Source organism: Pontixanthobacter luteolus, from assembly GCF_009828095.1.
Classification (GTDB): domain Bacteria; phylum Pseudomonadota; class Alphaproteobacteria; order Sphingomonadales; family Sphingomonadaceae; genus Pontixanthobacter; species Pontixanthobacter luteolus.
Genome location: NZ_WTYP01000001.1, coordinates 965929 through 1079955, shown reverse-complemented (window position 1 = coordinate 1079955; position 114027 = coordinate 965929). Strand labels below are relative to the sequence as shown.

At 58.5% G+C, this 114027-nt stretch carries 109 protein-coding genes and 3 tRNA genes (2 of these 112 cut by a window edge); 48 read left to right on the top strand and 64 right to left on the bottom strand.

Features of this window, described 5'->3' with window-relative positions:
• The 3 genes from GRI43_RS05130 to GRI43_RS05125 all read right to left on the bottom strand — a co-directional run.
• Positions 1-404: the 5' portion of a hypothetical protein gene (locus GRI43_RS05130; protein WP_160729976.1), read on the bottom strand. Its footprint begins 85 nt before the window's first position; the window shows 404 of its 489 coding nt (coding positions 1-404); it begins with the start codon at positions 402-404; its stop codon lies off the left edge, out of view.
• Between the two features lie 208 nt (positions 405-612).
• Complete coding sequence (locus tag GRI43_RS13850; protein ID WP_202391593.1) at positions 613-786, bottom strand: hypothetical protein; 174 nt, start codon at positions 784-786, stop codon at positions 613-615.
• A gap of 28 nt (positions 787-814) precedes the next feature.
• On the bottom strand, positions 815-2413 hold the full coding sequence (locus GRI43_RS05125) for an isocitrate lyase (protein WP_160729975.1): 1599 nt from the start codon (positions 2411-2413) through the stop codon (positions 815-817).
• 141 nt (positions 2414-2554) lie between these two features.
• Between GRI43_RS05125 and GRI43_RS05120 the strand changes: the two genes are divergently transcribed.
• The 7 genes from GRI43_RS05120 to GRI43_RS05090 all read left to right on the top strand — a co-directional run bounded on the left by GRI43_RS05120 (position 2555) and on the right by GRI43_RS05090 (position 12079).
• A complete protein-coding gene (locus GRI43_RS05120) occupies positions 2555-3937 on the top strand; it encodes a helix-turn-helix domain-containing protein (protein WP_160729974.1) in 1383 nt (460 codons plus the stop codon).
• 73 nt (positions 3938-4010) lie between these two features.
• Entirely contained in the window at positions 4011-4301 is a 291-nt protein-coding gene (locus GRI43_RS05115) for a hypothetical protein (protein ID WP_160729973.1), read from the top strand.
• A gap of 123 nt (positions 4302-4424) precedes the next feature.
• Positions 4425-5810 carry a TIGR03013 family XrtA/PEP-CTERM system glycosyltransferase gene (locus GRI43_RS05110; RefSeq protein WP_160729972.1) on the top strand — a complete coding sequence of 462 codons (1386 nt, stop codon included), beginning with the start codon at positions 4425-4427 and terminating at the stop codon, positions 5808-5810.
• 8 nt (positions 5811-5818) lie between these two features.
• Positions 5819-7921 carry an XrtA/PEP-CTERM system histidine kinase PrsK gene (gene prsK, locus GRI43_RS05105; protein WP_160729971.1) on the top strand — a complete coding sequence of 701 codons (2103 nt, stop codon included), beginning with the start codon at positions 5819-5821 and terminating at the stop codon, positions 7919-7921.
• Positions 7921-9297 (top strand): PEP-CTERM-box response regulator transcription factor, encoded by a 1377-nt coding sequence (gene prsR / locus GRI43_RS05100; RefSeq protein WP_160729970.1) that lies wholly within the window; start codon positions 7921-7923, stop codon positions 9295-9297. Before prsK ends, prsR begins: the two co-directional genes overlap by 1 nt.
• Entirely contained in the window at positions 9281-11062 is a 1782-nt protein-coding gene (locus GRI43_RS05095; protein ID WP_160729969.1) for a tetratricopeptide repeat protein, read from the top strand. Before prsR ends, GRI43_RS05095 begins: the two co-directional genes overlap by 17 nt.
• A gap of 48 nt (positions 11063-11110) precedes the next feature.
• Entirely contained in the window at positions 11111-12079 is a 969-nt protein-coding gene (locus GRI43_RS05090) for a bile acid:sodium symporter family protein (RefSeq protein ID WP_160729968.1), read from the top strand.
• On the opposite strand, the gene GRI43_RS05085 is transcribed toward GRI43_RS05090, so the two are convergent.
• Positions 12045-13130, bottom strand: a complete 1086-nt coding sequence (locus tag GRI43_RS05085; protein ID WP_202391592.1) for a DUF475 domain-containing protein — start codon at positions 13128-13130, stop codon at positions 12045-12047. The two genes, GRI43_RS05090 and GRI43_RS05085, sit on opposite strands and share 35 nt — an antisense overlap.
• An 81-nt stretch (positions 13131-13211) precedes the next feature.
• On the bottom strand, positions 13212-14084 hold the full coding sequence (gene panB, locus GRI43_RS05080; RefSeq protein WP_160729967.1) for a 3-methyl-2-oxobutanoate hydroxymethyltransferase: 873 nt from the start codon (positions 14082-14084) through the stop codon (positions 13212-13214).
• Positions 14085-14210: 126 nt separating this feature from the next.
• On the opposite strand from panB, the gene GRI43_RS05075 reads away from it, so the two are divergent.
• Positions 14211-15638 (top strand): sodium-dependent transporter, encoded by a 1428-nt coding sequence (locus GRI43_RS05075; protein ID WP_160729966.1) that lies wholly within the window; start codon positions 14211-14213, stop codon positions 15636-15638.
• A gap of 67 nt (positions 15639-15705) precedes the next feature.
• Here the strand turns inward: GRI43_RS05075 and GRI43_RS05070 are convergent, their stop codons facing one another.
• A complete protein-coding gene (locus GRI43_RS05070) occupies positions 15706-16188 on the bottom strand; it encodes a pyridoxamine 5'-phosphate oxidase family protein (RefSeq protein WP_160729965.1) in 483 nt (160 codons plus the stop codon).
• 131 nt (positions 16189-16319) lie between these two features.
• Here GRI43_RS05070 and GRI43_RS13945 point away from each other — a divergent pair, with 131 nt between their 5' ends.
• Both GRI43_RS13945 and GRI43_RS05060 read left to right on the top strand, forming a co-directional pair.
• Positions 16320-17156 (top strand): hypothetical protein, encoded by an 837-nt coding sequence (locus tag GRI43_RS13945; RefSeq protein ID WP_235903610.1) that lies wholly within the window; start codon positions 16320-16322, stop codon positions 17154-17156.
• Complete coding sequence (locus GRI43_RS05060; protein ID WP_235903678.1) at positions 17107-18684, top strand: DNA polymerase Y family protein; 1578 nt, start codon at positions 17107-17109, stop codon at positions 18682-18684. The genes GRI43_RS13945 and GRI43_RS05060 overlap by 50 nt, the downstream gene beginning before the upstream one ends.
• Positions 18685-18714: 30 nt before the next feature.
• Here GRI43_RS05060 and GRI43_RS05055 read toward each other — a convergent pair whose 3' ends face one another.
• Entirely contained in the window at positions 18715-19434 is a 720-nt protein-coding gene (locus tag GRI43_RS05055; protein WP_160729963.1) for a carbonic anhydrase, read from the bottom strand.
• 266 nt (positions 19435-19700) lie between these two features.
• Here GRI43_RS05055 and GRI43_RS05050 point away from each other — a divergent pair, with 266 nt between their 5' ends.
• From GRI43_RS05050 to GRI43_RS05035, 4 genes are read left to right on the top strand one after another with little or no spacing between them, the layout of a single operon-like run.
• The gene (locus GRI43_RS05050) at positions 19701-20945 is read left to right on the top strand and encodes a putative DNA modification/repair radical SAM protein (protein ID WP_160729962.1); all 1245 of its coding nucleotides are present in this window, start codon (positions 19701-19703) and stop codon (positions 20943-20945) included.
• Entirely contained in the window at positions 20942-22375 is a 1434-nt protein-coding gene (locus GRI43_RS05045) for a UdgX family uracil-DNA binding protein (protein WP_160729961.1), read from the top strand. Before GRI43_RS05050 ends, GRI43_RS05045 begins: the two co-directional genes overlap by 4 nt.
• A gap of 1 nt (position 22376) precedes the next feature.
• Positions 22377-25913, top strand: a complete 3537-nt coding sequence (locus GRI43_RS05040; RefSeq protein ID WP_160729960.1) for an error-prone DNA polymerase — start codon at positions 22377-22379, stop codon at positions 25911-25913.
• A gap of 2 nt (positions 25914-25915) precedes the next feature.
• A complete protein-coding gene (locus GRI43_RS05035; RefSeq protein ID WP_160729959.1) occupies positions 25916-26644 on the top strand; it encodes an extensin-like domain-containing protein in 729 nt (242 codons plus the stop codon).
• 10 nt (positions 26645-26654) lie between these two features.
• On the opposite strand, the gene phoB is transcribed toward GRI43_RS05035, so the two are convergent.
• The 9 genes from phoB to recJ all read right to left on the bottom strand — a co-directional run bounded on the left by phoB (position 26655) and on the right by recJ (position 35003).
• Complete coding sequence (gene phoB / locus GRI43_RS05030) at positions 26655-27344, bottom strand: phosphate regulon transcriptional regulator PhoB (RefSeq protein WP_160729958.1); 690 nt, start codon at positions 27342-27344, stop codon at positions 26655-26657.
• A gap of 82 nt (positions 27345-27426) precedes the next feature.
• The gene (phoU, locus tag GRI43_RS05025) at positions 27427-28095 is read right to left on the bottom strand and encodes a phosphate signaling complex protein PhoU (RefSeq protein WP_160729957.1); all 669 of its coding nucleotides are present in this window, start codon (positions 28093-28095) and stop codon (positions 27427-27429) included.
• Between the two features lies 1 nt (position 28096).
• Positions 28097-28843 carry a phosphate ABC transporter ATP-binding protein PstB gene (gene pstB / locus GRI43_RS05020; RefSeq protein WP_202391657.1) on the bottom strand — a complete coding sequence of 249 codons (747 nt, stop codon included), beginning with the start codon at positions 28841-28843 and terminating at the stop codon, positions 28097-28099.
• A gap of 38 nt (positions 28844-28881) precedes the next feature.
• Positions 28882-30132 (bottom strand): phosphate ABC transporter permease PstA, encoded by a 1251-nt coding sequence (gene pstA / locus GRI43_RS05015; RefSeq protein WP_160729955.1) that lies wholly within the window; start codon positions 30130-30132, stop codon positions 28882-28884.
• Positions 30125-31510 (bottom strand): phosphate ABC transporter permease subunit PstC, encoded by a 1386-nt coding sequence (gene pstC / locus GRI43_RS05010; protein WP_160729954.1) that lies wholly within the window; start codon positions 31508-31510, stop codon positions 30125-30127. The genes pstA and pstC overlap by 8 nt, the downstream gene beginning before the upstream one ends.
• A 133-nt stretch (positions 31511-31643) precedes the next feature.
• On the bottom strand, positions 31644-32768 hold the full coding sequence (locus tag GRI43_RS05005) for an ATP-binding protein (RefSeq protein WP_235903609.1): 1125 nt from the start codon (positions 32766-32768) through the stop codon (positions 31644-31646).
• A gap of 159 nt (positions 32769-32927) precedes the next feature.
• Positions 32928-33002, bottom strand: a tRNA-Glu gene (locus tag GRI43_RS05000).
• Positions 33003-33055: 53 nt separating this feature from the next.
• Positions 33056-33130, bottom strand: a tRNA-Glu gene (locus GRI43_RS04995).
• A 91-nt stretch (positions 33131-33221) separates the two neighbouring features.
• A complete protein-coding gene (gene recJ / locus GRI43_RS04990; RefSeq protein WP_160729952.1) occupies positions 33222-35003 on the bottom strand; it encodes a single-stranded-DNA-specific exonuclease RecJ in 1782 nt (593 codons plus the stop codon).
• Positions 35004-35082: 79 nt separating this feature from the next.
• On the opposite strand from recJ, the gene GRI43_RS04985 reads away from it, so the two are divergent.
• Complete coding sequence (locus tag GRI43_RS04985; RefSeq protein ID WP_160729951.1) at positions 35083-35574, top strand: flavodoxin family protein; 492 nt, start codon at positions 35083-35085, stop codon at positions 35572-35574.
• 137 nt (positions 35575-35711) lie between these two features.
• On the top strand, positions 35712-36443 hold the full coding sequence (locus GRI43_RS04980) for a hypothetical protein (protein ID WP_160729950.1): 732 nt from the start codon (positions 35712-35714) through the stop codon (positions 36441-36443).
• Between the two features lie 47 nt (positions 36444-36490).
• Here GRI43_RS04980 and GRI43_RS04975 read toward each other — a convergent pair whose 3' ends face one another.
• Together GRI43_RS04975 and GRI43_RS04970 are read right to left on the bottom strand one after the other, a co-directional pair.
• Positions 36491-37462 (bottom strand): NAD(P)H-dependent flavin oxidoreductase, encoded by a 972-nt coding sequence (locus tag GRI43_RS04975; RefSeq protein WP_160729949.1) that lies wholly within the window; start codon positions 37460-37462, stop codon positions 36491-36493.
• A gap of 101 nt (positions 37463-37563) precedes the next feature.
• Positions 37564-38607 (bottom strand): amidohydrolase family protein, encoded by a 1044-nt coding sequence (locus tag GRI43_RS04970; RefSeq protein ID WP_160729948.1) that lies wholly within the window; start codon positions 38605-38607, stop codon positions 37564-37566.
• Between the two features lie 147 nt (positions 38608-38754).
• On the opposite strand from GRI43_RS04970, the gene GRI43_RS04965 reads away from it, so the two are divergent.
• Positions 38755-40536 (top strand): vWA domain-containing protein, encoded by a 1782-nt coding sequence (locus GRI43_RS04965; protein ID WP_160729947.1) that lies wholly within the window; start codon positions 38755-38757, stop codon positions 40534-40536.
• A 6-nt stretch (positions 40537-40542) separates the two neighbouring features.
• On the opposite strand, the gene leuA is transcribed toward GRI43_RS04965, so the two are convergent.
• On the bottom strand, positions 40543-42222 hold the full coding sequence (leuA, locus tag GRI43_RS04960) for a 2-isopropylmalate synthase (protein ID WP_160729946.1): 1680 nt from the start codon (positions 42220-42222) through the stop codon (positions 40543-40545).
• Positions 42223-42452: 230 nt separating this feature from the next.
• On the opposite strand from leuA, the gene GRI43_RS04955 reads away from it, so the two are divergent.
• Entirely contained in the window at positions 42453-42875 is a 423-nt protein-coding gene (locus tag GRI43_RS04955; protein WP_235903608.1) for a PaaI family thioesterase, read from the top strand.
• A gap of 51 nt (positions 42876-42926) precedes the next feature.
• Here the strand turns inward: GRI43_RS04955 and ilvC are convergent, their stop codons facing one another.
• The 4 genes from ilvC to miaA all read right to left on the bottom strand — a co-directional run bounded on the left by ilvC (position 42927) and on the right by miaA (position 47327).
• A complete protein-coding gene (ilvC, locus tag GRI43_RS04950) occupies positions 42927-43946 on the bottom strand; it encodes a ketol-acid reductoisomerase (protein ID WP_160730645.1) in 1020 nt (339 codons plus the stop codon).
• Between the two features lie 13 nt (positions 43947-43959).
• Positions 43960-44475 (bottom strand): acetolactate synthase small subunit, encoded by a 516-nt coding sequence (gene ilvN / locus GRI43_RS04945; protein ID WP_160729944.1) that lies wholly within the window; start codon positions 44473-44475, stop codon positions 43960-43962.
• Between the two features lie 10 nt (positions 44476-44485).
• Positions 44486-46255 (bottom strand): biosynthetic-type acetolactate synthase large subunit, encoded by a 1770-nt coding sequence (ilvB, locus tag GRI43_RS04940; protein ID WP_160729943.1) that lies wholly within the window; start codon positions 46253-46255, stop codon positions 44486-44488.
• 103 nt (positions 46256-46358) lie between these two features.
• Positions 46359-47327, bottom strand: a complete 969-nt coding sequence (gene miaA / locus GRI43_RS04935; protein WP_160729942.1) for a tRNA (adenosine(37)-N6)-dimethylallyltransferase MiaA — start codon at positions 47325-47327, stop codon at positions 46359-46361.
• Between miaA and serB the strand changes: the two genes are divergently transcribed.
• Positions 47320-48198 (top strand): phosphoserine phosphatase SerB, encoded by an 879-nt coding sequence (serB, locus tag GRI43_RS04930; RefSeq protein ID WP_160729941.1) that lies wholly within the window; start codon positions 47320-47322, stop codon positions 48196-48198. The genes miaA and serB overlap by 8 nt on opposite strands.
• A gap of 15 nt (positions 48199-48213) precedes the next feature.
• Here serB and GRI43_RS04925 read toward each other — a convergent pair whose 3' ends face one another.
• Positions 48214-48900: a nitroreductase family protein gene (locus GRI43_RS04925; protein ID WP_160729940.1), complete on the bottom strand. Its 687-nt coding sequence runs from the start codon at positions 48898-48900 to the stop codon at positions 48214-48216.
• A 103-nt stretch (positions 48901-49003) separates the two neighbouring features.
• On the opposite strand from GRI43_RS04925, the gene GRI43_RS04920 reads away from it, so the two are divergent.
• Positions 49004-49795 carry a Coq4 family protein gene (locus tag GRI43_RS04920; RefSeq protein ID WP_160729939.1) on the top strand — a complete coding sequence of 264 codons (792 nt, stop codon included), beginning with the start codon at positions 49004-49006 and terminating at the stop codon, positions 49793-49795.
• Positions 49796-49797: 2 nt separating this feature from the next.
• On the opposite strand, the gene purL is transcribed toward GRI43_RS04920, so the two are convergent.
• From purL to GRI43_RS04905, 3 genes are read right to left on the bottom strand one after another with little or no spacing between them, the layout of a single operon-like run.
• Positions 49798-52116 carry a phosphoribosylformylglycinamidine synthase subunit PurL gene (purL, locus tag GRI43_RS04915; protein WP_160729938.1) on the bottom strand — a complete coding sequence of 773 codons (2319 nt, stop codon included), beginning with the start codon at positions 52114-52116 and terminating at the stop codon, positions 49798-49800.
• 9 nt (positions 52117-52125) lie between these two features.
• Positions 52126-52806 (bottom strand): hypothetical protein, encoded by a 681-nt coding sequence (locus GRI43_RS04910; RefSeq protein ID WP_160729937.1) that lies wholly within the window; start codon positions 52804-52806, stop codon positions 52126-52128.
• A 28-nt stretch (positions 52807-52834) separates the two neighbouring features.
• Complete coding sequence (locus GRI43_RS04905; protein ID WP_160729936.1) at positions 52835-53236, bottom strand: DUF2177 family protein; 402 nt, start codon at positions 53234-53236, stop codon at positions 52835-52837.
• A gap of 61 nt (positions 53237-53297) precedes the next feature.
• On the opposite strand from GRI43_RS04905, the gene GRI43_RS04900 reads away from it, so the two are divergent.
• The 8 genes from GRI43_RS04900 (at position 53298) to GRI43_RS04865 (ending at position 59359) form a co-directional block, all read left to right on the top strand.
• A complete protein-coding gene (locus tag GRI43_RS04900; RefSeq protein ID WP_160729935.1) occupies positions 53298-53549 on the top strand; it encodes an exodeoxyribonuclease VII small subunit in 252 nt (83 codons plus the stop codon).
• Position 53550: 1 nt separating this feature from the next.
• Complete coding sequence (locus tag GRI43_RS04895; RefSeq protein ID WP_271438803.1) at positions 53551-54459, top strand: polyprenyl synthetase family protein; 909 nt, start codon at positions 53551-53553, stop codon at positions 54457-54459.
• Positions 54456-54968, top strand: coding sequence for a pantetheine-phosphate adenylyltransferase (gene coaD, locus GRI43_RS04890; protein WP_160729934.1), 513 nt, complete (start codon positions 54456-54458; stop codon positions 54966-54968). The genes GRI43_RS04895 and coaD overlap by 4 nt, the downstream gene beginning before the upstream one ends.
• A 72-nt stretch (positions 54969-55040) precedes the next feature.
• Positions 55041-55739, top strand: a complete 699-nt coding sequence (locus GRI43_RS04885; protein ID WP_160730643.1) for a peptidylprolyl isomerase — start codon at positions 55041-55043, stop codon at positions 55737-55739.
• A gap of 37 nt (positions 55740-55776) precedes the next feature.
• A complete protein-coding gene (gene queA / locus GRI43_RS04880; RefSeq protein WP_160729933.1) occupies positions 55777-56805 on the top strand; it encodes a tRNA preQ1(34) S-adenosylmethionine ribosyltransferase-isomerase QueA in 1029 nt (342 codons plus the stop codon).
• A 39-nt stretch (positions 56806-56844) separates the two neighbouring features.
• Positions 56845-57633 carry a hypothetical protein gene (locus tag GRI43_RS04875; protein ID WP_160729932.1) on the top strand — a complete coding sequence of 263 codons (789 nt, stop codon included), beginning with the start codon at positions 56845-56847 and terminating at the stop codon, positions 57631-57633.
• A 23-nt stretch (positions 57634-57656) separates the two neighbouring features.
• On the top strand, positions 57657-58592 hold the full coding sequence (locus GRI43_RS04870; RefSeq protein ID WP_160730642.1) for an ABC transporter ATP-binding protein: 936 nt from the start codon (positions 57657-57659) through the stop codon (positions 58590-58592).
• Positions 58592-59359: an ABC transporter permease gene (locus GRI43_RS04865; RefSeq protein WP_202391591.1), complete on the top strand. Its 768-nt coding sequence runs from the start codon at positions 58592-58594 to the stop codon at positions 59357-59359. The genes GRI43_RS04870 and GRI43_RS04865 overlap by 1 nt, the downstream gene beginning before the upstream one ends.
• A 2-nt stretch (positions 59360-59361) precedes the next feature.
• On the opposite strand, the gene GRI43_RS04860 is transcribed toward GRI43_RS04865, so the two are convergent.
• Positions 59362-60189 (bottom strand): TSUP family transporter, encoded by an 828-nt coding sequence (locus tag GRI43_RS04860; protein WP_235903606.1) that lies wholly within the window; start codon positions 60187-60189, stop codon positions 59362-59364.
• Between GRI43_RS04860 and tgt the strand changes: the two genes are divergently transcribed.
• Together tgt and GRI43_RS04850 are read left to right on the top strand one after the other, a co-directional pair.
• Positions 60188-61327: a tRNA guanosine(34) transglycosylase Tgt gene (gene tgt, locus GRI43_RS04855; protein WP_160729930.1), complete on the top strand. Its 1140-nt coding sequence runs from the start codon at positions 60188-60190 to the stop codon at positions 61325-61327. The genes GRI43_RS04860 and tgt overlap by 2 nt on opposite strands.
• Before the next feature lie 60 nt (positions 61328-61387).
• The gene (locus GRI43_RS04850) at positions 61388-63394 is read left to right on the top strand and encodes an alpha/beta hydrolase family protein (RefSeq protein WP_235903605.1); all 2007 of its coding nucleotides are present in this window, start codon (positions 61388-61390) and stop codon (positions 63392-63394) included.
• Positions 63395-63449: 55 nt separating this feature from the next.
• On the opposite strand, the gene rpsD is transcribed toward GRI43_RS04850, so the two are convergent.
• On the bottom strand, positions 63450-64064 hold the full coding sequence (gene rpsD / locus GRI43_RS04845) for a 30S ribosomal protein S4 (RefSeq protein WP_160729929.1): 615 nt from the start codon (positions 64062-64064) through the stop codon (positions 63450-63452).
• Between the two features lie 216 nt (positions 64065-64280).
• Between rpsD and GRI43_RS04840 the strand changes: the two genes are divergently transcribed.
• Positions 64281-64592, top strand: a complete 312-nt coding sequence (locus tag GRI43_RS04840) for a chorismate mutase (RefSeq protein WP_160729928.1) — start codon at positions 64281-64283, stop codon at positions 64590-64592.
• Positions 64593-64714: 122 nt separating this feature from the next.
• Here the strand turns inward: GRI43_RS04840 and GRI43_RS04835 are convergent, their stop codons facing one another.
• From GRI43_RS04835 to GRI43_RS04785, 11 genes are all read right to left on the bottom strand, one after another.
• Entirely contained in the window at positions 64715-64987 is a 273-nt protein-coding gene (locus tag GRI43_RS04835) for a hypothetical protein (protein WP_160729927.1), read from the bottom strand.
• Positions 64988-65022: 35 nt separating this feature from the next.
• Entirely contained in the window at positions 65023-65304 is a 282-nt protein-coding gene (locus tag GRI43_RS04830; protein WP_160729926.1) for a hypothetical protein, read from the bottom strand.
• Positions 65305-65398: 94 nt separating this feature from the next.
• Entirely contained in the window at positions 65399-66124 is a 726-nt protein-coding gene (locus GRI43_RS04825) for an RNA methyltransferase (RefSeq protein ID WP_160729925.1), read from the bottom strand.
• Complete coding sequence (gene nrdR, locus GRI43_RS04820; protein WP_160729924.1) at positions 66108-66599, bottom strand: transcriptional regulator NrdR; 492 nt, start codon at positions 66597-66599, stop codon at positions 66108-66110. Before nrdR ends, GRI43_RS04825 begins: the two co-directional genes overlap by 17 nt.
• Positions 66600-66809, bottom strand: a complete 210-nt coding sequence (locus GRI43_RS04815) for a hypothetical protein (RefSeq protein WP_160729923.1) — start codon at positions 66807-66809, stop codon at positions 66600-66602. It lies immediately after the preceding gene.
• A gap of 1 nt (position 66810) precedes the next feature.
• Positions 66811-68121 carry a serine hydroxymethyltransferase gene (glyA, locus tag GRI43_RS04810; protein WP_160729922.1) on the bottom strand — a complete coding sequence of 437 codons (1311 nt, stop codon included), beginning with the start codon at positions 68119-68121 and terminating at the stop codon, positions 66811-66813.
• A gap of 3 nt (positions 68122-68124) precedes the next feature.
• Positions 68125-68562 carry a ribose 5-phosphate isomerase B gene (rpiB, locus tag GRI43_RS04805; protein ID WP_160729921.1) on the bottom strand — a complete coding sequence of 146 codons (438 nt, stop codon included), beginning with the start codon at positions 68560-68562 and terminating at the stop codon, positions 68125-68127.
• Between the two features lie 73 nt (positions 68563-68635).
• Positions 68636-70651 carry an RNA polymerase sigma factor RpoD gene (gene rpoD / locus GRI43_RS04800; protein ID WP_160729920.1) on the bottom strand — a complete coding sequence of 672 codons (2016 nt, stop codon included), beginning with the start codon at positions 70649-70651 and terminating at the stop codon, positions 68636-68638.
• Between the two features lie 8 nt (positions 70652-70659).
• Entirely contained in the window at positions 70660-72552 is a 1893-nt protein-coding gene (dnaG, locus tag GRI43_RS04795) for a DNA primase (RefSeq protein ID WP_160729919.1), read from the bottom strand.
• 44 nt (positions 72553-72596) lie between these two features.
• On the bottom strand, positions 72597-73343 hold the full coding sequence (locus GRI43_RS04790) for a hypothetical protein (protein WP_160729918.1): 747 nt from the start codon (positions 73341-73343) through the stop codon (positions 72597-72599).
• Positions 73340-73792 carry a GatB/YqeY domain-containing protein gene (locus GRI43_RS04785; protein ID WP_160729917.1) on the bottom strand — a complete coding sequence of 151 codons (453 nt, stop codon included), beginning with the start codon at positions 73790-73792 and terminating at the stop codon, positions 73340-73342. Before GRI43_RS04785 ends, GRI43_RS04790 begins: the two co-directional genes overlap by 4 nt.
• Positions 73793-73958: 166 nt before the next feature.
• Between GRI43_RS04785 and carA the strand changes: the two genes are divergently transcribed.
• The 4 genes from carA to greA all read left to right on the top strand — a co-directional run bounded on the left by carA (position 73959) and on the right by greA (position 79555).
• Entirely contained in the window at positions 73959-75140 is a 1182-nt protein-coding gene (gene carA / locus GRI43_RS04780; RefSeq protein WP_160729916.1) for a glutamine-hydrolyzing carbamoyl-phosphate synthase small subunit, read from the top strand.
• Entirely contained in the window at positions 75137-75652 is a 516-nt protein-coding gene (locus GRI43_RS04775) for a hypothetical protein (RefSeq protein ID WP_160729915.1), read from the top strand. The genes carA and GRI43_RS04775 overlap by 4 nt, the downstream gene beginning before the upstream one ends.
• Positions 75652-78975, top strand: coding sequence for a carbamoyl-phosphate synthase large subunit (gene carB, locus GRI43_RS04770; RefSeq protein ID WP_160729914.1), 3324 nt, complete (start codon positions 75652-75654; stop codon positions 78973-78975). The genes GRI43_RS04775 and carB overlap by 1 nt, the downstream gene beginning before the upstream one ends.
• A 112-nt stretch (positions 78976-79087) precedes the next feature.
• A complete protein-coding gene (gene greA, locus GRI43_RS04765) occupies positions 79088-79555 on the top strand; it encodes a transcription elongation factor GreA (protein ID WP_160729913.1) in 468 nt (155 codons plus the stop codon).
• Between the two features lie 21 nt (positions 79556-79576).
• Here the strand turns inward: greA and GRI43_RS04760 are convergent, their stop codons facing one another.
• The 6 genes from GRI43_RS04760 to GRI43_RS04735 form a co-directional block, all read right to left on the bottom strand.
• Positions 79577-80053, bottom strand: a complete 477-nt coding sequence (locus GRI43_RS04760) for a GNAT family N-acetyltransferase (protein WP_160729912.1) — start codon at positions 80051-80053, stop codon at positions 79577-79579.
• A 22-nt stretch (positions 80054-80075) separates the two neighbouring features.
• Positions 80076-80306 (bottom strand): DUF4170 domain-containing protein, encoded by a 231-nt coding sequence (locus tag GRI43_RS04755; protein ID WP_160729911.1) that lies wholly within the window; start codon positions 80304-80306, stop codon positions 80076-80078.
• A 110-nt stretch (positions 80307-80416) separates the two neighbouring features.
• A complete protein-coding gene (locus tag GRI43_RS04750) occupies positions 80417-80908 on the bottom strand; it encodes a hypothetical protein (protein ID WP_160729910.1) in 492 nt (163 codons plus the stop codon).
• A 41-nt stretch (positions 80909-80949) separates the two neighbouring features.
• Positions 80950-81300 (bottom strand): hypothetical protein, encoded by a 351-nt coding sequence (locus GRI43_RS04745; RefSeq protein WP_160729909.1) that lies wholly within the window; start codon positions 81298-81300, stop codon positions 80950-80952.
• Positions 81297-81698, bottom strand: a complete 402-nt coding sequence (locus tag GRI43_RS04740; protein ID WP_160729908.1) for a phage holin family protein — start codon at positions 81696-81698, stop codon at positions 81297-81299. The genes GRI43_RS04745 and GRI43_RS04740 overlap by 4 nt, the downstream gene beginning before the upstream one ends.
• A 26-nt stretch (positions 81699-81724) precedes the next feature.
• On the bottom strand, positions 81725-82264 hold the full coding sequence (locus GRI43_RS04735; protein ID WP_202391590.1) for a hypothetical protein: 540 nt from the start codon (positions 82262-82264) through the stop codon (positions 81725-81727).
• Positions 82265-82449: 185 nt separating this feature from the next.
• On the opposite strand from GRI43_RS04735, the gene eno reads away from it, so the two are divergent.
• From eno to GRI43_RS04720, 3 genes are all read left to right on the top strand, one after another.
• Positions 82450-83724, top strand: a complete 1275-nt coding sequence (eno, locus tag GRI43_RS04730) for a phosphopyruvate hydratase (RefSeq protein WP_160729907.1) — start codon at positions 82450-82452, stop codon at positions 83722-83724.
• 63 nt (positions 83725-83787) lie between these two features.
• Positions 83788-84843 carry a phosphotransferase gene (locus GRI43_RS04725; protein WP_160729906.1) on the top strand — a complete coding sequence of 352 codons (1056 nt, stop codon included), beginning with the start codon at positions 83788-83790 and terminating at the stop codon, positions 84841-84843.
• On the top strand, positions 84844-85935 hold the full coding sequence (locus GRI43_RS04720) for an Rv3169 family protein (RefSeq protein ID WP_160729905.1): 1092 nt from the start codon (positions 84844-84846) through the stop codon (positions 85933-85935). It abuts the gene before it with no gap.
• Here GRI43_RS04720 and ribH read toward each other — a convergent pair.
• From ribH to GRI43_RS04680, 8 genes are all read right to left on the bottom strand, one after another.
• The gene (gene ribH, locus GRI43_RS04715) at positions 85932-86354 is read right to left on the bottom strand and encodes a 6,7-dimethyl-8-ribityllumazine synthase (RefSeq protein ID WP_160729904.1); all 423 of its coding nucleotides are present in this window, start codon (positions 86352-86354) and stop codon (positions 85932-85934) included. The genes GRI43_RS04720 and ribH overlap by 4 nt on opposite strands.
• Positions 86355-86424: 70 nt before the next feature.
• Positions 86425-86859 carry a protein-tyrosine phosphatase family protein gene (locus GRI43_RS04710; RefSeq protein ID WP_235903604.1) on the bottom strand — a complete coding sequence of 145 codons (435 nt, stop codon included), beginning with the start codon at positions 86857-86859 and terminating at the stop codon, positions 86425-86427.
• Between the two features lie 245 nt (positions 86860-87104).
• Positions 87105-87180: transfer RNA gene (locus GRI43_RS04705), tRNA-Lys, on the bottom strand.
• 112 nt (positions 87181-87292) lie between these two features.
• Positions 87293-88411, bottom strand: coding sequence for a rod shape-determining protein RodA (rodA, locus tag GRI43_RS04700; protein WP_160729902.1), 1119 nt, complete (start codon positions 88409-88411; stop codon positions 87293-87295).
• Complete coding sequence (gene mrdA / locus GRI43_RS04695; RefSeq protein ID WP_160729901.1) at positions 88408-90459, bottom strand: penicillin-binding protein 2; 2052 nt, start codon at positions 90457-90459, stop codon at positions 88408-88410. The genes rodA and mrdA overlap by 4 nt, the downstream gene beginning before the upstream one ends.
• Positions 90459-91013, bottom strand: a complete 555-nt coding sequence (gene mreD / locus GRI43_RS04690) for a rod shape-determining protein MreD (protein ID WP_160729900.1) — start codon at positions 91011-91013, stop codon at positions 90459-90461. Before mreD ends, mrdA begins: the two co-directional genes overlap by 1 nt.
• Positions 91013-91903 (bottom strand): rod shape-determining protein MreC, encoded by an 891-nt coding sequence (locus GRI43_RS04685; RefSeq protein ID WP_160729899.1) that lies wholly within the window; start codon positions 91901-91903, stop codon positions 91013-91015. The genes mreD and GRI43_RS04685 overlap by 1 nt, the downstream gene beginning before the upstream one ends.
• Positions 91904-91915: 12 nt before the next feature.
• Positions 91916-92959 carry a rod shape-determining protein gene (locus GRI43_RS04680; protein ID WP_160729898.1) on the bottom strand — a complete coding sequence of 348 codons (1044 nt, stop codon included), beginning with the start codon at positions 92957-92959 and terminating at the stop codon, positions 91916-91918.
• Positions 92960-93148: 189 nt separating this feature from the next.
• On the opposite strand from GRI43_RS04680, the gene mutL reads away from it, so the two are divergent.
• From mutL to yaaA, 3 genes are all read left to right on the top strand, one after another.
• Positions 93149-94963: a DNA mismatch repair endonuclease MutL gene (gene mutL / locus GRI43_RS04675; RefSeq protein WP_160729897.1), complete on the top strand. Its 1815-nt coding sequence runs from the start codon at positions 93149-93151 to the stop codon at positions 94961-94963.
• 177 nt (positions 94964-95140) lie between these two features.
• Complete coding sequence (locus GRI43_RS04670; RefSeq protein ID WP_160729896.1) at positions 95141-95539, top strand: VOC family protein; 399 nt, start codon at positions 95141-95143, stop codon at positions 95537-95539.
• Positions 95540-95970: 431 nt separating this feature from the next.
• On the top strand, positions 95971-96756 hold the full coding sequence (yaaA, locus tag GRI43_RS04665) for a peroxide stress protein YaaA (protein ID WP_160729895.1): 786 nt from the start codon (positions 95971-95973) through the stop codon (positions 96754-96756).
• Positions 96757-96791: 35 nt separating this feature from the next.
• Here yaaA and GRI43_RS04660 read toward each other — a convergent pair whose 3' ends face one another.
• The 9 genes from GRI43_RS04660 to GRI43_RS04620 all read right to left on the bottom strand — a co-directional run bounded on the left by GRI43_RS04660 (position 96792) and on the right by GRI43_RS04620 (position 104408).
• A complete protein-coding gene (locus GRI43_RS04660) occupies positions 96792-97256 on the bottom strand; it encodes a MaoC family dehydratase (RefSeq protein WP_160729894.1) in 465 nt (154 codons plus the stop codon).
• Between the two features lie 18 nt (positions 97257-97274).
• Complete coding sequence (locus GRI43_RS04655; RefSeq protein WP_160729893.1) at positions 97275-98024, bottom strand: MauE/DoxX family redox-associated membrane protein; 750 nt, start codon at positions 98022-98024, stop codon at positions 97275-97277.
• Positions 98021-98818, bottom strand: coding sequence for a DUF1206 domain-containing protein (locus GRI43_RS04650; RefSeq protein ID WP_160729892.1), 798 nt, complete (start codon positions 98816-98818; stop codon positions 98021-98023). Before GRI43_RS04650 ends, GRI43_RS04655 begins: the two co-directional genes overlap by 4 nt.
• 66 nt (positions 98819-98884) lie before the next feature.
• Positions 98885-99985, bottom strand: coding sequence for a redox-regulated ATPase YchF (ychF, locus tag GRI43_RS04645; RefSeq protein WP_160729891.1), 1101 nt, complete (start codon positions 99983-99985; stop codon positions 98885-98887).
• Between the two features lie 60 nt (positions 99986-100045).
• A complete protein-coding gene (locus tag GRI43_RS04640) occupies positions 100046-101041 on the bottom strand; it encodes an SDR family oxidoreductase (protein ID WP_160729890.1) in 996 nt (331 codons plus the stop codon).
• Between the two features lie 38 nt (positions 101042-101079).
• The gene (gene pth / locus GRI43_RS04635) at positions 101080-101649 is read right to left on the bottom strand and encodes an aminoacyl-tRNA hydrolase (protein WP_160729889.1); all 570 of its coding nucleotides are present in this window, start codon (positions 101647-101649) and stop codon (positions 101080-101082) included.
• Between the two features lie 107 nt (positions 101650-101756).
• Positions 101757-102443, bottom strand: a complete 687-nt coding sequence (locus tag GRI43_RS04630; protein ID WP_160729888.1) for a 50S ribosomal protein L25/general stress protein Ctc — start codon at positions 102441-102443, stop codon at positions 101757-101759.
• Between the two features lie 115 nt (positions 102444-102558).
• Positions 102559-103479 (bottom strand): TraB/GumN family protein, encoded by a 921-nt coding sequence (locus tag GRI43_RS04625; protein ID WP_160729887.1) that lies wholly within the window; start codon positions 103477-103479, stop codon positions 102559-102561.
• The gene (locus GRI43_RS04620) at positions 103476-104408 is read right to left on the bottom strand and encodes a TraB/GumN family protein (RefSeq protein WP_160729886.1); all 933 of its coding nucleotides are present in this window, start codon (positions 104406-104408) and stop codon (positions 103476-103478) included. The genes GRI43_RS04625 and GRI43_RS04620 overlap by 4 nt, the downstream gene beginning before the upstream one ends.
• Positions 104409-104568: 160 nt before the next feature.
• Between GRI43_RS04620 and GRI43_RS04615 the strand changes: the two genes are divergently transcribed.
• The 3 genes from GRI43_RS04615 to ppdK all read left to right on the top strand — a co-directional run bounded on the left by GRI43_RS04615 (position 104569) and on the right by ppdK (position 110528).
• Positions 104569-105492, top strand: a complete 924-nt coding sequence (locus GRI43_RS04615) for a glycine--tRNA ligase subunit alpha (RefSeq protein ID WP_160729885.1) — start codon at positions 104569-104571, stop codon at positions 105490-105492.
• Positions 105489-107780: a glycine--tRNA ligase subunit beta gene (gene glyS, locus GRI43_RS04610; protein WP_160729884.1), complete on the top strand. Its 2292-nt coding sequence runs from the start codon at positions 105489-105491 to the stop codon at positions 107778-107780. Before GRI43_RS04615 ends, glyS begins: the two co-directional genes overlap by 4 nt.
• Before the next feature lie 87 nt (positions 107781-107867).
• Positions 107868-110528, top strand: a complete 2661-nt coding sequence (gene ppdK, locus GRI43_RS04605; RefSeq protein WP_160729883.1) for a pyruvate, phosphate dikinase — start codon at positions 107868-107870, stop codon at positions 110526-110528.
• On the opposite strand, the gene GRI43_RS04600 is transcribed toward ppdK, so the two are convergent.
• Complete coding sequence (locus GRI43_RS04600; protein ID WP_160729882.1) at positions 110525-111283, bottom strand: class I SAM-dependent methyltransferase; 759 nt, start codon at positions 111281-111283, stop codon at positions 110525-110527. The two genes, ppdK and GRI43_RS04600, sit on opposite strands and share 4 nt — an antisense overlap.
• Before the next feature lie 53 nt (positions 111284-111336).
• Here GRI43_RS04600 and GRI43_RS04595 point away from each other — a divergent pair, with 53 nt between their 5' ends.
• The 4 genes from GRI43_RS04595 to GRI43_RS04580 form a co-directional block, all read left to right on the top strand.
• Positions 111337-112125: a ComF family protein gene (locus GRI43_RS04595; protein WP_160729881.1), complete on the top strand. Its 789-nt coding sequence runs from the start codon at positions 111337-111339 to the stop codon at positions 112123-112125.
• 321 nt (positions 112126-112446) lie between these two features.
• On the top strand, positions 112447-112830 hold the full coding sequence (hisI, locus tag GRI43_RS04590) for a phosphoribosyl-AMP cyclohydrolase (RefSeq protein ID WP_160729880.1): 384 nt from the start codon (positions 112447-112449) through the stop codon (positions 112828-112830).
• Between the two features lie 32 nt (positions 112831-112862).
• Positions 112863-113330: a MerR family transcriptional regulator gene (locus tag GRI43_RS04585; protein ID WP_160729879.1), complete on the top strand. Its 468-nt coding sequence runs from the start codon at positions 112863-112865 to the stop codon at positions 113328-113330.
• Positions 113331-113377: 47 nt separating this feature from the next.
• On the top strand, positions 113378-114027 hold the start of the coding sequence (locus GRI43_RS04580; RefSeq protein ID WP_160729878.1) for an acyl-CoA dehydrogenase C-terminal domain-containing protein. It continues 1156 nt past the right edge of the window; the window shows 650 of its 1806 coding nt (coding positions 1-650); its start codon is at positions 113378-113380; the stop codon falls past the right edge of the window.

Below are 114027 nucleotides of genomic sequence, written 5' to 3'. Positions count from 1 at the left end.
GGGTCGGTTTCGCCATTAAGCATGGCGAGCAGCACACGTTTCTGTTCGGGTGACAGGGCGTTGAACTGTGCCAGGGTCAAACCGGTCCGCGACAACTGCATCCTGCCGTTCTGGCTGTCGATATTGTCGGCAGTGAGTACGCCGCTGCCGCCGATGTAGCTTGAATCCATCCCGGCTGTGCTCGCGGTGTCGCTACTGGTGTCGGAATAGAAGCCCGACATATCCCCGCCGCCGCCTTCGCTTACCCGATCATTCCGGATGATCAGCGCCGGAGCCGATTTCTTCACATCGGGAACCTCGATCTCGGCGACTTCCCGGGCGATGGCTTCGCGTTTTTCGCCGTCCGCCAGCAATGCAATCGCGCCGGTGATCACCACCGTTGCGACGGCAAAGTGCCGGTACATTTTGGCATTCAATGTCGGTTGCTTTCTGCGCGCCATGGTGCCCGTTTACCATGCAGGCGTTAACCACTGCATCGCTATTATGGTTACGCAAAGCTTACCGAACCAGCAGAGTGGCTCAAAAATTTGTGGTCGCCGGCCACAAATTTACGGCCGCCGGAGCGTAAACTCCGACGGCCGTTTCTCCTCCCCAGGAGACTGTTTGTACCGGTTAGCTGTAAGTGCCGAGCCGGTGGTGCAGCGCGTTGATCTTGGCCAGTTCTTCACGGTCGTCCGTGGTCTTTGCATGGCTGGCAAGCGCGGTGCGCAGAAGTTTGAAATCTGCAGTCGAGAGCAGGGCGCGAGCGCGGCCTGGCTCTTTCGGTTTTGTGTCAGGATCTGTCATTGGATTTCTCCTTCGATTTGTTTCGACGTCAGGCAGCGGCGAACTGGTTCATGGTGTTGTCCTTGCCGCCGGCTTTCAGAGCCGCTTCACCCGCAAAGCTTTCCTTGTGGTCGTCTCCGATGTCGGAGCCAGCCATGTTTTGGTGCTTAACGCAAGCGATACCCTGACGGATTTCTTCGCGTTGAACGTTCTTGACGTAGCCGAGCATGCCTTCTTCGCCGAAGTAACGCTTGGCGAGGTTGTCGGTGCTCAGTGCAGCCGTGTGGTAGGTTGGCAGAGTGATCAGGTGGTGGAAGATGCCTGCCTGTGCTGCCGCGTCTTTCTGGAAGGTGCGGATGCGCTCGTCTGCTTCTACGGCCAGCTCGCTGCTGTCGTAGTCTACGCTCATCAGCCTGTCGCGGTCGTACGCTGACACGTCCTTGCCGGCTTCTGCCCATGCATCGAACACTTGCTGGCGGAAGTTGAGCGTCCAGTTGAAGCTTGGCGAATTATTATAAACCAGCTTTGCATTCGGGATCACTTCGCGGATTCGGTTCACCATTCCGCCGATCTGGCCGATATGCGGCTTCTCGGTTTCGATCCACAGAAGGTCTGCACCTGCCTGGAGGCTGGTGATGCCGTCGAGGACGCAGCGATCTTCGCCGGTGCCAGCGCGGAACTGGAACAGGTTCGATGGCAGGCGCTTGGGGCGCAGCAGCTTGCCTTCACGGCTCAGGAATACGTCGCCGTTCTTGATGTTGGACGGATCGACTTCTTCGCAATCGAGGTAGCTGTTGTACTGGTCGCCCAGATCGCCTTCTTCTTTGGTCACGGCGATCTGTTTTGTCAGGCCGGCGCCAAGCGAGTCGGTGCGTGCGACGATGATGCCGTCTTCGACACCCAGTTCGAGGAACGCGTAGCGGATCGCCCGGATCTTCTGGTGGAAGTCTTCGTGCGGGACGGTGACTTTGCCGTCCTGGTGGCCGCACTGCTTTTCATCGGAAACCTGGTTTTCTATCTGCAGGGCGCATGCACCGGCTTCGATCATCTTCTTGGCGAGAAGATAGGTCGCTTCAGCGTTACCAAACCCGGCATCGATGTCGGCGATGATCGGCACGACATGCGTTTCATAATTGTCGATCGCGCTTTCGATCCGCTTTGCTTCGACTTCGTCGCCGCCTTCGCGGGCAGCATCCAGATCGCGGAACATGATGCCCAGTTCGCGGGCATCAGCTTGCTTCAGGAACGTGTAGAGTTCTTCGATCAGTGCCGGAACACTGGTTTTCTCGTGCATCGACTGGTCGGGAAGGGGGCCGAATTCGCTACGGAGCGCAGCAACCATCCAGCCCGAAAGGTAGAGGTAGCGCTGTTTCGTTGTGCCGAAGTGCTTCTTGATCGAAATCATCTTCTGCTGCCCGATAAACCCGTGCCAGCAGCCGAGCGACTGCGTGTAATTCGCAGGATCAGCGTCATAAGCTTCCATATCGCGGCGCATGATTTTCGCAGTGTACTTCGCGATGTCGAGACCGGTGTTGAACCGGTTCTGGATCTGCATACGAGCGGCTGCTTCCGCGTCGATCGCGTTCCACGGTGCGCCCTGCTGGGCGATGGTGGATTGAAGCTCGTTGATCTTGGCCTGATATGTCATGGCGATTCTCCGTAGGGGATTTGATTACCTGTCTGGTATCGCCATTCCTTGCCTCGATTTACAGGAAAACTTACAAACTATCTTGTCTTCCGGCAGTGATTTTGGCATCAAACTCTGTAACGTTGTAAAGAAAGTTACAATATGTCTGAAGGTGCGCTGTTTGCGGGGCCGGCCATGCGGCGGCTGCGGAAGAAGGAAGGTCTGACGCAGGCGGCGATGGCGGCCCGCCTGTCTATCTCCGCTAGCTATCTGAATCTGATCGAACGCAACCAGCGGCCGCTTTCGGCACGAGTAATCGTGCAGGTCGTGGATCAGTTCGACTTCGATCCGCGCAGCCTGCGCGAAGACGAAGCGATCGGCGGCGTCGACGGTCTTTCCCGCCGCTTTGCCGATGAACGGTTTTCCGAATTTGGCATCGACCGCGACGAAATTGCAGAATTCCTAGCGGCAGCACCGCATGCGGCAGCGGCCTTTGCACGTCTGTATGACACGGCAGGATCCGGAGCGCGGGAAGCTGACGATCCGCTGATCCAGTCGCGGCTAGAGATAGAGCGTTGGCGCAATCACTTTGCCGATCTGGATACCATGGCAGAGGAATTGTCGGATGAGCTCCGCCTCTCACGAAGCGATATCGGGGTCGCACTTGGCGAACGCTTGCGGGAGAAGCACCAGTTGGCAGTCCGAATTTTGCCAAGGGAGGTTTTGCCAGACGCGCTGCGCAGGCTCGATCTGCATGCGCGTCAGTTGCAGCTATCCGAGATGCTGTCTCAAGCCTCCCGGAATTTTCAGGTCGCCATGCAAATTGCCCAATTGGAACGCTCTGCGGAGATAACCAGCATCGCGGCCGGGTCCAAATTTGCTGATGAGGCGGCGCGCAGACTTTTTGAACGTCATCTGGTCGGATATTTCGCGGCCGCGTTGCTGATGCCATATTCCCGTTTTCTGCGCGCCTGCGATGCAACGAATTATGACCTGCCGGTCCTGCAGCGGCGATTTGGGGTCAGCTTCGAACAATTGGCGCATCGTTTGACTACGCTACAACGCGTCGGCCAGCGCGGTCTGCCATTCTTCATGGCGCGCATCGACCGAGCAGGGCAGTTTTCCAAGCGGTTTTCCGGCGCCAGCGCGACCACCATCCTTGAAAGCGAAAGCAGCTGCCCGCTGTGGATCGCCAACAAGGCATTCGAACGCGCCGGCGAATTGTGCCGTCAATCGGTCACGGTCGAAGGTTCGGATGCAGCGCCAGCGAACTGGTTCACCGTTGCCCGTACGGTCGAGGGTAGCGGAGCGAGCGAAGAGGCGCGTTTTGTCGTGGTACTTGGTATCGAAGCACGGCTTGCCGCCAATCTCGCGCAGGCCCGAGGCATCGATCTTGAGCAGAATGCGGCGCAGGAAATCGGCCCGGGATGCGCGCGCTGTCACCGCCCCGCGTGCCGCCAGCGTTCACTTCCCCCGCGGGGAGCATTGCTACAATTCGACCCGATATCGCGCGGCGTTACCCCGTTTCAGTTCGGCCCGAATTAACCATCGGATTTCGCAGGGTGGGAAACTTTCACGCAGCCCCAGTGTTGTTCGGTCATAATTACGGAGACAAAACATGTCCGAAGAACGAATTACGCGAACAGAGACAATTGACGGCAACACGCACACGGAAACCACGATTGTCCGCGATAGAGAGCCGTCAGGCGGCGGATCCAAGACCTGGGTTCTTCTCGCAATCCTGGCAATTGTGGCCGTTATCGCATTTGTCGTGTTCGCACAGGTAAGTGATGCCGAAATCGCGCGAGACAATGCCATCGCGGGCGCAGCCAATGACGTTGGTGAAGCAGCGCAGAAAGCTGGCGACGCTGCGGAGGATGTGGCCAGGGACCTTACCGGCAACGATTAAGACTGAGTTAACCTTTCAAGTCCGCTGCGGTCCGGGGAAAATTTGCCCAGTGTAAAGTTTACCGACATTTCACAACTTCCGGTTATCCGGGTGATCCATTGAAGGATGACCGGACCGGGGCAAATGATCCGCCTGTTTAAACATTACATTCCCAACGCAGTTATGCTGCTGGCGCTGTTCGACATCGCCTTGCTTCTCGCAAGTGCTGAGATCGCGTGGCTTGTCCGTGCCTCGCAAATCGGCAGTCTGGTGGGGCCGATGTCCGACCGGTGGTTTACGCTGGCTGGCTTCGTTGTGACCGTTTGGGTCGCGATGATTTCTGTCGGTGTGTACGGAAGCGACGCGCTTCGCTCCATGCGGTTTGCCAGCGCACGCCTGCTGGTTGCAGTCAGCCTGAGCGTGATCGCGCTCTCTTTCATCGATTTCGTGTTGCCTGGATCAACATTCTGGCGGTCCACTTTGCTGTATGCGATGGTCATTTCTGTCGGACTGCTGATCGCCAATCGTCTTCTGATTGGTGGATTTCTCGGCAATTCTGCATTCCGTCGCCGCGTCATGGTGCTGGGCGCAGGTGACCGTGCGATGCGGCTCAAGAAGCTGGGAGAAGATCCAGGCTGCGGGTTCGCGATAGTATCATTTATCGGGATGAACGAGGGCGCTCAGGTTATCGAAGAGGCGATCCCGCGCGCTGCTGTTCATGATCTGGGTCGATTTGTCGAAAATCTGGGCGCTAGCGAGGTTGTTCTGGCGCTGGAGGAACGGCGCAATGCACTCCCGCTCAAAGATCTTCTCCGGATGAAGACAATGGGCGTCCATATCAATGATTTCAGCAGTTTCGTGGAACGCGAGACTGGCCGTGTTGACCTGGATTCAGTCAACCCGAGCTGGCTGATTTTCTCCGATGGTTTCTCGTCCGGGCGCGCGATTTCGAGCGCGGCGAAACGCATTTTCGATATCACCGCAAGCTCACTCCTGCTGCTCATCACCTTTCCGATCATCGCTTTGTTCGCGCTGCTGGTGAAACTCGACAGCAAAGGGCCGGCGTTTTTCCGTCAGCCCCGCGTCGGGCTGTACGGACAGCATTTCGACGTCATCAAGTTGCGCTCGATGCGGACCGATGCGGAGAAGGACGGTGTGAAATGGGCGGAGAAGGACGACCCCCGGGTCACGAGACTGGGCCGCTTCATTCGTAAAGTTCGGATCGATGAATTGCCCCAGACCTGGAGCGTCTTGAAAGGCGAAATGAGCTTTGTAGGTCCGCGTCCAGAAGTGCCCAAATTCGTCGGCGATCTGGAACAGAAACTGCCATATTATGCGGAACGCCATATGGTTAAACCTGGGATCACCGGATGGGCCCAGATCAATTATCCATATGGCGCATCGATAGAGGATGCCCGGCACAAGCTGGAATATGATCTCTATTACGCGAAGAACTATACGCCGTTTCTGGATCTGCTGATCATGCTTCAGACATTGCGTGTCGTGCTGTGGCCGGAGGGTGCACGTTGATGCCGGCCATGTGGTCCCTTGCAAGCTTCCTTTTCGGGCTGATCGGCGCGGGTACCTGTGTCGTAGCAGCTGTGTGGATACTGACACGCGGTGACCGGGACCGGTCGGACCGTATGGCGGTGATCGGCGCTCTTGGTCTCTCGACGCTCTGGTGCGTAATCATCGCCTCAATCGGGGCGGACAGTCTGCCAGCGAACATCGCCGAGGTTGTAAGGAATCTGGGATGGCTGTTTGTCGTCTACCGCCTGTTCGCGAATGACGGGCGCCACGAATCGCTTCGCCCGATCCGTCCTGTCGTCGCGGTGCTTGCGTTCGTAGAACTGCTCCAGCTGGCGTTGCTGGTGGTCGCAATCCGTTTTGCCATCACCGACCAGCTTGCCGCGCTGACGTTCCAGCTCATGAGTATGTTCCGGATCATGGCGGCGGTGGGCGCACTGGTATTGCTGCACAATTTGTATGTCGGCGCGGTGAAAGGCGTCAGGCCGGTATTGCGGTGGAGCGCAGCCGCGCTCGCGGTTTTCTGGGGGTTTGAACTCAATTTCTATACTGTCGCCTATCTCAGCAGGGACTATCCTGCGGAACTGGACGCCGTTCGCGGATTGTTGATTGCCTGTATTGCGATCCCGCTTGCAATTGGCTCGAAACGCAGCGCTGCTGATATCCGCATCCGTCCTTCGCGCAGCGTCACCTTCCAATCTCTCTCGCTGCTGATCATCGCAAGTTACCTCTTGCTGATGGTGGTGATTGCCCAGTCGCTGGCGATGCTGGATGGCGGCATCGGTCGGCTGACGCAGGTCGGTTTCACCTTCGCGGCGTCCATCGTTGCCTTGCTCTGGTTGCCCTCGCAGCGGCTGCGCGGATGGGTAAAGGTGACCGCAGTCAAACATCTGTTCCAGCACCGCTATGATTACCGTGCTGAATGGCTTCGTTTCACCCGCACCGTTAGCCAGGGTGACGATGCATCGCGTCCGCTGCAGGAGCGCGTGATACAGGCCATGGCGGACATCACGGACAGCCCGTCTGGTCTGTTGCTGATGCCGGGGGAGACTGCCGCGCTCGAACTGGCTGCTGCCTGGAACTGGAACGACATCGAAGTCCCTGCCGGACCGATCCCGCAGGTATTGGTCGACCTGTTCGAATCGAACGGTTTCATTCTCGACGTAGATGATGTGAGGGCCGGGCGAGATCAGCATGGCGAAAGTGCGATGATACCCCAGTGGATTCGCGAGGAAGAGAACGTGTGGGCGATTGTCCCGTTGCTCCATTTCGACCGCTTGACCGGGGTCATCGTCTTGGCGCGCCCTGCCGCTCCGAGACGGCTCGATTGGGAAGATTTCGATCTGCTGGGCGTGGTCGGTCAGCAGCTGGCAAGTTATCTGGCCGAACAATCCGGTCAGCAGGCCTTGATGGAATCCGCCCGCTTCGACGAGTTCAACCGGCGGATTGCCTTCGTGATGCATGACATCAAGAATCTCGCCAGTCAGCTCTCGCTGCTTGCGCGCAATGCCGAGAAACACGCAGAGAACCCGGAATTTCGCGCCGATATGCTCGTCACGCTGCGTAACAGCGCGGACAAGCTCAACACGCTACTGGCCCGCCTGAACCGTTACGGTGCCGGCGGTGACAAGAAGCGGGAACCAACCAGTCTTCTCGACATCGCGCAAAGGATCATCGCCCAATATGAAGGGCAGCACCCAGTATCCATGATCCGCAATGACGACAGCCAGGTGCTGGCGGATGCGGAAGGGGTCGAACAGGCGCTGGTTCATATCGTGCACAATGCGATTGAGGCGAGCGACACCGACACTCCGGTCTATCTCGATCTGTACTGCGACGGTGTTCGCGGGTGCATTGAAGTTGTCGACAGCGGCAGCGGCATGAGCCCGGATTTCATCCGAAACGGTTTGTTCAAGCCGTTTGTATCATCGAAGAACGGAGGTTTCGGTATCGGTGCCTTCGAGGCGCGCGAAATCATTCGTGCGATGGGCGGCCGGCTCGACGTGGAATCGCGGGAAGGGCTTGGAACCCGTTTCACGGCCTCATTCCCGCTATCCGCAGTCGCAGGTTATCTATCTGAAACTCATTCACTCAAAAACGCCGAGGTCGCATAATGGCGCAAGAAAAATCACCCCCGCTTCCAAAGCTGCTGATTGTCGAAGACGACGAGGGGCTGCAGGCCCAGTTGAAATGGGCTTACGAAGATTTCGACGTAACGATCGTGGGCGACCGTGAAAGCGCCATCGCTGCTTTGAGGGCAGAGGAACCAGGCGTTGTCACTCTTGATCTCGGATTGCCGCCGGACCCCGACGGTACGACGGAAGGGTTTGCAGTGCTTGACGCGATCATGGCGCTTAAACCGGAGACCAAGGTCATTGTTGCATCCGGCCACGGGGCGAGGGAAAGCGCGCTGAAAGCGATCGAGCACGGTGCGTACGATTTCTATCAGAAGCCGGTCGATATCGAAGCGCTGGGATTGATCGTTCGCCGCGCATTGAACTTGCACAAGATCGAGAATGAAAATCGCCGCCTGGCGGATAAGGTGGGTGAGGACAAGACCGTCCTGGGGGCGATGATTACGTCAGCACCCGAAATGGTGAAGGTCGCACGGACAATCGAACGTGTCGCCAAAACCAATGTCTCGGTCATGCTGCTGGGCGCGAGCGGAACAGGCAAGGAATTGCTGGCGAAGGGTCTCCATGAGGCAAGCGACCGGAGCGGGGGATCGTTTGTTGCGATCAATTGTGCGGCGATCCCGGAAAACTTGCTTGAAAGCGAATTGTTCGGCCATGAAAAAGGCGCCTTCACCGGGGCGGTCAAAACGACCGAGGGCAAGATCGAACAGGCCCATGGCGGCACGCTGTTTCTGGACGAGGTTGGCGACATTCCATTGCCGTTGCAGGTGAAATTGCTTCGGTTTTTGCAGGAACGCACAATCGAACGGATCGGCGGACGCAAGCCGATCGAGGTTGATACGCGGATCGTGTGCGCGACGCACCAGAACCTGGAGGCAATGATTGGTGAAGGGCGCTTTCGTGAGGATCTGTTCTATCGCCTCGCAGAGATCGTCATCAAGATACCGGCTCTGTCTGAAAGACCCGGTGATGCCATATTGCTCGCCAAGGCATTTCTGAACAGATTCTCTGCGGAGATGAACCCGCAGGTGAAAGGCTTTGCGCCCGACGCGCTGGCAGCGATCGACAGCTGGAATTGGCCAGGGAACGTCAGAGAACTGGAGAACCGGGTCAAGCGTGCGGTTATCATGGCTGATGAAAAGCTGGTCTCAGCAATCGATCTGGATCTTGAGGCAGACGCCGACGAGGCTGCTGAGGTTCTCAACCTGAAGAGCGCGCGGGAACAGGCTGATCGCAAGGTTATTCGGCATGCCTTGGCGCGAACCGAAGGCAATATTTCCAGCACGGCAAAGATACTCGGCATCAGCCGGCCCACGCTTTATGATCTGCTGAAACAGTATGATCTTCAGGGGTGAAAACTTACCATCTCTGGTTTTTGCTGCCGCGCTGATTTTTACGGCGGCAGGCTGCTCCGCGCCCGAAGCAGATGACCCGCCAATCCAGCAAGCCAAACAGGCCCTGGCCGATGGCGACGGACTGGGTGCTGAACTGATACTGCGCGACCTGCTTGCTTCGGGAGCGCCGCGTCCTGAGGTCGCCGCTTATCTGGGCGAGGCTGAATTGCAGCAGGGAGAGCTGGCCGAGGCACGCAAATGGCTGGAGCCGGGCGACTTCACCGATGAAAGCGTGGGCCACGGGTTCCACATGCTCGCCAAACTGGAAATGGCGGCGGGTAACCTGCCGGCCGCAGGTCAGGCTTTCGACAAAGCCCTGGCAGTCAAACGGGAAAATCCTGAACTGTGGGTCGATATCGGGCGTTTGCGTTACCGTGGGGGAGAGCAGGCGGAGGCGGTCGAGGCCAGCATCTACGCGGTGGAAATCGATCCGGCCAATCCCGCAGCGCTACGGTTTCGTGCGCAGTTGCTCCGTGATGCAGAGGGGCTGGCAGCAGCTGTTCCGTGGTTTGAGAGAGCTCTGGAGCGCAACCCGGATGATGTCGGCTTGTTGTATGACTATGCAGCCACTCTGGGCGAACTGGGCCGCGCGAGCGAGATGCTCTCCGTCGTTCGTAAAATTGCCAAAATCGATCCAGCCTACCGCAAGATATACTATCTGCAGGCTGTTCTTGCTGCCCGGGCAGGGAAGTTCGAGCTCGCACAGTCGATGCTTTTGCGCAGCAGCCGTGAAGACCGGGACACACCTGCGGGACAATTGCTTGCAGGCATCATAGATCTTGAGAACGGTAATTTCGCCAGCGCAGCGCAAACGCTTGAGCGGTTGTCCGCCGCGCAGCCTGACAATCGGCGTGTATCCAGCCTGTTTGCCAGAGCGCTTGCGATGGGCGGCAATGACAAGGAGCTTGTCTATCGCTTCGAAAATGTAGCCGCTCTGCCTAGCGCATCCCCATACCTGACCACCTTGGTAGGCCGATCGCTCGAGGTGCTCGACCGCCGCGACGATGCCGCCCGCTATCTCGATAAGGCGGCAAGACCGCGCTCGGGCAATCTCGTGGCTGTGAGCAGCGCCACACCGCTGGGCGTGGCCGAGGCGCGCGGTCCGGCAAGCGGCATGGATGCGCTTGCGCTTGTCAGGGCGCGAATAACTGCCGGAAATGGGCGCGGTGCCGTAGCCGCCGCCGATGATTTTCTTAACCGGTTTCCCGGTTCGTCCGACGCCATCACGATGGCTGCCGATGCCAGCCTGGTGGCTCACGATTACCCTAAGGCGATAGAGCGCTATGAGCGGGCTGCACGAATTCGCGGGCCGTGGACTGCGACCCGCAAGCACATAAAAGCGCTGGAGGCCGCGGGGCAAACGCAGGACTCTGCCAGAGTGCTGACAGATTATCTGAGGGGCGACCCCTCTAATCTGGAAGCAGCCGTTTTGCTGAGCATGCACGCCGGTGGCGAAGGCAGATGGGGCGCGGCAGCGGCATTGGCCGACCACGCGATCCGCAATGGCGGGCACCGTGATCCCAGCTTGCTCGCCCTGCGTGCCGAGATTGCGCTCCGCCGGAATGAAGATATCGCGCTCGCTTTGGAATACGCAGAAATCGCCTATGCGCTTCAGCCGATGAGCGCAGATACCACGCGGACGCTGGCACTTGTTTACCGCAAAGCGGAAGGGTTTGATGATCTGGCCGGCGTGCTTGAGGCGAAGCTCGAGGCGATGCCGCGCTAACAACCCATATTTCTAGACAAGCAGCGGGGCTGGCGGCAGGGGGCATGCATGTTCGCAGTGCTATCCCGTGTCGACCTCATGGTCAGGTTGCTGATCGTAGCAATAGTGCTTGCCACGTTCCTGCCCGTCACCGGTGCCCAGCGCGAAGCGGCGCAGATGGTTTCGAGCATTGCGATTTTTCTACTGTTTTTCCTCAACGGGGTCCGCCTGTCGCGCAAACAGGTCATCGCGGGCCTTGCAAATTGGCAGATGCTGCTGCCGCTTACGCTGTGGTGCTTTGCCGCTATGGCATTGGCAGGATGGGGTCTGTTCGCGATTGGCGACGGCTATCTGCCGCCGCTCGTTGCGCTTGGGCTGCTGTATTTGGGGGCGCTGCCTTCGACGGTTCAGTCTGCCACTGCATACACATCAATGGCCGAGGGGAACGTGGCCAGTTCGGTTATTGCAGCCGCGCTGCTGAATATCCTGGGCATTTTCATCACTGCGCCGATCTTTGCTTGGTTAAGCGGTGGAGACAGCGTTCAGCTGGGGCTGGGCGGCCTGACCAAGATCTTCATGATCCTGCTGCTGCCGTTCGCCTTGGGGCAGATTTTCCAGACCCGTCTGGCTCCCTTGCTGATGCAGAGGCCAACGATCATCTCGTGGCTGGATAAACTTGCAATCGCGATTGCAGTCTATGTCGCCTTCTCCGGCGCTGTCGAACAAGGTATCTGGCACCAGTTGGACCCGCTTGCGTGGATGGTACTGATCGTTCTTCTGAGTGTTATGCTGGGGTTCGCGTTTGCCGGAAGCTGGCTGGCTTCACGAGCGGTCGGGTTGACGCGAGGCGACCGGATTTCATTCATGTTCGCTGGTGCGCACAAGAGCGTGGCCATGGGCGCACCGCTTGCGTTGGTCCTGTTTCCGGCGGCAGAAGCAGGACTGATCCTCGTCCCGCTCCTGCTTTATCACTTGTTCCAGCTGATCTTGTCCGCTCCGCTGGCTACGCGTCTGGCTGCTCCGCGCCGTCAGTGTTAAGGCCAGCATTAGCACCGTTCCGGTTGTGGCGTATCGACCACCACAGCGACAAACCGATCAGCGCGGCCCCGATCAAGCCCGTGATGGTTTCCGGAATATGGAATTTCGCAGAGGCTAGCATGATGCCGCCCAAAACGATGATCGCCCAGAAAGCGCCATGTTCAAGGAAGCGGTATTGAGCGAGCGTGCCTTGCTTCACCAGGTGGATGGTCATCGAACGCACGAACATCGCACCGATTGAAAGACCGAGCGCGATCACGACCATGTTGTTCGACAAAGCGAACGCGCCGATAACACCGTCAAAGCTGAACGATGCGTCGAGTACGTTGAGGTAGAGAAAACCACCTAGGCCGCTACGCACAACCGCGCCTTGCAGCCGCGCTGCTTCCTCGCGCAATTCCAGGATCGCGTTGATCCCCTCGACCGCGATGAATGTCACCAGGCCAAGGATGCCGGCAATAAGGAATGTCAGCGCCTCGTCCGGTTCGAGCAATCCTGAAATGCCCCAGAGGACCAGAAGCAGAATAGCGATCTCTGCCGCTGGCAGGGCAGCAAACCTGGAGAGTTTTTCCTCGACAACGCCGATCCAGTGAATGTCCTTGTCCAGATCGAAGAAGAATTTCAAACCGACCATCGCGAGAAACGCGCCGCCAAATCCGGCGATGCCCACATGTGCTGAGCTGACAATCCGTTCGTACTCCGCAGGCTGATTGAGAGAGAGGTTGATCGTCTCAATCGGTCCGATACCAGCGGCGATTGCCACAATCGCGAGCGGGAAGACGACGCGCATTCCGAACACCGCGAATGCGATCCCCCATGTCAGGAACCGTTTCTGCCAGACATCACTCATTTCCTTCAGCACCGACGCGTTGACCACCGCATTGTCAAAGCTGAGCGAAATCTCGAGTATCGACAGTACGAAGACGATCCACAGCAAAGACGCGGTGCCCGACAGCGTGCCCGTGCTCGACCAGCCATACCAGCCAGCAAGGCCGAGACAGATCAGTGTAAAGATGAGCGCGAAGGAATAATAACGCTTGATAGTGGCCATTGTGGAACCCTGTTTTAATTTCGTGCGCAGCTAGCCCGCGTCAGCTGCGGGGGCAATCCATCAAATTCCGCTTTGAGCGGGCTATTTCTTCGGTTGGTAGGTCTGGTCCGGGCCGGGGAAGCTGCGTTCCCTGACTTCGTCTGCATATGTCTTGACCGTGTTCTCGATCATCCCGGCAATGTCTTCGTATTTCTTCACGAAGCGGGGGACCCGATCAAACATTCCCAGCATATCCTCTGTGACCAACACCTGTCCGTCACATCGTGCGGAGGCACCTATTCCGATGGTCGGGCAGGAAATCGCCTTGGTGACTTCGATTGCGATGGGTTCGACGACCCCTTCGACGACAACTGCAAAAGCGCCCGCATCATCCAGCGCCTTCGCATCGGCAACGATCTTGTCCGCTTCGTTGTCGCTGCGGCCCCGCGCCATATATCCGCCGAGGACATTCACCGCTTGGGGAGTCAGGCCGACATGGCCCATGACCGGAATACCCCGTTTGTTCAGGAACTCTACGGTTTCTGCCATTGCTTCGCCGCCTTCCAGCTTGACCGCGGCTGCACCTGTTTGTTTGAGCAGGTAGGAAGCGCTTTCGAACGCTTGCTCTTTCGATGCCTCGTACGAACCGAACGGCATGTCGATAATTACGACGGAATGGTAGCTGCCCCGGACAACCGCAGCGCCGTGGTTCGCCATCATCTCGAGCGTGACGGGAATGGTCGACGGCAAGCCGTAAATGACCTGCGCCAGCGAATCGCCGACGAGCAACATATCGCAATGCGCATCCAGCAACTGCGCCTGTCTCGCGGTGTAGGCCGTGAGCATGACAAGCGGTTCTGCGGTGACGCCGTCTTGCTTGCGCAGGCGGATTTTGGGCACCGTCAGGCGCTTCATGGGGGCCGGCGTTGGGTTGGCGCGGCTGGTCGAAGTGTCGAGCTGAAAGGTAGTAGACATGGGGCGCACTTCTAGCCGAGTGGGGGATTTGCGCAATTCCTGCCTCGACTAGAGGCCTGATTCATTGCAGAAGCCCCCGGACGAAGCGGCGCTGAGGGGTGCCGCCGAGAGAGGAAATTTAAGCTTATGGTCGCAACTGCCGCTTCACCGCGCGAAGGCTGGTCTTCCCGCTCAGCATTCATTCTCGCCGCTATCGGGGCAGCCGTCGGGCTTGGTAACCTGTGGCGATTCCCGACCCTGGCGGGAGAAAACGGGGGCGGCGCCTTTGTTTTGTTCTATATCGGATGCGTGTTCCTGCTCGGCTTACCGCTTTTGCTGGCCGAAATTTTCATTGGCCGTGCTGGGCAATCGGACGCAGTTGGATCGATCCGCAACGTAGCCGCTCAGTCAGGCGTATCCACCAGATGGTCGTTGTTCGGCGGCCTGGGCGCGCTTGCCGCCTTCCTGATCGTTTCCTTCTATTCCGTGGTTGCGGGCTGGGTGCTTTACTATGTTGGTGTCTTCGGCATGGACTTGCTGCAGGCTCTGCTTGCGGGCGATCCCTTCCGGGGTGCGCTGCAAGGCCAATCGCAAGAAGTCATCGCCGGACGTATGGGCAACCTGTTTGCGAGCCCCGGGCTTTTGCTGACGATGCACCTGCTATTCATGGGTGCGACCCTCTTTACTGTTGCGCGCGGCGTCAGCGGCGGGATCGAAAAGGCAGCTACATGGCTCATGCCGGCATTTTTCGTGCTTCTTGTCGGCATCACCATTTACGGTGCGGTTGTCGGTGATGTGGGAGAGGCGGTTGCGTTTCTTTTCACACCCGATTGGTCGAAACTGACCCCCGAAGTGATGAACGCGGCGCTTGGGCAGGCATTGTTCTCGCTATCGCTGGGTGTAGCCGGGATCATCACCTACGGTTCGTACATTCAGGAAGGGACCAAGCTTGGCTCGACCGCTGCTGCGATTGCGATTGCGGACACCGGCGTCGCTTTGCTCGCAGGCCTTATGATCTTCCCGATCGTATTTGCTGTTGGTCTTGATCCGGCAGCAGGTCCGACACTTGTGTTCCAGACGCTACCTTTCGCGTTTGAAGCGATGCCCGCCGGGTCTTTGATCGGTTTCCTGTTCTTCATCCTTATCCTGGTGGCTGCGATTACAAGCTCGATCTCGCTGCTCGAAGTTCCGACAGCTTGGGGTGTGGGTGAAATGGGTTGGTCGCGGCACAAATCCGCGCTGATATTCGGTGCCGGTGCTTTCGCGATCGGTGTCTTCTGTCTGCTGGGTTACAATGTGCTGGCAGATGTCAGGCCGCTGGGCTTCTGGTCCATTTTTGCCGAAACGGACATTCTCGATACGGTGGATGGATTTACCGGCAAGATCATGCTGCCGCTGGGCGCTTTGCTGGCGTCGCTGTTTATCGGTTGGCGGGCGGATCGGCGTTTGCTGGAAACGACAACCGGCCTTTCAAACGGCATGTTCATGGTTTGGCGGTTCCTGCTGGCCTGGGTTTGCCCGCTAGCGGTCACGATCATTCTTGTAACGGGCCTGTTCCCAAGCCTGCTGGGCTGATCCGAACGGACAACACAAAAAGGGCCGCTCGATTGAGCGGCCCTTTTATTTTGGCTTGTGCTGAATTTTAGAGTGCAGCTTCAGCGTGCTGTTTTTCGGCCTCGTCGTGGACGTTCATGCCGAGCGCCATCTTCGCCACGTTAAGGATGCTCATGTCGCCGTTCCAGATCTCCGCATTGCCGAGGTCCATACGCAGGAACAGGATGTCGGGATCATCCTTGCCGCCGTCGTACCATGCTTCGACAAAGTTGTTCCAGAACTGGTCGAAACGTTCTTTCGACGTTTCGACTGCGAGGTTGCCGTGGAAGCGGGCGAACATCTTGTGATCATCGCCGGTGAAGGTTGCGGTGGCTGCGCCCAGCTTGGCGAAATCGCTGTTCTTCTGAGTGAAGAACCAGATCGCGCTGTCGGCGTCTTTGTCCAGCTGTGCGGTCATCGGAACTGCGGTGCTGGGATCGCCGTCTAGCTGGAGGAAGAGAAACGACGAATCGTCCATCGCCTTCCAGAATTTGGTCTTCAGTTCATCGGCTTTGCCATCTTGATATCGCATTGGGGGCTCCTTGTTTCGTTTGGTAGTTCAACGGGAAAGGCGCGTGTTTTGTTCCTAGGGAAAAGATTCAGCGGGGATATTGCGCGTCTTTGCGGATTGGAACATAATAAGAACATATGAGTCGTTCCAGCATGCCACACGATACCTCCCCTTCGATTCCGCAGCCTTTGCTGAAGGATGCCGCTGCGCTTGCCGTGCAGCGTTCCGCTCGCTGGAAACCGGGCTTGTCAGGCGTGCATCACAGCGAAGTTTTCGCTTCGGGGCGTGAGGGGAGCGGCGCGGCTGCGGCGCTGTCGCTTGCACTCGATCAATGGCGCGGCGAACACATCAAACGGCAGGCAGATCCGCTGGCTGCCGGGGATGACCAGCGCTCGATATTATGGGTTCAGGACCGTGCGGCGGTGAAGGCCAATGGTCGGCCTTATCGCCCTGGTCTGCCAGCGGAACTGCGCCACCGGATCATCCACGTTCTGGCGGAAAAGGCAGAAGATGCACTGTTCGCACTGGAGGAGGGGGTGCGCTGCCGCGACCTTGCCTTCGTGATCGGGGAACTGGCGGGAAATCCGCGTGCACTCGATTTCACTGCCTCACGCCGTCTCAGCCTGGCTGCGGAAAGACACGGTGTTCCGTTATGGCTGGTGCGGTTCGATGCCGGGCATGACCTTTCCTCTGCCCGGATGCGATGGGAAGTGCGTTCCGCCCAATCGCCCTGGCCCCGATGGAACGCCGCCGCCCCGGGCGCACCCAGCTGGCATGCCGAGCTGTTTCGTGCCCGGTCCCACCCACCCGGAGAATGGATTTTGCACGATGACGGACAGTCTCTCAAAGCCGCCCGGCCTGGGACCCGGCCCGGCAGCGCCGCAATCATCGCCGACAACGATACAGAGAGAGGAGCAGGCGCGCCCGCCGCGGCGTATCCTGTCGGTCTGGCTCGCCCGACTGTCGGTCGATCGCTGGCGGCTCTCTAACGGCCTCAAACGGGGCGAGGGCGGCGATGCCCTGCCAACCGCATTGATCACTGAAACCGCGCATGGACCGCGCATCAATGCAGTTAACGAAGCGGCCATTGCCGCCGGTGCGCGCAAGGGCATGATGCTGGCTGACGCGCGTACGCTGTGCCCGTCGATACAGGTCGCCCCCAGCGATCCTGCGGGCGATATCGATGCGCTGGAAAAACTTGCCATATGGGCACAGCGATGGGGCCCGTGGAGCGCGATGGACCCGCCTGACGGATTGCTGATCGATATCACCGCTGCGGCGCATCTTTTTGGCGGGGAACGGCGACTGCTGGAAGATGCCCAGGCATTGTTCCGCAAGCGCGAGCTGGCTGCACGGCTTGCCATCGCGCCGACTGCCGGTGCGGCTTGGGCATTGGCACATTACGGCCCCGAACTGACAATTCTGGATCCTGATGACGACATCGCGCAGCGCCTGTCGCAGCTGCCGGTTGCCGCGCTCCGCCTTGATGATGACGTCATGACGGTTCTGAGGCGCCTTGGTTTGAAACGGTTATCCGACCTTTCGGGCATCACTACGGCCGGCGGGACAGGTGGCACAGGCCGCGATGCAATCATGCGCCGGTTCCGCAATCGCCGCTCCCCCGCAGCCAATCCGCTGGTGCGGATGGACCAGTTGCTGGGCAAGGTTCCGGAACCGCTGCTGCCTGTAATTCCGCAACATATGCCGCTGGTCCAGCGGCGTCTTGCAGAGCCGATCCGGCACCGCGAACTGCTTGACCAAGTATTGGCCGATCTGGCGCAGGACATGTCACGCGAACTGGAGGGGAAGGCCAAAGGCGCACGCCGTCTGGAACTTGGGCTATGGCGCGTCGATGGAGAAGTGGTTGTCCGTGCGCTGGAAATGGCCGCTGCAACCCGCGATGCCGCGCATATCTGCCGCCTGCTCGCGGCCAAGCTGGATGATGTAGATGCCGGTTTCGGGATTGAAACCGTGCGTTTGCGGGCGAGCTGGGCGGAACCGCTGGCCCTATCACAAGGTGACATAGAGACATCGGCTGAAAACCAGGGCACTTCGCTTGCCGCCTGCGTGGACCGGCTGACAGTCCGGCTTGGCTCCCGGGCAGTGACCAGACCGGTGCCGTTTGCCAGCCATATTCCTGAACGCGCGCAGCGTTGGCAGCCCCCGCTGGAGCCGGAACCTGCATCACAAGGTGAACTAGCTTTTCATCACAGGCCGCTGAAAATGCTGGATAAGGCAGAACGTATCACGGTTCTGTACGCCACCCCCGATGGTTATCCGCGCCGTTTCCGCTGGCGCGGCCAGGTGCACGAAGTCGCCCGCGTCGAAGGGCCTGAACGCATTGCCCCCGAATGGTGGCGTGAAAGGTCCAGCGTTCGCCTGCGGGATTACTACCGGATCGAGGACGGCGAGGGCCGCCGTTACTGGATTTACCGCCACGGCCTGATCGGTGACGGACGCGGCAATGACAAACAGGGCGGATTGCCCGACTGGTACCTGCAAGGACTGTGCGCCTGAGGCCCCAGTCGGGCTTGTGATTATCCGGGGTTATTCAGCCGGCGCAACCAACAGACGATTGCCGAGGGGCTGGATCGACCGTGCGCTACTGCCAAGAATCTTGCTCAGAGCGGCGATCTGGTCCGCGCTTGCGGTCACGATGTCTTTGGAAACGTGCCAGTTTACACCTTCGCTGCAAGGGGGCGTGGTAAGCGAACCCATGTAGCGGTAAACAGAGAGGTTATCGGGAATCATCGTTTCGATATCCAGATTGACCTCTGCACCGCTCCCGCTGTCCAGCGCATCTATGATGGTGGCAAGCCCGGTGTTCGCTTCGCCTTCTTTGAACATGATGCCCAGAACGCCCAGCTTTCCGTCTTCGGTGGCGTGTACGAAATGGCCGACCAGCGGGAAGCGTTCACCGTTTATGGCGTGTTCCGATGGCGTATGGAAATGAACCTGCAGAAGGGAGAAATCCAGTCCGCCGGACACCATTCCCATACCAGCGGGGAAATCGAGTTGGATCTTCTGATTGCCAAGGCTCAGCTTTGCTTCTGTCTCGCCATAGCTCGTTTCCAATTCAATATCGGCCACGGCATTGGGGGCACCAAGATCAATGGGGGACTGGTTGAGCCCGGCATCGCACAAGGCATAATTGCTGTTCTGGAGTGACCAGCGTTCGGGCGCTGCGCCGTCGCCGAATTTCCAGTCTTGCGCGGATGCAGTGGTCGCAAGACAGGCAGCGACAGCGAAAGATGCGATATATTTCATTGTATTTTCCCACTTTTACAGCGGGGCAATGCTCTCACACGGACCCGCTGTTGCCGGTCATAGCCGGCGCAATCTAACCTGACAGTGAGTGAAAATCGGTTCGGCCCACTGTCGTTCGATACGTCCGACATCACGAGCATTTGCTCGCCAGAGGGGCCCGGTCCGTGGCTCCATTACGCATGACTGTAAAAGTGGTTCCCGCGGAAACGCAAAAAAATCTCGATTTCCTGCTTCCCTCACGAGGCACAAGAACATATATAGAACAAATGGGCCAGTTAAGCACGATAGAGAAGCTCGGCATTCTCGCCGATGCGGCGAAGTATGATGCATCCTGCGCGTCTTCGGGCACGGCGAAGAAGAATTCGCTCGGCGGGAAAGGCATCGGTTCGACGGAGGGGATGGGAATCTGCCATGCTTATGCGCCGGACGGGCGCTGTATCTCGCTGCTCAAGATATTGCTGACCAACCACTGCATCTTCGATTGTCACTATTGCATCAACCGCAAGAGCAGCAATGTCCGCCGTGCGCGATTCACGCCGCAGGAGGTCGCGGACCTGACGATCAGTTTCTACCGGCGCAATTATATCGAGGGGCTGTTTCTCTCATCCGGCATCATAAAAAGCTCCAATTTCACTATGGAGCAGATGGTAGAATGCGCGCGTATCCTGCGGGAAGAACACGATTTTCGCGGTTACATCCACCTGAAAACCATTCCCGAAGCGGATCCTGAACTGGTGCATCAGGCGGGGCTTTATGCAGACCGCGTCTCGATCAATGTTGAACTGCCCACCGACAGCGGGCTCACCCGCCTCGCGCCTGACAAGAACGCGCAGCAGATCGAGGGCGCGATGGGCAAGGTGAAATCCGACATCGCCGAGATGAAAGACGCCAGGAAGCGGTTCAAACACGCCCCCCGCTTCGCGCCTGCCGGCCAGTCCACGCAAATGATTGTCGGCGCAGATGCCGCCAGCGATGCGGACATCATGGGCAAGGCAAGCCGGCTGTATGACGGGTTCAAACTGCGCCGCGTGTATTATTCCGCTTTCAGCCCGATCCCGGATGCCAGCGCCGTATTGCCGCTCAAACGTCCGCCGCTGATCCGCGAACACCGCCTGTACCAATCCGACTGGCTAATGCGGTTTTACGGTTATCAGGCGCGCGAAGTAATGCAGGCGACCGATCATGACGGCAATCTGCCGCTGGATATCGATCCCAAGCTTGCATGGGCGCTCAAGTTTCGTGAGAGTTTCCCGCTCGACGTCAACCGCGCGCCCCGGGAAATGCTGCTCCGTGTACCGGGCCTTGGCGTCACGGCGGTAAACCGGGTTCTGGCTGCGCGACGTCACAAGACGCTCCGGCTCGAAGATGTCGGGCGTGTGACGGTTTCTATTGCCAAGGTGCGCCCGTTCATCATCGCGGCCGATTGGCGGCCGACTACGCTGACCGATCGCGCGGATTTACGCACGTTGCTTGCGCCGAAACAGGAACAGCTGGAACTGTTTGCCGCATGACCGCGCTCCGTCAGCCCACCGATACTGCCTATTACACCGTTTCCATGCTGGAGCCGGACGATTTCGCTTTCTGGCGGGACAAGGCGCGCCAGCTGGTCCAGTGCGGTATTCCGCCCGGACAGGTCAGCTGGACAGAGCCGGGCAGCTCGGGTGATCTGTTTGCAGGGGAAGGCACTCAATTGCCGGTCCCGCCAGCTGATGTGCCGCAAATTCGCGCCAGCAAGCGATTTCTGGCGCTGGCGAAGAATGTCGTGCTCCATTCCGACCCGGAACGCTTTGCCTTGCTCTATGCGCTTCTGTGGCGATTGCAGGCCAATCCCCGGATCATGGAGGACAAGACCGATTTGCAGGTCCGCCGGGTGGAGGAACTGGACAAGAATGTCCGGCGCGACAGCCACAAGATGCACGCCTTTGTCCGTTTCCGCCGATTGGAGCGCGACGATGGCGAAGATCACTATGTCGCCTGGTTCGAACCTGATCATCACATCGTGCGCGCCAATGCAGGGTTCTTCAAACGCCGCTTTGCCAATATGCACTGGTCCATCCTGACGCCGAAAGGCTGCATCCACTGGGATGGAGACACCATGCGGGAAAGCCCGCCGGCAGAGCGGGGCGATGCGCCGAGCAGTGATCCGGCCGAGGAGCTTTGGCTCAAATATTACGCGTCGATTTTCAATCCAGCGCGCTTGAAAGTCAGCGCGATGATGAGCGAAATGCCCAAGAAATACTGGAAAAACATGCCCGAGGCAGCGCTTATTCCGGAATTGGTGGCTGGCGCGCAAAAGCGGGAATCGCAAATGGTTGCCGCGGGCGAACTGACCTTTGACGAGCGCCCGGAAACACTTGGCGCTATCGAAAAAGCGATCGATCGGTGCCGGAAATGTCCAATCGGTGAACTCGCCAACCATTCGGTGATGGGTGAGGGGCCGCAGGATGCGGCGCTGATGATTGTCGGCGAGCAGCCGGGCGATCAGGAGGATCAGGCTCGCCGCCCCTTTGTCGGTCCGGCGGGCCAATTGCTTGATGTTCACCTGCAGAAGGCGGGTATCGAGCGCAGCAAGGCATACGTCACCAATGCCGTGAAGCATTTCAAATATGTCCAGCGGGGCAAGCGGCGCATCCATCAGTCCCCGGCGGCGAAGGAAATCGACACCTGCCGCTGGTGGATCGAGGCCGAACGCGAAATCGTAAAGCCCAAGGTGGTTCTGGCGATGGGGGCCAGCGCTGCGCGCGGGATACTCGGCCGGACAGTCAGCATTTCGAAGGTTCGCGGGCAGCCGGTCCCGCTCGAGGACGGCAGCGAACTGTGGATCACGGCGCATCCTTCCTACCTGCTGCGGCTTGAAGGCGAAGCGCAGGAGAAACAGGTGAAACTGTTCGATGCCGATCTCGCCGCAGTGAGGGAGCGCCTGGCGGAGCTGGCAGTGTGATATGCCGGAGGCTCCGCTTACCCCTGACAAGCGCACGCTGGAGATTGATCCGGCAATGCTCGATGCGCCCGCGCGTGCGCCTTTCGTGGAGCTGGGATTGGTCAGCTGCTTCAGTTTCCTGCGCGGTGCGTCTGATGCGGTAGATCTGGTGCTGGCCGCAAGGCAGCTGGGCTATGATGCAATCGCGATTGCCGATGCCAATACGCTGGCCGGGGTTGTGCGTGTTCATGCAGAAGCAAAAACGCTTAAATTGCAGCCTGTTATTGGCTGCAGGATCGAGACGGTCGAGGGGCTTTGCTTTCTTGCCTATCCGCGGGACCGGGCAGCTTACGGGCGTCTCTGCCGCCTGATTTCTGCCGCGCGAATGCAGACGCTGGACGGTGAGTGGCAGGAAAAGGGTGCATGCGATATCTCGTTGGCCCTGCTTTCGCAGCATAGCGAAGATGTGCAGCTGATCCTGATGCCTCCGTCCGATCTGCGAGCCCATTTCACGATACCAGCCTGGGGCAGCAACGTCGTAGATCTGGATGGATCTGCGCTTGCGGCGTCAATTGATTGTAATTTCGAGGAAAGCCTGCCCCATCTGGCGGCCGGCCTGCCATCGCTGCGGCACCTTGCCGCAAGTTACCTCTACACCGGCAATGATATCGCCCGGATCGACCGCCTCAATATGCTCGCGCGGCAGAACGGGCTTTGTCTGCTAGCGACCAACGATGTCCATTATCACACGCCCCAGCGCAGGCCGCTGCAGGATGTCATGACCGCGATCCGCCATAAGACCACGGTGGCAAAGGCAGGGCATCTTCTGCACGGCAATGGGGAGCGTTACCTCAAATCGCCCGAAATGATGGTAAAGTTGTTCGAACGGTGGCCGCACGCGATCAGCGCCGCCCGCGAGGTGGCCGATGCGTGCCGTTTCAGCCTGGACGAATTGCAGTATGAGTATCCGGAGGAAAGCTATCCCGGCGGCATGACGCCGCAGCAAATGCTTGAAAAGTCTAGCTGGGAAGGGGCCGCGTGGCGGTATCCAGATGGTGTGCTCGATAGCGTCCGGCTGACGATCAAGAAAGAACTGGCGCTGATCGAGAAGCTCGATCTCGCGCGCTATTTCCTCACCATCAAGGAGATCGTCGACTTCGCGCGCGGCGTCGATCCGCCGATCCTGTGCCAGGGGCGGGGCAGCGCGGCCAATTCGGCGGTGTGTTATTGCCTGGGCATCACCAGCGTCGATCCTGCAAAACATGCTTTGCTGTTCGACCGCTTCATTTCCGAGGAGCGGAAGGAACCGCCCGATATCGATGTCGATTTCGAGCATGAGCGGCGCGAGGAGGTGATCCAGCATATTTACCAGAAATACGGGCGCCACCGAGCCGGCCTGTGCGCCACGGTGATCCATTACCGGCCGCGCATGGCGATCCGCGAAGTGGGCAAGGCGATGGGGCTGAGCGAGGACATAACCAGTGCACTCGCCAAGACCGTCTGGGGCGGGCATGGCCGTGAGATCGGCGAGGCACATGTGGCTGAGACGGGAATGGACATCACCGAACCACACCTTCGCCGGGTTCTGAATCTGACCGAGCAAATGATTGGAATGCCTCGGCATTTGTCGCAGCATGTCGGCGGCTTCATCCTTACCGAAGGGGCGCTGACTGAAACCGTTCCGATCGGCAATGGCGCGATGCCCGACCGCAGTTTCATTGAATGGGACAAGGATGACATCGAAACGCTGGGCATTCTGAAGGTCGATGTGCTGGCGCTGGGGATGCTGACCTGCATCAGGAAATGCCTCGATCTTCTTGAAAACCATCATGAAAGGCGGCTCGATCTGGCGACTGTCCCGCGCGAAGATCCGGAGACCTATGCGATGCTGCGCAAGGGGGACTCGCTGGGTGTGTTCCAGGTGGAAAGCCGCGCACAGATGAACATGCTGCCGCGGCTGCGCCCGCGCGAATTCTATGATCTGGTGATCCAGGTGGCGATCGTGCGCCCCGGACCCATCCAGGGGGATATGGTTCACCCCTATCTCAAGCGGCGGCGCGGCGAGGAGAAGGTGATCATCCCGGCCCCCGGGCCTGAGCACGGGCCGCCGGACGAATTGTCGAGCATTCTGGAGCGGACTCTGGGCGTTCCGATCTTCCAGGAACAGGCGATGAAGATCGCGCTCGATGCGGCAAAGTTCAGCAGTCTGGAGGCCAACCGCCTGCGCAAGGCGATGGCGACATTCCGCAGCCGCGGCATGGTGGACGAGTTGCAGGACATGATGGTCGAGCGGATGGTTCATCGCGGCTACGACCGCGAGTTTGCCCAGCGCTGTTTCAACCAGATACGCGGCTTCGGCGAATACGGCTTTCCCGAGAGCCACGCCGCCAGCTTTGCGCATCTTGTTTACGTGTCGAGCTGGCTCAAATGCCATTTTCCCGCGGCCTTCGCCTGCGCCTTGCTCAACTCTCAGCCAATGGGCTTCTATGCCCCGGCACAGATCGTGCGAGACGCGGCAGAGCATGGCGTCACGGTGTTACCGGCCGACGTCAATCATTCGCAGTGGGACTGCACACTGGAGGAATTGCGCCGGCCAGCAGGGCAGGCAGGGGAAAAAGGGCGCATGGACAGCCATATCGCACTGCGCCTCGGTCTGAGGCAGGTCGATGGTCTGCCTGAACATGTTGCGGCGCAATTGCTGTCGGAACGTGATAATTCAGGAGGTTATGCTGACGTCATGGCGCTGCGCGACCGTGCCCGCATCTCCCCGGCGCATATCGAAAGGCTGGCATCGGCCGATTGTTTCTCCTCCCTGCGGCTTTCACGGCGGCAAGCCTTGTGGGATGCGCGCAGCCTGATCGGTGGGCCGGACTTGCCGCTGTTCAGCTATGCAGAGGAACGCGATGAAGGGGCCGAGCGGCACAAAGCGGCTTTGCCCGCCATGCCTCTGTCCGAAGAAGTAGTGAATGATTACCAGACCACGCGTCTCAGCCTGAAGGCACATCCCATGGCTTTCTTGCGCGCTGGGCTGGGTGAGCGCGGCTTCGTGCGGGCGTGCGACCTCAGGAAGCGTAAATTCCGCTCCATGGTCAATGTCGCAGGCGTCGTGCTGATCCGTCAGCGGCCCGGCAGCGCCAAGGGCGTTTGCTTCATCACGCTTGAGGATGAGACCGGCGTGATCAACCTGGTCGTGTGGCCCGATCTGAAGGAGAAGCAGCGGCGGGTTGTGATGGGTGCCCGCCTGATGGAGGTTCGCGGGCGTGTGGAGTATGATGACGAAGTGATTCATGTCATTGCTCACCACATGACCGATGCCTCGAACGAGCTCTACAAACTGTCGGATGAAATGCTCAATGCCCCGGTTGCGCGCGCTGACCATGTGAATAGCCCGTTGCCGGCCAAGCTGAACCCCAGAGATGACTTGAGAGAAGGTGCAGAGGACCCATATCGGCCGGTGGAGCCATGGGAGGAGCCGCCGCCGGGCAATCGTGAATGCGGATGGCATGGCGGCCACCCGCGCGACGTCCGCGTAATCCCCAAATCGAGGGATTTTCATTGAATATGGGCAAGTCGCGAATTTCCCGCAAAATTGGTGTGTTCAAGGCAGACAGGAGGGCCGCGCTTGCAATCGCGATCCTGGCGCTCGCGCTCGCTGCCTGGCGGTTCATGGCCGAGAACCCGCAACACAATCCATGGGCACCGCTTGATCTACGCGATCCGGTGGGCTGGACCACAGCCAGCAAACTTTCTTCGCTGAGGGATGATACGGCGCTTTGCCGCGCAGTCCTTACGCGAAGCGAGATCGAATTCGAGGCCCTGCCGCCATCAGGCGAAGGCGCATGCGCCCGCCGCGACCGGACCTTGCTGACCACATACCCGTTTGCCGGAAGGCCGCCGGCGACAACCTGCGCGGTAGGTGCCGGACTGGAACTGTGGTTGGAAAGAAGCGTTCGCCCCGCCGCACAGGAAATGCTGGGCAGCAAAATCGTTTCTGTTCAGCACTATGGCGCATATAGCTGCCGCCGCCTCTATGGCCGCGACGATGGACCATGGAGCGAACATGCAACCGGCAATGCCATCGATATATCGGGGTTTGTGCTGGCAGATGGCCAGCAAGTCAGCCTGGTCAATAATTGGGAGGGTGATGCAGATAAGTCAGCGTTCCTGAAACGCATCAGGGACGAGGCGTGCGATATATTCGGGACTGTCCTTTCGCCCGCCTACAATGAACAGCACCGGGATCACTTCCATCTGGATCAGGCAGCGCGCTCATGGAGCACCTGCCGGTGATCGGCAGAAATCAGACCCCTTCCATCGCGTAGCCGGCTGAACGGACGGTCCGGATCGGATCCTTCGTCCCGTCCATCTGGATCGCTTTGCGCAGGCGGCGAATGTGCACATCGACCGTCCGCAATTCGATGTCGCTGCCCGTTCCCCAGACACCGTCGAGCAGCTGGTTGCGGGAAAATACCCGGCCCGGACTTTCCATGAAGAATTTCAGCAGCCGGTATTCGGTTGGGCCAAGCTGCAAATTCTTGCCGCAGCGTTCGACCTTGTGAGCGACCGGATCGAGACGGATATCGCCGACCTCGATCGACTCGCCTGCAAGTGCAGGGCGGATGCGGCGCATCACCGCAGCAACGCGTGCCAGCAATTCGCGCGGCGAAAATGGTTTCGTAAGATAGTCATCAGCGCCAGTTTCCAGGCCGCGGATCCGGTCATCCTCGGCCTCGCGCGCGGTCAGCATGATGATCGGGACGTGTGCCGTGGCCTTGGCCCTGCGCAAGCGCCGGCACACCTCGATGCCGCTCGTCCCTTCGATCATCCAGTCGAGAATGATCAGATCGGGTACATCCTCTTCAGCAAGGATCAGCGCCTCATCGCCATCAGGCGTGGTGCGGACATCATAGCCTTCGTTCTCGAAACGAAACTCCAGCAGTTCGGAAAGTGCCGGATCATCTTCGACAAGTAGCAATTTGGCGTTTGGCATTTTGGATTCGCCCCTGTGATTTTCATCCTTCTGGCGCGAAAATTGTTACAGCATCACGACAGCAATATGTCAGGCGCGCGGATCAACTATCCTCGTCTGGCGGATAAAACCCGGTTGCCGCGAAATGCACCATCTCGGCAACATTGGTTGCGTGGTCCCCGATGCGTTCGATATTACGGGCAATGAACAGCAACTGTGCAGCGCTTGAAATGGTTGCAGGATTTTCAACCATATAGCTGACAACATTGCGGAAAATACTGTTGTAGAAAGCGTCGACTTTCTCGTCCGTGGCGATCACTTCCTTTGCCAGGACAGGATCGCGTGCGGCATATGCAGTCAGCACATCATGCACCATTTCACTGGCAACTTCGCCCATCGCGGCAAGCAATGTGAGCGGTTCGAATTTCTTGCGATCTTCAATATCGCTAACGCGCTTGGCGATGTTCTTCGAATAATCGCCGATGCGTTCAACCACGCCGGCAATTTTCAGCGCTGCGATCACTTCGCGCAGATCGTCGGCCATGGGCGCACGCAGAGCAATGATGCGGATAGCCAGCTTGTCGACTTCGGCTTCCAGCGCGTCGATTTTCTTGTCGCGCTTGATCACCCCGGCGGCGAGCTCTTCATCTCCGCGGATCAGAGCGTCCAGCGCCTCGTGGATCGACAGTTCAGACAGGCCGCCCATCTCCGCGATCAGGCCGCGAAGACGAGTGATGTCCTCGTCGAAGGCTTTGACTGTATGCTCGTTCATTTTAGCCGTACCGTCCTGTGATGTAATCTTGCGTCCGTTGCTCCAGCGGATTGGTGAAAATATCCGTGGTCCGCCCATACTCTACCATTGAGCCAAGGTGGAAGAAAGCGGTCCGCTGGGAAACGCGTGCGGCCTGCTGCATGCTGTGCGTGACGATCACGATTGCATAGCGTCCGTTCAATTCGTCGATAAGCTCTTCGATCTTGGCCGTCGCAATCGGATCGAGCGCAGAACACGGCTCGTCCATAAGGATAACTTCAGGATCAACTGCAATTGCGCGCGCAATGCACAGACGCTGCTGCTGGCCGCCGGAAAGCGCGGTGCCGCTGTCGGTCAGCCGGTCTTTGACTTCGTTCCAGAGGCCAGCACGCTGAAGCGAACGCTCGACAATCGCATCCAGTTCGTCTTTCCCCTCGGCGATGCCGTGAATTTTCGGACCATATGCGATGTTGTCGTAAATCGACTTCGGAAACGGATTTGGCTTCTGGAAAACCATGCCCACGCGGGCGCGGAGCTGGACCACGTCCATCTTCGAACGATAAATGTCCTCACCGTCCAGGGTGATTTCACCATCGACACGCGCCGAAGGGATCGTGTCATTCATCCGGTTGAGCGTACGAAGGAACGTGGATTTACCGCAGCCTGAAGGGCCGATGAAAGCGGTCACGTACTCGGTCGGAATGTCGATCGAAACCTTATCGATCGCCATTTTGTCACCATAGTAAACGGACACGTCCTTCGCCTTCATCTTGGCGTCGGTAGTTTCCAGATTGGGATGGATTACTGTCACCACTTTTTCTCGAATTTGTTGCGAAGGTAGATTGCGAGGCCGTTCATCAGCAGGAGGAACAGCAATAGCACGATAATTGCGGCCGATGTACGTTCGACGAAGCCGCGGTCGATTTCATCCGACCACAGGAAGATCTGCATCGGCAGGACCGTAGCCGGGGAGGTAAACCCGTCTGGCGGCGTCGAGACGAACAGGCGCATACCGATCATCAGCAGCGGCGCCGTTTCACCCAGTGCGCGAGCCATTCCGATGATTGTACCGGTCAGGATGCCGGGGAGGGCAAGCGGCAGAACATGATGGAACACCACCTGCACCGGTGATGCGCCAATCGCCAATGCGCCATCGCGGATCGACGGCGGAACGGCCTTGATCGCATTGCGTCCCGAGATGACAATCACCGGCAGCGTCATCAATGCCAGCGTCATCCCGCCGATAACCGGAGTGGAGCGCAGATTGGGGAACAGGAAGAGGAACACGGCAAGGCCAAGCAGGCCGAAAATGATCGAAGGAACGGCTGCCAGATTGTTGATCGACAGTTCGATAAAGTCGGTCCAGCGGTTTTTCGGGGCGAATTCTTCCAGATAGAGCGCAGCCAGCACACCGATCGGGAATGCAAGTAGCAGCGTCACGAGCATGGTGAGCGCGGAGCCTTTCAGCGCGCCCCAGATGCCGGCGGCTTGCGGGTCAGTTGCATCAGACCGGCTGAGGAAACCCGCGTCGAAATTCTTTTCCAGCTTTCCTTCAGCGGCAAGCTGGCTGGCCAGCGCCTTCATTTCGGGCTGGCCCTCACCGTCGAAACCGGATGCCAGCGACGGCGCTGCGGGGAGCCAGAAGATTTTCTTCTCCCGCAGAATGTCCGGGTCGGCAATGATCTGATCGGCGACTTCGCGCCAGGCAGTGTCACTGATCTGCGCGGCCCCTTCCACCCCGAGAGACTGCTCGGCATAGAATTCAACCACCGCAGGCAATCCCTGCATTTCAAGGCTCTGGACCGCGTTATCCTGCGCCAGTGTGCTTGCATTGCCCGACAGACCAGCTTCGGTCATATCGATGGGCACAGCGAGTTCTGCACGCTGGAAGCCGCCAATGCCGTTGATAGTCATGGTGACGAGCAGGAACGCCAGAATGACAACGGAAAATAGCACAGCCCCAAAGCCGATGGCCTTGAACCGTTTTTCCGCAGCGTAACGCTTCTTCAGGCGCGCCTCGAAGGCAGCCGAGCGGGTTGGGAGTTCGATATCACTCATAAGCTTCGCGGAACCTTTTCACGACGCGCAGGGCGATAAAATTGAGACCAAGGGTGACGATGAACAGCACGAATCCCAATGCGAAGGCGCTGAGCGTGGCCGGGTGGTCGAAACTGCCTTCACCGGTGAGCATCTGAACGATCTGGAATGTTACTGTCGTCATCGCTTCCAGCGGATTGGCCGTCAGATTGGCCGCTGCACCGGCGGCCATCACCACGATCATGGTTTCACCAATCGCGCGGCTGATCGCAAGCATGATACCGGCGACAATGCCGGGCAGGGCGGCGGGGACGAGGACCCGTTTGATTGTTTCGGATGTGGTTGCGCCCATTGCCAGGCTGCCATCGCGCATGGCCTGCGGGACAGCGGCGATAGAATCGTCGGCCATGGACGATACAAACGGAATGATCATCACGCCCATCACAAGGCCGGCAGCCAGCGCGCTTTCGCTGGAAGCACCGCTTATCCCAATCGATACGGCCAGATCACGGATGAATGGCGCCACGGTCAATGCAGCGAAATATCCGTAGACCACGGTCGGCACACCGGCGAGGATTTCCAGCGCGGGCTTCAACCAGCTGCGGGTACGCGGGGCGGCATATTGAGTAAGGTAGATCGCGCTCATCAAGCCAAGCGGTATCGCGACAATCATGGCGATGATTGCGCCGATATAAATGGTACCCCAGAACAGAGGGATCGCACCGAACCGATCGGGATCCGGATTATCCGGATTACTCATTGGATCGGGGCCCCATTCGGTACCGAAGAGGAAATCGATCGGGTTCACCATGCCGAAGAAACGGACCGTCTCGAACACGAGGCTCACGATGATGCCCAGAGTGGTCAGAATCGCAACCAGCGAGGCCACAAGCAGGGTGCCCATGACGATCCGCTCTACACGTGTCCGGGCGCGGAAATCGGGTTTGACCTTCAAGAAAGACCATGCCCCGCCCAAGAAAGCGATCACAAGCGTGGCCAAGCCGCCTAGAAGACCATATCGGGAAATCGCGTCACGGTATGGATCAACCAGAGCGGCAGCCTGTTCGTTGAACACAGCGGGCGAACTTCCTGTCGCGACCGACTTGGCTTCTCGCAACAGTGCATCGCGCTGGAAGCCAAATTCCGGCAGTTCGGATGCCGCCGGCGATGCAATGACGGCCTGATCGATCAATTGCGGCGAAACGAATGACCAGATTGCGATAAACAGGACCGCGGGAATGGCGATCCAAAGGGCAACATACCAACCGTGATAGCTTGGCAGGGCGGCCAATCGGCCGGATTCGGCTTTGCTGCGAAACGCCCATGCACGCGCACGAGCGGCCAGCCAGCCAGCAAGGCCGAGACCGATCACGAGTAGCAGAAGTATCGCTGGTGACATTGCTAAGGCGTGTCCTGAGTCATTCGCAGATTATCGGCGTTGCTGGGGAAGCAGCGGGAAGTCAGAGAATCGGACGAGTGCCGCATGCTGTTCGCAGCACCGTTGTTTGAGAAACATGACAATTCCATGACAATCACGATGCCTTACCATCAACCAGCGGGATTCGGGCCGAAACAACCGTTCCCTGACCTTGTTGGCTGGCGATGTCGAGCCGTCCGCGATGACGTTCAACAATATGTTTCACAATCGCCAGCCCCAGTCCGGTACCGCCCGATGCACGGCTGCGGCCCGGATCGGTTCGGTAAAAGCGGCGCGTCAGATGCGGGATATGCTCGGCCGGTATGCCTTCACCTTGGTCCGCCACAGAAATCAGGGCTTCATCATTGTCCGTCCGGGACAGGCTGACGTTTACAGCACCGTCAGGGCCGCCGTACTTCAGCGCATTATCGACCAGGTTTCGTACCAATTGTTCCAATTGGCGCTGGTCCCCGAGAACGGTCAGGCCAGCAGCAAGATTGAATGTTAGGCGAGGGACTCTCTCGAGGCCGGCCGCGTCACGCGATGCGGTTTCGATCAATGGTTTTAGGTCGACCCTCTCGCGCGGCTGTTCATGCTTTTCCGCTTCGATCCGGGACAACGACATCAGATCGCTGACCAGGCTCTGAAGCCGGTTCGCCTCTGCGAGAATGGTGGAAAGAAATTTGTGCTTGGTGGCTTCTGCTACCTTGGTGTCACTTTCCTGCAGCGTCTCGACATAGCCAATGATCGAAGCAAGCGGCGTGCGGAGTTCATGACTGGCATTGGCAACGAAATCCGTGTGGGCCCGCGCAATGTCCACCTCTGCAGTCTGGTTGAGAAGTTCCACCACTGACAGATTGTCGGACAAAACCTTGCGGTTCATCCGCCACACATCGCGCCGCCTGACCAAACCCACAATCTGCGTGAATCCACCATTTTGCTTGTCTAGAAGGCGTATCGCCTCTGGATGGCGAAACGCGACGCGCATGTCCTGGCCGACGATATGCTTGCCCAACAGCTTGCGCGCGGCCCGATTGGCAACGCTGATCCGGCCATGATCGACCAGCAGTATTGGCGTTCCTGAAAATTCTATCAGTTCGCTCATCTTGTCGGTGCGGAAGGGATCCTGCTGCGGGGCGACTTGGGGTGGGGGCGGCCGCAGCGTAAGTATCCAGATCGAGCCGATCCAGACCAGTCCGGAGGCAGCGATCACCCAAGCATCGACTCCGGCGATTCCCATGACAATCAATGTCGCGGCGCAGAGTAGATAACTCGGCCAGGTATGGGGTCCGGTCTGGTCCATCTTGCCCGCGGCCTTAGCGTTAGAATGCGGCACACACCAGACGCGAAATTGCAATTCCGCAAGCGAATCTGAGGGTAACCGATGCTGTGGGAGGATTGGTGACCCCTACGGGAATCGAACCCGTGTTTCAGCCGTGAAAGGGCCGCGTCCTAACCGCTAGACGAAGGGGCCATCCTGTTGGCCAGCGCACAATGCCGCTCACCTGGAATGAAAAACGCCATCGATGGTGACCCCTACGGGAATCGAACCCGTGTTTCAGCCGTGAAAGGGCCGCGTCCTAACCGCTAGACGAAGGGGCCATACCGATGGCGTGGCGGCGCAATTAGGGGCGTGGAACGGCCGCGTCAAGCCTCGGCAAGTGATTGTTGGCGCTTTGATGCAATTTTCTGATCAATCTGCCCAGGCTGCGTCTTCCAAATGCAGCTCTGCAGCGGGCCTGCTGCCCCAGTCATCGATCTTTGCCCGGCCAGCGAGCCACAATTTGCGCCCCTTCGCCGCATGCAGCAGCGCTTGGCCCATATCGGTCTCTACTGCTCGGAATGCGATCGCCTTGATCGAGCCGCCATCATTGCCGCCGACAATCAACCTCAGATGATCAGTGCCGACAACATCGGCCTTGATCAGATGAACTGGGCCCACGGCAACTCTCGGTCCGGGCCAGCCTACGCCATAAGGGCCGGCTTCCTCGAGGCTTTCAACCAGCGAGGGTACAAGCCCCCGCGGCGCGACCGCCAGATCGAGCAGCACCGATTGCGATGCCTGTGCCTTCGCTACGGTATTGCCCAGCCGGGCATCTAGATAATCCGCAAATTCTTCCAGCTTGCCAGCCTCGATTGTGAGGCCAGCCGCCATCGCGTGGCCGCCGCCGGCCACCAGGATTCCCTCTGCACGGGCAGCGATGATCGCCGCCCCAAGATCCACGCCGGAAATCGATCGGCCCGATCCTTTGCCGGTGTCACCATCCATCGCGATCACGATTGATGGTTTGCCGGTCTTTTCCTTGATCCGCCCGGCGACGATTCCGATCACGCCTGGATGCCACCCTTCGCCTGACAGAACGATGACAGCGCGATTGTGCTGTTGCGCAATCTGTTCTTCTGCCGCTTCCTGAACGGCAGCCTCAATCGCGCGGCGTTCCTCATTCAGGCTCGAAAGCTGAGCGGAAATGTCGCGTGCTTCCTCAGCGTCCTCTGTGGTCAGCAGGCGAACGCCAAGTGTGGATTCGCCAACCCTGCCGCCAGCATTGATGCGCGGACCCAGAGCAAAGCCGAGATCGCTGCAAATCGGCGCGCGTTTGAGCCTGCTGGCATCGATCAGCGCCGCCATCCCGGTGTTGTTACGGCGAGACATCACTTTCAGCCCTTGCGCCACGAAAGCGCGGTTGAGCCCGTGCAATGCGGCAACGTCGGCAACGGTACCGAGCGCGACCAGATCGAGCAGCGACATCAGGTCCGGCTCCGCGCGCCCGTCGAAGAAACCTTGCTTGCGCAGCGTTCGCACAAGCGCGATGCCGAGCAGAAACGCTACGCCCACGGCAGCCAGGTGGCCGAACGAAGCCGCGAAGTCCGATTCGTCGAGCCGGTTCGGGTTTACAAGGGCCGCGGCCTTGGGCAGCTCGGCGGCGCATTTGTGATGATCGACGACTATGACATCGACGCCCGCATCTCTGGCCATTTCCAGCGCCTCGTAAGCCATCGCGCCGCAATCGACCGTGATGATCAGGCTTGATCCCTGTTCTGCCAGTTTGACCAATGCTTCGCCGCTTGGCCCATATCCTTCGAGCAGGCGATCAGGGATGTAATAATGCGCATCACAGCCCAGCATACGCAGGAGCCGCACCATGAGTGCCGCACTAGTTGCGCCGTCCACGTCATAATCGCCGTAGATCGTGATTTTTTCCTGGCTCAGTATCGCTTGCGCAATTCGCTCAGCTGCAACATCCATGTCCTGAAATTCTGACGGATCGGGCAAAAAAGTGCGCAGAGTAGGCGACCGGTGCCGTTCAAGATCATCCTGCCCCACGCCGCGCGACAGAAGAAGCTGGGTCACAATGTCGTTTTCAAGGCTCGCGGACTTATCGGCAATATCCATATTGCCGCCGCGCCAATGCCACGCCTTTCCGGAAAGGGAATTTGTGACCCCGAAAACGGGTGTGAGTGTTCGTGAAGGCATCCGGATCCATTACGTGATCCCGGCCAAGCTGACAAAGGGTAGATGTTGACAATCGACAGCCGGACGCGATGGTCCGGCCATGGCTGATCCACATGAAAAGCTTTTGATAATCTGGCATAGCCGCACCGGAGCGAGCGAGGCGATGGCCAAAGCGGTTCTCGAAGGCGCGGGTGAGGTTGGCCGGATCTTGGCCGCAGATGCCGTGGAGCCTCGCGACATAGTGAACGCCGGTGCGTACCTATTCGTGTGTCCTGAAAACCTCGCCTCCATGTCCGGTCTGATGAAAGAAATGTTCGACCGGTGTTACTATCCAGTACTCGGCCAAATCGAGGGCAGGGCATACGCCACCGCAATCGCCGCCGGGTCTGATGGTGAGGGGGCGCAGCGGCAGATCGACCGAATTGCTAAGGGTTGGCGTCTCAAACGAGTGGCTGAGCCGCTGATAATCAATTGCGATGCGCAAACACCGGAGCAAATCCTCACGCCCAAAATCATTGCAAGTAACGACGAAGAAACGTGCCGTGAATTGGGCGCGGCGCTGGCTGAAGGTCTGACGATCGGAATGTTTTGATTTGTTGCATCCAATTCGGATTATTCATCTTTTGAGGGACTCGACTGCGCAGAAAAACCTAGTCAATAGGCTCCCAGAGGACGAGTAGGGAGCGCAAAGCGATAAAACGGAAACAACCCCAGAATGAAGCGAGGCCAGTGGGGTTGTTGTTGCTGGCGTTTGCTGAAGGGGCGAAAGCCGATGCGGCGACTGTTCTGACGGCTCTCGAAGCCAGCGAACGGATCTTCGTTAGCCACGTGCCCGATGCGATTGAGCATGCAGGATGGGCGGAACTCCTCGTCGATGGTCTGACCTACGATATCTCTGGCTTTGGCGTAAATGCAGAGACCCGGATTGCACGGCCTCGCCACCATTTCGGATATAGCGATACTGACTATTGGCCGGACTCGCTCCCCGACACATTGGCGATTTCCCTCGGCCCGCACCTGCGAAATGCGAGCTCGCACCTTCCGATTCTGCGTGGAATCATGGAAATCGGCGTTGCCCTGAGCGCCGCTTTGCCTGATGTTATTGCGGTCATCTGGAGACCTGCAGAACTTGCGATTGAGCCCGGGCATTTCCAGTCTGACATGGCCCGATGGCTGGATGGCGGTACATTGCCCGCGCAATTACTCGCACCGGTCAACAGTTCGCTGGATGGCGGACTGCAAAGCACTGGACTGGCTCACTTCACCGGGCAAGAACTCAGGATTGAACCTGAACTCACCGAAGATCGCGACTATGCGATGCGACTGGCATCACGCCTGCTTGGCCAATTGCTGCTTTCGCCGCCTGTCAGCAGCGTCGAACAGGTGATCGGGCCCGACGGCAATGCTCTGCGCCTTGAACCGTCGCGCAACGGAAAATTCGTGCGTGTCTGGAGGGGGTAGTCATCAGTCGGCGGCCAGAAGTATCTGGCCGCTAACCTTGCACTCAATCAATCAACCAGCTTCGCCAGCAGGTCACGTTTCGCTTCGTGATATTCGCGCTCAAGCCGGTCCACACGGTCTGCAACGCTGTCGACCGCATCGACTACTCCAACGCCCTGGCCGGAACCCCAAATATCCTTCCAGGCTTTCGCCTTGCTGTTTCCGCCGGACCCGAAATTCATCTTGCTCGGGTCGCTTTGCGGCAGATCGTCAGGATTGAGGCCAGCTTTCTCAATCGATCCGCGCAGGTAATTGCCGTGAACGCCGGTGAAGAGGTTTGTGTAGACGATATCGGCCGCACGGCTGTCGACGATTTCCTGCTTGTAGGCTTCGTCGGCATTGGCCTCCTTGGTCGCAATCCATGCCGATCCGATATAACCGAAGTCCGCGCCCATTGCCTGCGCCGCAAGCACCGAACGCCCGTGCGCGATAGATCCCGACAGCGCGACCAGACCATCGAACCAGCTGCGAATTTCCTGCATCAGCGCGAACGGGGATTGCGTGCCTGCATGTCCGCCGGCACCAGCCGCGACCGGGATCAATCCGTCGGCGCCCTTTTCAATAGCTTTGCGCGCGAAACGGTCATTGATGACATCATGCATCGAGATACCGCCCCATGCCTTGACCGCAGCAAACACTTCTTCGCGCGCGCCGAGTGAAGTGATGACCATTGGCACCTGCCACTTCGCGCAAACTTCCATATCTTCATCGAGACGATCGTTACTACGATGCACGATCTGGTTGACGGCAAAAGGCGCTGCCGGGCGGTCCGGATTGTCACGATTGTGCGCGGCCAGTTCTTCAGTGATCCGGTGCAGCCATTCATCCAGCACGCCGGAAGGGCGGGCATTGAGAGCAGGGAAGGAACCGATGATCCCGGCCTTGCACTGCGCGATGACCAGTTCCGGGCCAGATACGATAAACAGCGGTGAACCGATTATGGGAAGGCGCAGGCGGTCAAAGGGTGCGGGCAGGGTCATCGGGTGCTCCGTTGCGAATTGAAATTGAATTTGCGGTTTATGGGTTCACAATGGTCTTGTCGAGTTTCCGCACTTGCCACCGATGTTGGGGCCCGCCGACCCTACGTCAACAGTTCTTCAATGCCGTAGAACCGGGCGGCATTTCCGGCATAGAGCGCGGCCTTTTCGTCGGCTGAATGACCGGATGTGATTCGCTTGAAAGCGTTCCACAATACCGGGTAGCTGGCGCCCCACCTGTCGACGGGATAATTGCTTTCGAACATCGCGCGATCTGTGCCGAACGCTTCGATGCAGGTCTCGATATACGGGCGCCACATCGCTGCGAGAGTCTCCGAACCGACGCCTTTTGCAGGTCCGTGTTCCGGCATGCCGCAGAACGCCATCGCCAACCCGCCAAGTTTGACCGACACGTTGGGGCATTCTGCAAGTGCGTGGATCGACGAACGCCACCGGTCGAAGTTTTCGTGCAATTTGCCGTGGTATGATGCGATGTTCAGAGGCGTGCCGCAGTGATCGATAACGATCTTCTGATCGGGGAATGCCTTTGCCAGATCGGTCACATCGCCGATCTGAGGTTCGAGTACCCACGCGTCGAACGTCAGCCCGCGGCTTGCGAACTCGCCAAATCCAGACCGGAACGCGTCGGAGCCATACAACCCTTCCGGGGCATGAAATGGCGCGCCCAGCACGTCTGGATCGGCATCCCATGCGCCCTGATGCCGAATGCCGCAGAACCGGCCATTCCCCGCCGCTTCCAAGGCATCGAGAACCGGGCCGACCTTCGAGCCTAGCGTCAGATCGGCGTGGCCCACGATGGATGCGCACGCACGAAGAGGGCCGTAGAGGCCGCTGGCAGACTGCGCGGCGACACCGTTTACAAACTCGACCTCGCCGAGGACCTTCATCTCGTCACTGGCGTTGGCACGGTAGAATGCACCGCATTCCATGAAGACCGTGCCGACCACATTATGCCCGCTGGAAACATCGGCATGCAATTGGTCGAACGTGTAATAAGCAGCGCCCACGATTGCATCCAGAAACGGGTGCCTCGGCTCGGGAAAAGCGGGGAGCATCGGGCGCAGGTCCCACAGATGATGATGCGGGTCGATGATCGGCAGATCGGGTTCGAGTATTGCTTCGGTCATAAAGTTTCTCCCTTGATGCACTGTAAGGTGGAAATTTGACCTGTCGAGAGCTGAGGGAAGGCGTAGATTTGTCGGAAATTTTACTCTGCACTATCACTTTCCGGAAATGGAATGAAAGTGTTAGAGTGATGTCAGGAGGTCGCGAACATGAAGCTTTTGGATCCGAAAATTGCCTTTGCCGGTTTGGCAGCGGGGGTTCTCTTAACCGCTGATGCGGGCCTGTTGGCTCAGAACCAGATGCCTGAAGACGAAGAGGCGCGGGAGCAAACCATCATCGTCACGGCGACTCGGCTCAGGCAAAGCGGATCACAGGATATCAAGCAGTTCCGGTCCCTTTCGCTGGACGGCGAATTTCTGCCCAGACCAGAAAGCCTGACGATCGAAGGACTGCTGGGCGAATATGATCTGGCCCTGCCGAGCAAGTCGGAATGCGATCAGCTGTTCTGCATTGCGGGATACGCGGCGGAGGCCAATCTGCCCACGCGCCCGCAAGACGAGTATTTTGTCGGGCTGGGCTTTGAAAGCAACGCGGATGCGGATGCCCTCCAGAAAGAACCGCTAAGCCTGATTGCGGTAATCGATCGGTCGGGTTCCATGTCCGGTGAGAAAATCGCCCGCGCGAAAGAAGGCTTGCTGCAGGCAATCTCGATGATGCGCGACGGGGACCGCCTTGGCATCGTCGAATTCGGGACTGAGACGAACCTGTTGCTGCCGGTGACCGATATCGGCGGCAATCGCGAGATGATTGCGGAAACGATTTCGGCAATCGAGGCTGAGGGATCAACCTTCATGGAGGCGGGCCTTCGTCTGGGATTCGAGACCGCTTTCGCAGAGCTGGAACAGTCCGGCCGCAAGACCCGCATGATGCTGCTGACGGATGAGAAGCCTAATGTCGGCAACACCGATCCAGACGGGTTTATGGGTCAGGCTGTGTCCGGTTCGCGGCGCGGTGTCGGGATGACCACGATCGGTGTCGGGCGGGATTTCGACAACGCACTGGCCATGCAGCTATCGAGTGTGCGCGGCGGGAACCTGTTTTATCTGGCCACGGATGCCGATGCACCGGCGCTTTTCCAGAGCGAATTCTTTAACATGGTCACGGAAGTAGCCCATGATGTGACGATCACCATGACCCCGTCTGCCGGTTATAAGCTGAACGCGGTTTACGGTGTGCCCAATGAAGTGCTGACCCAGGCCCCTGCGGGCGCGATCACAGTCACCATCGGGTCCGCTTTCCTTTCCAGTAACGGCGGCGGGATTTTTACTAGTCTTGAAACCACGGATGGGGCCAGTGCGCCGCCCAATGAACAGCCGCTGATGTCGGTTGCAGTCAGCTATACCGACGCGCGCAGCGGCGCTGCCGGGTCGAATTCAGACACGGTTATGCTGCCCGGCGGTGAAGTTCCGCAGAACCTGAAACTGGCGCAGGCGCTGGTCGACGAATACCTTTCGCTTTCCGGTGCGCTGGAACTGTATCATGCGAAAGGCGATGCACCGGGCGCATACCGGATGATTTCCGGATTGTCGGAGCGGCTCGGTGGTGCAGAATTTGCTGGCATCGGCAAGGAACGCGAAATGGTTGCGGGACTGCTCGGCAGAGCGGGTGCATTGGCAGGGCAGGGTGATGTGCCCGCTGAAATGCGCCACCTTGGCGTTATTGGCCGATGGGAAGTGACCCGCCAGCGCGGCCTCAATGATGTCTTGCGCGGCGACACGGTTGAACTGACCGGCGACGGCGAGCTCATCACTGAGCGCAAGTCAGGTCCCGAAGCTGGCCGCGAAGTGTACCAGACGTTTCAGATCAACGAGGACCAGATGCACATCAATTACACCGATCTGGTCTTCTATTACCGGCTCAAAGGCGAAAAACTGCAATTGCGGGGCAAGAACGGCAAAACGAAGCTGTTCCTGAAACGCATCGGCAGCTGATCGAGGTCACTTCGCAATTGCAGAGTTTGCCGCGCTCAACACCGCGCGCACGCTGGCTGTCGCGACGTCTTCATCAATCCCTACGCCCCACAATGTTCGTCCGCTGGCGTCACGGCACTGGAGGTAGGCGGCAGCATTGGCATGGGTGCCGGCACCAAGCGCATGCTCGCTATAATCGCTGACTTCCAGTTCTACGCCGAAGCTTTCACGGATGGTGTCGATCACCGAAGAAATCAGGCCGTTGCCTCTGCCGCTGACGCTCTGTTCCTTGCCCTGAACCGAGATAGTACCGGCGAATACGCGGGTTCCGTCTGTGGCCCGGCTTTCTTCGTAAGAGACGAGCTGGAAATGCTTGTCCGGGGTTTTGACATGATAAGCAGTCTGGAACGCATCCCAGATGTCCGCAGCGTTGAGTTCGCGGCCCAGTTCATCGGCCAGATGCTGAACGTGGCGCGAGAAATCGGCCTGCATTGCCTTGGGAAGCTTCAAGCCCTGATCCTGCTCGAGAACCCAGGCAAACCCGCCTTTGCCGCTTTGTGAATTCACCCGGATCACGGCCTCGTAACTACGGCCAAGGTCAGCCGGATCGATCGGCAGGTAAGGTATCCTCCACCGTTCGTCATTCTGAGCTTCGTGAGCGGAAAACCCTTTCTTGATCGCGTCCTGATGGCTGCCGGAAAACGCGGTAAACACCAGTTCGCCGCCATAGGGATGGCGTTGGTGAACCGGGATCTGGTTGCAATATTCGACAGTTTCGATGACGCGGTCGATATCCGAGAAATCGAGCCCTGGATCGATACCTTGCGTGTACATATTGAGCGCGACAGTCACGAGGCAGCAATTACCGGTACGTTCGCCATTGCCGAACAGGCATCCTTCTACGCGGTCTGCCCCGGCCATCAGGCCCAGTTCCGCGGCAGCGACACCTGTTCCGCGATCATTATGCGTATGCAGGCTGATGACCGCCGCCTCGCGGTTTGGCAGGTTACGGCAGAAATATTCGATCTGGTCGGCATAAATGTTTGGGGTTGCCGCCTCCACCGTGGCCGGGAGATTGAGAATGATCGGCTTTTCAGCAGTGGGTTGCAGCACGTCCATCACCGCCTCGCAAACCTCGATGCTGAAATCGAGTTCGGCGGTGGAGAAGGTTTCAGGGCTATATTGAAAATTCCAGTCGGTATCGGGCCGTTTGGCGGCCTCGTCACGCATCACTTTCGCGCCGTGAATAGCGATCTCCCGGACTTCGTCCTTGCTCATACGGAACACGATATCGCGCCATGCCGGGCTGACCGCGTTGTAGAGATGTACGATGGCCGTGCCGGCGCCTTCCAGGCTTTCGAAAGATGTCCGGATCAGGTCTTCGCGAGACTGGGTCAGGACCTGAAGCATTACGTCACCGGGTACCCTGCCGGATCGCACCAGCCCCTGAATGAAGTCGAATTCGGTCGCGCCGGCACTCGGAAAACCGACCTCGATTTCCTTGACCCCGATTTCAACCAGCAGGTCGAAAAACCGGTTTTTCTTCACCGCGTCCATGGGATCGATAATCGACTGGTTGCCGTCCCTGAGGTCAGTCGAAAGCCAGCGGGGCGGGGCGGATATGACATTGCCCGGCCACTGCCGGTTGGGCAGGTCGATCTGCGGAAATGCCTGATATTTGCGAGAAGGGTTGCTGAGCATGGTCATTGATGAAACTCGAAACTGCGATTTTGTGGAATTTTGGCGTTTTCCCTTGGGCGATCAGCGCACCCGATTAAGCACGCCGGTCTTCACGCCCAAGGGCGGGTAAGTCGCAGGAGTAGTTCGATGGCCTTTGGCATGTCTCATTCTATGAGGGTTGCCGTTTGGCTTGTAAAGGCAAAGTAGGTTAGCCAGGCTGAGAAACAATCTTACATCACGCAAGGGAATGAATGTTCATGGAAAGCAACCCGGCAGAGCCGCTATACAAGACGATGGGACTGGTTCGGATCGTCGAACTGGACAAAGCCGGGCGCGCCGTTCTGGAATATGAAGCAACTGCCGCTCAGTGTCATTCGGGCGGCGTGGTGCAGGGCGGTTTCGTCACGGGCTGGATCGATGCAGCAATGGCCCATGCCGCGATTGCCCTGAAAGGAAAGGACATCGTGCCGATGTCGCTGGAGCTCAAAGTGAGCTTCTTCGCGCCAGCACGGCCTGGATTGGTCATAGCCGAGGGGTGGGTGGAGCGAGACGGCCGCCGGACAGGTTTCTTCGAAGGTGTGCTGAAAGACAGCAAAGGCAACGTGCTGGCCAAGGGTACAAGTACCGTTCTGCTCGCTGACCGAAGCAAGGTCGAGGCAGCGGCAAAGTCTGCCAGCTGATTTTTGCTGTGCCGGCCGCCCATAGCGGGCGGGCCGGCGCAGCAATTGGTTTTAGTTCTTGTCCTTGTCGACCAGCTTGTTGGCTGAAATCCATGGCATCATCGCGCGCAGTTCCGACCCGGTCTTTTCGATCGGATGGGCTTCTGCGGCTTTCCTCGATGCTTTGAGTTCCGGCTGACCGGCGCGGTTGTCGAGAACAAAGTTCTTCACGAAACGGCCCGACTGGATATCGGCCAGAACACGCTTCATTTCTGCCTTGGTTTCATCCGTGATGATCCGCGGGCCTGTGGTGATGTCACCATATTCCGCAGTGTTGCTGATGGAATACCGCATATTGGCAATGCCGCCTTCATACAGCAGATCGACGATCAGCTTGGTTTCGTGGAGGCATTCGAAATAGGCCATTTCTGGCGCATATCCGGCTTCAACCAGCGTTTCGAAACCTGCCTGGATCAGGTGGGTTATCCCGCCGCAAAGGACAGCCTGCTCGCCGAACAGGTCAGTTTCGCATTCTTCGCGGAAATTGGTCTGGATGATGCCCGAACGGCCGCCACCGACCGCGCTGGCATAGGCGAGCGCAACATCGTGCGCGTTTCCGGTTGCATCCTGATCGACTGCGATCAGGCAAGGCACACCGCCGCCGCGCTGGTATTCACTGCGCACCGTGTGGCCGGGACCCTTGGGCGCGATCATGATTACGTCGATATCTGATGGTGCCTCGATCAGGCCGAAATGGATATTCAGGCCGTGGGCAAATGCCAGCGCGCTGCCGGCTTTCATGTTACCCTTGAGATCATTTTCCCAGATCGCTGCCTGATGTTCATCAGGTGCCAGGATCATGACGATGTCGGCCCATTCAGCGGCCTGTTTGTTCGTCAGAACCTTGAATCCGGCATCTTCAGCCTTCTTGGCGGTCGCGGAACCTTCGCGAAGGGCGATAGCCACGTCATTCACGCCGCTGTCACGCAGGTTTTGAGCGTGGGCGTGACCCTGGCTGCCGTAACCGACGATTGCGATCTTCTTTCCGGTGACGAGGTTCAGATCGGCATCGGCATCATAATAGACTTTCATCATTTCCCTTTCGTCAGGTGCTTTTTGCACCGCGCATCATTCCAACGATCCCCGTCCGTCCGACTTCCACCAACCCAAGCTCGCGCATGAGGATGATGAAATTGTCGATCTTTTCTGGGGATCCTGTGAGTTCGAAAACAAAGCTCGAAGTGGTCGAATCGACGACTTGAGCGCGAAAAATTTCAGCTGTGCGGAGGGCCTCGACCCGCGCATCGCCCTTGCCGGTAACCTTGATCAGCGCCAGCTCGCGTTCGACGTGCGCACCGGCGGTTGTCAGGTCAACAACCTTGTGCACCGGCACCAACCGTTCCAGCTGGGCCTCGATCTGGTCGATAACCGCTGGCGGGCCGTTGGTGACGATGGTGATCCGGCTGATTGCGTGGTCTTCAGCAATATCGGCCACGGTCAAGCTGTCGATATTGTAACCGCGCGCGGTGAAAAGGCCTGCGATCTTCGCGAGAATACCGGCTTCGTTATCAACCGTGATGGCGAGCACGTGCCGCTCTGCCGTTGTTTCCTTGATATGCATTATCGTGCCCTTACACCAAAGCCTTCGCTTCGTCGTCCATGGTCCCTTCGACCTGATCGCCATACAGCAGCATATCGGTGTGTGCCGCGCCGCTGGGGATCATCGGGTAACAATTGGCGTCCTTGGAAACCTGGCAATCCACGATGACAGGCCCGTCATGCTCCAGCATGGCCACGATTCCCGCATCGAGTTCGCTTTCGTCATGGATGCGGATACCTTTCCATCCATAGGCCTCGGCCAGGCGAACGAAGTCGGGCAGGCTGTCCGAATAGGAATTGGAATAGCGGCTTTCATAGGTCAGTTCCTGCCACTGGCGGACCATTCCCATATATTCATTGTTCAGGATGAATACCTTGACCGGCAGGCGGTATTGGCTGGCGGTCCCGAGTTCCTGAATGTTCATCTGGATGGACGCCTCACCTGCAATATCGATGACGAGGTCGTCCGGATTGCCCAGCTGCGCCCCGATCGCGGCGGGCAGACCATAGCCCATTGTGCCGAGGCCGCCGCTGGTGAGCCATTTATTAGGGTCGAAAAAGCCGAAATATTGCGCGGCCCACATCTGGTGCTGGCCGACTTCGGTCGTGATGATTGGCTTTCGGTCACGGGTGAGAGCGAACAACCGCTCAACTGCCTTTTGCGGCATCAGGGAATCGCTGCGTTCGGGGTAGGCGAGGCTTTCACGGGCGCGCCATCCGGCGATCCGGGCCTTCCATTCACCCAGATCCATTGGATTTACGGAGGCGAGACCATCGATCAATTGTTGTAGAACGGTGCCGCAGTCCCCGACAATTCCCAGATCGACCGGTACAACCTTGTTGATCGACGCACGGTCGATATCGATATGTATTTTCTTTGAATCGGGCGAAAATGCGTCGAGCCGACCTGTCACGCGGTCATCGAAGCGTGCGCCGATGCAGACCATCAGGTCGCATTTGTTCATCGCCATGTTGGCTTCGTATGTGCCGTGCATACCCAGCATACCGAGCCAGTCGGGATGCTCGGCCGGGAATGCTCCCAATCCCATCAGGGTTGATGTGACAGGCGCTCCGGTAATGTCCTGCAACTGGCGCAGAAGCGTGCTTGCCTCCGGGCCCGAATTGATGATTCCGCCGCCCGTGTAGAGAACGGGGCATTCTGCCTGAGCGATCATCTCGACCGCCTGGCTGATCTTGTCTTTCTTGCCGACAGTCCGCGGCTGATAACGGGCAGAGGCGGGCGGTGCTTCCGAAACGGCGTCCCAGTCGGCCAATGCGATCTGCACGTCCTTGGGGATGTCGATCAGCACCGGGCCGGGGCGTCCGCTCGTGGCAATGCGAAAGGCTTCCTCGATCGTGACGCGCAAATCCTTGGGGTCTTTGACGAGGTAATTGTGTTTCGTGCAATGCCGGGTAATCCCGATCGTATCGGCTTCCTGAAACGCGTCTGTCCCGATGAGCGCGGTCGGAACCTGTCCAGTGATTACGACCAACGGGATCGAGTCAAGATAGGCATCGGCGATGCCGGTGACTGCATTGGTTGCACCGGGGCCGGAGGTAACGAGTACGACGCCCGGCTTGCCGGTTGAACGGGCGTAGCCTTCGGCGGCGTGGGCTGCGCCGGCTTCGTGACGGACAAGGATATGGCGAATGCGCTGGTCTTCGAACAATTCGTCATAGATCGGCAGCACGGCGCCGCCCGGATAGCCGAAGATGAATTCGACACCCTGACCAACCAGGCTCTCGATCAAGATCGATGCGCCGCTGCGCTCCTGTTCAGACACTGTTTCCTCCAATTCCATAGTCGCGAATGTTCGCTGGTCAAAAATTTAGCCCGGCGCAAGGGACGATGCACCGGGCTATGACCGACGCCTGCACTAAAGATATAAAATGATTCGTCAAGGCCTAATTGCGCAATAATAATTCAAATATACTGCCAATATCGGTATTTTCCGGCGCAGACCTTGGCCAATCTTTCGGTGGCTGGTTCCGGAACCAGGTAAACTGGCGCTTTGCATACTGGCGCGTGCTGAGCTGACCCGCCTCGATCATCTCCTCTTTGGAAAGATCCCCGGATAGCCAGCCCATAATCTCCCTTACGCCGATCGCACGCATCACCGGCAATTCCGGATTAAGGCCGCGCGCCGCGAGCTGCTGCACTTCCTGGACGGCGCCCTGATCAAGCATAAGCGTGAAGCGCCGATCGCACCGTTCATACAGCCATTCGCGATCGGGTTGCAGGACGAGTGGGTGCAGCATTACATCGCCGCCGATCCCGCCCACCAGCTTGCCGTGCCAGTGATACATCGGAGATCCCGTCGAGCGGATCACTTCCAGAGCCCTTGCGGTTCTGGTGGTGTCCGCCGGAGCCAGCCGGCTTGCCGCCTCGGGATCTTCGATTTCCAGTGCGGCCCGTGCCTCCACCTGCGGCATGGCGCGGACGGCTTCTCTTATTGCCGGTTCGATCGGAGGGATGGGCGAAATCCCGTCGAGCAGTGTGCGCATATAGAGGCCCGTTCCCCCTACCAGAATCGGAACGCAGCCGGCATCATGCAATTGGGCGATCACTTTTTTCGCGGCCCCCGCCCATTCCGCAGTCGAACATGCTAACGCGCCGTCCCAGTCACCGAACAGGAAATGCGGGATGCCTTGCATTTCCTGTTCGTTTGGCCGGGCGCTCAGCACCTGCAAATCGCGGTAAACCTGTGCGCTGTCGGTATTGATGATCGCTGCTGGCCGCCCCTGTGCTTCCAGCTTTTTGGCCAGCTTTACTGCCAGATCGCTCTTGCCGCTGGCCGTCGGCCCTGCAATGAGCGCGAGGGGCGGCAGCCGCGCTGGCTGTTCGCCCAATTCAGGAGACTTTGCATTGCTCATCGCCCGGTTGATAGCAGACCCGGAAGGACTTGAAACTCGCCTTGATCGTGTTGTGAACGCGCTCAGCGAAAAAGGCATGTCGGTGGCAATGGTCCGGATGCTCGAACACGCAGGCAAGGTTTTGCATCTGTCACTGCCAGAGGGCGATATGCGCACCCTGCGCGCAGTTGTCGAAGATATCATGCAGCCGCAAGCCGCGCTGTTTTCAACCAACGATATAGAAATACCGAAACTGTTCGTATCGGACATGGATTCGACGATCATCGGGCAAGAATGCATCGACGAGCTGGCCGACTTCGCCGGAATGAAAGATCAGGTTTCCGAGATTACCGAACGGGCGATGCTGGGGGAATTAGATTTCGAAGCGGCGCTGCGCGAGCGCGTTGCGCTGCTGAGCGGTCTTGAAGAGAGCGCGATAGATCGCTGCCTGGCCGAACGGATCAGGCCGATGGCCGGCGCGAGAACGTTGCTCAATACCCTCAAGGCCCATGGCTGCCGAACTGTGCTGGTCACTGGCGGGTTCCATCATTTTGCCGATGCCGTGGCCGAGGATCTCGGCTTTGACCGTGTTGTCGGGAACCGTCTGGAGGTTGCATCCGGCGCGCTTACCGGCGGGCTTGTTGGGCCGATTGCGGACAGCTCGACCAAGCTGAACGTATTGCTGGAAGAACGTGCGAAGATATCCTCACCGCATGTCATGGCCGCGGGTGACGGCGCGAATGACATTCCGATGCTGGGCGAAGCCGATTACGGGATCGCCTATATGGCAAAGCCGAAAGCGCGCGATGCGGCGTCAGGCTGGGTCGACACGGGTAATCTGTCTGACATTCTCGATCTGTTGGACATCCCGATCGGGGACCGGGCCGGCTGATTCAGGCAGCTGGCGTCACAACCAGCTGCTGATCATATCGAGCGGCTTTTTTCTCAACGCGTGTGTCGGAACGGTGGCGCCGGGTGCAGGCTTGCCCGCGACGATGATCATCAAAGGCTTTTCTTCTGCAGGCCGGCCGCACAGATCGCGCAGGAAACCCATAGGCGAGGGGGTATGGGTCAGGGTGGCGACCCCTGCCGCATGAAGGGTGGAGAGTAGCATCCCGCAAGCAATTCCCACGCTTTCATTGACGTAGTAATTCTGCGTCTTTCCGTCTTCTTCGATGCCGCCCTTGCGCTGAGCGAACACCACGATCAGCCAAGGGGCTGTTTCCAGAAAGGGCTTGTCTTCGTCAGTGCCAAGCGGAGACAGGGCATCCAGCCATTGATCGCTGGCGCGCGCGTTTTCCCCGTCGGCGCCGTAGAACTCACGCTCCTCTGCCTCTGCCGCCTCGCGGATTGCCTTCTTCTTGTCTGGCGAAGATATCACGCTGAAATGCCACGGTTGGTGATTTGCGCCGTTGGGCGCGTTTCCCGCCGCCTGAACCGCGTATTCGACGACTTCACGCGGAACTGGCTCGTCAGAGAAATAGCGGCAGGTTCGGCGTTTTGCGTGCAATTCCTGATATTCGCGCGCCCGTACGATGCGTTCCTGATCGCTGATGTCGGGCAGGCAATACGGAACGGAATCATGATTTTTCATGTCGTAGATATCGTACGGTGCAGTCCGAATGGGAAGGGCTTTTACGTCTCCCTAATTGACACCGTTGTAAGTAATGATCAGATTGACCCGCAGGAGATTTGATATGGCAGCGATCGACAGGCCTTTGAAACATCCGGCACGCAAGCTTGCAGGGTTCCAGCCCTTCAAGGCGATGCGTCATTTTCGCAATCTGATCGCGGACAAGGAAGATACCGAACAGGTCTTTCACATTATTGAGGCGCTGAAAGGCAGGAAGAGCGCACGCCAGGCCGCAGACTTTGTCCAGTCAGAACCGGGCCGCGAATTGCTGCGCAAGGATTTCGATATACCTGCAATGCTCGACGATCATGATCGCTGGGCAGACTGCGGACCGGAAACGGTTGCCCAGCATTATATGCGGTTCATGAAGAGCGAAGGCCTGACCGCTGCTGGCCTGGTCGCCGAATCGTATAAATGGCTACCGCAGGATCAACGCCCGCAGGACCTGTACGAATGGTATTTCGAGCGGCTTCGCGACACGCACGATCTGTTTCACGTATTGACCGGCTATGGCCGCGATCCGCTGGGTGAAATCTGCCTGCTGGGCTTCAGCTATGCGCAGAACCACAATCGCGGCGTGCTGTTCATTGCCTATGCCGGGGCACGCCAGATGAAGAAGGAATCGGGCACTGCTGCGCCGATTTTCGAAGCCGTCAAAGAAGGCCGCAGGCTGGGTAAAGCAGCGGCCAAGCTGGCTCACCAGGACATCGAGTCCCTCATGCGTGAACCGATTGATGCCGCCCGCGCGCGGTTAGGTCTCGGCAAGCCGGTCGTTTACCGCGAATGCCTGCGGATCCTCGAAGACGAAGGGCATACGGCAGAAGAAGCGTTTGAAGGTGCCCAGCAGGCAGCCTGACCTCAGTCTTCCATCCAGTCCTTGAAGAAGCTTTCATTGGCTGCACGCAAATCGTTCACCGGAATGTCGAACAGGATTCTGTCCTCGTCATCCTTCCAGGAAAATGACTTTCCGCCGGTGAAGCCGATCCAGTCGGCGCTCACGCCAGCCTGTTCGCATTCTTCCTTGAACGCTTCCCATTCCTCACGTTCCGTGAAGGTGAAGGTGGCGATGTAACGCGACTGATCTTCACCGAACATGTCGAGAAGCGAGTCGCCCAATGTATGGACGGTTGCGCCAATACCGCTGGACATCGCCATTTCGGCCAGCGCGACCGCAGCGCCGCCATCCGAGATATCATGGACAGCGGTGCATCGCGCCTGTTCGATCAGACCGCGAACGAATTCGCCAATTTTACGCTCAAGCGCAAGATCAACAGGCGGCGGTGAGCCATCCTCCAGTCCGCGGACCTCGCGCAGCCATGTCGACTGGCCCAGGTGCGAACCGATCGTACCAATTGCGCCATCGGCACGCATGGCCGGCAGGTCCGGTGTTTCGGACTTGGCGTTCCACAAAACGTCGCCATTGTCGGTAAAGCCGCCGAGCACGACGATAGCATGGCCTTCATCCTTGAACGGGATGGTAGCCATATCGCCAAGATCTTCGAGCACGCCGACGCCGCCGATTGCGGGGGTGGGCAGGATTGCACTACCGCCGCCGGTGGCCTTGCTTTCGTTGTAGAGCGAAACATTGCCGCTAACGATCGGGAAATCGAGCGCGCGGCAGGCTTCGCCCATGCCTTCCAGACAGCCAACGAACTGAGCCATGATTTCGGGCCGCTGCGGATTGGCGAAGTTCAGGCAGTTGGTCACTGCAAGCGGCCTCGCACCAACGGAATTCAAGTTGCGATATGCCTCTGCAATCGCCTGTTTTCCGCCTTCATATGGATCGGCATAGCAATAGCGCGGATTGCAATCGGTCGAGATGGCGAGCGCCTTGTTCGTACCGTGAACGCGCACAACGGCTGCATCACCGCCCGATTTCTGCAGTGTGTCTGCGCCGACCTGACTGTCATACTGTTCCCAGATCCAGCGGCGCGATGCGAGCGCGGGGCTGGCAAGCATATGCAGCAGTTCCGCACCATGGTCCTCGCTATCCTCGATCCGGGAGAGCGACGGGATGCCTGCCCAGGCCTTGTATTCTTCCTTGGACGCATATGGCCGCTCATATTCAGGAGCGTCAGAGGCGAGCGGACCAAGCGGAATATCGCAGACCACTTCCCCGCCGAATTCCAGAACCATGTGCTGGGTGTCGGTGACTTCACCAATGACCGCGAAGTCGAGCTCCCACTTCTTGAAGATCGCCTCTGCCATGGGTTCTTTGCCCGGCTTGAGAACCATGAGCATCCGCTCCTGGCTTTCACTCAGCATCATTTCGTAAGGCGTCATGCCTTCCTCGCGGCACGGAACCTTGTCCATGTCGAGGCGTATGCCGGTTTTGCCGTTCGTCGCCATTTCGACGCTGGATGATGTCAGACCCGCAGCGCCCATATCTTGGATCGCGACGATGGCATCGGTTGCCATGAGTTCGAGGCAGGCTTCGATCAGCAGTTTTTCGGTGAACGGATCGCCAACCTGCACGGTCGGGCGCTTTTCCTCGGTGTCTTCGCTGAAGTCGGCGCTGGCCATGGTTGCGCCGTGGATACCGTCACGTCCGGTCTTCGATCCGACATAGACGATCGGATTGCCGATGCCGGTGGCAGCGCTGTAAAAAATCTTGTCCGCGTCGGCGACACCGACGGTCATCGCGTTGACCAGAATGTTCCCGTCATAGGCCGGGTGGAAATTGGTTTCGCCGCCGACAGTCGGAACGCCCACGCAATTGCCGTAGCCGCCGATTCCGGCAACCACGCCTTTCACCAGATGTTTCATCTTTGGGTGATCAGGCGAGCCGAAACGCAAGGCATTCATGTTCGCTACGGGACGGGCGCCCATGGTGAACACGTCCCGCAAGATACCGCCTACGCCAGTGGCTGCACCCTGATAGGGTTCGATATAGCTGGGATGATTGTGGCTCTCCATCTTGAAGATGGCAGCCTGACCATCGCCGATGTCGATCACGCCGGCGTTCTCGCCCGGTCCACAAATCACCCACGGTGCTTCCGTTGGCAGCTTCTTCAAATGGAAGCGGGACGATTTGTAGGAGCAATGCTCAGACCACATCACGGAAAAGATGCCCAGCTCAACCAGATTGGGTTCGCGGCCAAGACCGGCCAGAACGCGATCATATTCCTCTGGGCTGAGGCCGTGGGCTTCGACGACTTCGGGAGTAATTTCGGACATGCTGCGCCCTTAGCGGGGTGGGCTTGCTCCCGCTAGCCCCCGATCACTTATATGGCGGCGAGTTGTCCCCACCCAAGATGCAACCCATGCCGCAATCCCGAAGCTGGCAAGCGCAGTCAGGTACAGCCCGATGCCGGCAGATTGTGGTTCGGGCCCGAACCAGTTGATCGATTGCATGGCGAGCAACAAGGCAAGGAGTATCCACGGCGGCATCACAGGCCCCTTGGTCTTGCGGACGTACCAGAGGAATGCGGCCAAGGTGATGCCGAGCTCCAGCGCAATAGCGATTGCCGGGTAATTCCAGATGCCGAAACCGATTTTCGAATCACCGCCGGCAAACGTCAGGTCGGGCCGGTGGACCAACAGATCAACGAACCAGTGGGAAAGCACAACCAGCCCGCCGATCAGCGCCGTGGTCAATTCGCGCCGTGCGAGCAGCAGAACGACAACGAAGGCTATCGCCCAGATCGCAGAGCCGAGCAGGCTATGGGTATAGGGCATGTGATACAGGTCGAGCGGGTTCATGGCCGTCGCCCCCGGTTCGATCCGCATATGCTCCACGCCCACCGTTGCCAGTGCGAAGAAACCCCAATCGACCAATTGGCCGGCGATGAAGAGAGTGCCAAGCTTTGGCGCTCTCTTGCTATAGGCTGCCGCCGCAAAGGCCGGCGCCCAATGACCGATAAACATTTCCCCAGTGCCCCCGGATGAAATCCGATTAATGTGTGAAGCGCAGTGTTACCCATGTGGCAATGCCGCTGGCAACCGCTGTTGCGAATGCTCCCCAAAGAATGTCCATCACGCTTATCTGGGTGGACCAGACTTTCAGCACAGCTTGGCTAGTCAGGTCATAGGTCGCATAGCAAAGCCCGCCCAACAGCGCGCCGTTCAGCATTGCCGTCGGAACATTTCCCGATGCCAGCCCGGGCTTCACCGCAAACCAGATCATTCCGGCGATGTAGAGGAGGTAGAAAACGCCTGCTGCGCCGACCCGGATGTTGTCGGTCATAATCTCACCGATTACCGGGCGGTAGAGGTTCGGTGCCGCCCAGCGCAGCCAAAGCGCGTCGAGTATGCCGAAGCTTATTGCCGCGGCGACGTAGGCTATGATCCATTTCATTGTGATTTCCCCTGTTTGCACAGCTTGACCAAGCAAGCCGTGACCGTCAATGCTCCCTGCCATGAACGAGGCAGCACCCGACATTGACAAGATGACTTTCGAAGACGCTTTGCGGGCTTTGGAAGATGTAGTGAAACGGCTTGAGAGTGGGGAGGTTCCACTGGACGAGTCGATCAGCCTTTATGAACAAGGCGAGAAACTGCGCCTGCATTGCCAGGCCCGGCTCGATTCGGCGCAAGCGAGGATTGAGAAGATCGTGACCGGCGCTGACGGCAAGGCATCGGGCACTGCGCCGTTCGACGCGGACAGTTGATGTGAGCGATACCGGGTCTCCCGAAGCCATCCTGTCGTCCGGACTGGCCGATATCCAGCAGGATGTAGACAAGGCATTCGACGCAATGATGCCGGTGCCGGATGACACCAGGGCGCGGCTCGTCGAAGCGATGCGCTATGCCGCGATTGGCGGCGGCAAACGGGTCCGCCCGTTACTGGTGGCAGCAACCGCCGCGATGTTCGGGGTGGACCGCGACGCTGCGGTGCGCACCGGCTGCGCGGTTGAGGCCATCCACGTCTATTCGCTTATCCACGACGATCTGCCATGCATGGACGATGATAATCTGCGCCATGGGAAGCCAACGGTTCACAAGGCCTTCGACGAAGCAACTGCAGTACTTGCCGGCGATTCGCTCCATGCGCTCGCGTTTGAGATCCTTTCGGATACAGCGACCAGCGGCGATCCGTTCACCAGAGCTGAGCTGATAGCGACCCTTTCCACCGCCAGCGGAATGGGCGGTATGGCCGGCGGTCAGATGATGGATATGGTCGCGGAAGAAACCGATTACGACCTGCACGCCATCACTCGTCTACAACAACTGAAGACCGGTGCGCTCTTGGCAGCTTCGGTCGAAATGGGCGCAATTCTGGGCAAGGTCGCGCCAGAGGGGCGGGCGCATTTGAGAGCCTACGCCCGTGATATCGGGCTGGCATTCCAGATCGCCGACGATCTTCTGGATCACGAAGGCGACGAAGATTTGGCCGGTAAGGCCCTGCGCAAGGATGACGAGCAGGGTAAGCAAACCTTTGTGACCCTGATGGGCCCGGATGGGGCAAGGCAGCAGGCGAAAGCGCTTGTTGAACAGGCAGTTGGCCATCTGGTCAGTTACGGCGATGACGCCGCGCTGCTGGGCGCGCTGGCACGGTATATTGTGGAGAGGGATCGATGAGTGAACGGATAGGCATTTACCCGGGCACTTTCGACCCGATCACGCTGGGCCATGCCGACATTATCCGGCGCGGTTCGAAACTGGTCGACCGGTTGATCATCGGCGTGACCACCAACCCTTCGAAAAACCCCATGTTCAGCACGGACGAGCGGATGGAAATGGTTCGCCGCGAGGTGACGAACCTCGGTCTCGGCAATGTCGAGATTGTCGGTTTCAATGCTCTGCTGATGAAATTCGCACGGGCGCAAGGCGCGAGCGTTATTGTCAGAGGTCTGCGCGCAGTCGCCGATTTTGAATACGAATATCAGATGGCTGGCATGAACCAGCAGCTGGATGCCGAGATCGAAACCATTTTTCTCATGGCAGACGTCTCGCTACAACCTATTGCATCCAAGCTGGTGAAAGAAATCGCCCTGTTTGGCGGTGACATCACACCATTTGTCAGCAAGGAAGTCTGCGAAGACGTCGTTGCGCGGGTGGAAAAAATCGGCCGCTTGGGCGATTATTGATCATTCATTGAAGTGACAGGCCCCGGACGCTAGATGGTCGGCCATAGAAATTACCAGATTGACGGGATATTGATGTTTAAACACCTGATCGCCACCAGCGCATTCGCTGCGCTTGCTTTCACTTCCGGCCAGGCTTTTGCCCAAGACGAGGCCCCGGTAGTCGATGAAAGCGTGGAAACGGCGAACCTTCCCAAGCAATATGCGCCGATCAATTACAATGTGAACGAGGATCGCGAGAATATCCTCGTTCTCGATCTTTCCAATGGTCGCCGCGTGCAGGTCCGGTTGATGGAACAATGGGCGCCCAAGCATGTTCAGCGGATTAAGACGCTTGCTCGCCAGGGTTTCTACGACGGGATCATTTTTCACCGCGTGATCGAAGGGTTCATGGCCCAGACCGGTGACCCGACCGGCACGGGCCAAGGCGGTTCCGAACTTCCCGATCTGGAGGCGGAATTCAATCCGATGCCGCATGTTCGCGGAACGCTCTCCATGGCACGTGCACAGTCGGAAGACAGCGCCAACAGCCAGTTCTTCATCAATTTCTACCCGCGTTTCTCGCTGGATAAGCGCTACACCAATTTCGGCCGGGTCATTTCCGGTATGGACGCAGTGGATGCGATCAACCGCGGCGAACCGCCGGCGAACCCGACCCGTATTTTACAGGCATCGATCGGCTCGGATAACAAGCCCGTGCCTGCGCCAGAGCCGGTCGCTCAGCCCGAGCAGGAAATAACTTCCGACATGCTCAGCGCCCCGATCGAGGGTTAGGCTTCACATACCATCGCAGTGCAGATAGGGCCGCGCCATGCGTGTCGACCTGTTTGATTTCGAGCTTCCCCAGGAACGGATAGCCTTGCGCCCGGTATCGCCTCGCGATGCTGCCAAGATGCTTGTGGCCGACAAGGATTCAGACCTTCTCGACGTTCATGTGCGCGATTTGCCGTCATTCCTGAACCGCGGCGATGTGCTGGTGTTCAACGATACCAGGGTCATTCCTGCTCAGCTGGAGGGCGTTCGCGGAGAGGCAAAGATCGGTGCGACGCTGCACAAGCGGATCGATCTGCGCCGGTGGCAGGCATTCATTCGCAACGCCAAACGGCTGAAGGAAGGTGACCGGATTGCATTTCCCAGCGAGGTGTTTGCGATGGCGGAGCGCCGCCACAATGACGGCAGTTTCACTCTCGCCTTCGAAGGGGACGAACCGGTCGAGACGCTGCTCGAGCGCGCTGGCCGGATGCCGCTCCCCCCGTACATCGCAGGAAAACGGCCGACCGACGAACGGGACAAATCGGACTACCAGACTATTTTTGCGAAAGAGGATGGCGCTGTCGCAGCCCCAACCGCAGCGCTTCACTTCACCGATGCCTTGCTACGGGCGCTCGATGATCGGGGAGTGGTACGCGAGACGCTGACGTTGCATGTTGGTGCCGGGACCTTTTTGCCGGTCAAGGCTGACGATACGGACGATCACGCCATGCATGCGGAATGGGGCCGCATCGACGCAGATACCGCGGCCCGGCTCAATGCGGCCAGGGTGGCGGGTAACCGGGTTATCGCTGTCGGTACGACCAGCCTCAGATTGCTTGAAAGCGCGGCTGACGAGCACGACGTCATTCAGCCGTTTGCAGGCGACACATCGATTTTCATCACTCCCGGCTACCGGTTCAAGGCAATCGACGGTCTGATGACCAATTTCCATCTGCCTAAATCGACGCTTTTCATGCTTGTCAGCGCACTTATGGGTCGGGACCGTATGCAGGCAGTCTACGCCCAGGCGATTGAGAGTAATTATCGCTTTTATAGCTACGGGGATTCGTCTTTATTGTTGCCTTGAACTTGCAAAGAATGGAAATTGGCAAGGGGGGAAGAATAGATGCTGTCTTCGATCTCGGTTCCGCTGTCCGCTGAAGGGAACAGCTTTCCCAGCGACGATGACATTCGCGCCGCGATGCAGGCAATTGGACTGGTGACGCGTTACGATCCTGCGAAGGAGAGCAGGGACGGCAAGAAAACACGCATAAGTGATGATGGTAAAGACAAACTGGTGCTGGTCGGATCGGGCGAACACCACAAGGATTTGGCCAAGCGAAATCTAGATGCAGGTGAGCATGCCGTTTTCTCCAAGGAGATTGAAAAGTATTCTGTCTTCTGCGGAGCGCATGTCCCGACCAAGTCGAATGTCTTTGTAACCCGAGTTACGGAAGGCGCGATCACCGTCTGGTGCCAGCAATCCAGCCTTCGTGGGATTGTAGATGTCACCGGAGTACTGGTTGCGAAGCTTCGTGATCGCGGAAAATTCCCATTCATCGACCTTACCGAGTGGGAGAAAATTTCAGCTCCGGTCTCGGCTTACAGCGGCGGCGAGGCCAAACGTCTCGCGACGGGAACAATCGAGCGGGGCAAATTCGAAACGTTCTTCGAGACGCGCAAATGGGATATTCTCCTGCTGTTGGTGCTCGGTATCCTGTTTGCGGCAACACTTATCAGCGCAAGTGGATCAACGACGGTTGAAGGCGCTGACAATTGGTGGACCGTGTTCTCCAAGGCGACCTGGCCATCCTTTGGGATTGCGGTCTTGACGCTGTCGGCAACACTTTGTTTCTCATTTTTGTCGACAATCGTGAAGAAGGTTGCTTGGACTTGGGAAGAGGGCAATTCCTGAAACAAGAGCAATGGTCGGGTGATGTGACGCAGCCAATTCTAGAAATCGCGAATCTGACCAAAAAATACCCTGGCGGGCTGACCGCTTTGGACGATGTCGATCTGACCGTTCACAAGGGCGAGATTTTTGCGCTGCTCGGACCGAATGGAGCGGGCAAGACCACGCTGATCGGTGCGGTTTGCGGGCTTGTCCGGCCAAGTGGCGGGACGATCCGTGCGTTCGGGCATGATCTTGCAACAAACTGGCGCTCGGCCCGTGCCCGGATCGGGTTGGTGCCACAGGAACTGTCGACCGACATGTTCGAGCAGGTTCAGCGTGCGGTGGCGTATTCGCGCGGTTTGTTCGGCCTCCCGGCGGACCCCGCGCGGATCGAGGAAATACTGCGCTCGCTCAGCCTGTGGGACAAGCGCAAGGAACAAATTCGTGCATTGTCAGGCGGGATGAAACGCCGGGTCCTGATCGCCAAGGCGCTGGCGCATGAGCCAGACCTGCTTTTCCTCGACGAACCAACCGCAGGGGTCGATGTCGAATTGCGGCGCGACATGTGGAAACTGATCGGTGAAATGCGTGAACGCGGGGTCACCATCATTCTGACCACCCACTACATCGAAGAGGCCGAGGAAATGGCCGACAGGGTCGGTATCATTCGCAATGGCAAGATCCTGATGGTGGATGACAAGGCATCAATGATGCGCCGTCTGGGAAGCACAGAGGCGGTCATCGAAATGAAGCAACCTCTGACTGATATCCCCGATGCATTGTCGAAATATCCGCTAACTTTGACGGCGGGCGGCATCCACCTGCGCTACCGCGGCGGGGACGGTAGCGGTCTTGGCCGGGCAGAGGTCGCACAGGTTACAAGGCATCTTGCGATTTCCGGGATTGAATATGTCGGCATCGATATCCGCGATTCCAGCCTGGAAGATATTTTCGTCGGACTGGTGGAGGAAAGCGCGTGATGGGTTTCAACCTCCGCAGCACATGGGCGATTTACACCCGTGAACTGATGCGCGCGCTGCGCACCGCGTTCCAGTCCATCCTTGCGCCGGTGCTGACGACTTCGCTGTATTTCATCGTGTTTGGCGCGGCGATCGGCGGGCGGATGCCAGACCTCGGCGGTGTTAGTTACGGCGCGTTCATTGTTCCTGGCCTGCTGCTGCTCACGCTTCTGAGTGAGAGCACTTCGAACGCCAGCTTCGGGATTTACATGCCCCGGTTCACCGGCACGATTTACGAGCTGCTGTCCGCGCCTGTCGGGGTTGCGGAGACGCTGGTCGGGTTCGTCGGTGCCGCTGCGACCAAATCACTTATTCTGGCGGCGATAATCCTTACGACTGCCTTGTTGTTCGTGGATTACACCATCGCCCATCCAATCCTGGCGATCGGCTACATAATGCTCGTCGCGGCGAGTTTTTCGCTGTTTGGTTTCATTCTGGGAATCTGGGCGGACAGTTTCGAGAAGCTCGGGATTATTCCGCAGCTGATCCTCTTGCCGCTGACATTTCTTGGCGGCACATTCTATTCAATCGACATGCTGCCGGAGCCGTGGCGCACAGCCGCGCTGTTCAATCCCATTGTGTATCTGGTGAACGGGCTTCGGTGGACGTTCTATGGCGCCTCCGACGTCAATATCTGGGTGTCCTTCGGCCTGACGCTGGGTTTCCTCGCGATCTGCGTCACGATCATCACCATCATTTTCAAGACGGGATGGCGCCTTCGCGCCTGATGTCACGCGGCGAGCAAGTCCCACAGGATCTTGCCGGTCAGGCCAAGAGACGCGACGATCATCAGCGGACGGATCAATTTTGCCCCGTGCCGCATGGCGAAACGTGAACCGATGAAACCGCCGATCATGGCCCCTGCTGCCATCGCCAGGCCAAGCAGCCAGACCATTTTTCCGCCCAGTGTGAACACAATCACCGCTGCCCAATTGGTCGTTGCGTTGAACAGCTTGGCATTGGCAGTTGCCCGCGTCAGGCCCTGTCCGCGCAAACCGACGAGGCTCGCGGTGAAGAACTGGCCAGTACCGGGTCCGAAGAATCCGTCATACAGTGATATAGTTCCTGCGACCGGGGCGTAGCTTTTGCGGCTCAACCGCTCATGCGCGTCGTTATCGGTCATTCTGGGCGAGAAAATAACATAGCCAGCCAAGGCGATGAGAAAGACCGGCACGATATACGCCAGCACGCCGGCGGATATCTGCTGGATCAGAATGGCACCGATGGCCGACCCGAAAAACACCAGGCCGACGAGCGGGAGATTCCGCCGGATCTCCACCAGACCGCCCCGCCAGTAAGACCAGCAGGCGGTGCTCGTCCCGAAGACCGATTGCAGCTTGTTCGTTCCGATAGCGAGGTGCGGGGGCAGGCCTGCCGCGAGCAATGCGGGCATCATCACCAGCCCGCCGCCCCCGGCGATAGAGTCGATGAATCCGGTCAGAATAGCGACACCGAACATCGTCACGATCAACCAGGTTTCGGGTGTGAAGCTCTCGATCATTTGCCCGCTGTGGCCGCTGGCGCTAAGGGCCGCAAGCCCCATCAAAGACAGGCCCATGACAGACCAGACCCCAGACAGATTCTCGTTCTCAATATCAGCGACAGATGGAAAGGCCCGCACCGGCCTGATTCAGATGAAACGCGGCGACATTCGAACGCCTGCCTTTATGCCGGTGGGAACCGCGGCGACTGTCAAGGCGCTGAAGCCGGAAACGGTGCGCAAGACCGGCGCGGACATCATTCTGGGCAACACATACCATCTGATGCTGCGTCCGGGTGCCGAACGCGTAGCCCGCTTGGGCGGCTTGCATAAATTCATGAACTGGCACCGGCCCATTTTGACTGATAGCGGCGGCTATCAGGTGATGAGCCTTTCGGACCTGCGCAAATTGACCGAAGAAGGGGTCGAGTTCCGCAGTCACCTCGACGGATCGAAGCATATGCTGACCCCGGAACGATCGATGGAAATCCAGCGCCTGCTGGGCTCGGACATTGTCATGGCATTCGATGAATGTCCCCGGGCGGACCAACCGCGCGATGTTATCGCGAGTTCCATGGAAATGAGCATGCGGTGGGCGAAACGCAGCCGCGACGGGTTCGATTCCGGCGAAGAACACGCCTCACGTTCAGCCCTGTTCGGTATCCAGCAGGGCGCTCTGGATCAGGAACTGCGCAAACGAAGCGCCGATGCGCTCACCGATATCGGCTTCGATGGCTATGCGATTGGCGGACTTGCGGTGGGGGAAGGGCAGGAAGCCATGTTCGCCACGCTTGAATTCGCGCCTGATCAATTGCCCCACGACCGTCCGCGCTACCTCATGGGCGTGGGCAAGCCGGATGATCTGGTCGGCGCGGTGGAGCGCGGCGTGGATATGTTCGATTGCGTGCTGCCCAGCCGGTCAGGCCGCAATGGTCAGGCATTCACCTGGAACGGTCCGATCAATCTACGCAACGCCCGCTTTGCAGAGGATCAGCAACCGCTCGACAGCCGCTGTTCGTGCGATACCTGCGCAACCTATAGCAGGGCGTATCTGCATCATCTGGTGAAATCGCAGGAAATTCTCGGCGCGATGCTGATGACCGAGCATAATATAGCGTTTTATCAGCAACTGATGCAGGCAATGCGCGATGCAATCCAGATCGGGAAGTTCAAGGAATTTGCCGCGAAATTCCGAAGCGATTATTTTTCCAAATAGGCTCTTGTCTCAAAGATTTACCTTCTTATGATCCCGCAATCACAGATTTGGGGGTCCTAATTGCATAAGTTTGAAAAAGTTTCACGGGCAGCAGTGGCAGCGGGCCTGGCCCTGATCAGTCTTTCACCTCTGGCCGCTCAAACGCTGGAAGATGATGCGGCGCGGTTCGGGGCTCGGCAGTCGATCCTGAGTATAAGCCTGTCTCCCTCTGGTGACAAAATTGTCTATATTTCACCGAATGGCACCAGCGGTGAGAAGGTCATGCTGGTGGATCTGGATGCACAGGGCCCCATCACACCGAAAACCCTGCTGGCGGACAATACACCCAACGTGGATATCGATTCGTGTATGTGGGCCACTGATCAGAATCTGGTTTGTTACCTGTATTCTATTGTGGAGGATTCATCGGGCCGGCTGCTCGGGTTCGAGCGTGCCATCGGCGTTAACATTGAGAGCGGTGAGGCGACAAAGCTGACGGCAGAAACGTCTTCGAGGGCGCTGTATACCTCACAACGCGGCGGATCGATTGTTGCCTTCGATGTTGAAACTGAACCAGATAAAATCGCAATGACCCGCGCCTGGGTTGAGGAATGGACGAATAACACAAGGCTTGCGAACACGAAAAGCGGTCTAGGTGTCGATCTTGTAGATGTGAATACCGGCAAACGGGACACCATCGAGCAGCCCGACGAGAGCGCCGTGGCCTATATCGCTGATGACAAGGGAAGAATCAGGTTGAAGGTCTTGGTCGCTACCGACAATCGTGGGCGCTCGCTCGGCAGACGGGTTTATCTATATCGCCCCGCCGATAGTGATGACTGGGAGCGTTTGTCGACAGCGGTGTTCGATGGCGTTGGATCACAAGGATTTCGTCCGGTTGCTATCGATTCGGGCAAAGATGTCGCCTATGGCTTCATGGATCAGGATGGATTTACTGGCGTATATTCGCTTGGCTTGAGCGCAGATAGCAGCCCGAAACCGGTGAAGGTGCGTGACGACGTCGATGTGGATTCTCTTGTCAGGATCGGGCGCCAGCGCCGCGTCGTCGGGGTCAGCTACGCAACCGAAAAACGGAGAGTCGAATTTTTCGACGATAATCTGGCCAACTTAACCGGGCAGTTGCAAAATGCGTTGCCCGGAAACCCCGCGGTAGGTGTGGCCGGTGCAAGCGCCGATGAACAGAAGTTGCTGATTATTGCTTCCAGTGATGTTGATCCCGGCATGGTTTATCTCTTCGACAAGAACGGCTCGAAACTTCAGGAATTGCTTCCGTTGAGGAATGCCCTTTCAGGCCAGGATATGGCTGAAATGAAGCCAGTGACTTTTCCTGCACGGGACGGAACCGAGATACCCGGCTACCTGACCTTACCAAACGGTCCGGCCAAATCGAATCTACCTGCAATCGTCTTGCCTCATGGCGGGCCAAGTTCCCGCGATGAATGGGGATTTGACTGGCTGGTGCAGTTCTTTGCAGCTCGGGGTTACGCCGTCCTTCAGCCAAATTATCGCGGTTCATCGGGGTATGGCCGCGCATGGTTTGGCAGAAATGGATTCAAGAGCTGGAACACAGCGGTCAATGATATCAACGATGCCGGAAACTGGCTCGTCAGCGAAGGCATCGCAGACGGCAGCAAAATGGCAATTGTTGGCTGGTCATACGGTGGATACGCAGCGCTTCAATCGCAGGTTGTTTCAGGCAATCCGTATGGTGCGGTTGTGGCAATTGCTCCGGTAACAGATCTCGAGAAACTGAAGAATGATAGCCTGGGTTTCACGAACGAAAGGATCATGCGTGAATTCATTGGGGCGGGCCCGCACATCAAGGAAGGTAGCCCTGCACAGAACGTCGATCGTTTCACCAGCCCGGTACTGATGTTCCACGGTACATCTGACCAGAATGTAGAGGTCAGGCAGTCACGCCATATGGCTGACAGACTGAAAGATGCAGGCAAGCCTGTCGATTATGTCGAATATGAAGATTTGGCACACAACCTCTCGGACAGTGCTGCACGCGCCGACATGCTGCAACGCATCGGCGTATTCTTGGATCAAAACCTGGGCGACTGAAAAAGAAAGGGCGGCCCCGAGAGGCCGCCCTTCCTGAATTCGAGATTGGTACCGATCAGCGCGAATAGAATTCGACGACCAGGTTCGGTTCCATTGTGACCGGGTAAGGTACTTCGTCCAGCTTGGGCACGCGGGTGAAGGTGACCTTGTCGTTGCCATCCGTAGCAACGTAGTCGGGAACATCACGCTCAGGCAGGCTCTGGGCTTCGATAACCAGCGCCATTTCCTTGGCCTTGTCGCCCAGGCTGATCACGTCACCGACGTCGCAGCGGCGGCTTGCGATGTTGCACTTAACACCGTTCACGCGAATATGGCCGTGCGACACGATCTGACGTGCAGCAAAGATCGTCGGAGCGAACTTCGCGCGGTATACGATCATGTCGAGGCGGCGCTCGAGAAGGCCGATGAGATTCTGGCCGGTATCGCCCTTGATCGCAGTCGCTTCCTTGTAGGTGCGGCGGAACTGCTTCTCGGTTACGTCACCGTAATAACCTTTGAGCTTCTGCTTGGCGCGCAGTTGCAGGCCGAAGTCGCTCATCTTGCTCTTGCGGCGCTGACCGTGCTGGCCGGGGCCGTAGGAACGCTTGTTTACCGGGCTGTTTGGACGACCCCAGATGTTTTCACCCATCCGGCGGTCGAGTTTGTACTTGGCGCTTTTGCGCTTCGACATAAGTCTTTCCTTCAATCTGCAATCGCTGCCCCAGCGGCAGCGCTTTAACCCGGTATCGCTCCGTCAGATCGACCAAATAGATGATGGTATCTAACGCGGCTGCCGCTTCACCGGGATACGGAGCCAATTGCGAAGCGCGCGAATAGCAGGATCAGTCATCAGGTCAAGCGATAACACACTCGACAAACTAGCCGCAAAAGGGCAGGGCGCGCGTCGATGAATGACCAAGCTAAAGCCCCCTCAGACTGTCAGACAATGATCGATGTGCGCGCCGGGGTCGATGCGACCGATCGCGCATTGGTGGATCTGCTCGAAACCCGTTTCGGATATATGCGTGCAGCGGCACGCATTAAGACGGAGCAAAGCGCGGTAAGAGACGAAGACCGCAAGGCGGCCGTGATTGACGCTGTGCGTCAAAGGGCGGCAAAGGCGGGCATTCCGGCTGACGCATTGGCAGAGATATGGGACAGCCTGGTCGAAACCTCCATCGCCTACGAAATGACCGAGTGGAAACGCTTGCGTCGATAGGATTCCGCTGATTTTTGCCTCAGCTGTGCCTGAATTCACCTCACGAAAACAGAAACAGCCCCGGGGCATGCCGGGGCTGCTGTATCTTTTCCGCCATCAATGTGACTTGTCAGCAAGTGATGTTACTGGTTGCCCGCAGCATCATTCACACGGCGACGAGCCTGTTCAAAGTTGTCAGAAGTGTCCTGCTCGTATTTCCGCCATTCCTCGGCTGTACGGCACACTTTGCGCTTTGCCAGACGCGAACCTGTAATCGTTTCGATCCGGCAGACTTTTGCTTCTTTAGCTTCTTCGTCTTTTGCCTCGGCGCTGGCCGCTGCGTTCGAATCCAGTGCCAGAGCTGGGGCTGCGATACTGAATGCCGCAAGGGCGGCAAGGGGGAGTGCTATTTTCATCGTGTTTTCCTATAAATGAATTGAGTGCGGGAGGCCTATTTGGCTGTATCTGCAACTCTTGACCTCGCACGCTTAAATTCCATGCGTGTTTCTCTTTTATGACGCCGCCAACCTTCTGCGGTTTTGCAGTCTTCCCGAGTTCTCAAGCGGGAACCAGCGATTGTCTGCCGTTTGCAAATCAGTGTCTTATCATCTGCAGGAGTGAGATCATCCTGCGGATCAACACTTTCGGACGTTGCCTCGACTACCCCCATATCAGCAGTCGAAATGGCTGCCTGCACAGATGCAATTGCAACAAAGATTGCGAGCGTGCTCATAGAAACATGGTAACCCCGCAGCCTGTTCCAAGTCAAGTTGAGCGCTTACAGCACCTTAGCTCCGAAGCGAAACCTCGAGGTTGGGGACCTCTCGTCAGGTTCTGTCGCGCCGCGAAAGCGAGGAGAGCACGCCTCGTAGGGTACGCACTTCCAAATGATTCCAGCCTGGACGGGTCAGCACATTTCGTAAGGTTCTGCGGGTGGCATCGGACCGTGACGGCGGCAGGAAATATCCCTTCGGCTCCAGCATGGCTTCCAGGTGTCCGATCAATCCATCCAGTTCCGCTTGTTCGGCGGCGGGCAGCACTTCTTCAAGCGTCGGCTGTTTCAGCGACTGGGTCTTGGACCATTCATAAGCGCACAGAATTACCGCCTGTGCGAGATTGAGAGAGCCAAACTCCGGGTTGATCGGTACTGTCAGAATTGCGCGCGCCATCGCTACGTCTTGTGTATCCAAACCTGACGCTTCCCGACCGAACAAGATCGCGGATCGCCCGGATTCCGCGATGATCTGACCCGCCGCCTGTTCGGGCGTCACCACCGGTTTGGAATCGCCGCGTTTGCGCACAGTTGTCGCAAAGATAGTGGTGCAGTCGGCGACCGCTTCGGCAGTCGAGCCGAAAATTTGCGCCTGATCGAGCACGATATCCGCTCCGGCGGCAGCCGGGCCAGCGCTCGGGTTAGGCCAGCCATCCCGCGGCTCAACCATTCTCAGTTCAGTCAGCCCGAAATTGAGCATCGCTCTGGCGACCTTGCCGATGTTTTCGCCCAATTGAGGGCGCACCAGAACAATGACGGGTGATTTAGCCTGCTGCGGCATCGGATTCTTCAGCGCCGGCTCCGGCGACTTCCTGAACGGTGCTGGCGAACTCCTCGAAATCTCTAGCTTCGCTGAAATCGCGGTAGACGCTCGCAAACCTGATATAGGCGACGCTGTCGAGTTGGCGCAGCCCGTCCATTACCATTTCACCCAGGCGGGAGGACGGGATTTCGCTCTCACCGGCGGTTTCCACCTGGCGCTGGATACCCGAGATCAATTGATCGATCCGCTCTTGCGACACATCGCGTTTGCGGCATGCCAGAGCCACGGATTGCTCAAGCTTCGACCGGTCGAAAGCCTGCCTGCGATCGCCGCTTTTCACGATCGTCACTTCACGCAATTGCACGCGTTCAAAAGTTGTAAAGCGTGCGCCGCAGCTGGTGCATTGACGGCGCCGACGGATCGAGGCGTTATCCTCTGTCGGTCTGCTGTCTTTTACCTGGCTGTCTTCATGCGCGCAGAACGGGCATCGCATCTATTTCTTGATCCTGTTCCACAACGCATAGCCTGCACCGGCGGCAAGGCCGATCGGCCATGTCACGACCGGCAGCAATGCGCCGCCAAGCGCACCGATTGCCGCGCCTGCGAGCACAGGCTTGGTCGATGGATGAGCCATGCCCTGTTTCGCCATTCCGGCAATTTCAGTTCGGGCATCGTCGACCAGATCTGGTTCTTTGTCTTTCATCTTACATTCCCGGGTAAACTGGGAAGGCTGCGCACAGTTCAGAAACGCGGTTGCGAACCGATTCCTCTATCTGGGCGTCACCTTCGGGGCCGTTTTTAGAAAGCCCTTCTACCACTTCAGCGATCAGCGCGCCAATCTTACGGAACTCAGCCGGGCCAAAACCACGGGTTGTTCCTGCCGGGGTACCGAGACGAATGCCACTGGTCACGAACGGGCTCCGGGTGTCGTACGGGATGCCGTTCTTGTTGCAAGTCAACCATGCCCGGTCGAGGCCCTTTTCAGCTGCCTTGCCAGTAACGTCCTTGGACGTAAGGTCGACCAGCATGGAATGGTTGTCCGTGCCGCCCGAGACAATCCGCAGGCCGTTTTCTTCAATGCTTGCCGCCAGCGCCCGGGCATTCTCAACCACGCTTGCGGCGTAGGTCTTGAATTCGGGCCGCAATGCCTCGCGAAATGCGACTGCCTTCGCAGCAACGATATGCATCAGGGGGCCGCCCTGCATGCCGGGGAAGACAGCCATGTTGATCGGCTTTGTCAGGTCTTCATCGTTCCACAAGATAATGCCCGAACGCGGCCCGCGAAGGCTTTTGTGCGTGGTGCTGGTAACGACGTGTGCATGCGGGAAGGGCGAAGGGTGCGCGCCACCGGCAACCAAGCCGGAGATATGGCTCATATCAACCATCAGATAGGCGCCAACCTCGTCAGCGACCTTGCGGAATGCGGCCCAGTCCCACTCGCGCGAGTAGGCGGTGCCGCCCGCGATTATGAGTTTCGGTTTGTGCTCTTTTGCAATCGCCATGACCTGATCCATGTCGATGCGCTCGTCTTCCTTGCGCACACCGTATGCGACGGGATTGAACCACTTGCCGCTCATATTGACGGGGGAACCATGGGTCAGGTGCCCGCCCGAATTCAGGTCGAGGCCCATGAAAGTGTCGCCGGGCTCAAGCAGCGCGAGAAATACCGCCTGGTTCATTTGAGAACCGCTGTTGGGCTGGACGTTTGCAAATTCGCAGCCAAACAATTCCTTCGCCCGGTCAATTGCCAGTGTCTCCACGACATCAGCATAGTCGCAGCCGCCGTAATACCGTTTGCCGGGATAACCCTCGGCATATTTGTTGGTGAATACGCTCCCTGCAGCTTCCAGCACCGCCTTGCTGGCAATGTTCTCACTCGCGATGAGTTCAATCTTGTCTTGCTGGCGCTTCAATTCGTTGGCGACGGCGCCCGCGATCTCCGGATCGGCGGTGGCAAGGTCGTCATGCCAGAAACGATGCATAATGTCGGTGCTGGTGGCTTCGGCAGTGCTCATGGATCAGACCTTTGGGTTGGAAAGCTTGTCTACGCGGCGTTGGTGACGGCCGCCGGCAAATTCTGTTTCAAGGAAGGCGCTGACACAGGCCTTGGCCATGTCGCTGCCTGTCAGACGGGCGCCGATCGCGATGCAGTTCGCGTCGTTATGTTCGCGGGCGAGGGCTGCACTCAGCGGTTCGGAGACCAGAGCGCAGCGAACAGCAGGGTTGCGATTGACCGACATCGAAATGCCAATTCCGCTGCCGCATAGTGCGATACCGCGTTCGGCAGTCCCGTCAGCCACCACCCCGGCAAGGCTGTATCCAAAGTCGGGATAATCGACGCTGTCATTGGTGTCCGGCCCGAGGTCCGCAACCTCGTGGCCCTGTTCGATCAGCCACTCGCGCAGCTCGGCTTTCAGGTCGAGCGCGGCGTGGTCGGAGGCGATGGCGATTTTCATGCGCTGCACATAGAGAAATGGCCCGCTGATTGCCAGCGGGCCATGTTCGAAATCACCAACAGGTTTGAAAGAATTACTGGTCGAGGAACGACCGCATCTTTCTGCTGCGGCTAGGGTGCTTCAGCTTCCTGAGCGCCTTCGCCTCGATCTGACGGATGCGTTCCCGGGTGACCGAGAATTGCTGGCCGACTTCTTCAAGCGTGTGGTCAGTGTTCATACCGATACCGAAGCGCATCCGCAGCACGCGCTCTTCACGCGGGGTGAGGGATGCCAGAACGCGGGTAACGGTTTCTTTCAGGTTGGCCTGAATTGCCGCATCCACCGGGATAATGGCGTTCTTGTCTTCGATGAAATCGCCGAGATGCGAATCTTCTTCGTCACCGATCGGCGTTTCCAGGCTGATGGGTTCCTTGGCGATCTTCATCACCTTGCGAACCTTCTCAAGCGGCATCGAGAGACGCTCGGCCATTTCTTCCGGTGTCGGCTCACGGCCCTGCTCGTGCAGGAACTGGCGGCTCGTGCGGACCAGCTTGTTGATCGTCTCGATCATGTGGACCGGAATACGGATTGTTCGTGCCTGATCGGCAATCGAGCGGGTGATCGCCTGACGGATCCACCACGTTGCATAGGTGCTGAACTTGTAACCGCGGCGGTATTCGAACTTGTCGACCGCCTTCATCAGGCCGATGTTGCCTTCCTGAATAAGATCAAGGAATTGCAGGCCGCGATTGGTGTATTTCTTGGCGATGGAAATAACCAGGCGCAGGTTTGCCTCAACCATTTCCTTCTTCGCGATACGTGCTTCGCGCTCGCCCTTCTGCACCATATTCACGATGCGGCGGAATTCGGGCAGTGACATACCGGTCTGGCTGGCAATGTCCGCAATCTCTGCGCGGATACGCTCGACTGCATCGGCTTCCTTCTCTGCGAAGGCCGCCCATTTCTTGTCTTTCTTGACCCGGTCTTTCAGCCAATTGTCGTCCATCTCGTTGCCGATATAGGCGTCGAGGAAGTCGATCCGCTTGACCTTGTGGCGTTCGGCAAGGCGCAGCATCTGGCCGCCAAGCGCAGTCAGGCGGCGATTGAACGCGTACAGATTGTCGACCAGGAATTCGATCTTGGTCGCGTGGAATTGGACGCTTTCGACCTCGGCAGTGAGGTCTTCGCGCATCTTCTCGTATTTCTTTTCCTTAGCGGCAGGAAATTCGAGACCAGCGCCGAGCGTTTCGACGCGTTCGGCCTGCAGTTTTTCGAACTTCTTGAACATGCTCGTGATGCGGGCAAAGGTTTCGAGTGCTTCCGGTTTGAGAGCGGCTTCCATCTGCGCGAGGGAAAGGGTGTTGTCCTCTTCCTCCTCATCGTCGCGTTTCTTGGATGAACCTTCTTCGCCGTCTTCGTCATCGTCCGAATCTTCATCGGAATCGTCGTCATCGTCGCGGATGTCGACGCCAGCGGTTTCCTCGGAAATCTCGCCGTCATCATCCTCGTTTTCCTCTTCCATCTTGTCGACGGGAGGTTCCTTGGAAAGCATGGCATCGAGATCGAGGATCTCGCGCAGCTGCATTTCCTCGTTATTGAGGGCTTCGGACCAATGGATGATTGCGTGGAACGTGATCGGGCTTTCACAAAGGCCGATGATCATCGTGTCGCGACCGGCCTCGATGCGCTTGGCAATCGCGATTTCACCTTCGCGGCTGAGCAGCTCGACAGCGCCCATTTCGCGCAGATACATGCGGACTGGGTCGTCGGTGCGTTCGCCAGCGGCGAGTTTCTTTGGTCCGGCAGGAGCTTTCTTCGCTTCCTTGCCATCCTTGCCGACGCTGATTTCCTCAACTTCGGATTCCTGTTCCTTCTCGGCCTCGGCCTCTTCATCGTTCTCGACGATGTTGACACCCATTTCGCTGATCGCAGACATCACGTCTTCAATCTGATCGGTGGTCATCTGGTCCTGAGGAAGCGCTTCGTTGAGTTCATCAACCGTGATGTAACCCTTGCGTTTCGCTTTGGTGAGAAGCTTCTTCACCGACGCCTCGTTGAGGTCGATCAGGGGAGCGTCTTCTTTATCCTTGGTCTTCGCTTTGGAGGCCATAAACTTGATCAGTCCGTTTCTTGGTCGCCTTCGCCTGCCTCTGCAGGTTGGCGATCTGAATTTTCCTGAGCTGCGCGGGCAGCCCGTAAACTTACCATTTGCCCGAGTCGCCGCTCAAATTCCAGCTTTCGTTTGAGCAAGCGCTGTTGCTCGGCAAAAGCTCCTTCAGGATCGGTCTCGAAACGTGCGGTGGCCGCCGCAAGCGCAGCTTCCAACGCAGGTCTTTCGACCAGCAGTGACACAGCTTCGGCCAAATCGTCGCAGGCAGCTTTCGGATCGATACCTTCACGCAGGAAGGAGAAACGGGTTTCATCCGGCGGCGCAACGAGGCCGTCAGGCACCAATATGGGAGATGTGTCGCCGGGTTCAAGCATTTCAGCAGCTTCTATCAACGAATCAATTGCCGGCCCGATTCGAGCGTCCTGTCCTGCAAAGTGTGTGAGGCTTTCCGAATGCCGCAAGATTTCCTGCGGAAACCGCGCCAGCCCAGCGACTACTGCAGTCGCCAGATTACCTCTGCTGCCGCCCCCGCTGGCCCGCTTGAGGCGCGCTGCCGCGTCTGCCGATAGCGTTGGTGCCGCCTGCTTGAACCCGCCCGGCTTCCATTCGCGCTTGACCCACGGCTTCTGCTCGCGCGGGGGAAAAGCAAAGGCAGAAAACCGTTCCAGCAATTCGCGCTTGTACAGAGCGCGGATATCCGGGTCCTGTATGGTTTCGACATGTTCGAGGAGGCGCGCTTTCAGTCCCGCCTTGTCCTCTGGCGAACTGAGCGGCTGAACATCGCGTTCATAGGTCCAGATCGTGTCCAGCAAGCTTGCTGCATTATCCAGCAATTCGTCGAGCGCCGCCTTGCCCTTCTGCTTCAGCAGATCATCAGGGTCGAGGCCGCTCGGCAGGCGAACGATACGCAGGGAATGGGCCGGGCGCAGCATCGGCAGTGCACGCGAGATGGCCCGCATCGCCGCGCGCTGGCCCGCCGCATCGCCATCGAAACACAGCACCGGAACCTCCACCATGCGCCACAGCAGTTCCAGCTGGCGTTCCGTGAGCGCGGTGCCCAGCGGCGCAACGGCGTCTTCAATTCCGGCATCGGCGAGGGCGATGACGTCCATATACCCTTCGACCACGATCATGCGGTTGGTCTGGCGCGATGCCGGGCCGGCGCGGTGCAAATTGTAGAGGGTGCGCCCCTTGTCGAACAAAGGTGTGTCCGGCGAATTGAGGTATTTGGGTGCTTTTGTATCGGTTTCCAGAATGCGGCCGCCGAACGCGATCACACGTCCGCGCGCATCATGGATTGGCAGCATCAGGCGCGATCGGAAACGGTCATACGGTTCCTTGTCGTCGACCGCGATACGCAGACCGCCCTCGATCAGCAGCGGCTCTTCATATTCGGACAAGGCGGCTTTCATCGCCTGGCGATCGGGCGGGGCATAGCCGAAACCGAACCGGCCGACCGTATGCGCGCTGAAACCGCGAGACGTCAGATAATCGCGTGCGCCTGCCCCGTCATTGCCTTGCAGATTGGCTGCGAACCAATCCTGCGCGGATTGCATCACGTCATGCAGTCCCGCCCGCTGCTGGGCCATTTGCGCCGCACGCGGATCTGGCGCGGGCATTTCCAGCCCGGCTTCTGCGGCCAGTTCCTTCACCGCGTCCATGAACTGCATACCGCGCTGGTCGGTCATCCAGCGAATTACATCGCCGTGCGCCCCGCAGCCGAAACAGTGGTAGAATCCCTTTTGGTCGCTGACTGTGAAGCTTGGCGATTTTTCGTCATGGAAGGGGCAACAGGCCTTCCATTCATGCCCCGCCTTCTGCAGCTTGGTCGTGCGCATGATGACGCTGGAGAGCGTCACGCGAGCACGCAGCTCGTCAAGCCATTGCGGGGAAAGCGCCATCACCCCTCAATGCGAGGTGATGGCGCCTGATTCAAGGGCTGAGATCAGCGGGCTGTGGAGGGGGCGTTGCAGCCCGCTTCGTATCCTGCGGTTGCTTCGGGATAGGGACCCGGTCCCTTCGCCTCGGTATAGTTGGCGTCGATCGCATACACTGGCGCCGGGCCGGCAGGCGGCAAGGTGGACTGCCAGTAGAATGTCAGCGGTTCCGCCTGTTCCCACTGGTCGCCGGCCGTGCCGGGATTGACCGACCAGATCAGCGCACCGTCGAGGCAGCTGATCACGACGTCCGCCTTGGGACCGATGGCAGCCATTGCCTCAGCCTTGGAATAGCCGACAGCGCCGGTGAAGCCGTGGGCAGGGCGAAGCATCTTAAAGGCAGTCGCCTGTTCGATATCGGACGAATCGTTTCCGTCGCCGCTGCCGGTGTCCTCCTTGTTGTCTTCACCGGGATAAACGACGTGCACATAGGTGTAGACGGTGCCCTTGGGCGCGGTTTTCGGATCGCAAACGTCCATTCCGGCGGGGCACGCCACGAACGATCGGATATCGGCAAAGTTGCCTTCCGCGTTGGCGAGCGTTCCGGTGACCTCGTCACCCTGTGGGCCGACGATTTTCGCGCCCAGTTGAAGATCCATGAAATCGCCAGGTTCCAAAGCCCCGGCAAGCGCAGCGGCTTCACCGTCGGTTGTCGCGGTTTCCAGATCGGTCCGGTCGGTATCGGGTTCCGCCGAACAGGCAGATAATACGGCCGCGGCGGCGGCTGCAGTCAGAAAATGGACGGTCTTGGTCATGTAAGGCTCTCTTTCACCATTGCGCTGGCTTTTGTCATATCCAGTTCAGCGCCGTGGCGGGCCTTTAGTTCCCCCATGACTTTGCCCATATCCTTAATGGAATCAGCAGCTAAGTCCGATTTGATCGCCTCGATTGCAGCGCGGGTTTCTTCCTCGCTCATCTGTTGGGGAAGAAATTCCTCGATTACAGCCAGTTCCGCCTCTTCCTTGGCGGCCAGTTCGTCGCGGCCACCGTCAACATACATGGTTATCGATTCTTTGCGCTGCTTGGCCATTTTCTGCAAAACTTCGGTCACCAGCACATCATCATCAATTTCCTTGGACGAAGTGCGCAGTTCGATGTCGCGGTCCTTGATCTTTGCGCCGATCAGGCGGAGCGTGGCGGTGCGTTCCTTGTTACCTGCCTTCATGGCGGTGATGGTTTCGGCTTTGATGGTGTCACGCAGCATTTTTGAGTTCCTGTGGATGAAATTTGCCGATGGTCGGCGCAAATAGGTTGATAGCGGCCCAATAACGCAAGTTTCCGCATCGGGACAGCTTGACGAGGGGGCAGGCAGCCTCTAGCCGCTGGGTCTTAGCAACATTGCCGGAAAACCCTGACTCGGAGCGTCACTTATGGCCCACGCCGCCACAACTCCTGCGCAACCCAAAGGTGCGACGGGAGTCCTCGTTTTGGCGGATGGCACCGTGATCTGGGGCAAGGGCTTCGGCGCCACCGGATATGCGGTTGGCGAGGTTTGCTTCAACACATCGATGACCGGTTATCAGGAAGTGATGACGGACCCGTCCTACGCGGCGCAGATCGTCACCTTCACATTCCCCCATATCGGCAATGTCGGGGCCAATTTCGAAGACGTCGAATCCAGGGTCGAAGGTGCGGTCGGCTGCATCGTGCGCGAAGAAATCACTCCGTCGAGCAACTTCCGCAGCACGCAGGAATTTTCCGACTGGATGGCAGCACAAGGCAAGATCGGCCTGTCGGGCGTTGATACACGCGCCCTGACGCGCCTGATCCGCAAGAGCGGCGCGCCCAACGCGATGATCATGCATGAGCCCAATGGCGGGTTCGACATTCCCGAATTGCTCAAGCGGGCGCAGGAATGGGCCGGGCTTGAGGGGATGGACCTCGCCCAGCGCGTCAGCCGCGAGGCTCAGGAAGACTGGGGCGGCGGTTACTGGCGGCTTGGCCACGGCTATGGCCGCGCCGACTGGAACGGCAAGCCGCACGTGGTCGCGATAGATTACGGCGCGAAAGACAACATCTTCCGCAATCTGGTGAAAGCGGGCGCGAAAGTGACCGTGGTGCCGGCCAAGACATCGCTTGAAGCTATCCTCGCGCTGAAGCCTGATGGTGTGTTCCTCTCGAACGGCCCGGGCGATCCGGCGGCGACGGGCAAATATGCAGTGCCGGTAATCAAGGCGCTGCTCGATATGGATATGCCGCTGTTCGGTATTTGCCTTGGCCACCAGATGCTGGCGATCGCCGCCGGGGCGAAGACGGCTAAGATGCACCAGGGCCACCGCGGCGCAAACCATCCGGTTCAGCGGGTCGGCGAAAGCTGGGGCGAAACCCGCGATCTGGTGGAGATTACCAGCATGAACCACGGCTTCGCGGTCGATGCGGATACGCTGCCCGAGGGTGTGGAACAGACCCACGTGTCGCTGTTCGACGGTTCGAATTGCGGGATTAGCATCACCGGCAAGAAGGCATTCGGGGTGCAGTATCATCCCGAGGCCAGCCCGGGGCCGCAGGACAGCTTCTACCTGTTCGAGAAGTTTGTGGGGATGTTGGGGTGATGGTGATGAAGCGACTAAGCATATTCGTTTCACTTTTTGCGTTTCTCGTCACTCCGTCAGCTGTTTCCGCACAGGAAGACAAGTGGTTCGTTGGCTCGCACCCTGAGGTACATGCCGCGATGGTGCGTGACATAGATGGGATTTTTGTCGCAATTTTTGTTGCAAAAGAACCGTCTATCTATGCCTCACCTTTGTTGATGGAGACGGTTGTTCCGTCCTGCGATACGTCACGGTCGATCGAAATGCATAGCACACGGGCAATAATGGCTGATGGCGAAACCGCTTCAGAGCGATTGATTGAAGTCCGGCGAGCCGTTGAGGACTTTTTTGAGCGAAGCACGGAAGGGTGCGAGATCGCAGAAAATCTGGAGGCCCGCTTCTTCTACCGCTTTGACGATGCTTATCTCGCCACGGACGGACTTCTCGTTGAAGCGGGCATTTTCCCGCTCAGCAATTACGAAGCTGAATCTAGCGAAGAGACAGATACCCAGACCATGGATGCCCCTGAATAATGCCCAAACGCACTGACATCTCCTCCATCCTCGTCATTGGCGCTGGTCCGATTATCATCGGCCAAGCGTGCGAGTTCGATTATTCCGGCACTCAGGCGATCAAGGCGCTGAAGGAGGAGGGCTACCGCGTCATCCTCGTCAACTCCAATCCGGCCACCATCATGACCGATCCGGAGTTTGCCGACGCGACCTATATCGAGCCGATCACGCCCGAAATCGTTGCGAAGATTATCGAGAAAGAACGCCCCGATGCGGTGCTGCCGACGATGGGCGGGCAGACCGCGCTTAATTGCGCGCTGAGCCTTGAAAAGATGGGCGTGCTGGAGAAATTCGGCGTTCAGATGATCGGCGCCGATGCAGAGGCGATCGACAAGGCGGAAGACCGCCAGAAATTCCGCGACGCGATGGACAAGATCGGCCTCGAAAGCGCGCGCAGCGGCGTGGCGCACAATGTCGATGAGGCGTTTGAAATCCTCGAGCGCACCGGCCTGCCCAGCATCATCCGCCCCAGCTTTACGCTTGGCGGCACCGGCGGCGGCATTGCCTATAACAAGGCAGAGTTCGAGCGCATCGTTCGCGAAGGCCTCGACGCCAGCCCCACGACAGAGGTTCTGATCGAGGAATCGCTGCTTGGCTGGAAAGAATACGAGATGGAGGTTGTCCGCGACCACAAGGACAATTGCATCATCATCTGTTCGATCGAGAACGTCGATCCGATGGGCGTGCACACCGGCGACAGCATCACCGTGGCCCCCGCGCTGACCCTGACGGACAAGGAATACCAGATCATGCGCACCGCCAGCATCGCTGTGCTGCGCGAAATCGGGGTCGAAACCGGCGGGTCGAACGTCCAGTTCGCGGTAAACCCGGAAGATGGCCGCCTGATCGTGATCGAGATGAACCCGCGCGTTTCGCGTTCATCCGCGCTGGCATCGAAGGCCACCGGTTTCCCCATCGCACGCGTCGCGGCGAAACTGGCGGTCGGTTATACCTTGGATGAAATCACCAACGAAATTACCGGCGCAACCCCGGCCAGTTTCGAGCCGACGATCGATTACGTCGTCACCAAGATTCCGCGTTTCGCGTTCGAGAAATTCAAGGGCGCGAATGTCGAACTGGCCACCGCGATGAAGTCGGTTGGCGAAGTCATGGCGATTGGCCGGAACTTCCAGGAATCAATGCAGAAGGCGCTTCGCGGGCTGGAAACCGATCTCGACGGGTTCAACCGCGTGGTCGAACTGGAAGGCGTGCACCGCGATGTGCTGACAGGCTCGCTCGCCAAGCGGACCCCCGACCGGATTTTGAAAGTCGGACAGGCTTTCCGTGAGGGAATGGAGGTCGACGAGATCAACCGCATCACCGGCTATGACAAGTGGTTCCTGCGCCAGATCGAAGCGATCATTGCGGCAGAAACCGATGTCGCAACCAACGGACTGCCGGGCGATGCCGCTGGCCTGCGCAAGCTGAAGAGCATGGGCTTTTCCGACAAACGCCTCGCGACTCTAGCGGTGCGATCGGTCGGCGTGGCTGGCGGAATGGGCGAAACGCAGGCGCGCCGTAGCGGTCTGCTCCATGATGCATTGCAGGCCATGGCCGGTGCAACTTCGGAAGAAGAAGTTCGTTCGCTGCGCCGCAAGCTGGGCGTGCTGCCAGTGTTCAAACGGATCGACAGCTGCGCTGCCGAATTCGAGGCAATTACGCCGTATATGTATTCGACTTACGAGGCGCCAACCTTTGGCGAGCCTGAGGACGAAGCGCAGCCGAGCGACCGCCGCAAAATCGTGATCCTGGGCGGCGGACCGAATCGGATCGGGCAGGGGATCGAATTCGATTATTGCTGCGTCCATGCCTGTTTCGCGCTGGAAGAAGCCGGCTTCGAAACGATCATGATCAACTGCAACCCGGAAACGGTTTCGACCGATTACGACACCTCCGACCGCCTGTATTTCGAACCGCTGACAGCAGAGGACGTGCTCGAAATCCTGCGCGTGGAGCAGCAGGCGGGCGAATTGGTTGGTGTGATCGTGCAGTTCGGCGGCATGACCCCGCTCAAACTGGCGCAGGCGCTTGAGGATGAAGGTATTCCTATCCTCGGCACCAGTCCCGACGCAATTGACCTTGCCGAGGACCGCGAACGCTTCGCAAAACTGGTCAACAAGCTGAAGCTGAAGCAGCCTGAAAACGGCATTGCCTACAGCCGCGACGAGGCGGCATCTGTCGCTGCGCGGATCGGCTATCCCGTTCTGCTGCGCCCGTCATACGTTCTGGGCGGCCGGGCGATGGAAATCGTCGACAGCGAGGCCCAGCTTGATGACTACATCAAAACGGCAGTGAATGTGTCGGGCGAAAGTCCGGTCCTCGTCGACCAGTATCTGCGCGATGCGATCGAATGCGATGTCGATGCCCTGTCAGATGGCGAAGAGGTCGTGATCGCCGGCGTCATGCAGCATATTGAAGAGGCCGGCGTGCATTCGGGCGACAGTGCTTGCACCATCCCGCCATATTCGCTGCCGACTGACATCGTCGACGAAATGGAACGTCAGGCAAAGGCGCTGGCTCTTGCGCTGGGCGTGCGCGGGCTGATGAACGTGCAGTTCGCTGTGAAGGACGGCGAAGTTTACCTGATCGAGGTGAACCCACGCGCAAGCCGTACCGTTCCGTTCGTGGCCAAGGCAATCGGGCAACCGGTCGCCAAGATTGCCGCCCGCGTTATGGCCGGGGAGACGCTGGACAAGTTCCCGCCATTCAAGCGCGATCTCGACTACATGGCCGTGAAAGAGGCGGTCTTCCCGTGGGGCCGTTTCCCCGGGGCTGACCCGGTCCTGACGCCGGAAATGAAATCGACCGGCGAAGTCATGGGGATCGATCGCGATTTCCCGACCGCGTTCATGAAGTCGCAGCTCGGCGCAGGGGTCAAATTGCCGGAAGGCGGCCTGGTCTTCGTTTCGGTCAAGGAAGGCGACAAGCCGATCATCGTGCCTGCGGTGAGAACACTGGTCGAATGCGGGTTCCGGATTGTCGCCACTGGCGGCACGCAGGCTTACCTGACGGAACAGGGGATCGAGGTCGAACGGGTCAACAAGGTGGCGGAAGGCCAACCGCATATTGTCGACCGCATGATCGACGGCGAAATTGCGCTGGTGTTCAACACGACCGAGGGTTGGCAGAGCCTGATCGACAGCAAATCGATCCGTGCGACCGCCCTGGAAATGAAGATTCCGTACTACACCACGGCGGCGGCATCGCTCGCCACGGCGGAGGCAATCAGGGCCGTCAAGCCGAGCGCGCTTGAAGTCCGGTCCCTCCAAGACTATTATAGCTGAGAAATAGACGACCTCTCCCGACATCGCTTCCGGAAATGAGTCGCTCCGAATTGGGGCGGCCCGGTCTCGAATTGTCTTTCGGTAGAGGCGCTTAGAATAGATTGGGGTTACGATGGAAAAAGTGCCGATGCTCGCCGAGGGCTACGAAAAGCTCACGGCTGATTTGAAGGCTTTGCGTGAAGAGCGGCCCAAGATCGTCGACGCGATCGAGGAAGCCCGTGCCCACGGCGACCTCTCCGAAAACGCAGAATATCATGCTGCGAAAGAACGTCAGGGCCAGGTCGAGGCGCAGATTGCCGATATCGAAAGCAAGGTCACCCGCGCTCAGATCATCGATCCGACGACGCTCTCGGGAGACCGCATTGTTTTCGGTGCAACCGTCACCCTGCTCGACGACGATGACAGGCCGGTCAGGTACCAGATCGTCGGCCAGACAGAGGCGGATGCAACTGGCGGGCGGATTTCGTACAATTCGCCGCTTGGCAAGGCGCTGATCGGCAAGAGCCTGGGCGATGAGATCGAAGTGACTGTGCCATCGGGCGACAAGTTTTACCTCGTCGAAAAGATCGAATATATTTGATCCTGGACGCGGCTTGGCAAGCTAGCCGAGCCGCTTTTCCATCGCATAATTGTGAATCGCAACGCCGTCGATTTCGAAATCGCGGCGATGCGTAATGCTGTATCCGCAGCGCTCGAAAGCGGGCCGGGCAAGTTCGCTTGCTTCGGTATAAAGGCGCGCAATCCCGCGCGTGCCAGCTTCCGTTTCAGCCAAAGCCAGCAACTGGTCGGCCAATTCGCGGCGCGAATGGTCAGGGTGGCAATATAGCTGGTCGAGATGGCCGTCTTGCTCAAGTAAGGCAAAGGCGACCGGCAGGCCCCGCTCATCAGCGGCGACGTATATTGAATGGCCGTTCGCAACACGTTCACGGATCCGTCCGGGCGAACCATGGCGGCTCGCCCATACCGCAACCTGTTCGCGCGAGTATGCCGCCGGTCCGATCTGGGCTATCGCAGCCAGGGTCAGTGCGTGGAGTGGTTCCGCGTCACCTTCGCGATACCGGCGCAGAGAGTAAGCCATCGCAAGCCGCGATACTTCAGGATCAGGCGCCCGGGGTCAGCAATTTGTGCAGGGGAACGATGACGTACTTCATTTCGGCATCGTCAACCGTGCGCTGCGCATTGCCGCGCCATGCTTCTACCGCGTTGTCGTAATCGCTGAATACGCCGACAACATGGATGCTTTCCGGATCCTGGAATTCCATGGTGCGCGGGTCTTTGACACGACCGCCCATAACCAAGTGGAGCGTCTGGTTGAGATCTGTTTCTTTCATGTCGGTGCTTTCTGGGACCTGGGGAGGGTGGAAGTACTATCGCGCGGCACATAAAGAAAAAGGCGCGCCAGACAAGTCCGGCGCGCCTTTTCGCAGATCGTATCTCGATATTATTTGCCTGCGCGGTTCCGCAGATCGCGGATGGACCGTCCGGCCTTCTTGCCGGCCTCACGGGTAAAACCGCGTGCTGCAGCGGCTGCATTGCCGCTCTTGTACGCAGCCTGCCTTCGCAGGGCACCTGCATTATCGTTCAGCGCATCGCCGAAATCTTCAAGTTTGTCCTTGCCTGCTTCGGCAACATTGCCCGCCGTTGCCATCATGCCGCTGGCATATGCCAGACCGAGTTCGGTGGCATAGCTTGCGAGTGAGCTGGCTTTGCGGCCGACCTGTTGACCGGCGCGGCGGCCCGGGCGTGTCATGGCGCCAATTGCCAAACCTACAACTGCGACACCGGCGAGGGTGGCAAACGGGTGTTCTTTCACGAAATCGGTTGCCTTGTCGGTTGCCTCTTTCGCCATGTCACCAAGGCTGCGCTCTTCGTTGCGCTTCTCAGCGGCTTCGATTTTGGCTTTTAGCGCCTGGCGCTTCTCTTCACTCGACATTCTGCATCTCCTGAAACTTGTAATCTGTAAAACCAACGGAGTTAGATCGCGTCGGGTTCCTCATAATCGCCGAATAGGTCGGGATCGTCGTCGGGCCGATCGTCCGGTGCGTTATCATCATCGAACAGCGACATAATCGGGTTGCGCGCGAACCACAGTATGACAGCTGCAATCAACGTTGCGAGCACGCCCTTGTTGTCGTCAGCGACATCCACAGCTTCCTCGAAAACATCGGTCGCACCTTCCGCCATTCTGCTGGCGAAACGGGTGCCGATGCCCTGAGCGCTGTAATCCGCCTTGAGGTTGCTGATGTCTGCCTTGACCAGAGCCAATGCGGCATCACGCATCATACGATCTTCCCGCATCCGGGCTTCGGGATCTTGACGCATCATCGATCACCCTCGAACGCGGTCCCGATCTTCTCGAACCGTGCCTTCGCGGCAAGACCCGCAAGAACGGCAAATACGAGCAGAACCCCAACCACGATAAGTGTGGCGAAGCCTGGTCCGACAAGCGTCCCAAGCGTGAATATCCCGCCCACCACGAGGCCAATGAGCGCAAGGTGCAAAAGTCCGAGCGCAGCAAGTGAAAACCCGATGCCCGACTTGCTCTTGCCTGCAACGAAGGAGAGCCGGCTCTTTTGGAAAGCCAGCTCTGCCTCGGCATACGTCTTGCCATCATCGATGAGGGCACTGATGTCGTCAGTCAGGGAGCGAACAGGTCGCTCATCCGCACTTTCGAAACCAGTTTCGTCGTCAGCAGCGCGCTGAACGTCTCCCTCATCAAGCATGTTTTCTGATCCCACGTTGTTCCAGCTCAGTTACGGCTGAACAGACGCGCTACCATAAAACCGACTACCGCCGCGATACCTACTGCCATGCCCGGGCTCTTGCGCACGGCTTCGCGTGCATCTTCGCCGAGTTCCTCAACGCTCTTATTGTCGAGCTTGGCTGAGGTTTCCTGAAGCTTGCGTGATGCCGAACGGGCATAGTCGCCATACTTCTCGCCCAGTTTTTCGTCGATCACGCCGGCGTTTTCGGAAACAACTTTGCCGATTGAGGCAATACCGTCGCTTGCTTTCGACTTGGCTTCGACGGCCAGGTCGCCTGCGCGAACCTTGGCTTCACCGGCCCAGTCGTCTGATTTGCTCTTGGCCTGCTCACGGTAAGCAACCGCGCGGTTCGAAGCTTCGTCTTTCAAGGCAGCGGCGCCTGCGCGCGCTTCGTCCAGAGCAGCGTTGAAGCGGGTTTTCGCTTCTTCTGTGCCAGAGACTGGAGCCGCCGGGGTCGTTGCCGCAACCTTCTTGGGTGCAGCTTTCTTGGTAGTTTTGGTTTTGGTTGGTTTTGCGTCGACCATGTGATTTTCCCTTACCCGTTAATAATATCCGGTCAGACACCGTGGATACGGTTTCCAACCTCTCTATGTTGCAACGCAACTTGCACCAGTTAGTTCCGAGGCATAAGGCGCAATTCATACGTCGTCACTGCCCGACATGGGTGGTGTGTTAGTTAATTACAACACCAATAGCGCCGGAGCACAATATGACTGCAATTCTCGACATCCACGGCCGCGAAATTCTCGACAGTCGCGGGAACCCCACGGTTGAGGTTGATATTCTGCTCGAAGATGGCAGCTTCGGCCGGGCAGCGGTTCCGTCCGGCGCATCGACAGGTGCGCACGAGGCAGTCGAGCTTCGCGATGGCGATGCAGGCCGTTATTTCGGAAAAGGCGTGACCAAGGCTGTCGACGCAGTGAATGGCGAGATTGCCGACACTTTGCTGGGCCTCGACGCTGAAGACCAGCGTGACCTCGATCTGGCGATGATCGATCTGGACGGCACGGAAAACAAGTCGCGCCTCGGGGCCAACGCGATCCTGGGCACCAGCCTTGCGGTTGCAAAAGCTGCCGCCAATGCGCGCGGTATGCCGCTGTGGGCCTATGTCGGCGGTGTTTCCGCTCACGTTCTCCCGGTCCCGATGATGAACATTATCAACGGGGGTGAGCATGCCGACAACCCGATCGACATCCAGGAATTCATGATCATGCCGGTTGGCGCAGACAGCATGGCAGAAGCCATTCGCTGGGGTGCGGAAGTTTTCCACACCTTGAAAAAGGGTCTTTCGGACAAGGGGCTTGCGACTGCAGTGGGCGACGAAGGCGGCTTTGCACCTGACCTTGCCAGCACCCGTGATGCGCTCGATTTCATCATGGCGTCGATCGAGCGGGCAGGGTTCAAGCCCGGCGAAGAAATCGCGCTTGCGCTCGACTGCGCATCGAGCGAGTTTTTCAAAGACGGAAAGTACGAAATCTCGGGCGAGGGCAAGTCACTGTCGCCATCAGAAATGGCCGATTACCTTGCCGCGCTATGTTCGGATTATCCGATCCGCTCCATCGAAGACGGCATGGATGAAGACGATTTCGAAGGCTGGAAGGCACTGACCGACGCGATTGGCGGCAAGGTGCAACTGGTTGGCGACGACTTGTTTGTGACCAACCCTGAACGCCTCAAGATGGGTATCGAGAAAGGCCTCGCCAATTCTCTGTTGGTCAAGGTCAATCAGATCGGCACTCTGTCCGAGACGCTGGAAGCGGTGAACATTGCGCATCGCGCCGGCTATACCTCGGTCATGTCGCACCGTTCGGGCGAAACTGAAGACGCGACAATTGCCGATCTGGCTGTGGCGACCAATTGCGGCCAGATCAAAACCGGTTCGCTTGCCCGTTCCGACCGGCTCGCAAAATACAACCAGCTCATCCGCATCGAGGAAGAACTCGGCGCCAGTGCGAGCTATGCGGGCGCTGGCTGTTTCGGATAAACCTGCTCACTATTGACGAAACCGAATGACGCCATAGGATCGCCCGCAAGAGAGGAATTCCTGTTGGCGTCATTCCCGTCTGCTCCTGCAGATATCTCACCTGCATTTCTTGGCGAAGTGCTTGGGAAAGCGGTTGCCTCCTGTTCGGCCAAGCCGATCGGGGCGGGTCTGGTGGGTGACAGCGCGCGCATTTCCATCGATTATACTGAAGGAAACACAGGCCCCGAAAGCCTGGCCGGTAAATTTCCCGCAGCTGACGAGACAAGCCGGAGTACGGCTGCGTCCATGCAGCTCTATGAAAAAGAAGTCGGCTTTTACAAATATATAGCGCCCGCTATTTCCACCCGTACCCCGGAAACATACTTCGCTGAATTCGACCCGCCTAGCGGCGAGTTTCTCCTTCTGATGGAGGATTGCGGTCCGGCACAACAGGGCGATCAGCTTTTGTCCTGTACGCTTGAGCAAGCCGAACACTGTGTGCGCGAAATTGCGGCCCTTCACGGTGCCACTTTTGAGGAGAGCGAGATACTTTCGCTCCCGTTTCTTCAGCCGAATGAACAAGTGCGTGCATTTGCAGCTGCGGGATATCCCGGTGCGAGTGAGGCATTCCAGGCTTTCTACGCGGGTAAGATCGAATCAGATTTGCTCAAGTATATCGGGAGTTTGGGGGGACGTTCAGCCCGCCTGTTTGGAGAATTTCCAACTGGTCCTTGCGTGGTCCATGGCGATTTCAGGCTCGATAATATCCTGTTCGGTATCGGCGGCGGAAGCGAGCCGATGGCGACGCTTGACTGGCAGACGGTTTCGCTGGGCGATCCTCTAACCGATCTGGGGTATTTCATGGGCGCGGGTATCGGCACCGAATTGAGGCGGCCGAACGAGGCGCACTTGCTGGAACTTTACCGAGCGGAACTGGTCAACTGCGGCGGTCCCGATCTCGGCGATATTCGCAGTAATGACGGATATGCAAGAGGTGCGCTTCACGGCATCTCGACCGCCGTGTTCAGCGCGGCATTTGTCGAACATAACGAACGTAGCGAAGCCATTTTCCAATCGATGGCGATTGGTGCTGCCGAATTGGCGCGTGAAATTGATGCGATGCGGGTTTTGGAGGATTGAATGGTACTGAGCAAAGGCGACGAATTTCCGATCCACCAGACACCTGAGCCAGTTGCCTATTCGGGAACTGACAGAAATTTCTACGATCGCTATTTCTTCAATGGCTATGCGCCCGATGGCAGTGGGTTCTTCGCGCTCGCCTTCGGAGTCTACCCGCATCTCGATGTGGCGGATGCTCATTTCTGCGTAATCCGGGACGGGGTCCAGCACTGTATCCACGCGAGCCGCGAGCTCGGGATGGAGCGGATGGATCTCGAGGTCGGCCCGATCAGAATCGAGATAGTGGAACCGCTGAGCCGCCTGCGGCTTACCGTGGCACAAACAGAAGGTATCGCCGCCGAATTCGAATTCTCAGGGCGCGCATTCCCGATCGAGGAGCCGCGCTTCATCCACCGCATCGGGCCGCGCGCGTTTATGGATTATACGCGCATGACCCAGAACGGCCGTTACACCGGCTCGATCGAGGTTGATGGTGATCGCCGGGAAATAGCGTCAGGGTCGCTAGGAACGCGTGATCGCAGTTGGGGCGTGCGCCCGGTTGGTGCGCGCGACGAACAGCCATTGCCGGGTGTGTCTGCGCCGACGTTTTTCTGGCAGTGGACGCCGATCAACCTTCCGGGCGGCAGTCTGTTCTATCACCTGAATGCCAATCCTGACGGTACCGCATGGAACACCCGGGCTGCGTGGGTGCCAGAAGGCGGCAGTGTCGCCGATGTGACCGAAGGGCAGGGGACGCTCACGGCAAGTTTGGAACCTGGCAGCCGCTGGCCAGCTAGAGGCGTCTTGGAGCTGGAGGTGCCGGGTGCGCCGGCTGTTGTGGAACTCAAGGCGAAGGATCGCTTCCAGATGCGCGGGCTTGGCTACACGTCACCCGATTGGGGCCACGGGATCAACCATGGACCACTGGAGGTCGCACGCGAGGATATCAATCTGGCTGAACTCAACCCGCTGCAGGCGGACAATCTCCACGTCCAGATGATTTGCGAAGCGAAGGCCGATAACGGCGACATTGGCACCGGTATATTCGAACAGTTGATCCTGGGTCCCTACGGACCCATGGGGCTCAACGAATATTTCGACGGCGGGTCTTAACGCGCGAACTTGCCTTGCAGGTCGAGCAGGGCAATCGCAGCCTCGGCAGCTTCGCCGCCCTTGTTCTTCTGCGACGGATCAGCCCGGACCAGCGCCTGTTGTTCGTTTTCCACTGTCAGAATGCCATTGCCGATAGGGATACCGTCCATCGTCAAAGCCATAATACCGCGTGCGCTCTCGCCCGCGACAATCTCGAAATGGTAGGTTTCACCGCGGATTACGACCCCGATTGCAACGAAGCCATCATACTGGCCGCTGTCAGCTGCCATGGAAATGGTGCCCGGAATCTCCAGCGCGCCGGGTACGGTGAGGACATCGACATCATGCCCTGCTGTCTCCAGCGCGGCCTTGGCGCCTGCAATCAGCATATCATTCAGGTGGTCGTAGAACCGGGCTTCAACAATCAGAAAACGCGCCATGTTAATCTCCTGCGAGCGCCTCTAGCGGCAGTGGCGAGCAGGAGGAAGCCTGAATTGCAGGCAATAGGCTTTATCCCGTGCTGCGCAGTTGATGCGCCTGACTTGTTCTCTCGATAAAGGCCTTCCACGGCTGCGCAGCCGGATGGTCGCTATTCTCGGGTGACCAGTGTTCGCGCATGATCGCATGGGCCTCGCGTGCGTCCATCCCGCATTCTATGTGATACCGGTAGAGAAAGGCCGATACCCTGAAATTGTATACGCAGTGGAGGTGTACAGGGCGCGGCGCTTGTTCCAGCGCGGCAACGAAGCACAGGTAATGCTGCTCTGTCGGCTTATTGAACGGAACTTCGATCAGCGTGTAGCCGATGCCAAGTAATTTCAGCTTTTCGCCTTCATCCTTTAACGACAGCTCATGTTGCCTTGGGGCCAGGTCAATTACATGGCGGGTACCCAGAGCGGCCACCTCTTCCAGATCCGCGTCCACAAGGCTACCCGACGTAGTCATAGACTCGTCGATACGCTGCCACGCGTGAATTCCTCTTGGGTCGGGGCCATCCATGGGGCAATTGCAACACCAAGTAGCTAAAGCTTCGTTAAGTTTGCCTGTTTTCTCTTATTGTTCAAAGTAACCGAGACCAACATGCTCTTGAATCAGACCTTATCGACCTCAGAGCAGCGCACAGGCGCATCTGGCACTTGCAAAGACTTGTGCCATTTACGGAATGATCAGGTTTTCAGAGGAATTTGGCTTGGTGGACGCACTTGGGTTCGAACCAAGGACCCGCTGATTAAGAGTCAGCTGCTCTACCAACTGAGCTATGCGTCCATCAGCCATTTCGGGCAGTCGCCGAATCAGATCGATCAGGCGAGGCGCTGCATATAACGACCTGTTTGAAGATTTAAAGCGGTTTGATGCACAAAAAGGCATGCTGCCGTTTTCAGGTTGATATCAGCCCGCCTCGAATTGATCGGTTCCAGCGGTTTACCATCATCAGGGTTCCGATGCAGATCATGTTGGTCATCATGGAAGACCCGCCGTGGCTCATGAAAGGCAGGGGGATCCCGACCACGGGGGCGAGGCCCATGACCATCATCAGATTGATGCACACGTAAAAGAAGATCGTGGCGACCATGCCGGCTGCCAGCAGCTTTGCAAAACGGTCATTTGACGCCTTGGCGACGCCGAGCCCCCAGCGAAGAATCAGTCCGAAGATCAGCAGCACGAGCAATCCGCCCAGAAGGCCCCATTCCTCTGCCATTGTGGCAAAAACAAAGTCGGTATGAGGTTCAGGAAGGTAATTGAGATGGCTTTGCGAGCCTTCGTTAAATCCCTTGCCCGAAAATCCGCCCGAACCAATCGCGATCTTGGACTGGGTAATGTGATACCCTGAACCCAGCGGATCGCTTTCTGGATCGAGGAAAGTCGTGACGCGGCGTTGCTGATATTCCTTCAACGCAAAAAAGTAGGCCAGTGGAACAGCGACCGCGGCAGCAGCGCCGCCAGCGACGAACCACCGCATCGGCAGGCCAGCCAGGAACATCACCACCGCACCGCCGAACGCAATCGCCAATGATGTTCCAAGGTCGGGCTGGAGGAGCACCAGTGCCATAGGCGCACCGATCAGCATTCCCGCAGGCACCAATGCACGCCACGATTGCACCATTGCGCCGGGCAGCGAACTGTAGAAATGGGCCAGGGCAAGTACGATCGCCGGCTTCATCAATTCCGACGGTTGCAGCCTGAGGAAGCCAAGCTCCAGCCAGCGCTGGCTACCGCCGCCCATCGCCCCCATCGCCTCAACCGCCATCAGCAGCAGCAGGACCAAACCGTAAACCGGATAGGCCATGAAGCGCACAAAATCCCGGTTAAACAAGACCATGATGGATGCCATGAACAGGAATACAGCAAACCGGAGCAGGTGCGACGATGCGAAGGGTTTGAAATTGCCTCCCGCCGCCGAATACAGCACCGCAGCGCCAAATGCGACCAGCACGAACAGAGGGATCAGCATGCCCCATGGCTGCCGGGCAATCGGTGCTGGAATGATACCGTTCATTCGGCACCGCCAACGGTTGAGGCATCGACGTTCTGCGAACGATTGATCGCCGCGTCAGCCGCCTCGGCGACGGCGCGCTGGGCTTCCGCTCTTGCTTCTGCATCGACGCTGGCGAAGATTTCTTCATCGCGTTTGGGCAGAGGCAGCACTTCTTCACCGGCCGCCTGTGCGTAGGCTGCGTATTTTCGTGCAAGCCGCTCTTCGGCATTGCCGCCCCATTGCGTTTCGAGGCCGCGGAGAGCGTCCATGCCCTTTTGCGGGTCAAACATGAATGTCATCACATCGCGTGCAATAGGGTACGCGGCACCGGACCCGCCGCCATGTTCGATCACGACGGCACCGGCATATTTCGGATTGTCGAACGGGGCAAAGAAAATGAACAGGCCGTGGTCGCGGTATTTCCATGGGCCGGATCGGCCGTCCGACTTGCTTAGCGAAACGACCTGCGCCGTTCCCGTTTTACCAGCGATCTTGATATCATCGAAGGGTAAGCGGCCCCGTCCTGCGGTGCCAGGTCCGTTCACGACATCGCTCATCGCCTGACGAATGTAATCCTTCTGATCGGACGGGAAACGGAATTTCTCGAATGCCGGGTTTTTTCCACCTAGCAACAGATTGGGCATGACCTGCTGGCCAGTGGCAATCCGCGATGCCATCACGGCCAGCTGTAGGGGGTTGGCCAGCATGTAGCCTTGGCCAATCGTCGCGTTGACCGTGTCGAAGGCTTGCCATTCGCGGTCGTACTTGCGCATTTTCCACTGAGGATCAGGCACGGTGCCATAGAACTGGCTGACGACCGGCAGCGGGAATTCCTGCCCCATGCCGCATCTGCGTGCCATCGCGGCAATCGGATCCATACCGACACGCTGTGCCATGGCATAGAAATAGACGTCGCAGCTTTGGTAAATGGCCTTGGCCATGTCCACGGCGCCGTGGCCCCGCCGGTTCCAGCAGCCGAAAACGCGGTTGCCCACGCGCAGGCCGCCGCCGCAGAAGACCTTTTCTTCCGGATCGATACCCTGTCCCATCAGCGCCATCGACACCATGGGCTTAACGGTCGAGCCAGGAGGATAGAGGCCTTTCAAAACCTTGTTTCTGAGCGGCACTCGCTCGTCATCGCGCAGCATTGAGTATTCTACGCGGCCAATTCCGTCGGAAAAGCTGTTAGGGTCGAAGCTTGGCATGGAGGCCATGCACAGCAGCTCCCCAGTGTTGCAATCCATGACCACGACGGAACCGGATTCCAGACCGATCCTGCGCGCCGCGTAATCCTGCAGCGGGCCGTCGATCGACAGGCGGACGGGATCGCCCTGAACATCGGAGCGGGTATCCAGATCACGGACAATCCGGCCAGAGGCAGTCACCTCCACCCGGCGAGCGCCCGGTTCGCCGCGCAATTCCTGTTCGAACTGCTTCTCCAGGCCGTCCTTGCCGATCTTGTAGCCGGGCGTGATCAAAAGCGGGTTCTTGTCCAGCTCGTATTCTTCGGCGGATGCCGGCCCGACATAGCCGATCAGATGCCCGACTGATGGCCCGGTGGGATAATACCGCGTGAAGCCACGTTGCGGCACCACACCGGGAAGGTCTGGCAGGCGAACGCTGATGGCAGCAAACTGTTCAAAATCTAAGCCAGTCCCGACTTCGACCGGTTGAAAGCCGCGCGCGCCCTCCATCGCATCCTTCAAATCCTGAATGCGGGCAGGCTCGTAACCAAGAATCTCGCCCAGAGTCTCGACTGTTTTGTCGGGATTGGGCGTGCGCTCGGGAATGATGTCGACGCGGAAATCGGCGCGATTGGAGGCGAGGGGAGCGCCGTTGCGATCGAGGATCCATCCACGGCGGGGCGGGATAAGGGTAAGGTTTACGCGGTTGCTTTCAGCCTCGACCCGGTATTTCTCGTTCTCCGCAATCGCAATGTAGCCCATCCTTACGGCAAGCAAGGTACCGATTCCGGCACCAAGCCCGCCCAAGACTATGCTGCGGCGATCATATCGATTTTGGAGAGTGGCAGAGTTGATTGGCGGCTGCCGGCGACGCTTGCTGCGCATCAATGCACCCTGCGAACGCGTTTGAGGCGTATCCTGTCGAGCCTGGCTACCATGCGCGCGATAATGGGGAATAGGAGGACCGACAGCAAGGCCTGCGGGCCAAGCGCCAAGATGATCAGCAGCGATACATCCGACCCGGAAAGCAAAGCGGCGGAAAAGATGTAGGCGAGTATGATCAGCCCAAAAATGGTCCAGTCCTGCGCGAAGCTACGCCGGGGAAGCTGAGTCTCGGTAATTTCGATGGCGATCACGGCTGCGGACCAGAGAAATATGGCAGAGCCGAATGGCTGCCCGCTGAACAGATCATCGAACAGGCCAAGCGGGAAGCCTGCCCAAACCGGCAACAGGCCGGGCCGCACCAGCCGCCAGCCCAGCAGCATCAGAAAACCGAGTGGCGGGATAATCGCGACCCCGCCGCTGACAAAAAAGAACGGCAGGATGGACGCAGCCATCACGCTCAGAGTGGGAATTGAATAGGCCCGTACGGGTGAATGAACCCGGTTGATGCGGCTGCCATAGGCGTCACGGCGAGCCGAAGGATTGACGCGTTCCATTATTCGGCCAGCACCTGATCAACCGGCTGCTGCGCCCCGGCAACCGCTTCCGGCTGCCAGATGGGTTCGACGGAAACGTAATCGGTTGCCGCCGGATCGCTGATGATACGGGCAATCCCACCATCATCGGTAATCTCGGTCAAGATCGCGACGGCAATTCCAGGTCGGTAATAGCCGCCGGCACCGCTGGTGACCATCACATCACCTGGCTCCAGCGGGTTGATCCCGAGGTTGATAAGGCGGATTTGAAGCCGACCGTCACCGCGTCCCTCTGCGAAAGCGACGACGTCTTCATCTGCAAGACGCACCGGCAGGACGCTTTGGCTGTCAGTCAGCAGCAAAACTCTGGAGATGTTCGCCGATGTTTCAAGCACACGGCCGACAACACCGCGCGGGCCGCGTACTGGCATACCAATTGCCACGCCATCGTTTTTGCCTGCTCCAAGATAGGCAAAACGGCGCGTGCTGGATGCTGTTGAGCCCACCAAACGGGCAACTGCGACCGGTCCGACTTCCTGTTCTGCAAGACCGAGCAGAACTTTGAGGCGCTGGTTTTCCTGCTCGACCGCTTTGGCTTCTTGCAGGCGGATACGGGCAAGCTCCACTTCTTCTTTCAGCTCGGCATTCTGGCTTCCGGCACGGAAGTACCCTGCGATGGAGCCAAAGAAACCCTGGCCGCCTGTGCGGGCGGTGGCGCCAGCTTCAGCAACCGGAGCGACTGCTTCCGAAGCCAGACCGCGCGGCCCCTGCCAGTTCGAAGGGCTCCAGAGAGACAATCCGAGCAGGACAGCACCAAGCACTGCGCCGATTCCGGCAGCAACATATCCAGTAAAAACCCCGTATTGCGCCCGCCGTGAATAGCTGGAGCGCCGGGAAGAGGACGGCGCCATAATTCGCCCCCGTTATGCTGTCATCAATACGCCGCGGTAGATCGGATCTTCCATGGCGCGGCCGGTCCCGATAGCAACACAGGTGAGTGGATCTTCAGCGATGCTGACAGGCAGGCCGGTTTCATCGCGCAGATGCGTGTCGAGGCCGCGGATCAATGCGCCGCCACCGGTCAGGACAATACCCTGGTCGACGATATCGGCTGCGAGTTCCGGCGCGGTGTTTTCCAGCGCGATACGAACACCTTCGATGATTGCACCAATCGGTTCGGCAAGCGCTTCGGCGATGTGAGCCTGATTGATGGTGATTTCCTTGGGCACGCCATTTACGAGGTCGCGGCCCTTCAAGGTAATCGTTTCGCCAATCCCGTCTTCCGGAACCATTGCGATACCGTAATCCTTCTTGATCCGTTCAGCGGTGCTTTCACCGATCAGCAGGTTGTGATGGCGGCGAACATACGAAACGATCGCTTCGTCCATCTTGTCGCCGCCAGTGCGGACCGAAGTCGTGTATGCCAGACCGCGCAGCGAAAGAACGGCAACCTCGGTCGTGCCGCCGCCGATATCGACAACCATCGAGCCGACCGGTTCGGTCACAGGCATATCGGCACCGATTGCAGCAGCCATCGGTTCGAGGATCAGGTAAACTTCGCTCGCGCCGGCGTTGCTGGCGGCATCGCGGATCGCGCGGCGCTCAACTGAAGTCGAGCCCGACGGAACGCAAATCGTGATCTCGGGATAGCGGAACATGCTCTTCGAACCATGCACCTTGCGGATGAAGTGCTTGATCATTTCTTCAGCGATTTCGATGTCGGCGATGACACCATCGCGCAGCGGGCGGATCGCCTCGATGCTGTCGGGCGTCTTGCCCATCATCATCTTCGCTTCGTCGCCAACGGCCTTGACCTTCTTGAAGCCGCCAATGGTTTCCATGGCAACGACGGACGGTTCGTTGAGGATAATTCCCTGGTCCTGAACATAGACCAGAGTGTTGGCCGTTCCGAGGTCGATGGCCATGTTCTGCGAACCGAATTTGAAAAGATTAGAAAAGAAGCTCATCAGGCGGCGATTCCGTATAGTTTTCGGGCGTTTGCCGCGAGAATCTGCGGCAGATGCGACCCGGATATGACAGGGATGAAAGCGTCTTAACGGACGCAGCCCGAAAAGGCCAAAATTTTATGCGTATCTTGCACCGGTTTTTGCACCATCGGCCTCGAATTCGCTTCGCTTCATCGCTAGGCTTGGCCAATGCCGCAAATTCGCCGTCTACCAGAAGCGCTGATCAACCGTATTGCCGCCGGTGAGGTGGTGGAGCGCCCAGCTGCCGCGCTCAAGGAACTTGTTGAAAACTCTATAGATGCCGGAGCCCGGCGCATTTCGATCAAACTGGTCGATGGGGGGCTGACCCGGCTTGAAGTAACCGATGACGGCTGCGGCATGTCGCCCGACCAGATGAGCCTGGCGCTGGAACGCCATGCAACCTCCAAATTGCCAGACGAGGCGATCGAGCAGGTCAGCACCCTCGGCTTTCGCGGAGAAGCACTCCCGTCAATCGCCAGCGTATCGCGCTTCTCGCTGGAAAGCAGGCCGCATGGCGAGCCGCAGGGGTGGAAAAAGGTGGTCGATCACGGCGTGTTGGAGGAAGACACGCCAGCCGCGTTGCCGCCGGGAACCCGCGTGAGGGTTGAGAACCTGTTCGGCAAGGTGCCTGCACGGCGCAAATTCCTGCGCACGCCGCGCAGCGAATACGGCGCATGTCAGGATGTGGTCCGGCGGCTTGCCATGGCGCGGCCCGATATCGCGATTACGTTTGAGCACGGTGATCGCCGTGTGTTGTCGCTGCAAGGCGGCGAAACGCTGGAAGCGCGTGTTGCTGAAATCATCGCCCGCGAACTGGCTAACAATGCAGTGTCGATCGACCTTGAGCGCGGCCCCATGCGCCTGACCGGCGTGGCAGGGCTGCCAACCTACAACCGCGGCGTGGCCGATCATCAATATCTCTTCGTCAATGGAAGACCGGTGAAGGACAGGTTGCTGACCGGTGCGGTGCGCGGCGCCTACGCAGATATGCTCGCCCGGGACAGGCACGCGGTGCTGGCACTGTTCCTTGAGCTTCCGCCTGAAGATGTCGACGTCAACGTCCACCCGGCCAAGACGGAGGTGCGGTTTCGTGACAGTCAGGCCGTGCGCGGGTTCATCGTTTCCGGGCTGAGGCAGGCGCTCTCGACGGGGGATCGGCGCAGCGCGCAGTCACCTGATGCCTCTGCTATGAGCCGGTGGTCGCAAGAGCCCGTCCGGCAGGAGCCGTCCCCTGCGCTCCGGTCCATGTTCGACAGCCCCGCATGGGCTCCGTCAGCCCCGCAAATGGCGTCTGGTGTCAGTTCACCGGTTCAGCCTTACCGCGGCGAGAACGGCGATGTTCTGGCCGCCCCTCAAGGCCGTGCCGAAATGGCCGAGCCGGTTGACGAAGGCGCAGAGAAATACCCGCTGGGCATTGCGCGCGGACAGGTGGCTAACACCTATGTCGTCGCAGAAGCGGCAGATGGGTTGGTAATCGTCGATCAACACGCCGCCCATGAACGCCTTGTTCTGGAACGGTTGCGCAGCGCAGGCGCAGAGGAGGCGATCAAGCGCAGCCAGGCACTGCTGATGCCCGAAGTCGTCGAGATGGACGAACAATCCTGCGACAGGCTGGAAGACGCCATTGGCAAACTTGCCGATCTCGGGCTGGTCATCGAACGTTTCGGCCCCGATGCGATGCTGGTCCGCGCCGTCCCGCATTCGCTGGGCAAGGCCAACCCGCACAAGCTGCTGCAGGATATCGCGGACGATATTGCCAAACATGGCGATGCAATCCTGCTGGGCGAGAAGCTCGATCTCGTGCTCGCAACCATGGCGTGTCACGGATCGGTCAGGGCAGGGCGCACATTGAACGTTGCGGAGATGAACGCCCTGCTGCGCGAAATGGAACGCACACCCCGCTCGGGCCAGTGCAATCATGGCCGACCGACCTGGGTCAAACTGTCGATGGAGGACGTCGAAAAATTGTTCGGGCGGCATTAGTGTGCGCTAGTATGCGCTTTTGTGCGGCAAGTTTGATGCCTTATTGGCTAAAAGCGGGCTGTCGGCAAACGACCCGATAGCGAACATCCGAGGGCCGGGGGTGACTGCGGGTTACGTGCCTGTTAGGTGAGACCGCTAATGACGATCGGAAGTCGATCGGCCTTCAGGAGAGTATGCATGCTTTTTCACACCATGGTCGGATCGAACGACATTGAGCGATCCAAGCGCTTCTACGACACGGTGCTCGGCACCTTGGGTGCAGGGGAAGGGACGCGGAACATCGCCGACAGCGGCCATACCCGCCTGATCTATAATAACGGCAACGGAACCAACTTCATCGTCAGCCAGCCGATCAACGACGAACCGGCAAGCATCGCCAACGGCAGCACAGTCGCCTTTTCCTGCGACTCGCCCGAGCAGGTGAAGCAGCTTCACGATAGCGCCGTTGCCGCTGGCGGAACCTCGATCGAAGCTCCGCCCGGACCGCGCGAAACTGCCTCCATGGGCACCATCGAACTGGCCTATTTTCGTGATCCCGACGGCAACAAACTGTGCGGAATTCATTTTCCTGCCTGATCCGTCCGGCACGGGTCTGCTTCTAAAACCAGCGGACTTCGATCATGCGATCCCGCGAATGCCCGCTTTCCACCCGAAAATCAGATGTAGCAGCTCCGCTTCGCATTGCTTGAAACCAGACTTTGGCCAAATCCGGGAAACGCTGGTCCAGATCGTGCGCCGTTTACGTCTCGACTTTGGTCAAACTTTCGATGGAGGACGTTGAGAAGCTGTACGTGCGGCGTTAGGCTCTGCGGCAAGCGTGGTCTGCGGTTTTTGCCTCCATTGGGAACTGTCGTGCGACTGGAGGAGTAGGAGAGTCAATCAAAACAGCTGAGCATTTCGGAGGCTGACGGGTTGTCTTCCAAACGTTCAGGCTGTTTCGTGGCCATACACGCACCGCATCCTTCGCGATTGCCGCAGTGCATCCAATTTTGAGGAATTAGTCACCAATGCTGACTCTGCTTTCGCCCGCCAAGAAGCTCAATTTTGATGAGACCACGCCGGAGCTGGACGTCACCAGCCCGCGCCTGACCGATGACACGCGTGAAATTGCCCGTGTCGCGAAGAAGCAATCGGCAGCCGATCTGAAGAAACTGATGCGGATTTCGGACAAGCTGGCAGAACTGAACGCCGAGCGGTTCAAGGCGTTCGATCTGGAAGGCCGCAGCAATTCTGCGAAAGCTGCCGGGCTGACATTCGATGGCGATGTCTATTGGGGGCTGGATGCGAAAACCCTCGGCCAGGAAACCCTATCCTATGCGCAGGATCATCTGCGGATATTGTCCGGCCTCTACGGCTTGCTGCGCCCGATGGATGCCATCCAGCCATACCGTCTGGAAATGGGCACGAAGATGAAAAACCCGCGCGGCCAGTCGCTGTATGATTTCTGGGGCAGCCGGATCGGCGAGGCGCTGGAGAATGATCTATCCGGCCATGCCGATCAAACCATCGTGAACCTAGCGTCGAACGAGTATTTCAAGGCTGTCGACACGTCGGCATTGCCGGGCCGGGTCATCATCGCGTCGTTCCTTAACGTGAAGGACGGGGAAGCACGGCGGCTGATGTATCACGTGAAGTTCGCCCGCGGATTGATGGCGCGCTGGATCATGGAAAACCGGATCGAACGCGCGAATGATCTGAAGAATTTCGACGCTGAGGGATACGCTTTCGATGCCAAGGCATCCAGCGCAGAGGAACTCGTATTCACTCGCAAACAGCCGCCGGTGAAGAAGTAATCCGGCTGGCGGCGTGCCGCCGATAACCCGGCGCGCTAGTCTTCGATGGGTGCATCTGGGTCGCGGACCTGGATCAGCCCGTTCGAGATCATCTCCAGCACCACTTCGCCGTTCTGGTTCAATGTCACCCCGCGCGATTTGAAAATACCCATTTCGCGCCGCGATTTGCTGCGCCGTTTTTCGAGGACTTCAGTCTCGACGCGCAATGTGTCGCCCGGATATACCGGCTTTTTCCAGCGCAGCTGATCCACACCCGGCGATCCGAGCCCAGCCTGTTTGTGGACCTTCATATTGTCGACCATCATCCGCATGGTCATCGCGCAGGTATGCCAACCGCTGGCCGATATCTTGCCGAAATGGGTTTTTGCCGCCGCGTCGTTGTCAAGATGGAATGGCTGCGGGTCGTACATCTCGGCAAACTGTGTCACCTCCTCGAGGGTGACTTCGTAATTGCCGTACTCTTGCTTTGACCCGACTTCGATATCCTCAAAATACAGCATTGGCTCTCCTGGCATTTTCTAAACGCCGTAACGAAGCAGCATCCAGATCGCCATACCCATCATTGCTAGATTTTCTGTCAACGAAACAAAGCCCAGCGGCACGCTGGCGCTGCCGCCGACACAGGCGCATTTGATATCGCGTTTCTGGATATAGACCGCATAGATCACCGACGCGGCGCCGATCGTGCCGATGAAGAATGCAACCGGTATCGAAAGCCACGGAAGCTGCCGGCCCGCCATCAGCACCGCCGCAAGCGCCTCCAGAAAAGGATAGGCATAGGCATAGGGCACAAACCTCTTGGCCAGCAGATCGTAGCCTAGGAACATGCTCGAAAACTTTTCGACATCCTGCAGCTTCAGCATGGCGAGCATGGCCATGGAGAAAGCGACAAACCACTCGCCTGTTCTGACCGTTAGCACTTGCCCGAAGCTAAAGAGGCTGAGCGAGACAGCCAGCGCAAGGCCCACCGCAAACACTGCGATCACAGGCTTGTAACTGGTCGCCCCACTGTCCGGCACAGGATTGCCAAAATGCGCACGCAAATCCGTGTATCCGCCAATCCGTTCATCACCGATGAAGGCCTGCGGAGTGGTGGACACGCCGTATTCTTTCTTGAACGCATCGGTTTCTTCGCGGGAGGTGAGGGGGTGATCCTCGACCGTGTAGCCTTTGCGTTCAAGCAGCCATTTGGATTTGATACCGTAGGGACAGACGTGTTTGTCCATCATCATGCGGTACAATTTCGCAGATTGGCGAGCTTTGTTCATGCCCGGAAGCTGGGGACCTTGCCGCCGGAATCAAGCTGCGGAATAATCCGGTAGCGGGCAAGAACCAGGCTAAACAATCCGAACAGCAGCAGGCCCAGTGCCGTGAGAGTGAAGACGATGCCTTCACCCGCAAGCGACGCAACCGCATCGCCGAGTGTCTTGACCTTGTCGGATCCGCCGGAAAGAAACCCTGCATTGATCAGCGACCAGCCGATGATTGCGTAAACGACACCGCGCGCGGCATAACCCACTCCGCCAAGCCAGCGCGTTGCATTTGGCGCCTGTGCGCTGATGCGGTGCATGAATTCGCCGGTCAGACCCTTCTTCGCCTGGAAGAACGCGGTGCCGAGGAAAGCGAGGCCTAGAAGACCGAGCACAATGCCGCCGAATTCGACAGACAGTACGCCGGATGCTGCCTCTTGCGCGCCGCCGGCCGAAGCCTTCCCGCTGCTGGCAAACTGGTATGCCGAATAGGCGAGGGCGAGGTGGCCGATTGCGCTGCCCGCATGGCCGATGCGCTTGGCCCAGCCTTTTTTGTCCGAACCGTTGTTCTCAATGTCGAAAACCGTCGAAGCGAAGCGGAACAGTGCATAGGCAAAGAGCCCGATAACCATGAGCCACAGAATTGCGGTTCCGGCAGGAAAATCTTCAACCGCCTTGAAAATACCATTGGTGCCTTGGCTGATCTTGCCTGCGCTGGTCAGCGCAATCAGGCCAAGAACCGAATAAAGTATGGCGCGGCTCAGATACCCAATACGTACCAGCCAGCTAAATTTTTCAGATTTATCGATCACGGCAATCCCCTTGTTGTGTGACCAACAGGCGGACGGCCAAAAGGTGCCGAGAAATTTGCTAAGCGATCAGACGTTGAACTTGAACATCATCACATCGCCGTCTTGCACAAGGTATTCCTTGCCTTCCTGACGCAGCTTACCGGCATCGCGCGCGGCGCTTTCACCGCCAAGCTCGACATAGTCGGCATAGGCGATCGTCTCCGCGCGGATGAAACCCTTCTCGAAATCGGTATGAATTTCGCCGGCAGCCTGTGGTGCTTTCGCGCCGGCCGGGAAGGTCCAGGCGCGGGTTTCCTTGGGGCCTGCGGTGAAGAAGGTTTGCAGATGAAGCAGTTCATAGCCCGCGCGGATTACCCGGGTGAGGCCGCTTTCCTCAAGACCGAGTTCAGCGAGATATTCGCCGCGATCTTCTGGTTCCATCGTCACAAGTTCAGCCTCGATCGCAGCCGACACGACAACCGCCTGGGCGCCTTCGCGTTCGGCCTTGTCGAATACCAGCGCGGATAGATCGTTGCCGGTCGCGGCGTCTTCTTCAGCGACATTGCAGACATACAGGACCGGTTTGGCAGTCAGCAGCTGTGCCTGCGCGAATACGCGTGCTTCTTCGTCATCCTTGGGTTCGGTCAGCCGGGCGGGCTTGCCGTCGCGCAGAAGTTCCAGAGCCTGGCCAAGGACGCTGGCCATGATCTTGGCCTCCTTGTCACCGCCGGTCGCACGCTTTTGGGCATTGGGAACGCGTTTTTCGAGGCTTTCGAGGTCCGAAAGCATCAGCTCGGTTTCGACAACTTCGGCATCGGTCAGCGGATCAACCTTGTTGCTGACGTGCTGGATGTCGTCATCTTCAAAGCAGCGGAGAACGTGGACGATCGCATCGACTTCGCGGATATTGCCGAGGAACTGATTGCCAAGGCCTTCGCCCTGGCTCGCACCTTTCACGAGGCCCGCGATGTCGACGAACGCCAGCTGCGTCGGGATGACTTTCGCGCTCCCGGCAATCGCGGCGATTTTGTCGAGACGTACGTCAGGCACGGAAACCTGTCCGACGTTTGGCTCGATTGTGCAGAACGGATAGTTCGCAGCCTGCGCGGCCTGCGTCTCGGTCAATGCATTAAAAAGTGTGGACTTGCCGACATTGGGCAGCCCGACGATCCCGCAACGGAAACCCATCGTAAACTCCGGTATATGAATATGCCGCGCGCTTAGCGGCGCAAGCGGCGCTTGACCAGCCTATGCGTGATGGACAGCCCTGATCCACGGACCATAGGGCGATTCCCCCAGCCATCCGACTTGCACTTCGGCGCAGACTTTGTTGATCGCCATCTGCGGCTTTGCACCGGGGTGGACTTCCTTGCGCAATGGGCGGGTTCCGGCGGGCATGGCGATAATTTCCGCAATTGCACGCGGTACATCGGCCGGATCGGTATCACCGCCGGTATTTCCGCCAGCACGCAGCTGATCGACCATCGCGGTGTAACCGTCCAGATGTACCGGGTCTGCCCGGCTGAGGAGCTTTTCCGTCAGCGCATTGGCATTGGCCCAGATCTTGGTGGGGTAACCGCCAGGCTCGATAATCGTCACGTCGATATTGTGCTGGACGAGTTCATACGCGATCTGCTCGCTCATCGCCTCCAGCGCGAATTTGGTTGGAGAATATTGGCCGAAGCCAGGCAGCATCACGCGGCCCAATTGTGATGTGACGTTGAATATCTGGCCGGACTTGGCAGCGCGCATGGCGGGCAGGGCCGCGCGCATCATCCGGTGCGGACCAAATACGTTGGTCTCAAACATCAGCTTTGTCGCTTCCATGTCCTGAATTTCAATCGGCCCCGCAGTCGATATCCCGGCATTGTTGATCAGCACATCCAGCGCGCCGCCATTGATCCGCTCAGCCTCTGCCACGCCCGCCGCCACTTGCTCATCACTGGTGACGTCGATCTCGATGATGTGAATATCGAGCCCGTCATCCTCTGCGATTTGCCGTAATTCCTCAGCCTCTTGCCGCGGCAGATTTCGCATCGTTGCAAATACCTTTGCACCCCTGCGCGCGAAATCTTCAGCTGTCAGACGGCCAAAACCGGATGAACAGCCGGTAATCAGCACGGATTTGCCGGCCATGCCCAATGCAGGAGGTACCAGGTCCGGCTTCGACAATGCCGCTGTCGCGGTAAATGCGGTGGTTGCGGCTGCTGCGCCAAGCAAGGTCCGGCGGTTCATGGTTGGCATTGCAATTCTCCTGTAGGTTTCACAGCACTGATAGCAGATTAATTCTGCATTCGCAGCGCCACTTCGCTCATGAAACGCGCATCATCGCCATTTACGAGCCATTCGGCCTCCGCGCCGATAGCGCCGAGCATGTCGACAAGATCGGGTGTCTCGGCCTTCGTATAGTTCCCGAGTACGTGGCCGTGCACCCGGTCCTTGTGCCCGGGATGGCCGATCCCAATCCGGACGCGCCGGAAATCAGGGCCAAGGTGGCTGTCGATCGAACGCAGTCCGTTATGCCCGGCATGGCCCCCGCCGCGCTTTACCTTTACCTTGAAGGGGGCAAGGTCGAGCTCATCGTGGAATACGGTGAGGGCGTCCGGTTCCAACTTGTAGAAACGTATGGCCTCGGAAACTGCGCGGCCGCTTTCGTTCATGAAGGTTGCCGGCTTGAGAAGCAGGATCTTTTCGTTGCCGATCCGGCCTTCCTGCGTCCAACCCGAAAACTTCTTCTGGACCGGGCCAAAGCCGTGCATTTCGGCGATCACGTCTACCGCCATGAAGCCGACATTGTGCCGGTGCATCGTGTATCCCGGACCGGGATTTCCAAGGCCTGCCCAAATCTGCATCGTCATTCCCTAACCATTGGTGTTCCAAAAACAAAACGCCGGCCGCACTTTCGTGGGCCGGCGTCCTGATTTCCCACTGGGAAATTACTGGTAAGAAAACCGGGCGATTACTCGCTCTTGTCTTCCTGTTCCTGAGCAGCATCGGCGTCTGGGCCTTGCTCGGTAGCGGCGGTTTCGCCAGCTTCCATGTCTTCGCCAGTCTGGCCTTCGCCTTCGGATTTCTTGAGAGCCGAAGGAGCGACGAGGGTTGCGATGGTGTAATCACGGTCGGTGATTGCGCTCTCGGAACCTTCAGGCAGTTTGATCTCGCTGATGTGGATCGAATCGCCGACTTCCTTGCCGGTAACGTCGATTTCGATTTCCGACGGGATCTTGTCTGCTTCGCAAACCAGTTCCAGTTCGTGACGGACCACGTTGAGAACGCCGCCCTTCTTGAGGCCTGGCGATGCTTCTTCGTTGATGAAGACAACAGGGATGGCGACGTCGATCTTCGAGTCCTTCGACAGGCGCAGGAAATCCGCGTGCATCGGGCGATCTGTAACCGGGTGGAAAGCTACGTCCTTGGGAATGGTACGGAACTTTTCCTTGCCGACTTCGATCATGACGATCGAGTTCATGAAGTGTCCGGTCATGAGCTGTTTCACCAGCTCCTTGCCCTCGACGTGGATCGTGATTGGTTCTTCCTTACCGCCGTAAATCACAGCGGGTACACGGCCATCGCGACGCAGTGCACGGGAGGCTCCCTTGCCAGCCCGTTCGCGCGTCTCGGCCGGCAGGGTAAGAGCGTCGCTCATAATATTGCCTTTCGAAATGCATTATAGTGTTCTTCCGCGCCGCACCTCCAGGGATGACCACAGCCGGAAGCGCGCGCCTATATGCCTGAGTGGCGCGAATGGCAAGCAAAAGCGCCTATTGCACGCGGCGAACCGCGTAACCTTTGTCCCGCAGCAGGGTTGGTAGCCCGTCCGGACCGGCCATGTGTGCGGCACCGGCGGCAACGGTAATCGGACCCTCCTGCTGCATCCACCCGTCCACCTTGTCTGCCCAGTCACGATTGCGGTTTACAAGCAGAGCAGCCCGCAGTTCCGGATCGGCAAGCATGCCTTGGTTCGTTTCCAGCGCGATGCCTTCCATGTCGCCCGCCAGCCATGCGGTGACCAGATCAATCTCGTCATCCGATGCCGCGGCGGAATGATCGTCAATGATCGCTTGCAGCAGGTCGCGTTGGTCTGCCTCTGGCAGGCTGTCGAAAATGGACAGCTGGTTTGCCGCGCCTTCCAGTATCAGATGGCGACCGACCTGTCCGGAAAGAGCCCTGTCGACACCATTTGCATATTCACCGGAACTGGAAGCGCTGGCCAAGGTCAAAGCCGCAGCCCATGTCTCCGTCGCCGTGAAATCGGAGCTGCGATAATTTGCGTCATCGAGAAGCTCTTGCAGCGCAGCGCGCCGTGCAGGATCAACGCGTTCATGCAGGGGCGGCAAGCCGGGAGTTGCGGCAAGTGTTCCGAAAATCTCCGGAAGTCTGGCCTGGTCATCTGCCGATATCTCCAGCGCGATGGCGACTGATTGCCGCAATGCATCGCGCAATGCCGGAGTTTGCCACCGGACATCATCAGGCAAGGCGTGGATTGTGCCGAACAACCAGCCTTCTGTCTCGCCTTCACCATTTTCGACAAGCCACAGCGCGGGCGATGCATCTGCCGGTTCCAGCCCATCATCGCGCTGCGAACAAGATGCCAGCAGGATTGGCAGAAAAACCAATGCGGCAGTGCGCTTGTTCGTTTTCAGGCGTTGGTAGAGGCGCAGGACGATGGATCGACCGATCATTGTAATCGAACCGTTTTGATACCGCGCTGGGCCAGCACGGCCTGGACACTCTTGTCACCGGCCAGATGACCAGCGCCAACCGCGACAAAGACTGTGCCGGGCGTGTCGAGCCGCTCATCGATCCACGCCGCCCATTTGCGGTTGCGAGATGCAAACAGAGCGTCTGCCAACACATCGTCGCCGTAATCAACGTTCATCAGGGCATCGATGCCCTCGGTGTCGCCGCTCGCCCATTCCAGCACCAGTTGGTCCAGCGTGGGAACGATCGCATCGATATCGCCTGCAACCGATGCCAGATATCGCAGCTGACTATCGAACGGCAGCCCGTCCAGCATTTCTGCCTGATACCGATATGATTCCAGCTGGATACGCTTTTTACCTGCCGCTTTCGCCTCGATCACGCTTTCGACCCCGGCCCGATCGGTATAACCCTGCTGAAACAGCGGGATCAGTGACAAGTTTAGCGCAGCGTACCATGGTTCGTACCTGTCAAATGCGCTGAGCGGCATGCTGAGCTTCTTCAGTGCCAACTCATATTGCAGTCGGGCATCGGGACTCATCATGTCCCGCAGGTTCTCACCTGCGGGAAGAGTGCCGCTCGTCATGAAAGCTTTGGCAACAAGCGGCTTTTCATCTTCAGTTACATAAATCTCTGTCACCAGAGCATCAGAAGAAGCGAGAGCGTCGGCGATATCGTCTTTGAACCAGTCTACGCCTTTGGGAAGGATGTGGACCGTCCCGAAAAGATAAACCGTGGTGTCCTCATCCGCCACTCTCCAGAGAGCCGGAGCCTGAGCTACCACCTGATTGGGCGCCTGATCCGCAGGGGGCAGGGCACCCATATCGCCGGTGGGCGTGCAGCCTGGCGCCGTCAGGGCGATCCCCAGCAGGCAGGGGAGAATGCAATTGAGCCTGAAGTTCCTGATCACGTTTACCCTTTTGCATTCTGCGATGGTTCGGCAAGTCTGCCCGGCCTAGCGCAAGCCGCGACCTGTTGCGACGGTAAAAAGATCCCGACGGGCTTTGTCAGAGTGGGTATGCTGCGCTGCGGCATTGACGCGTCACGGGGCTTGCGCCAAAGCCCCGCGCATGGCGACGAATGCACCCACTGTGCCGGCCCGTAATCCGGCGAAATCGTTTCAGGATATGATCCTCGCGCTCCATGATTTCTGGAGTGCAAATGGCTGCCTAATCCTCCAGCCTTACGACATGAGGATGGGGGCGGGCACTTTCCACACGGCCACCACCCTGCGCGCGCTAGGGCCGGAGCCGTGGAATGCGGCATTCGTGCAGCCTTGCCGCCGCCCGACAGATGGCCGCTACGGCGAAAATCCCAACCGGTTGCAGCATTATTATCAGTATCAGGTGATCCTGAAACCCAGCCCGCCGGATATTCAGGACCTGTACCTGAAAAGCCTGGAAGTGATCGGGATCGATCCGCTGAAGCATGACATCCGCTTTGTCGAAGATGACTGGGAATCGCCTACGCTCGGCGCGTGGGGACTGGGCTGGGAAGTCTGGTGTGACGGTATGGAAGTTACCCAGTTCACCTATTTCCAGCAGATGGGCGGCTTTGACTGCAAACCCGTTGCGGGCGAACTGACCTACGGCCTCGAACGGCTCGCCATGTATATTCAGGGCGTGGACAATGTTTACGACCTCGACTTCAACGGCCGCGGTGTTTCTTACGGCGAGGTGTTTCTCGAGAACGAGAAGCAGATGTCCAAGTGGAACTTCGAAGTGGCCGACACAGACGCCCTTTTCGATCTGTTCAACAAGGCCGAGGCAGAGTGCAAGAATGCACTGGAAAATCAGGTCCCTATCGCAGCCTATGAACAGGCGGTGGAGGCAAGCCACATCTTCAACCTGCTGCAGGCACGCGGCGTGATCAGTGTGCAGGAACGCGCCAGTTACATGGCCCGTGTTCGTGATCTGGCACGCGGATCGTGCGAAGCGCATATGGAAAAGGAAGCGCCCATTTGGGCCGAGAAATATCCGGAGTGGTCGAAATGAGCGCGGATTTCCTCCTCGAACTGCGTAGCGAAGAGATTCCTGCACGGATGCAGGCCGGCGCGCGCGCTGAGCTGGTGAAACTGTTTCGCCGTGAAATGGATAGCGCCGGGGTATCGGTGGGCGACGTCACCGTATGGTCGACGCCGCGCCGCCTTGCGCTGATCGCACGCAGTCTGCCGCTGGAAACCGAGGCCGTAAGCGAAGAAGCGAAAGGCCCGCCAGAGGGTGCGCCGGACCAGGCCGTCGACGGTTTCTGCCGCAAAAATGGCGTCACCCGTGACCAGTTGGAAGTGCGTGACGTCAAAGGCCGCTCGACCTACTTCGCGGTGATTGAAACACCGGGCAGGGCGGTAAAGGACGTTTTGACTGACGCCATTGCGGCAATCATCCGCGACTTCAGCTGGCCCAAATCAATGCGCTGGGGCGATGCTTCGATCAGCACGGAAAGCCTGCGCTGGGTTCGCCCGCTGTCTGGCATCGTCGCGCTGCTCGATGATCAGATCATCGAATGCGAGGCACACGGGGTGACCTCTGGCGCGGTAACGCTGGGTCACCGGTTCCACCATTCCGGTGACATCACGATCGGCAATGCCGGTGACTACGCCGTGAAACTGCGCGCTGGCCATGTGATCGTCGACCATGAGGAACGGCAGGCCATTATCCGCAGCGGCGCTGCTAAAGCGGCCGCCGATGCCGGGCTGGACCTAGTTGAAGACGAAGGTCTGGTTATCGAGAACGCTGGTCTGACCGAATGGCCCGTTCCGCTGCTCGGCCGGTTCGAGGACGATTTCCTCGAAGTGCCGCCGGAAACCATCCAGCTGACCGCACGCGTGAACCAGAAATATTTCGTGTGCGAGAAGGACGGCAAGCTCGCCAATGCCTTCATCTGCACGTCGAATATCGATGCTGAAGACCCGGCCGTTGTCATCGACGGCAACCGCAAGGTCCTCGCAGCGCGCCTTTCGGATGCGAAATTCTTCTGGGATGTGGACCGCAAGAAATCCCTCGCCAAGCACGCGCAGGGCCTTGAGCGGATAACGTTTCACGAAAAGCTTGGCACAGTTGCCGACAAGGTCGACCGCGTGGCGAAACTGGCGCGCTGGTTAGTCGAAGAAGGCATTGTCAAGGATGCCGATCCGGACATGACCGAGCAGGCAGCGCGTCTATGCAAGGCCGATTTGGTCACCGAGATGGTCGGTGAATTTCCCGAATTACAGGGCCTTATGGGCGGCTACTACGCCCGCGCAGAAGGTCTGCCCGATGCCGTCGCCGACGCGATCCGCGACCATTACAAGCCGATAGGGCAGGGCGACGACGTTCCGACTGCGCCGGTGACAGTAGCGGTGAGCCTGGCGGACAAGCTGGATACTCTTTCAGGCTTTTTTGCGATGGGCGATATGCCCACCGGATCGAAGGACCCGTTTGCACTGCGTAGAGCGGCGTTGGGTGTCATCCGGCTTCTGATGGCCAATACCGTTCGCATCAAACTACACGATGCCGAGTTATTCATTATCAACAATTTGCTCGCGCACTATCGGATTGATGATGCGATCCATCGGCGCCGTGATGTTTACGATTGGATCGGCGAAGTAGCAGACATCAAACCCAAGGGTTTTAAAGGCAATTATGCGCTGGCCGAAATCCGAGGTGAGGTGGAGGCTCCTCTCGACGTTGGCTATATGTATGACCTTCTCGACTTCTTCGCCGACCGCCTCAAGGTCCAGCAGCGCGAAGCGGGCGTCCGTCACGACCTTATCGACGCAGTGTTCGCGCTTGGAGGCGAGGACGACCTTGTCGGCCTGCTTGCTCGCGTCCACGCGCTTCAGGCATTCATGGGCACCGAAGACGGCACGAACCTGCTCGCCGGATACAAACGCGCAGCCAATATCCTGAAGAAGGAAGGTTGGGATGCGAACGGGGAGCCGCCGCATACCGGCGAGGAAGATCCGCTGTCGCAGGTCGATGATCCGGCGATGAAAGAGGTTGTCGAGGCTCAGTTGGATGCGGCCAAGAAAAAGTCGCTGTCCTACGCGCCGGAAGCAGCCGAAAAGGCGCTGATCGAAGCGCTGGATGAAGCCGCACCGAAAGCTGCGGCATCCATCAGGGCCGAAGATTTCGAAGGCGCGATGACTGCGCTGGCAACCCTGCGCGCGCCGATCGACGCGTTCTTTGGCGAGGTGACCGTGAATGACGATGATCCTGCAAAGCGCAAAGCGCGGCTCGACCTGCTTTCGCGGTTCCGCAATGCGGTGCAGCAGGTCGCCGATTTCAGCAAAATCGAAGGGTAGCACCTTTCATCCAAGGACAGTGTTCCATGTGTTCCATCCTGTAGGAATGCCTATAGGAAAGAACGCATCAAATTTGGAGTTTCTGACGTGAAGACGGTTTACACATTCGGCGGATCAGCGGACCATTCGGACCCGCGACAGAAGGACAAGACCGTTACCGGCGGGAAGGGCGCGAACCTTGCCGAAATGGCCCAGATCGGGCTGCCGGTGCCCCCGGGCTTCACCATCACGACCGAAGAGTGCGTCGATTATCTGGCAGGTGGGTCTGATTTCTCTGATGATTTGCGTGCTGCAGTCGCCGATGCGCTGAAGCATGTCGAACAGACAGTCGGCAAGACACTGGGCGATAACGGTGATCCGTTGCTGGTATCGGTCCGTTCCGGCGCACGGGTTTCCATGCCCGGAATGATGGACACGGTTCTGAACCTGGGTCTGAACGACAAGACCGTTGCCGGCCTTGCAGCCACATCGGGTGATGACCGGTTCGCGTGGGACAGCTATCGCCGTTTCATCCAGATGTATTCTGACGTTGTGCTCGGCGTGGATCACGGATTGTTTGAAGAAGCACTCGAAATCGCCAAGGAAGACAAGGGCTTCTACAACGATACCGAGATGGAAGCTGAAGACTGGCAAACGCTCGTCGCGGAATACAAGGGTATCGTTGATCAGGAACTGGGCCACCCGTTCCCGCAGGATGTAAACCAGCAATTGTGGGGGGCAATCGCCGCCGTGTTCGACAGTTGGGACAGCGACCGGGCGAAAGTTTATCGCCGGCTCAACGACATCCCCGCCGAATGGGGCACCGCAGTCAATGTTCAGGCGATGGTGTTCGGCAATATGGGCGATACCAGCGCGACCGGCGTTGCCTTTACCCGCGACCCTGCGACCGGCGAGAAAGCCTATTACGGCGAATACCTGATCAACGCCCAGGGGGAGGATGTCGTCGCCGGCATCCGCACCCCGCAATATCTGACCAAGGCCGCCCGCGAGGCTGCTGGTGCCAAGCCTCTGAGCATGGAAGAGGCGATGCCTGCTGCCTACAGCGAATTGGCCGATGTATTCGATCTACTCGAAAAACACTACCGCGACATGCAGGACATCGAATTCACGGTGCAGGACGGCAAGCTGTGGATGCTCCAGACCCGCTCGGGCAAGCGTACCGCCAAGGCGGCGCTGAAAATGGCGGTCGATATGGTCGGCGAAGGTCTGGTCGAGGAAAAGGAAGCGATCCTGCGGGTCGATCCGATGGCTCTGGACCAATTGCTCCACCCGACCCTCGACCCTGATGCGAAGCGCGACGTTCTGACCACTGGGTTGCCCGCTTCGCCGGGTGCGGCCAGCGGCGTGATCGTGCTGGATGCCGACAGGGCGGAACAGCTCGCCCATGGCGGCGAGAAAGTCATCCTTGTCCGCGTCGAAACCAGCCCGGAAGACATTCACGGTATGCACGCTGCCAAGGGTATCCTGACCGCACGCGGCGGCATGACGTCACACGCAGCGGTGGTTGCGCGCGGCATGGGCCGCCCATGCGTATCGGGGGCATCCGCCGTCTCGATCGACATGAAGGCGCGAACGCTCCGCATCGGAAATCGCGAACTGAAAGAAGGCGACACGCTCACCCTCGACGGCAGCAATGGTCAGGTTATGGCCGGTGAAGTCGCGACTATCGAACCGGAGCTTGCCGGTGATTTCGGCATACTGATGGAATGGGCGGACAAATACCGCCGTATGCGCGTGCGCACTAATGCGGAAACGCCAAACGATTGCCGCATGGCGCGCCAGTTCGGAGCCGAGGGTATCGGCCTTTGCCGGACGGAGCATATGTTCTTCGAAGCAGGCCGTATCAGTGCGGTGCGCGAAATGATCCTGGCTGATAGCGAAGCCGGGCGGCGCGATGCGCTGGCCAAGCTGCTGCCGGAACAGCGATCCGACTTCCGCGAAATTTTCGAGGTGATGGTCGGGCTGCCGTGCACCATCCGCTTGCTCGATCCGCCACTTCACGAATTCCTGCCGCACGGCGACAGCGAATTTGAAGAGCTTGCAGAAAATGTCGGCCTGAGCGTGGACTATCTGAAACGGCGCGCTGGCGAATTGCATGAATTCAATCCGATGCTGGGCCATCGCGGCTGCCGCCTCGGCATTACCTATCCCGAAATATACGAGATGCAGGCCCGCGCTATCTTCGAAGCCGCCTGCGAAGTCGCGAAAACATCGGGAGAAGCACCTGTTCCAGAAGTCATGATTCCGCTGGTCGCCACCCGCCGCGAGCTGCAAATCCTGCGCGCACTGGTGGAGCGTGTGGCCGCAGAAGTGTTCGCAGAGCAGGGCACCGAAATTGAATACATGGTCGGGACGATGATCGAATTGCCGCGGGCAGCGCTGATGGCCGGGGAAATTGCCGAAGAGGCGCGCTTCTTCTCCTTCGGGACCAATGATCTGACCCAGACCACGCTCGGGGTATCACGCGACGATTCCGCCCGTTTCTTGGGGCCGTATGTGGACAAGGGTATTTTCGCCCGTGATCCCTTCGTCAGCCTCGATCTCGAAGGGGTGGGGCAGCTTGTTGAACTTGCGGCAGAACGTGGCCGCGCCACTCGCGGCGATATCAAGCTGGGAATTTGCGGGGAACATGGCGGCGATCCGGCCAGTATCGGCTTCTGCGAAAAAGTCGGGCTCGACTATGTCAGCGCCTCTCCCTACCGCGTTCCGATTGCCCGGCTTGCTGCGGCCCAGGCATCACTTCGCTAGGATTTCCAGGCGGTTAGGGTCAGCATTTCAAACTTCTCAGTGACCTTGCCCTGATCATCGGCAAGGTCACGGAAAGCCGTTTCAGCCCGTGCCATAGCCGCACGATCCAGCGGCGGTCCGGGGCGGCGAAGAACGCTGGCAAGGCCTTGATCGCGCAAGTCGGCAACCAGTGTTCGCAGCGAGCTGTAACGAACTGTAATTACATGGCTATCGACCACCTGCCGCGTGAACCCGGCCCGCTGGAGCAAGGATGCTGCGGCCGAGTTATCGATCAAAGGATGAATGCGCGGTGCCGGGCGTTCGCCATCTGCCGCCAGCATTATTGATCGTAAGGATTGCAGGCTTCCCGCGCCGGGGAATGAGGCAATCAACATACCACCAGCTCGCAATGCGGCTCGTGAATGAAGAAGCGCTCCCGGCAAATCGTTGATTGTCGCGAAACCGAAGAGATGCACCAGCAAGTCGAGCTCCTGATGTGGGAGCGGGCGCTCTTCGTCGATCATGCCGGGCGGCATATCGAAGACCTCCCCGTGTCCTTGAAGCGCACGCGACAGAGAGCCAGTCGGATCCCCGATCACCAGCGAGCGTTCAGGCGTTGTCCGGGTGAAGTCCAGCCGGTCTTCGATGTCGCTAATTGCATCTTCCAGAAGATACCGCGCGGCGGACAGGTTCGAGCTCTGACGCTGGCGTGCCCGAAGCAAGGCCTGACACCGCCGTGCAGACGAGAATATCCGGGGAGGATTGGGTGAGTCCATTTTTATCCCGTGCCCAGCTTGCGGCCGTCGTGCAAGCACGTCATCGTAGATCCATGGAATTTAACAAGTTTTTATCCGAGGCGCTGAAGCCCGCAGTGGACTTGCTCTTCCCGCCGAGGTGCCCTCTTTGCGGCTCGGCGATTGCAGAACAGCGCGGGCTGTGCGCAGAGTGCTGGGCGCAGTTGGACGTTCCCTCCGGCACCGCTTGTTCCACCTGCCAACGTCCGTTCGGGGACGGCACTGCACACGAAGGCGCCCAGTGCGCACCGTGCCTGAAATCGCCGCCAAAGCATGACAGTATTGCGGCAGGCACTATCTATAACGACGCGTCACGGAAGCTGGTTCTCAGCTTCAAACATGGCGGGAAAATAGCGCTCGCTGAAATGCTGTCCCGCCTGATAACCGCGCGTCTGCCCAGATTGGAAGGCGAGTGGCTGCTGGTGCCGGTTCCTCTGCACCGCGGGAGATTATGGGCCAGGGGATACAATCAGGCGGCACTGCTTGCGGCCCGGATCGCGAAATTAACCGAGCAGCCACTGGTCGTCGACGGACTTCTGCGAAATCGCAAGACGCCGAGCCTCGGCGGTTTGGGGCGTAAGGAACGTGAACGGGCATTGGCCGGGGTAATCGAGGTGAACCCGAGACGGCGATCCTCTATCGATGGCGCCAAGGTCGTACTGGTGGATGATGTTCTGACCAGCGGCGCCACGTCGGAAAGCTGCGTAAGGGCGCTCAAGAAAGCCGGAGCGAACCAAGTCATTATCGCATGTTTTGCACGCGTTCTGGATGGTGCAGGTGGGTCGGGCTCGTCAGGCCTGAAACGTGAAACGCCCGAGGTCTAGGACCCCGGGCGCCACGTGACGAATAACAGTGGACCCGCCTTTCAGCTAAGACAGCCTCCCCCTTGATGGCTGTCCGGGTCCGATCCCTCATCGTTCATGGGAGCGCCTGGCTTATTACCGGCTGCGTCCCAAACCCCCTGAACCTGGCACTGCGTACCGCGTTCTGGTTGACCCTCTCGGGCCTGAGCAGCGTTGTTCCATCCATCTGGCATTCATCAAAGCTGCATTTGCAAGTGTGGTAGATTTTGGGACTAATCTGTGGTTATCGTGCAACAAAGGAAATGGCTGCTGTGCTAGCCTGTAAATCATGGATATTTTTGAATGAACGCGAGCGATCATGACGCCAAAAGGCGCGAGTCCGGAACTGACTTCATGCCTAAGTTTGATGCCAATGGCCTGCTATGTGCAGTGGTGACCGACCATGCGAGCAAGGACATCTTGATGGTGGCATTCATGGACTCGGAGGCGCTCGAAGCAACGATCGAAACCGGAGTGGCTCATTTCCATTCCCGTTCACGAGGGCGCCTTTGGAAGAAGGGCGAAAGCTCTGGCAACGTATTGCAAGTAAGGGAGATGCGGGTCGATTGTGATCAGGATGCGCTGATCCTGGTTTGTGATCCTGCTGGTCCAACATGCCATACGGGGGCCCGCTCGTGTTTCTACCGGGGGTTAAATCGAGAGACGGGTCAACTCGAAACCAGTTGACGTTTACGTAAAGGGCAGTTAGAAAACTGCCTATGGCAACAGCATCGGATCCAAAACCCACCGACAAAACCCGCGAAGCGCACGCCGGAGCGCATCTGGAGCGTCCCGACAAACTTGCGCGGGAACAATACAGCATTTCAGACCTCACCACCGAGTTTGACTGCACCGCACGAGCATTGCGTTTTTACGAGGATGAGGGCCTGATTGCTCCCAAGCGTATCGGCCTGACCCGCGTATATTCGAAGCGGGACCGCGCGCGGCTCGCCTGGATTATGCGGGCCAAGAATGTCGGGTTCAGCCTCGTCGAAATTCGTGAAATGATCGATCTCTACGATCTCGGCGACGGACGGGTGGAACAACGACGGGTCACGGTTGAAAAATGCCGCGACCACGTAGCCAAGCTGAAACGCCAGCGCGCCGATATCGATTCCTCAATCAAGGAATTGAGCGAATTTATCAAACACATCGAGAATCTAGCCCTCGACAACGCTAGCAGCTGACCCCCAAGCTCAACAGTCAGCGTTGAAAATCCACAAAGGACACGAAGATGCCCACCTATACCGCACCCACACGTGACGCCCGTTTCATCATCAATGAAGTGCTCGACCTGGCCAGTTACAACAACCTGCCGGGTTTCGAGAGCGCAACACCAGACATGATCGACACCGTCGTGAATGAAGCCGGCAAGTTCTGTTCCGAAGTCCTCGCGCCGCTCAACCAGGTTGGCGACAAGGAAGGTTGCACCCGCCATGATGACGGTAGCGTAACCACGCCAACCGGCTTCAAGGACGCTTTCGAGCAGTACCGCGAATCTGGCTGGGGCACGATTTCCCAGCCTGAGGAATTCGGCGGGCAGGGCATGCCGCACGTCCTTGGCATGCTGATCGAAGAGTTTGTTGGCACCGCCAATCAGGCATTCGCGATGTATCCGGGCCTCACCGGCGGCGCTGTTGCTGCCATCCTTGCCAAGGGTTCGGATGAGCAGAAGGAAAAATACCTTCACAAGATGATCGCCAACGAATGGCTCGGAACCATGAACCTTACGGAACCGCATTGCGGCACCGATCTGGGTATGATCCGCACGAAGGCAGTGCCGCAGGCAGACGGTTCTTTTGCCATCACCGGCACCAAGATTTTCATTTCGGCAGGCGAGCATGACCTCACCGAAAACATCATCCATCTGGTTCTGGCGAAAAC

Excerpts from the sequence above, each read along its gene's own strand:
- GRI43_RS13850 (WP_202391593.1), bottom strand. The coding sequence starts at position 786 with ATGACAGATCCTGACACAAAACCGAAAGAGCCAGGCCGCGCTCGCGCC.
- GRI43_RS05125 (WP_160729975.1), bottom strand. The coding sequence starts at position 2,413 with ATGACATATCAGGCCAAGATCAACGAGCTTCAATCCACCATCGCCCAG.
- GRI43_RS05120 (WP_160729974.1), top strand. The coding sequence starts at position 2,555 with ATGTCTGAAGGTGCGCTGTTTGCGGGGCCGGCCATGCGGCGGCTGCGG.
- GRI43_RS05115 (WP_160729973.1), top strand. The coding sequence starts at position 4,011 with ATGTCCGAAGAACGAATTACGCGAACAGAGACAATTGACGGCAACACG.
- GRI43_RS05110 (WP_160729972.1), top strand. The coding sequence starts at position 4,425 with ATGATCCGCCTGTTTAAACATTACATTCCCAACGCAGTTATGCTGCTG.
- prsK (WP_160729971.1), top strand. The coding sequence starts at position 5,819 with ATGTGGTCCCTTGCAAGCTTCCTTTTCGGGCTGATCGGCGCGGGTACC.
- prsR (WP_160729970.1), top strand. The coding sequence starts at position 7,921 with ATGGCGCAAGAAAAATCACCCCCGCTTCCAAAGCTGCTGATTGTCGAA.
- GRI43_RS05095 (WP_160729969.1), top strand. The coding sequence starts at position 9,281 with ATGATCTTCAGGGGTGAAAACTTACCATCTCTGGTTTTTGCTGCCGCG.
- GRI43_RS05090 (WP_160729968.1), top strand. The coding sequence starts at position 11,111 with ATGTTCGCAGTGCTATCCCGTGTCGACCTCATGGTCAGGTTGCTGATC.
- GRI43_RS05085 (WP_202391592.1), bottom strand. The coding sequence starts at position 13,130 with ATGGCCACTATCAAGCGTTATTATTCCTTCGCGCTCATCTTTACACTG.
- panB (WP_160729967.1), bottom strand. The coding sequence starts at position 14,084 with ATGTCTACTACCTTTCAGCTCGACACTTCGACCAGCCGCGCCAACCCA.
- GRI43_RS05075 (WP_160729966.1), top strand. The coding sequence starts at position 14,211 with ATGGTCGCAACTGCCGCTTCACCGCGCGAAGGCTGGTCTTCCCGCTCA.
- GRI43_RS05070 (WP_160729965.1), bottom strand. The coding sequence starts at position 16,188 with ATGCGATATCAAGATGGCAAAGCCGATGAACTGAAGACCAAATTCTGG.
- GRI43_RS13945 (WP_235903610.1), top strand. The coding sequence starts at position 16,320 with ATGCCACACGATACCTCCCCTTCGATTCCGCAGCCTTTGCTGAAGGAT.
- GRI43_RS05055 (WP_160729963.1), bottom strand. The coding sequence starts at position 19,434 with ATGAAATATATCGCATCTTTCGCTGTCGCTGCCTGTCTTGCGACCACT.
- GRI43_RS05050 (WP_160729962.1), top strand. The coding sequence starts at position 19,701 with ATGGGCCAGTTAAGCACGATAGAGAAGCTCGGCATTCTCGCCGATGCG.
- GRI43_RS05045 (WP_160729961.1), top strand. The coding sequence starts at position 20,942 with ATGACCGCGCTCCGTCAGCCCACCGATACTGCCTATTACACCGTTTCC.
- GRI43_RS05040 (WP_160729960.1), top strand. The coding sequence starts at position 22,377 with ATGCCGGAGGCTCCGCTTACCCCTGACAAGCGCACGCTGGAGATTGAT.
- GRI43_RS05035 (WP_160729959.1), top strand. The coding sequence starts at position 25,916 with ATGGGCAAGTCGCGAATTTCCCGCAAAATTGGTGTGTTCAAGGCAGAC.
- phoB (WP_160729958.1), bottom strand. The coding sequence starts at position 27,344 with ATGCCAAACGCCAAATTGCTACTTGTCGAAGATGATCCGGCACTTTCC.
- phoU (WP_160729957.1), bottom strand. The coding sequence starts at position 28,095 with ATGAACGAGCATACAGTCAAAGCCTTCGACGAGGACATCACTCGTCTT.
- pstB (WP_202391657.1), bottom strand. The coding sequence starts at position 28,843 with ATGAAGGCGAAGGACGTGTCCGTTTACTATGGTGACAAAATGGCGATC.
- pstA (WP_160729955.1), bottom strand. The coding sequence starts at position 30,132 with ATGAGTGATATCGAACTCCCAACCCGCTCGGCTGCCTTCGAGGCGCGC.
- pstC (WP_160729954.1), bottom strand. The coding sequence starts at position 31,510 with ATGTCACCAGCGATACTTCTGCTACTCGTGATCGGTCTCGGCCTTGCT.
- GRI43_RS05005 (WP_235903609.1), bottom strand. The coding sequence starts at position 32,768 with ATGGGAATCGCCGGAGTCGATGCTTGGGTGATCGCTGCCTCCGGACTG.
- recJ (WP_160729952.1), bottom strand. The coding sequence starts at position 35,003 with ATGCCTTCACGAACACTCACACCCGTTTTCGGGGTCACAAATTCCCTT.
- GRI43_RS04985 (WP_160729951.1), top strand. The coding sequence starts at position 35,083 with ATGGCTGATCCACATGAAAAGCTTTTGATAATCTGGCATAGCCGCACC.
- GRI43_RS04975 (WP_160729949.1), bottom strand. The coding sequence starts at position 37,462 with ATGACCCTGCCCGCACCCTTTGACCGCCTGCGCCTTCCCATAATCGGT.
- GRI43_RS04970 (WP_160729948.1), bottom strand. The coding sequence starts at position 38,607 with ATGACCGAAGCAATACTCGAACCCGATCTGCCGATCATCGACCCGCAT.
- GRI43_RS04965 (WP_160729947.1), top strand. The coding sequence starts at position 38,755 with ATGAAGCTTTTGGATCCGAAAATTGCCTTTGCCGGTTTGGCAGCGGGG.
- leuA (WP_160729946.1), bottom strand. The coding sequence starts at position 42,222 with ATGACCATGCTCAGCAACCCTTCTCGCAAATATCAGGCATTTCCGCAG.
- GRI43_RS04955 (WP_235903608.1), top strand. The coding sequence starts at position 42,453 with ATGGAAAGCAACCCGGCAGAGCCGCTATACAAGACGATGGGACTGGTT.
- ilvC (WP_160730645.1), bottom strand. The coding sequence starts at position 43,946 with ATGAAAGTCTATTATGATGCCGATGCCGATCTGAACCTCGTCACCGGA.
- ilvN (WP_160729944.1), bottom strand. The coding sequence starts at position 44,475 with ATGCATATCAAGGAAACAACGGCAGAGCGGCACGTGCTCGCCATCACG.
- ilvB (WP_160729943.1), bottom strand. The coding sequence starts at position 46,255 with ATGGAATTGGAGGAAACAGTGTCTGAACAGGAGCGCAGCGGCGCATCG.
- miaA (WP_160729942.1), bottom strand. The coding sequence starts at position 47,327 with ATGAGCAATGCAAAGTCTCCTGAATTGGGCGAACAGCCAGCGCGGCTG.
- GRI43_RS04925 (WP_160729940.1), bottom strand. The coding sequence starts at position 48,900 with ATGAAAAATCATGATTCCGTTCCGTATTGCCTGCCCGACATCAGCGAT.
- GRI43_RS04920 (WP_160729939.1), top strand. The coding sequence starts at position 49,004 with ATGGCAGCGATCGACAGGCCTTTGAAACATCCGGCACGCAAGCTTGCA.
- purL (WP_160729938.1), bottom strand. The coding sequence starts at position 52,116 with ATGTCCGAAATTACTCCCGAAGTCGTCGAAGCCCACGGCCTCAGCCCA.
- GRI43_RS04910 (WP_160729937.1), bottom strand. The coding sequence starts at position 52,806 with ATGTTTATCGGTCATTGGGCGCCGGCCTTTGCGGCGGCAGCCTATAGC.
- GRI43_RS04905 (WP_160729936.1), bottom strand. The coding sequence starts at position 53,236 with ATGAAATGGATCATAGCCTACGTCGCCGCGGCAATAAGCTTCGGCATA.
- GRI43_RS04900 (WP_160729935.1), top strand. The coding sequence starts at position 53,298 with ATGAACGAGGCAGCACCCGACATTGACAAGATGACTTTCGAAGACGCT.
- coaD (WP_160729934.1), top strand. The coding sequence starts at position 54,456 with ATGAGTGAACGGATAGGCATTTACCCGGGCACTTTCGACCCGATCACG.
- GRI43_RS04885 (WP_160730643.1), top strand. The coding sequence starts at position 55,041 with ATGTTTAAACACCTGATCGCCACCAGCGCATTCGCTGCGCTTGCTTTC.
- queA (WP_160729933.1), top strand. The coding sequence starts at position 55,777 with ATGCGTGTCGACCTGTTTGATTTCGAGCTTCCCCAGGAACGGATAGCC.
- GRI43_RS04875 (WP_160729932.1), top strand. The coding sequence starts at position 56,845 with ATGCTGTCTTCGATCTCGGTTCCGCTGTCCGCTGAAGGGAACAGCTTT.
- GRI43_RS04865 (WP_202391591.1), top strand. The coding sequence starts at position 58,592 with ATGGGTTTCAACCTCCGCAGCACATGGGCGATTTACACCCGTGAACTG.
- tgt (WP_160729930.1), top strand. The coding sequence starts at position 60,188 with ATGACAGACCAGACCCCAGACAGATTCTCGTTCTCAATATCAGCGACA.
- GRI43_RS04860 (WP_235903606.1), bottom strand. The coding sequence starts at position 60,189 with ATGGGCCTGTCTTTGATGGGGCTTGCGGCCCTTAGCGCCAGCGGCCAC.
- rpsD (WP_160729929.1), bottom strand. The coding sequence starts at position 64,064 with ATGTCGAAGCGCAAAAGCGCCAAGTACAAACTCGACCGCCGGATGGGT.
- GRI43_RS04840 (WP_160729928.1), top strand. The coding sequence starts at position 64,281 with ATGAATGACCAAGCTAAAGCCCCCTCAGACTGTCAGACAATGATCGAT.
- GRI43_RS04835 (WP_160729927.1), bottom strand. The coding sequence starts at position 64,987 with ATGAAAATAGCACTCCCCCTTGCCGCCCTTGCGGCATTCAGTATCGCA.
- GRI43_RS04830 (WP_160729926.1), bottom strand. The coding sequence starts at position 65,304 with ATGAGCACGCTCGCAATCTTTGTTGCAATTGCATCTGTGCAGGCAGCC.
- GRI43_RS04825 (WP_160729925.1), bottom strand. The coding sequence starts at position 66,124 with ATGCCGCAGCAGGCTAAATCACCCGTCATTGTTCTGGTGCGCCCTCAA.
- nrdR (WP_160729924.1), bottom strand. The coding sequence starts at position 66,599 with ATGCGATGCCCGTTCTGCGCGCATGAAGACAGCCAGGTAAAAGACAGC.
- GRI43_RS04815 (WP_160729923.1), bottom strand. The coding sequence starts at position 66,809 with ATGAAAGACAAAGAACCAGATCTGGTCGACGATGCCCGAACTGAAATT.
- glyA (WP_160729922.1), bottom strand. The coding sequence starts at position 68,121 with ATGAGCACTGCCGAAGCCACCAGCACCGACATTATGCATCGTTTCTGG.
- rpiB (WP_160729921.1), bottom strand. The coding sequence starts at position 68,562 with ATGAAAATCGCCATCGCCTCCGACCACGCCGCGCTCGACCTGAAAGCC.
- rpoD (WP_160729920.1), bottom strand. The coding sequence starts at position 70,651 with ATGGCCTCCAAAGCGAAGACCAAGGATAAAGAAGACGCTCCCCTGATC.
- dnaG (WP_160729919.1), bottom strand. The coding sequence starts at position 72,552 with ATGGCGCTTTCCCCGCAATGGCTTGACGAGCTGCGTGCTCGCGTGACG.
- GRI43_RS04790 (WP_160729918.1), bottom strand. The coding sequence starts at position 73,343 with ATGACCAAGACCGTCCATTTTCTGACTGCAGCCGCCGCCGCGGCCGTA.
- GRI43_RS04785 (WP_160729917.1), bottom strand. The coding sequence starts at position 73,792 with ATGCTGCGTGACACCATCAAAGCCGAAACCATCACCGCCATGAAGGCA.
- carA (WP_160729916.1), top strand. The coding sequence starts at position 73,959 with ATGGCCCACGCCGCCACAACTCCTGCGCAACCCAAAGGTGCGACGGGA.
- carB (WP_160729914.1), top strand. The coding sequence starts at position 75,652 with ATGCCCAAACGCACTGACATCTCCTCCATCCTCGTCATTGGCGCTGGT.
- greA (WP_160729913.1), top strand. The coding sequence starts at position 79,088 with ATGGAAAAAGTGCCGATGCTCGCCGAGGGCTACGAAAAGCTCACGGCT.
- GRI43_RS04760 (WP_160729912.1), bottom strand. The coding sequence starts at position 80,053 with ATGGCTTACTCTCTGCGCCGGTATCGCGAAGGTGACGCGGAACCACTC.
- GRI43_RS04755 (WP_160729911.1), bottom strand. The coding sequence starts at position 80,306 with ATGAAAGAAACAGATCTCAACCAGACGCTCCACTTGGTTATGGGCGGT.
- GRI43_RS04750 (WP_160729910.1), bottom strand. The coding sequence starts at position 80,908 with ATGTCGAGTGAAGAGAAGCGCCAGGCGCTAAAAGCCAAAATCGAAGCC.
- GRI43_RS04745 (WP_160729909.1), bottom strand. The coding sequence starts at position 81,300 with ATGATGCGTCAAGATCCCGAAGCCCGGATGCGGGAAGATCGTATGATG.
- GRI43_RS04740 (WP_160729908.1), bottom strand. The coding sequence starts at position 81,698 with ATGCTTGATGAGGGAGACGTTCAGCGCGCTGCTGACGACGAAACTGGT.
- GRI43_RS04735 (WP_202391590.1), bottom strand. The coding sequence starts at position 82,264 with ATGGTCGACGCAAAACCAACCAAAACCAAAACTACCAAGAAAGCTGCA.
- eno (WP_160729907.1), top strand. The coding sequence starts at position 82,450 with ATGACTGCAATTCTCGACATCCACGGCCGCGAAATTCTCGACAGTCGC.
- GRI43_RS04720 (WP_160729905.1), top strand. The coding sequence starts at position 84,844 with ATGGTACTGAGCAAAGGCGACGAATTTCCGATCCACCAGACACCTGAG.
- ribH (WP_160729904.1), bottom strand. The coding sequence starts at position 86,354 with ATGGCGCGTTTTCTGATTGTTGAAGCCCGGTTCTACGACCACCTGAAT.
- GRI43_RS04710 (WP_235903604.1), bottom strand. The coding sequence starts at position 86,859 with ATGACTACGTCGGGTAGCCTTGTGGACGCGGATCTGGAAGAGGTGGCC.
- rodA (WP_160729902.1), bottom strand. The coding sequence starts at position 88,411 with ATGAACGGTATCATTCCAGCACCGATTGCCCGGCAGCCATGGGGCATG.
- mrdA (WP_160729901.1), bottom strand. The coding sequence starts at position 90,459 with ATGCGCAGCAAGCGTCGCCGGCAGCCGCCAATCAACTCTGCCACTCTC.
- mreD (WP_160729900.1), bottom strand. The coding sequence starts at position 91,013 with ATGGAACGCGTCAATCCTTCGGCTCGCCGTGACGCCTATGGCAGCCGC.
- GRI43_RS04685 (WP_160729899.1), bottom strand. The coding sequence starts at position 91,903 with ATGGCGCCGTCCTCTTCCCGGCGCTCCAGCTATTCACGGCGGGCGCAA.
- GRI43_RS04680 (WP_160729898.1), bottom strand. The coding sequence starts at position 92,959 with ATGAGCTTCTTTTCTAATCTTTTCAAATTCGGTTCGCAGAACATGGCC.
- mutL (WP_160729897.1), top strand. The coding sequence starts at position 93,149 with ATGCCGCAAATTCGCCGTCTACCAGAAGCGCTGATCAACCGTATTGCC.
- GRI43_RS04670 (WP_160729896.1), top strand. The coding sequence starts at position 95,141 with ATGCTTTTTCACACCATGGTCGGATCGAACGACATTGAGCGATCCAAG.
- yaaA (WP_160729895.1), top strand. The coding sequence starts at position 95,971 with ATGCTGACTCTGCTTTCGCCCGCCAAGAAGCTCAATTTTGATGAGACC.
- GRI43_RS04660 (WP_160729894.1), bottom strand. The coding sequence starts at position 97,256 with ATGCTGTATTTTGAGGATATCGAAGTCGGGTCAAAGCAAGAGTACGGC.
- GRI43_RS04655 (WP_160729893.1), bottom strand. The coding sequence starts at position 98,024 with ATGAACAAAGCTCGCCAATCTGCGAAATTGTACCGCATGATGATGGAC.
- ychF (WP_160729891.1), bottom strand. The coding sequence starts at position 99,985 with ATGGGTTTCCGTTGCGGGATCGTCGGGCTGCCCAATGTCGGCAAGTCC.
- GRI43_RS04640 (WP_160729890.1), bottom strand. The coding sequence starts at position 101,041 with ATGCCAACCATGAACCGCCGGACCTTGCTTGGCGCAGCAGCCGCAACC.
- pth (WP_160729889.1), bottom strand. The coding sequence starts at position 101,649 with ATGCAGATTTGGGCAGGCCTTGGAAATCCCGGTCCGGGATACACGATG.
- GRI43_RS04630 (WP_160729888.1), bottom strand. The coding sequence starts at position 102,443 with ATGAGCGACGCTCTTACCCTGCCGGCCGAGACGCGCGAACGGGCTGGC.
- GRI43_RS04625 (WP_160729887.1), bottom strand. The coding sequence starts at position 103,479 with ATGATCGGTCGATCCATCGTCCTGCGCCTCTACCAACGCCTGAAAACG.
- GRI43_RS04615 (WP_160729885.1), top strand. The coding sequence starts at position 104,569 with ATGGCGACGAATGCACCCACTGTGCCGGCCCGTAATCCGGCGAAATCG.
- glyS (WP_160729884.1), top strand. The coding sequence starts at position 105,489 with ATGAGCGCGGATTTCCTCCTCGAACTGCGTAGCGAAGAGATTCCTGCA.
- GRI43_RS04600 (WP_160729882.1), bottom strand. The coding sequence starts at position 111,283 with ATGGACTCACCCAATCCTCCCCGGATATTCTCGTCTGCACGGCGGTGT.
- GRI43_RS04595 (WP_160729881.1), top strand. The coding sequence starts at position 111,337 with ATGGAATTTAACAAGTTTTTATCCGAGGCGCTGAAGCCCGCAGTGGAC.
- hisI (WP_160729880.1), top strand. The coding sequence starts at position 112,447 with ATGAACGCGAGCGATCATGACGCCAAAAGGCGCGAGTCCGGAACTGAC.
- GRI43_RS04585 (WP_160729879.1), top strand. The coding sequence starts at position 112,863 with ATGGCAACAGCATCGGATCCAAAACCCACCGACAAAACCCGCGAAGCG.